Origin of the sequence: Mesorhizobium sp. M0029, from assembly GCF_040323735.1 — a bacterium.
Classification (GTDB): domain Bacteria; phylum Pseudomonadota; class Alphaproteobacteria; order Rhizobiales; family Rhizobiaceae; genus Mesorhizobium.
This window is the reverse complement of sequence record NZ_JAMYVF010000004.1, coordinates 1-114,286: the sequence shown is the minus strand read 5'-3', so window position 1 is coordinate 114,286 and position 114,286 is coordinate 1. Positions and strand designations below refer to the sequence as shown.

Here is a 114,286-nt window from a genome sequence, read left to right as displayed (position 1 = left end):
CGTGTCAGGGCGTGCCGGAATATGCCCATGACGATTCCAAGACCGCGCAGGCCATCGTTGCCGAGCTCGATCCTGAGATCGCCAGCCACGTAACGGTGGACGCTTCGTTCCACACGCCGGACCAGTTGATGGCGCTGGTGAAGGGCTTCGACTTCGTCGTCGCGACGCGCATGCATATGATGATCATGTCGCTTTGCGTCGGCACGCCGGTGCTGCCGATCGCCTACGAGTTCAAAACCAAGGAAGTGGCCAAGCGAATCGGTGTCGACGATGTGCTGCTCGACATCGACACCGTGACGCCCGAAGAGGCGCGCGAAAAGCTCGGCCGGTTTGCGGGAAATCTTGACCGCTATCGCAAGACAAGCCTTCAGGCCGTGCTCGAAGAACATGCTTCGGCAATGTCGGCCACAAACCTGCTGGCGCCGCTGATCGCCGGCCGCTCAGCGGATATTGCGCGCGGCGTTGGACAGGGTGGTGAACAAAGCGCGTCGCGACTGCGGGACGGCAAGCATGAAAACGAGACCGATGCCGTAGTTGAGGGCAAGCGCCAAAAAGACCGCGAGCAGGTCTGACTGGCCCGTTAGAGACGCCGGCAACCACAGGTACAGGAACCAGGCAAGCAGGGACGAGGCGATGAAAAGCCCCTGCATGAGCAGGAAGTCGGCGGCGGTCACCGGACCGACGCGATGGACCAGTAGCGCCAGCACGGGAACGCGCAGCACGTAACCGCTGATGGCATAGGCCGCGGCAACGCCGACGGCGCCCCAGTGCAGGCCAACGACGAAGGCAGCGACGGTCGTCAGCGACGAATAGATGCCCCAATGGAACATGGTCTTCGTCTTGCCCTGACAGATGAATATCCATCCCGTCGTGCTTGAAACGGACTGGACCAGGCTGGCGATGCCCAGCCAGGCAAAGATCGGTGCGACCGGTGCCCAGCCCGCGCCGAAGAGAAGTCCGACGATCTGATTGGAGGTCAGCGTCAGCGCCGCGATGCCCGGCATGGTAACGGCCGCCAGCATCCAGTTGGTGCGCACATAGATATCGCGAAAGCGGGCCTTGTCATCGTGGATGCGGCTGAGCAGCGGCACCATGACCCGTGTCAGCGGCTGGTTGATGTTCTGCAGCGGGAACAACAGGAGCTTGTAGGCGCGGTCGTAATAGCCGAGTTCGATCGCACCGGAATATTTTCCGATGAGAATGTTGTCGAGATTGCGCGAGAAGAAGTTGGCGAGGTTGAAGCCGGTCAGGTTGGCGCCGAACGACAATATATCGGCATCGACCTTCAGGTCCGGCCGCAAAGGCGTCCAACGCGCCACCAGCCAGGCGGCAGCCAGGGCGATAGCTGCCGAAACCGCCGGGCCGATGACCAGCGACCAGTAGCCCAACCCCGCATAGGCCGCGATCGCGGCGGCCAGAAGTCCGGCGGCGGCGCTTATCACGTCGTTCAGTGCGAGCTGGCCGAACTGCAGGTGCCGGTTCATCAACGCCAGCGGCACTGCGGCGAGACTGCCGAGAAGCAGCGGCAGGGCGGAGCCAAGGGTGATGCCGGACATACGTTGATCGCCATAGAACGCGGCGATGGCAGGCGCCAGGCCGGCCACTACCACGGCACTACCCAGCCCGACGAGCGCGCTGATCCAGAACACCTGGTTGAGCTGCTGGTTGCTGATGTCCTTGCGCTGAACCACAGCCTGCTGCAGGCCCAGATTCTGAAGCAGCCCGACGAAGGCGACGATCGGCCCGACGGAAGCCACCAGACCGAAATCCTCGGGGACGAGCAGACGGGCCAGCACGATGACGGAGAGAAACTGGATCGCCATCTTGAAGCCCTGGGCGCCGATGGTTACCAGCCCGCCGCGCAGGGCGACACGACCGAATTGGGGGGGCGGATTGGCGTTCATGCAAGCGACCTCGTTTCGCCAAGCCGCATGGCGATTTCCACGAAATGTTGGTTCAGCAGATCGGAGTTGAACTCCGCCTCGATCTTCTTGCGCGCCGCGAGAGCGATCCCTTCACACGGCTTCGGATTCTCGGCGATCCAGGCAAGCTTGCCGGTCAGCGCCGCAACGTCCCGCTCAGCCACGAGAAAACCCGTCTTGTGATCATCGATCAGTTCAGGGATCCCGGAATGATATGTGCTGACCACCGTCAGGCCGGCGGCCATCGCTTCCATCAGCGAAACCGGAATGCCTTCCAGATCGCCATCGCGGGCGCCGACGCTGGGCAGCAGGAACACATGCGCATCGCGCAGACGCTGTTTGACTTCGCTGTGCGGCCGGGGCCCAAGAAAATTCACCCTGTCGGCAATGCCGAGCTCTGCGGCGATCCCCTTCAGCTGCTCGAGAAGTTCTCCGCCGCCGATCACCGAGTAGATCCAGTCTCGCCGCGGCAGGCCAGCAAGCGCGCGAAGCGCATATTCGATGCCCTTCTTTTCAGTCAGGCGGCAGACCGAGATGAAAGAGAGCGTAGCCTGCTCCCATGGACGCCACCGATAGTCGATGTCACTCGGCCGCACCCCCATATGGTGAACCACAACCTGCTCCGGCGATGCACCGACCTCAATCAAGGCATCGCGGAAAAACGCATTCACCGGCAGTTGAAGAACGCCCTTTTCGAACACAATCTTGTAGCGCGCGAGCGTATTGTCATGCAGCGGTTCGCCGACATCACGGCCGTGAAATATCGTCACCAGGGGAGCGGAAATCCTCCCGCGCTTGATCGCGCGGGCCACGCGCATGCCGTTGTTGCCGAAATGGGCAACGATGACGTCGGCGCCCTGCAGTTTTCGCGCATGAGCAATGTCGATGGCGGTCGAGAGCTTGTCCCAGAACCTGCCGGACCACTTCCTGAGCAGCGGGCGATAGCGACCCAGGCCACCCCACCAGCATACGACCTTTCCTGGCAACGCCTGCCAGCGCGGATCATCGATGTTGCTGTCCCTGCCGAAGGACGTCTCGTTGCAGACGACGCCGACTTCCATGCCGCGCTCAAGGCATCCGGCTATCTGGTCGAGAACAAAGGTTTCGGACAATGAGGGAAACTTGTCGACTACAAAGCAGATCTTCATCGGCAGGATGCGCTCGTCCGGGGAGCCGGTGTCCCTTTGACAAAAGCCGGGCCGAAGACAGGGTGGCGGAAGCACAAGACATGCAGCATGGAACTCTACCGCTGTTGGCCCACCCGCAGGAACGTTAGTACAGGTCTTGCTGCACTGCAACATTTTTGGTGCAGTGTAGCAAGATTTCCCTCAGCTTGGCGTGCCTGCCGATCAAACGCAGAGGAGCAGTGTCAGCCGGCAGATGAAGGATCCGCCAAGCCCTCGGAAACGCCGACATGACCGGTGGGTGCATGCGCAGGGCTCGATGTGGCCAGTTGGGTAACGATCTGCGCAAAACGTTCATTCAGAACATCTGCGTTGAAGTCCTCCTCGACTTTGCGGCGTGCGGCAAGCGCGATACGCTCGCATTCGGTCGGGTGCTCCGCGGCCCAGGCAAGCTTGCCGGCAAGCGCTGAAATATCTCGCTCGGGCGCAAGCAACCCCGTCTCCCCATCCTTGATGAGCTCCGGGATTCCCGAATGATACGTGCTGACCGCAATCAATCCGGCGGCCATGGCCTCCATGAGCGCGACCGGAATGCCTTCCATATCCCCGTCGCTGGCAATGATACTTGGCAGCAAAAAGAGATGCGCCATGCGAAGTCGTCTTTTCACCTCTGCGTGAGGGAGGCTGCCGAGGAATGTTACGCGACCAGCCAAGCCCAGCTCTACGGCCAGCTTCTCCAGATTCATCCGCAGAGGACCGTCGCCAACAATGTCGTAACGCCAGTCTAGCTGCGGCTGGGAGGCCTTGAGGGAGGCCAGGGCTCGCAAGGCGAACTCGACGCCTTTCTTTTCGACCAGGCGGCAAACCGTCGTCACGACCAGTTGGGTGCCTTCCCACGATTCCCAGCGATAGCCGATTTCGCGGGTGTCAATTCCCATATGGTGGACCGTCGTGCTCGCCTGGGACAGGCCGGCTTCCAGCAGCATCGTGCGGAAGTAATCGTTGACGGGCAGGTTCAGGGTCCCATGCTTGGTCAGCCCGGCATATTGTGTCGCGAGCACTGCCTGCCGCGCCGGGATCGCCACGTCCGCGCCGTGAAAGATGGTTATGATCGGTGGTTTGAGCACCTTCCATTTCTTCAGTGCGGCTGCTCTCTCGCCGTTCTGTCCGAAGTGGGCGACAATCACGTCGCAGCGGTTCAGGCGGCGTGCAAAGGCGATGTCGAGAACGGTCGAGGCCTTGTATCGCAGACGCGGCGGCAGACGCTGTACAAATTTGCTGATTACAGCGGCCCATCGCCACCAATGTCGGGTTCTGGCGAGCAGCGTCGCCATCGGCTCGCTTTGCCGGTCAATTCGGTGGTCACCTTGCATCTTTTCGCAGACCACTTCGACCTGAAAGCCCCGCGCCAGCAGCCCAGCCATCTGGTCCACGACGAAGGTTTCCGAAAGCAGAGGGAATTCGCCGACGACAAAGCCCACGCGCATGACCCGCCCATAAGGTTGGGGCTTGCTCGGACCAAGCGGTCCATATCGCAGAAGCCCTAATGTAGACAGGCAGAATACACGTTGATTGCTGCAGTGCCACAAAATATTGCACTGCAGCAATTAAAAGTGATCCGGACGGGCGCACGACGTCTGGACCTGGCTAACGGGAACTTTGCGCGACCACGGTCGTGCAGCGTCTCAGCTGAACTGCAACACGACGCGTTTAGGCTGCGCGCTCCAAACCGACACGTCTTGCGCGGTCGAGAACGCCCATGAACGTTGCGAACTGGCTGTCGGGGTTCATTTGCCGCCGCTCCGAAAACTGACGTGCTGTCGCTGACAGCCGCTTGTACTCGGCCTCGTCGCTCCACAGCCGCCTGACCGTTGCGACCCAGTCGGCGAGCGGGGCGTCGTAGTCCAGTACCACGCCGCCGGCGCCGATCGCTTCCGGCAGACCGCCGCGCCGCGAGCCGACCACGGGAATGCCACTACAATGCGCTTCCGAGGCCACCCGGCCCCAGGCTTCTTCCCATTTGCTGGGCGCAAGCAGGATTTTCGTGCGGCCGTAGACCGTCTTCATGTCGCTGGTGCGGCTTTCCAGCTTGACGTTCTGGAGGGGAGAGATTGTTGCTTCGATCCGGGCTCGATGATCGTCGTCGAGCTTCCAGCTTTCGACGAACAGGAACGGGATCTCGGGACAGGCGGCGGCAATGCGCACCGCAAGATCGAAGCCTTTTTCCTCATATGGATTGATGAGCGTGACAAATTCACCGGTCGTCGGTGTGCTGTAGAACGCGGGATTGATGGTCGGCGGAATAACCGTCGAATCGATATCGAATTTTGCCTTATAGGCGCGCGCGGTGAACTCGGAGTTGGCGATATAGACCGCCGAATGGAGCTCACGCAGATCGCCGGCCAATTCGTCGAATTCGACATTCCTCAGATAGACGGTCAGCGGCACGCCAAGCCTCTGCAACTCTCTGCCGATCGGCACCGAATTGTGGCATTGCACGACCGCGACATCCGGCCTCAACTTTTTGACGGCGAAGTCGGCCGCTTCCCAGGGGAACCACGCCCGTACAACCGGATAGCCCGGGAAATTGTCGATGACCGCGCGCTGACGAAGGAGCTTCATCTTGGCGCGCGCCCTGAAGCCGAACATGCCGTCGCCGAACAGCGCTGCCAGAACGGATGCCTCGTGACCGTTTTCGCGCAATTGCTCGACCAGGTGGTGGGTGCTCGACTGGACGCCCCCGCTGAATTGCGGCGTGTAGCCGGTGCCGCCTGCAAACAGAACTTTCATGAACCTGGCTCCGCGTTGTGCCGCCCTGCCTTCACGCCGCCATCCTGCCGATCGAGAAATACTCGATGCCGTGACGGGCGATGACCTTGGGATCATAGAGGTTGCGGCCATCGAAGATGACCGGCGTGGTCAGGGCATCCTTCACCGCGTCGAAGGACGGGGCGCGGAAACTCTTCCATTCGGTGGCGATCAGCAAAGCGTCGGCGCCGCGCAACGCCGCCTCCTTGGTGCCGCACAACAAAAGGTCGTCGCGCAGGCCGTAGATGGCCTGGCATTCCTGCATCGCCTCGGGGTCGTAGGCCTGCACATTGGCGCCGGCCTGCCAAAGCGCCTCCATCAGGACGCGCGCCGGCGCCTCGCGCATGTCGTCGGTGTTGGGCTTGAAGGCGAGGCCCCAGAGCGCGAAGGTCTTGCCCTTGAGACTGCCCTTGAAATAACGGTGCACCTTGTCGAACAGCACCGACTTCTGGGCATTGTTGCGCTCCTCCACGGCGCGCAGCAGCTTGGCGTCGAACTTGACACCTTCGGCGGTCTTGATCAGCGCGCGGACATCCTTGGGAAAGCACGAACCGCCATAGCCGAGGCCGGGATAGATGAAGTGGTAGCCGATGCGCGGATCCGAGCCGATGCCCTTGCGTACCTCCTCGATGTCGGCGCCGAGCTGCTCGGCCAGATTGGCCATTTCGTTCATGAAGGAGATCTTGGTCGCCAGCATGCAGTTGGCGGCGTACTTCGTGAATTCGGCGCTGCGCACGTCCATCACGATCATCTTCTCGTGGTTGCGGTTGAACGGCGCGTAGAGCTCCCGCATCACCGCCTCGGTGCCCTCGCTGTTGGTGCCGACAATGATGCGGTCAGGCTTCATGCAGTCGGCGACGGCGGAACCCTCCTTGAGGAACTCAGGATTGGAAGCGACGTCGAAAGCCAGGTCCTGGCGCCCGCGCGCCTTCAGCGTCGCGGCGATTTTGGCCTTCACCTTTTCGCAGGTGCCGACCGGCACGGTCGACTTGCCGACGACGATCTTGGGACCGTCCATTTCGCGGCCGATGGTCTCGGCCACCGCCAGCACATATTTGAGGTCGGCCGAACCATCTTCGCCGGGTGGCGTGCCGACCGCAATCATCTGGATCTCGCCATGCTTGACGCCGGCGGCGGCATCGGTGGTGAACTTGATGCGGCCGGCGGCGTGGTTCTCCTTGACCAGGGCCTCCAGTCCCGGTTCGAAAATCGGCACCAGGCCCTGGTTGAGCCGCTCGACCTTCTTTTCATCGACATCGACGCACACCACCTGGTGCCCGACCTCCGCCAGCACCGCGGCCTGCACGAGACCGACATAGCCAATTCCAAAGACCGTCAAATTCATTCGGGTTAATTCCTGTTCACGCCCTTTGGCCTTATATAGCCGGGCCGGTTCAGATCTACTTTATGCTGCTTACACTGCATGCCAGCGATTCCGGAAACTGGCACGGCTGGCCGAGCGCGGTGAAGGCGACGCGCTGCACCTGCATCGTCACCTGGCGGCCGGGGTCCGAAAAGGCGCCCATCCAGTTTTTCAGCGTGTCGCTGCCCCAGAGGCTGAAGAATATCTTCTGCGAGTGGGTCGGCAATTGCTCGGGATTGGTCACTTCCTGGACCAGCTTGCCGTTGACGTACCAGCGCAGCCGGTCCTTTTCCCAGATAAAGGCATAGTCGTTGAAGCCCTTGTCGGCGCCGCCTTCGACCTCGGCCAGCTTCTCGTTCTTGGGCTTGCCGGCGATGTAGCTGTTGACCTGCACCTTGGATGTATCCTTGGTCAGCACCTCGAAGTCGATCTCATACCAGGGCTGTTTGTCGGCAGGGCCGATATAGGTGAAGAAAGCGGCGTTGAGACCGGATCCGGTGTCGGTCTTCATCCGTGCTTCATAGGTCCCATAGCCGAAGCGCTGCTTGGTCTGGATCTCGGCGCAGGCGAACTCGCGGTCCTTCAGTTTGCGCTTTTCGAAGCCGAGCGTCAGCATGTTGTCGGAAAATTTTACCAGGCTTTTCGACCAGGTGCAGTTCTGGTGATTGCCGTTCGACCAACCGTCGGAGACATACCAGCGCGAACCATCGAAACTCTTGAAATCGTCGACGAAGGACGGTGCGCTTTGCATCTCCGGGGAGGCGTCCTGGGCGCGGGAGGGGTGCGCGGCGCCGAGCAGAGCTGCGGCTGCCGCCAACAGAAGCGCACCAACGGATAGAAGACGCGTTGGGAATACAAGACGCATTGGCCGATTTGGCCGCGCGGAAATCATGGCATCGATTGCCGCCATGGGCGTCGTCTTCGGATCTGCGTTCATATCAATTCACCTTTGTGCTGTTCCGCCCCAACCCAAAGTCACCGATTGGCCCACATTGCTAACGGGCCGATCCCGATCCTCCGTCCCCGAACTTTCTCTTCTGTGTCTCGTGTGACCGTGTTCAGCCGAAGCGACCTGCGGGTTTGACATATTCGCCGTGCGAATCAGAACCCTGGCCATCCTCGCCGACGATCGCGTCGAGCGAATGACGCAGTTCCTTCATCCGGCTCGTCTGGCGCACCAGCTCGGCGATGCGCTGTTCGCAGTTCAGGATGGACTTCGTCAACTCGCCGACTTCCGACAGCTTGCTTGCCGACGCCGAGCCGTTCTCCATCGACTCGACCAGGAAGGCCGCGTTGGTAGACTTCGACCGGTAGCGGGCCTCCAGCCCGGTCTTCTCGGCCGCAATCTCGGCCGTGATCTGATCCAACAGCTTTGCCAGACGGTCGAAACGCGCCAGATCGGTCTGCTTGTCGCGCGCTGGGTCCCTGGACCTGAAGCCGAAAATTGAAGCCATCCGGTTGGCCTTCCAAAATTGCTGCACCGCAACATACAGTGCCATCGTCGGGGCGTGTAGGCAACCTCCGAGTTTCAGAAAGGCAATTTTTTCAGCCTTGCGGCCGCCGTCCCGAACTTGGCGGAGCCTACTTTTGCGCCGCCGTGTTGGTAGCGGCCATGAGGAAGCGCAAGGGCGGCACCGGCTGCTGCCGCGGGGACAGACCGGCGAGGCGAAACAACGCATCGAGCTTGTCGGCGGCCACGCCGACAACGATGGGAATGAAGTTCGACTGGCTGGCCAGCGCATAGGCGGCGGCAGACGCCATGCCGCGCTCGGCCTTCACATCGAGGAAATTGCGCAGCCGGTATTTGTCACGCACATGCCGCTCGTGCTTGCGCAGCAGGGCCTTGGAGCCTTCCGGCAGGCTGTCGATCTCGAGCAGTGCCAGATCCGCATCGGCGAGGCGCTTCAAATCCTGTGTCTTGTGGCGCCCGCTCAACGAATCGGCGCGCACGATCGCGCCATAGCCGCAGGAACGGATGACCTTGAAGCGTGCGCCAAGGGCAAAGGCGCGAGCGTAGAGTTCGTAATCTTCGCCGAGACGCAGGTTCTCGTCGTAACGCAGCCCATGCCTGTCGAGGAAAGCTCTTGATATCACCGGCTTGAGAAAGCCGAGTTCGCCGCGCTGGACACGCCGTCTGGAGATGTTGCCCTCGATGAATCGCTCGAAGTCGAGGAATTCCGGGTCCGCCGAAAAGGACGGGGCGACGATCTTCGAGACATCGGTCGCCGTATCGTCACGGATCAGCATGATGTTGTCGGCGGCGAAATCCCAGTCGGCGCTGGCAAACAGCTGGCGAAACCGTCCCTGAAGGAAGAAATCGTCGGCGTCGAGAATGCTGATGAAAGGTGATTTCGACCCGGCAATGGCGGTATTGCGGGCGAAGGACGGGCCGCGATTGGCGTCGAGCCGGATTACCGAAAGCCGGCCGCTGCCATCGTCGGCAGCGCTGGCCACTTTTGCGGTGTCATCGGTGGAGGCGTCGTCGACGACGACGACTTCCGCCACCTCCGGCTCGCGCAGCGCCGAGGCGATGGCTGCGGGAATGGTCCGGGCCGCGTTGCGCGCCGCGATGATCACGCAGACCCGGGATTCTGTCATGGACATAGGATGGCCTTTCGATTGCGTAAAGTGTCGCGAGGCCCCTCGCCCTCCCGGCGCGCGGCGCCGGACCCCGATCCATCCTCCCATGATCCATCCCCAGCGGATCGGGACGGAACGTTTTCTGCCTGCTGCATGACGACCCTCATCGTCACCGGCTTTCCCGCTCGAAAATCCGCCGGCTGAGGTCGGCTGACGCGGCCCAGCCGGCCTCGGTCAGGTAGCGGACAGGTTCGCGGCCGCACAATTCCCACAAAACGGTGCGCCGTTGCGGCCATCTGAGCGACGACAGCCACGGCGCGATGACCATGTGGAACAGGTCTTCATTGCCGATGCGTGACAGGATCCTGGTGGCCCGATCCGACAGCAGCGTGCCGGCGCCACCAAGCAGCACATCGGCGGCGCGCAGGCCCAGCAGCAGGGTGTCGGCCAGCCCCTGCTCGGCCGCGTAGTCGAGCACAGTCTGCTGCTCGGCCTCGCTCAGCCGACTGGCAGCGGCCCGGATATCGCAGACATAGCCCGCGCATGGCTCGCGGTTGAACAGCGCCTTTGCGACACTGATGCAGGACAGAAGCAAAGTGTCGGAGGCCGAGATGAACGGCACGCTGGAGCCGGCGATCGCAAGCGCGCGCTTGCGGCGCAGGAACCCTTCCGTATCGCGCGGGCTGGGCGATCCCGGCTGCTGGAGCCGGTAATGGAGATCGACGGTGGACAATTTCTGACCCTCGCTGCGAACCATGTGCTGCTCGCCCAGAAAGCGCACCCACCAGACGGAGCGGGACTTGCCGGCGACCTCGTAGCCGATCGAGCGCAGCGCATCGCGAGCTCTAAAGAAGCCGGCCGGCGACACCAATATGTCGACATCTCCGGACGGCTTCATGAAATGGTCGCCATAGAGCAGTTGCTGCTGGAGGGGCCCCTTCAGGAACACGAAATCGATGCCGCTGCCGCGCAGCGCCTTGTCGATGGCCATCGAATCCATGATGCCGGACGAGTTCATCGCAATCGTGCGCCGGCGATAAGTGTCGAGCCACTCGAGCAATCCCGGCGGCGTCTCGCCCGCGGGTGGGCGCGACAGCGCCTTCAGCATGAAGGTGGCGACCTTGTTCAGCCTGGCGATGTCGCAAACATCGGCAACGGAGATGGCCGGTGCAGGCGCGGCGCTGGGGCTCGCCCTGGAGGCGAAGAACAGCCGCAGGCAAGCCTGCACATAGGCCACTTCGTCGGCGCAGCCAGCGGCGCGCAACCTTTCGAAGGTCCCTTCCTGCAATGCCATATGCTGCAGCTCTCCGCAAAAAATTCGCCAGGCGCGTTATATTGCAACTGCGAAGCAAAGCATCGCCAAATTCATGCGCCGCGTCCAGTTTTTCCTTTGGAGACAATTTTCCTGCAACCTGGACGTCTGGCGACACAGTCGTACAACGTGATGCAAGGCGTCGCCTGATCGGAGCCTCTGCGGACACGTCAGCAACAATCTTGTGGGAACGCGCCGGCGCCCCAAATGACGAGCATCGACTAGAAAATTTAATGTAATAAAATCAGTTGCTTAGTTAAGCACCACGGACACTGCGCTGAAATCGCCTAGGCTGTGAAAATGCAAGCGGTTTTGATCACCATTGAAGGCAACCGCAACCGGGAATTGATTAACGGCGGGTAAATCAGGCTTGACTCATAAATGCTGCCATGCAGCTATTGCGGTGCAGCAATAGCTCGCTGCCGGCAATCGACAGGCCGCTTCCAGTCCACAAGTGGAGAGTAAATTGGAACAGAATGTTGAAAAGCATGAGTACGAAACCCCTAGCCTGACGGTCCACGGCTCGATCGAGACCATCACGCAAGGCGGTAGCGGTACTACGGCACTCGACGCCTCGTTTCCGGCACATACGCCGGTCGGCGAACTCACCTTCTCCTGAGTATTCTCTCGTTGGGGTGACAAAGTCCGGACTCTGCAAACAGAGCGCACTAAGGAGAGTCGGGGGTCAAACCCCGGCTCTCGCGTCTTTGTCCGGAATTGCCGAAGCGTTGGTTGTGAGCGAGGTTTAGGAATGGACTGGAACCCCACGGACCATGATCGGATGAGCGCGAGCAAGGATGCCGTGGCCTGCGAATTCGGCAACGGCCTGGCGCTGCTCGATATGAGGTCCAACATCTATTACAGCCTGAACAGCGTCGGCGCCTATATCTGGGAGCTGATCCAGGAGCCGCGGCCGATTTCCGAAATCCGCAGCGCCGTGCTGGATCGCTACAATGTCGATCCGGAACGCTGCAAGGCCGATGTCGATGGATTGTTGAAGGGCTTGGCGGACGCCGGGCTTGCGAGGCTCCATGATGAGGAACTTGTCTAGAGCTTTCTCGCTGAGCGGGCCGGAGATGCTCTTTCTCGCCCACTGCCTTGCGGTGGTCGTGGCGGTGCGGCTGGGGCTGACGCTGCTTTCCTACAACATAGTGCGCCGCATGGTGACCCGGCTCGACGCGCGCGAACCAGCCGACATCGGCGATCTCAGGCGTGTCGCCTGGGGCGTGGCTGCGGCTGCCCGCCTGGTGCCTGGCGCAAGCTGTCTGACCCAAGCGCTTTCCGGCCAGTATTTGCTTGCTCGCCAGGGCAACGCCTCAAAAATCCGCATCGGCATCGAGCGCGGCACCGGCACCGGCACCGAGTTGAAGGCGCATGCCTGGCTGGTCAGCGGCGACCATATCGTGCTCGGCGGCTCGCTTGGCAGGTTTAACCATCTCGTCGACCACGGCCAGTGAGCGATGAGCGGCGTCGCCGGAATTCTGCTGAGGCAGGAAGGCAGGCAGGCCGCCGCGGCCGACATCCAGCGCATGCTTGCCCGCATGCAGCATCGCGCGCCTGACGGCAGTTCGTGGTGGATCGACGAGGGCGTCGTTCTTGGCCACGCCTGGCTCAACACCACCGATGAAGCCGGCCCCGGCCCGCTGACCATGGCCGGCGGCAAGCTCGCAATCACCGCGGACTGCCGGCTGGACAATCGCGACGAACTCTTGGCCAGGCTCGGCATCCGGGACAATTCGGTTGCCGACGCCGTGCTTGTGATGCGCGCCTATCTGCGCTGGGGCGAAGCCTGTCCCGAACATCTGCAGGGCGACTTCGCCTTTGCCATCTGGGACGCCGAGCGCCGGCAGCTGTTTTGCGTGCGCGATCATTTCGGCGTCAAACCCTTCTATTACCATTCAAGCGACCGGCGTTTCGTCTTTGCTTCCGAGATCGGGCCGATCCTCGATGTCGGCGGCGTCGACATGCGCATCAGCGAACACCAGATTTCCGGCTTCCTCGCCGGGCTGCCCGATAATCCGCAATCGACTGCCTATGCCGATATCTTCCGCCTGCCCGCGCGCCATAGCCTGACGGTGACCGGCAACCAGGTGGTGCTGCGCCGCTACTGGCAGATCGAACCGTCGCCAAGACCGATGCGGGCGGACACGGCCGAGGAATTCCGCCATCTGTTCTCGCAATCGGTCCGCAACCGCATGCGCGGCACGCCTGCGGTCGGCGCAATGCTGAGCGGAGGGCTCGATTCCTCGTCGATCGCCTGCGTGGCGGGCCTTCAGAATGCCGCGCAGCGAAAGCCGAGGCTGCCGACCTTCTCGCTGGTGTTCGAAAAGGGTTCGCCAATGGACGAGCGGCCTTTCATCGAGGCAGTGCTTGGCCAGGAGAAGGTCGACGGCACTTTGATTTCCGTCGGCAACTACGCGCCCTTCGCGGAATTCGAACGCATTCTGGAGGAGCAGGAAGAAACGTTCCTGGCCCCCGGCCTGTCGCTGACCCGCGACATCTACAGGACGGCCGGCGCCAAGGGCATGAAGGTGCTGCTGGACGGCCATGGTGGCGACGAGGTGGTTTCGCAAGGCCACGGCCATCTGCACGAACTCGCCGACGCCGGCAAATGGATGGAGCTGTGGCGCGAGCTGCGCAGCGCCTCCAACACCTATGGCGACGGCATGCTCGGCCTCTACTACCAGTTCCTTACCCTTTACGGACCGGCCTGGCGCATCGCGAGAATCAAGCGGTTCGCGAACCGCGTGCTTGGCAAATTGCGGCGCCATCCAACTGGGCGGCCGGCGACGAGCTGGCGCGGCCTGATCAATCCGGACCTGGCGATGCGCACCGACCTCGTCGAGCGGTTCCGCAGGGCCGGCTATATGCCGCCCGCCGTCAGCGCCAGCGAGACCTTGACCCATCGCTGGCTGCTGTCGTACGGCATGGTGCCGCACGCCTTCGAGGTTCTCGACAAGGCCGCCGCCAATTTCGGCGTCGAGCCGCGCTACCCCTTGTGGGACAAGCCGCTGGTCGAGTTCTGCCTGGCGCTGCCCGGCGCAGAAAAGCTGAACCGTGGTTTTGGCCGCTCGGTGTTGCGCCGCGCCATGGAAGGTATCCTGCCGCCGGCGGTGCAGTGGCGGCGCGACAAGATCGATTTCACCTCCAATTTGGTCAAAGGCATGCTCGGCAATCACCGCGATCTCCTGGACAAGGTGCTAGTGAAAGATGCGGCGCGGATCGCCCCTTACGTCAACCTGCCTGAGGTGACCGCCGCCTATGGCCGCATCGCTCGGCAACCGGACGAAGCCACCCTGCCCGATGTCCAGTATGTCTGGCGTTCGATCGCGTTGTCGCTGTGGCTAAGGCAGGTGGAACAGCGCGGGAGCCATGCATGACACCGGCCAACATGCCACTCACCGCCGATTCGATCCGCGATGCCGGCCATCCCAAGGCTCGCGCGCAACACTTCTACAGGGCTTATGGCCTGACGATCAGCTCGCAAGTCGAATTGCCCGAGCTGGAGCCGAGCGCGCCGGCGGCGGTCGATGTGGTGATTACAGTCGGCCCGATCGACTTGCCAAAACCCTCGCCCGAGACCGGAACTGCTTTCCGCTTCGAGGCGCGGCAGCAATATCTGGCATGGCAGACGGTCGGCGCGTTCCTGATTACCGATGCCTGCCGCATCGAGGTGGAGCCGGCGCCTAATGTCGACGACGCGCTGCTGGCGTTTCCGCTGCTCGGTCCGGTCATGGCACTGCTCCTGCACCAGCGCGGCCTGCTCATCCTGCACGCCAGCGCCATTGCGGTCGGCGGCAAGAGCGCGGTCTTCATGGGCGACAAGGGCGCCGGCAAATCGACGATTGCAAGCGCGATGATCCGGGCCGGCCATCGCTTGCTGACCGACGATGTCGTGGCGCTCGATCTCACGGACCGCCCGATGATCGTTCCGGGCTTTCCGCAGCTGAAACTCGCCGCCGATGCGGCCGCCGCGTTTCCCATCCGCCAGGCAGAAATACGCCCGCAGGTGCATGCGGCGATCGACAAGATGCAGCATCGCCTGCACGCCGGATTTGCGGCAGACGCGGTGCCGGCGACCCGGATCTATATCCTCGAGCGCAGCGACAAAGCAGCGATCACGCCGCTGCCAGGCATCGGCGCCCTGCCGGCAATCATCAAATTTTCCTATGTGACGCGTTTCGGCCGTCCAGCCCTGGTCGGCGATTTTGCCACGACACATCTTCGCCAATGCGCCGCCCTCGCCAGCCAGATCGGCGTCTGTCGCCTCGAAGTGCCGACCGGGCTCGACCGTATCGGCGAAGCCGTCGCCCTGATCGAAAACGATCTGGCGGCCGACAAAGGGCCGCGGTGAGCTGACATGTCCGCATCGCAGATCCTGCGCTTTTCGTTTTACCGCGATGTCGCCGGCTTCGGCACCGCCATGGCCCGGATCGGCGGGCGCAGGACCTTCACGGCATTGCTGTGCCTGATCCTGGGAAGCCTGACCGAAGGCATCTCGATCCTGCTTCTGGTGCCGCTGCTGCATCTGGTCGGGCGACCCGAGCAGAATTTCGCGGTCAGGTTGCCTGACCGCGACTGGGTGCGCTGGCTGGCGCCGGACGGAACGCTGCAATTGACCACGGTGCTTTGCCTGCTGGTCGGGCTTGTCGCGCTGCAGGCGGCGTTCAACCGTTATAAATCCGTCTACATGGCGCGGCTGCTGCTCGACTTCATCAATCGCCTGCGCATGAACCTGTTCGAGAGCATCGGCAAGGCGCGGTGGGGGATATTCGCGCGCATGCGCATCTCGGATCTCGACCATGCGCTGACCGGCGATATCGACCGCGTGCAGTCGGCGGCGTTCTCGCTGCTGATGCTGGTGCAGATCGCCGTGCTTCTGGCGGGTTATCTCGTTGTCTCGCTGTTCATTTCGACAGTGATGACGGCGTTTGCCATTGTCGTCGGCATCGTCACCTTCCTGGCACTGCAGCCGTTTCGGGCACGAGCCAGCGCCTTCGGCCGGGTTTTGACCAGCAATCGCCAGGAGCAGTACCGAACGGTCTCGGAGTTCCTCGGCGGCATCAAGGTGGCCAAGAGCCTGAATGTCGAGGCGACCTATTACGCGCAGCTTCGCGCGACGCTGGAGAAGATGAAGGCCGACAACATCAACTATGTGCGCAACAGCACCATCGGCACCGCTCTGTTCCAGGTCGCCAGCGTCATTGGTCTGAGCCTGTTCATCTATGTCGCTTTGGTGCGCTTCAACCTCTCGCTGGCCGAGATCGTTGTCCTGCTTCTGGTGTTCATGCGCATTGCGCCGCGCTTCATGGACATGCAGATGCAGGCGCAGCAGGTGCTGATCAACCTGCCGGCCTATGCCTCGATGCGCGACATGCAGGCGCGTTTCGATGCCGAACGCGAGCCGGCAAACCTCGAATCGGATGCCAAGCTGTCGCTCGATGTCGGGCTCAACATCCGCAATGTCTCCTTTGCCTATGAGGCCGGCGGCAAGCCGGTGGTGAGCGATGTCACCTTTGGCCTTCCCGCCGGCAAGGTAACGGCGCTGATCGGTCCGTCAGGCTCGGGCAAGAGCACGCTTGCCGACATGCTGCTTGGCCTGCTCGAACCGAGCGAGGGCAAGATCCTGGCCGATGGCGTCGAGATCGGCGCCGCCAACCGCCGGCGCTGGCGCGACCAGGTGGCCTATGTGCCGCAAGACGTGTTCCTGCTGCACGATACGATCGCCGCCAATCTGCGCCTTGCCGCGCCGCAAGCCAGTGACGCGGAGCTGTGGACTGCACTGCGCGCTGCGCATGGCGCCGACTTCGTCGAGCGGCTGGAGTTGCGGCTCGACACGGTGGTCGGCGACCGCGGCGTCCGGCTCTCGGGCGGCGAACGCCAGCGCATCGCGCTGGCGCGCGCGCTGCTGCGCAAACCTTCGCTGCTCATTCTCGACGAGGCGACCAGCGCGCTCGACTGGCAGAACCAGTCCCTGATCGCCAAATCGATCGACGGCTTGCGCGGATCGATGACGATCCTGACCATTGCGCACAGGCCATCGATGATCGCCTTCGCCGACTGGGTGGTTGCAGTCGAAAACGGACGAATCGTCGAAGTCGGGCAATATCAGAGGTTGAAAGCGAAGGCCGGCAGCCGCCTGTCGAAAATGCTTTCAGGCGAGCAATCGGAACCCGAGCCGGCCGAAGCAGGCTGAGTCCGGCTGCAAGATGATCCGAGGCCGACCTTGCGGCTTCAGACTGTTCAATGCACGCTGCGCCTCGCCGAGAGCTTCTCGCCTTCAACCGCCTTGTCGGCGCCGAGGCTTCTTTCGGCGTCGCGAGCCCTGTCGGCCGATGTCGGCGCGCTCCTGGCGATCATAACATACACCAGCAGGAAATAACCGACTTGGATGAGGACAGCGCAGCCGATGACGCGAAGCACCGTTGTGGTGGCCGTCGCGCCGTCGACATAGGACCACGCGACCACGATCGCGAGGGCGAAAACCATTCCAATGACGAATTTTGGTAATGACATGTTCGGCGGCCCGTCAACCGGCCCGAGCATGCAAAAGCGATGACTTACCCACCCGAGTATCTCCCCATTCGCCATGCGAGCTTATTTAGCTGCTCTTTTCGGCCGGTTGCTTCCGGCCTTCCCAACCCATCCAGACTCTATCAGGAATAATTTGCGACTCTATTAAGGCGCGAAACTGACGGCAAGGGCAACCAGCAATAATTTTCGGCTTGGCGGCGGCTTGGACTCCGCCATGCTGCGATGCACACGCAGGGGTGGTGGCCTAACTCGTCATGCGCTTTATACTACAGTAGAATCTGCAATGTTGATTAGTATTTTACTTGATTAATTTAGCAAAGCCAGTGATTCGAAAATCAGTTAAAGCCGTTCCCTCTGCGGCAAAGGACGATTTGCCCAAAACCCGCCGAAAAAAGGCATTACATTTCCTACGGTTGCTAATTATTCGTCACAAACTCGCCATAAAGGGCAAAATTTGGGCAAGGAGGGTTTATTATTTAGTCAATTCCTGACGTGACTATTTCAGCCATATGGGAAATTGTGTGTTGCGCTGCAGCATTTTTTTGGTATCGTGGCATAAACCATCCGTTCAACGTATGGAGCTTTTGCATGAGGGACGTTGCCAAGTCGGCCAATGCGGCATTTTCGCATGTCGGCGTAGATTTTCCGCCACCCATCGGCGGGCTGCTGAAGCGCAGTTTCGATATTTTCGGTTCACTTGTCGGCCTGGTGGCGCTTAGCCCGCTGTTCCTGATGGTGGCCCTTTTGGTCAAGCTTTCCGACGGCGGCTCGATCTTCTACGGCCACAAGCGCATCGGACGCGGTGGGCGGATTTTCCCCTGCCTCAAGTTCCGCACCATGGTCGAAGACGGCGAACGTGTGCTGGCCGCCTATCTCGCGGCCAATCCGGAAGCCAACGCCGAATGGATCGCGACCCGCAAGCTGAAGAACGATCCGCGCGTCACCCGCGTCGGCGCCGTTCTGCGCAAGCTCAGCCTCGACGAGCTGCCGCAGATCATCAACATCCTGCAGGGCGACATGAGCCTTGTCGGGCCTCGCCCGGTGGTGCGCGACGAGCTTGAGATCTACGGCAGCGCCGCGGTCTATTATTTGAAGTCGCGGCCGGGCCTGACCGGGCTCTGGCAGGTCAGCGGACGCAACGATGTCTCCTATGACAGTCGCGTCGCGTTCGACCGTCACTATGTCGAGAACTGGTCGCTGTTCGAAGACGTTCGCATCATCCTCAAGACCGTGCCCGCGGTGTGGATGTCGCGCGGTTCCTACTGACCGACCGCAACTGGTCAGCAATCGGGCCGGCACGGCCCGAAGCCAATCCGGTCCAAAGCTATTCGGCGATGGGCCGGTCTCGCATTGCAGCCATAGTGTTCTGCCAGGTTCCGAAGGAGGCACTCGGCAGCAGGCCTATCGGGCGGGTGGGGCCAAAACGGATCGGAAACGTCAGTTGAAAACAGACATATCAGCGTATTTTCGCCTTGCCGGCCCGATGCGGCCGGCACGGCTCGTCGCCACGTGCCTCGCTCTGTCACTCGCGGTTCCGGCCATGGCCGACGAGTACCGGCTCGGCTCGCAGGACAAGCTCAACATCCGCGTCGCCGAGTGGCAGACGGTGGAAGGCACGTTCCGTGACTGGTCGGCGGTAAACGGCGAATATTCGGTCGGTCCAGCCGGCAATTTGTCGGTGCCGTTCGTCGGCGAACTGCCGGCCGCCGGCAAGACCACGTCAGAGGTTGCGGCCGCGATCAGCGTCGCCCTGCAGCGCAAGCTTGCCTTGTCGGACAAGCCGGAAGCCTCGGTGGAAATGGTGCAGTTCCGGCCGTTCTACATCTCGGGCGAGATCCAGACGCCTGGCCAGTTTCCCTATGTGCCGGAGCTGACCGTGCTCAAGGCGATCAGCATCGCCGGCGGCATCCGGCGCAACGCCGATTTGGGCACCCAGCTCGGCAAGGACCTGATCACCGCCAAGGGCAATTTCGACATTTATGACGACCAGCGCGTGCGGTTGATCGTCAAGCGTGCCCGCATCGATGCCGATCTCGCCGGCAAGGAGAGTTTCGAGGCGCCTAAGGAAGTTGAGGGCGACCCGCGCCTGGCGACAATCGTCGCCGACGAAATGCAGATCCTGATCTCCGACCAGAAAGCGTTGAAGCTGAAGCTGCAGGCGCTTGACGATCTGAAGGGGGTCCTGCAGTCCGAAATCGAGGCGCTGCAGAAAAAGATCGTCAACCAGCAAAAGCAGGTCGACCTGGCGCAGCAGCAGGCGGACAGTATCGGTCCGCTGGCGCAAAAGGGCCTGGTCGCCAACGCACGCCTGCTTTCCTCGCAACAGTCGGTCACCGATCTGCAGGGCAAGATCCTGGACTATGAGACGGCGATCCTCACCGCCAAGCAGTCGGTCAGCAAGGCGACGCAGGATGCCATCGATGCCCAGAACACGTTGAACTCGAGACTTGCCGCCGACCGGCAGCAGGTCGAAGCAGACCTCAACGAAGCCGCACTCAGGGTCAACATGCAACAGGGCCTGATGGCCCAAGCATCGGACCCGGCCACGACCGCCGCCATCACAAACAACAATGAAGAGCCGGCGCTCATCTATTCGCTGGTGCGCGTGACCGAAGGCAAGACCAGCGAGATCGACGCCAAGGAAGATACGCCGGTGCTGCCGGGCGACGTCATCAAGGTGAAGCTGGCGCCGACGGCCAGCCAGTAACCTGTTTGTTTGGAGCAATTCCGGACGGAAAACCGTTTCCCACTTTTCCCGGAATTGCTCTAGCGCTCGGGCTCGCTCGGCGAGGCCCGCGCGATGGAGGCGGGAGGAACCAGTTCGGCTCGTTCGCGCCAGGGTGCGGGCGGGAACTTCCGTTTTTCGACCGCTTGAAGGCATTCCATGCAGCCCGCCGCACCGCGCCACGTCTACCTCAATCTCGATGCCATCCGCGGCGTCGCGGCGATCAGCGTCATGCTCTACCACTTCTCGCCGTTCCTGACCGCCGGCAAGGTGCTGCCGTCGAGCTATCTGGCGGTCGACCTGTTCTTCCTGCTCAGCGGCTTCGTCATCGCGCATGCCTATGACCGCAAGATCGAAAACGGCATGGGCTTCGGCACGTTCCTGGCGATCCGCCTGATACGCCTCTACCCGCTCTACCTCGCCGGCACGCTGCTCGGTTTCTTCTATCTCATCGTCAAGAACCGGCTGATTCCGGCGGAATACATGCCGATCTCCGAGATCGGCACCATGCTGACGACCGGCATGTTCTTCATCCCGCTGGTCAGCGATGCCTATCACACGATCTTTCCGCTCAACCCCGCGTCGTGGTCGCTGTTCTTCGAGCTGATCGTCAACATCGCCTATGTCGCCGTCTTCTTCCTGCTGACGAAACGCGTGCTGACCGTGCTCATCGCCGTCAGCCTGGTGCTGCTGGTCATCGCTTCGATCGTGGCCGGCACCCTCGACTTCGGCATGACCGGCTCGACCATCATCAGCGGCCTGCCGCGCGTCTGTTTCTCGTTCTTCCTGGGCGTGCTGCTTTGCCGGTCCATGACACGCTATCAAAGCGGGCTCGGCTTCCTGCGGCGCGGCTGGTGGGTCGAGGGTGCGATCGCGCTGACGCTCATCGTCTTTGCCATCGCGCCGGCCGGCGGCGCGCGCGTCGCCTACGATCTCGCCTGCGTCGTCTTTGTTTTCCCGGCGCTGGTGGTGGTCGGCACTATTGCGCCGACGGCGCCGCGCCTGTCAGGCCTCTATGGCTGGCTGGGGCGGATTTCCTACCCGATCTACATCATCCACACGCCGCTGCTGATGATCATCGCCGGGGCGGGCAAGGCCGCAGCGATCGACCCGTTCGCGCATCATCCCTGGTTCGGCATCGTCATGGCGGTTTCGGTCATCGTCATCGCCGACATCGCCACGCGCGTCTATGACGAGCCGTTGCGCCGCTTCCTGCAGCGGCTGATGCTGCGCAAGCGCGCCGTCGCCTGAGATAAGCAAGTCAGACGCGCGCCGGCATGCGGCCGTTGGCGGTGTTCTCGTCCGGCACCGGAACATAGGCCCGCCTTGCCCTGGCGAGCGGCACCGGGCGCAGCTTGAACAGGCCGTAATAGACGATGAACGAGGCCATGAAATAGGGGCCGAGGATCTCGACCTCGAAGAAGGAGCGGATCAGCATCATGCCGACCGCGCCGGCGAGCACCACCGAATCGGCGCTCCAGTCACCGAACACCACCTTCGAAACATGGCCCCAGAAGGAGCGCAGGATGATCAGCGCCAGCATCGTCACGCCGATGAAGCCGAGCTCGACCAGCGTCTCGATATAGGTGTTGTGGAAATGGAAGCCGGTGCGGGTGGAGATGTAGAACTCGGCCCAGAGCCGTTCCGGATCGGCAAAACCCTGGATCCAGTAGGCGGCATAGCCATAACCGAGCACCGGACGCTGCTGCGCGGCGGCCCAGCCCTGTTCCCAGAGATAGGTGCGGCCGGTCAGCGTCGAATCCTTGCCGAAGATGCCGAGCACGACATCGAGCAAGCCAAGGTTCAGCGCAGCCATCACACCGCCGACCAGCGCCGTAGCGCCGACGACGAACAGCACGCGGCGGTAGCGGCGTGACAGAACCTTGCTCATGGCAAGCAAGGCAACGACACCGATCACCGCCGGAAGCGAAGCGACTGACGTCGCCGAGTGGGCGATCGCCAGCATATAGACGGACAGCAGGATGATCGGCGCGGTCCAGACGAAGCTCATCCAGTTGCGCCGGTAGAAGGCCAGAAAAGCGAAGCAGAAGAAGATGCCGAGCGAGGCGAAGAAGCCGATCTGGTTCTTGGAGCCGAAGGCGCCGACGAAATTGGTGGTGCCGTCGATAGTGTCGAGCGCATAGGCGCCAACCTTCAGCGAATACAGCAGCACGATGAAGATGCCGATCAGCGAGCCCAGCACCAGCGTGCGCGTGCTGATGGTGCGCGCCGCGATGTAGGCGCACAGCATGTGGGAGAAATATTGCAGCCCCGCCCGCGCGCTGGTGCCGGCCGCTTGCGACCAGAACAGCGACAGACAGACATAGGCCGCAAACAGCAGCGGCAGCCAGGCGCTGGAGAGATCGCGGGCGAAACGCCGGTAGTCGACGAACAGCAGCGGCAGCCATACCAGATAGTAGGCGAGGATCAGGATCTGGCCGAAATTGGTGGAGTAGGCGAAGGCAAAGACCGACACCGCAACGGCGAAGGCGGCATAGGCCTTGTTGTTGTCCGGATCGATCAGAATGGATTTCGGGATCTTCATATCCGTACCGGATTTCTCATGCTGCCGCCTTTCAGCTGGGCTGAAGCGCCCATGGTCGGCTTTTCTGCGTCATGCGCGATCGCCGGAACCTGCCCTTGCCGGATCCCGATCAGCGGGCATCCATTGTGCAGTGCACAATATAACCTCTATCGCCTGTCACTCAATGGTAAATTTGCCGCGAGGGGTAAAGTTGCCGCAGGCAGGGCCAAAACGAACATGCAACCGACAAATGGCGTTAATGCGGCTCGCTCGTTCGAAAATTCAAACTGTGGCCGCTACCACAGCGCTCCGCCGGTGATCTGGATGTTTTCCATGGTGATGCCCTTGGCCAGATCCGAGCACAGGAACACGGCCAGAGCCGCGATTTCCTGCGGCTGCAGCATGCGCTGCTGGGGATTGCCCTTGGCGATCTCGGCCATCGCTTCCTCGGCGGTTCTGCCGTTGCCCTCACGCTCGACCACCTGCGCCACGTTGCGGCGCATCAGTTCGGTCTCGACCCAGGTCGGGCTGATCATGACGCAGGTGACACCGTGCGCGGCGCCTTCCAGCGCCACGCAGCGGGTAAGGCCGAGCAGCCCGGCCTTCGAGGCGCAGTAGGCCGGGTTGTCCTTCCAGCCGACGGAAGCCGCTGTCGAGCCGATGTTGACGATACGGCCCCAGCCGCGCTCGATCATGCCGGGCAGCACAGCTCGGGTGACGCGGAACGCTCCGCTGAGATTGGTGTCGACGATCTTGTTCCACAGCGCGTCGGAATGGCCGCAGACCGGCTGTTCGGCGGTGGTGCCCGCGGCATTGACCAGTATGTCGGCCGGGCCGATGGCGGCCTGCGCGTCAGCCGCAAACCGGTTGGTCACCTCGCTGTCGCGGACATCAAGATGGGCGGCATAAACCCTGGTGCCGTGGGCAGACAGGGCCAACCGCACGCGCTCGATTTCATCTGCGCCGGGATAGTAGGCGGCGTCGGTTCTTTCGGCGCCGGCGGGGGCGATGTAGGAGCCGACCGCTACATTGACGCCGGCTTGCGCCAACGCCGTCGCAATCGCGAAGCCCATGCCGGAAAACCCGCCGGTGACGATCGCGCTGCGGCCGGAAAGGTCTGTCATGGGCAGTGAATCTCCGATACGATGTTTGATGCGATAGTCTTAGACCCAGCCCGGTGACGAGCGCTACCTTGCCTGCAGCGCTGGTCACCACGTCGCTAGAGCGATTTGCCCAGCCACTCGCGATAGAAGCCTTCGAGATCGGGTTCGAAATCATGCACGATCGGATAGCCGGGTGCCGCCGCCTCGACCTCGTGCATGGTGCCGCATTCCGGACAGATGAATTCGCGGATCTCCATCCATTGCGGATCGGGGATATCGCTGTTGGGATAGATCTCGCGCAGCGCTTCCTCGGTGTTTCGCACGTTGATCGCAGCCTTGAGCTTCCAGTTCTTGCGGTAGTCGCCGAAGGAGTGGCCGCATTCGCAACGGGTGATGCGCTCGTCGCCGCTCTGGCAGATGAACAGGTGATCCGAGACCGGCAGCAGGATCGGGTCCTTCCAGGTGACACGGTCCTGATAGACGGCGAGCATCTTGAAGAAGCGGTCGTCGTCCTTGTAGGCGCTCATGATGCGCTTTGTCTGAGGCCAGGGGAGCTTGCCGGCTGAGAGATCGCCGAGGACTTCCTTGCTGTACGAGGTCATGGCTTTGCTCCCGGCATGAAGATCGATCTGGCGTCGACGGTCCAGAAATCGCTGAAATCCCTGGTGAAGCGCGACGACAGCTTGATCGCGCTGGCATACATTTTCTTCACCTCGGGCGCGAAGTCGGCCTTCGCGACACGGCCGCGTTCGGCAGCGATCCAGTCCGAAACCGGGATCGCCTTGGCCAGACGCTCTCTGCGCATGGCGGCACGACGTTCGACGGTGGCGTCGATATCGGCAACCGGATAACCCTCGGCGTCGTCCTTCAGCACGATGCCGAAAATCTGGATCGCCGCCTGGCGGGTGAGAAAACCGTTCTCGACATCCCAGGCGGTCTTGACCGGATCGCGCTCCAGCACGTCGCCGTAACCGCCGCCACCATTGTAGGAATGGCTGAAGATGTCCCCCGACTTGTGCGGCGAGGTGATGTAGGGGCCTTCGACCACGGCATGGTCGCCGCCGATGTTCTTCTCGTAGTCGGAGACATGCGGATCGATACCTGGGGCATGCGCGAGCGGTTCGCCTTTTGCCGCCAGTTCGTGGATGTTGGAGTTGCGCACCGCGCGATGCTTCTGGCAGGTCGGCGCGGGATAACCGCCGCACATGCCGCCATTGTCGAATACCCGCGAGGAGTGTTCCGAGGTGTGCAGTCGCAGGTGCGAGGTCTTGTTGATCAGCCAGGTCGAGACGAAGGAACAGCCGCCGCGATATTTGCCGGCGCCGCCCGAATTGGGCATGATCGAGCGGCCGATATAGACCATCGGCATCGACTGTTCCCAGACCTCAATGTTGCCCATGTCGGATTCCGGATTCCAGCCGACATAGGCGGTGTCGAGGCCATCGGCGATGGCCAGCGCGCCGGAGCCGGCGGCGGCGCATTCGAAATGCGCCATGCCGAACGGCGTACCGTACTGGCTTTCGCCGCCCATCTCGATCATCGGGCTGTTGACCTGGCCGACGAAGGCTTCCTCGACGAAGCCGCGCGCGACGAAGCCGCGCGACAAAAGGCGCTGGAACACGCCATAGGCCGGCAGCAGCAGCGCCCAGGATGTGGCGGTCGCCACCATCTCATTGTCGGGGTTGGTCCAGGTGCCGTGCGGCAGCTTCAGCTCGGTCGCCATCCAGGCGCCGTCATTGACCAGGCCCTCGAAATTCATGTGCTGGGTCAAGGTGACGAACATGCCTCCATCCATGCCGGCCGGCGTGCAGTTCATCGAATGGTAGCCCCAGGGCTGCGTGCCCTCGAAGTCCATGGTGATCTTGCCGTCGGTGGTGATCTCCATCTCGATCGGGATGTTGTAGAGCCAGTCGGGATCGCCAAGCAGCTGGAAGCCGGGCTTGCCCGCCGTGACATGGCCGTAGAAGGTGTGGCCGCGATAGATGCCGGGCACCGTGAGTTGGCGGGTGCGGGCGAGCTGGGCGCGACGGCCCTCCTCGATGAACTCCTTCGACACCTTCATCCAGTAGTCGAGGCCGATGTCGGAGATCAGCTGCTTGACGCTTTCGCGCATGTCGATGCAGGAGGCGACCTTGGCCTTCTCGTCCAGCACCCAGTAGATCGGCATGCGCAGATTGCGCTCGCAGCGGATGACGTAGTCGCGGCGGATCTCGTCATTCTCGCCGATCTTTTCGGCGCAGACGAACAGGCCTTCGGTGAAGCGCTCTTGCGCCAGGCAGACGTCGCCGCCGGGCGTGATGCCGCCGGCCTCGAGCTCATGGCAGACGGCACCTGCCCAGCCGACAAGCGTGCCTTCATGGAAGATCGGCACCACGTCCATGACGTCGGGCACCTGCACGGTGCCGATGAAGGCATCGTTGTTGGCAAAGATGTCGCCTTCGCGGATCTTCGGGTTTTCCTCGTAATTGTTCTCGATCATCCATTTGATGAAGCGGCTCATCGTGTGGACGTGGACCATGATGCCGTTGGACAGCGCGATCGCATCGCCCTCGGGCGTATAGATCGCCACCACCATTTCGCCGACTTCGCGCACGCCGGGCGAGGCCGAGATGCGGCGGGCCATTTCGCGGGCCGAGACGCAATAGGCGCGCAGCTTGGTGTGCAGCGTCTCGAACTTCAGCGGGTCCTGGTTGCGTAGCGTGAGCTCGGTGATGCCGTCATAGCAGCCGGTCTCTTCCATCAGCCGTTCTGAATCGAGCAATCGTTCGCGAAGGCGCAGGGCCGAGGCAGGTTTGTCCAACATGGCGATCGCCCTCTCAAGCGTGGGTGTAGTGCAGCAGCGTCCACTCATCGACATGGACACGGTCCTGCGGATGAACGACGAGCGTCGTGGCGGGATGTTCGATGATGGCCGGACCGATCACCTCATGGCCGGGCTGCAGGAGATCCATCTCGTAGAGATTGGCCTTGTGCCAGCGGCCATCGATATAGGCCTCGCGCACACCCTTGTGGGCGGCCGCCGGGTCCGATCTGCCGAGCGGGCGCTTGAGCAGCACCGGCTTGACCTTGTCGGCGGTGGCGATCAATCCGAGCTCGGTGATGGTGAAGCCGGCTTCGCCATAGCGCGAAACGCGATGGTTGACCTTGGCGTAGACCGCCTCGAACTCGTCGATGAACCTACGCATGTCGTCAGCCGAATTGACCTCGGCAAGCGGTGCCATGACCTCGACATCCTCGAGCTGGCCGGTGTAGCGCATCATCAGGAACGGCACGGTCTTGATCTTGTCTCTGATATGGCCGTCGCTGATCATCTCGTCGACCGCCGCCTTGGTGAGATCATTCCAGACGTCGGTGACCTTCTTGCCGAAAGCGAGCAGCTCGTCATCGCTTGCGCGGGCGCCGATGTCGTGCTGCGTCGAGACCGAATGCCGACGCATGAAATCGGCGGTGGTGCAGCCGAAGGCCGACAAGGCGGCGGCAAACTGGAAGGTGATGATGTCCTTGAAGCCGATGCCCCTGGAGCAGCCGGCCAGATGCAGCGGACCCGAGCCGCCATAGGACAGCAGCGTGAATTCCGAGGGATGGATGCCCTGGCCGGAGATGACCCGGCGCAGCGCGTTGTTGGCATCGGCTTCCAGCATGTCGATCATGCCTTCGGCAGCCTCCTCGACACCGACGCCAAGGATGCTGGAGCATTTTTCCTCAAACGCTTTGCGCGCCTTCTCGACCTGCAAGACGACCTTGCCGCCGAGGAAATAATACGGGTTGAGGCGGCCTAGTATGGCGTCGCAATCGGCGATGGTGGGTTCAGTGCCGCCCTTGGCGAAGCAGATGGGGCCGGGGTCGGAACCGGCGCTTTCCGGCCCGAGCGAGACTTTCTTGGTCAGCGGGTCGACCTTGAGGATCATGCCGGCGCCGGCGCCGATCGTGTCGAGATGCAGGGTCGGCACGTTGAGCTTGAAACGGTCCATCAGCGGCTCGTTCTCGATCCGCGTCTTGCCGCGCGAGATGACGCCCATGTCGAAGGAGGTGCCGCCCATGTCCGAGCAGATCAGGGAGTCGTTGCCGATGAGCTTGCCGACATAGGCCGCGCCGAGAATACCGCCGATCGGGCCGGAAATCATGGTTTCGTGCAGGCGCGGATGGTTGATTGAGGTCAGGCCGCCAAAGGACAGCAGCGTCTGCACGCCGTATTTGAAGCCGTATTTTTTCGAAACGTCCTCGATACCCCTAAGCTGCTTGCGGCCGCGCGACGTCGCGTAGGCTTCGATCAGCACCGAGTTCAGACGCGACTGTTCGCGGATGACCGGGCGGACCTCGTGGCTGGTGTAGATGAGGATGTCGGCGCCGGCTTTCAGCACCTCCTCGCGGCATATCTCGGCGATGCGCTTTTCGTGCACCGGATTGACGTGCGAGAAGATGGTCATGATGCAGATCGCCTCGACCTTGTCGGCAATCAGCTTCCTGGCCGCAATCGCGACTTCATGCTCGTAGAGCGGCAGCACGATGTCGCCGAACTGGTCGATGCGCTCGGTGACGCCATGGGTGCGACGGCGCGGCACCAGCGGATCGGGATGATGGTGGGTCACCGCATGCAGCCGGTCGGCATAGGAATAGTCGGCCCAGGCCTGCAGGCCGCGACCCATCAGGATCATGTCTTCCAGACCCTTGGTGGTGATCAGGCCAAGCCGGCGCCCGGTGCGCGACAACAGTGTGTTGAGCATGCCGGTGCCGGAATAGAGCACGACGTTGACGCCGGAGAACAGCTGCTCCAGCGAGATGCCCCAGGCGTCGGCCGCGTCTTCGGCCGATGCGAGGAAGCCTTCGGCCTCGTTCTTCGGCGTGGTTGCCGACTTGCCGATCTTGAAGTGGCCGTCCTGGTCGACAAGGATCGTGTCGGTCATGGTGCCGCCGGCGTCGATGCCGATGACGATTGGATTGCCGACGATGGGGCTGGTGAGGTTGGGTTGGGTCACGGTCGCCTCAGGATTGCTGTAGGATGGCTCAAGCTAGATTCCTTGGGCGGCCTTGCGCCATATGCCAAAAGACACAATGTCCGCCGGACCGGGATCGCCGAGAAAAGGGCATGCGCATGGGCAATATCTGGGGGCCGCTCGCCAGGGCGATTGCCGCCACCGGTACGGACAGGCATGTCGACTGCCTGATTGACCTGATCGGCGCCGACATCGAGCACGATCTCGTCACCGTGACCCGATATTCGGCGACGCAGACGCCGGAATTCATCAAGCACCGGCGCTTCTCCGACGAGATGGTCCGGCGCTATCTCGACAATTACTACGTCTTCGACCCGTTCTATGCCTCGTGGCGGCGTGAACGCCGGCTGGGCATCCTGCCGCTGAAGCGGCTTGCCAACGACGAGGCCAAGCGCGGCCAGTACATAGCGGGCTTCCTGGCGCAGTCGGAAATCTGCGACGAGGTCGGCATCATGCTGGCCGATGGCGGCGACTGGTGCCTCGGCATCTTCCTCGACCGCTCGACCTCCACCTTCAAGGAGAGCGAGATTGCCCTGCTGGACGAGCGGCTGCCGGTGTTCGAGGCGCTGCATGCACTCGACATTGAGGCGCGGGGGACGGAATTCTCCCGCACATCGGCGCCGACCGGCCCCGGCGCCTCGCCCCGGCAGGAGCCGACCATCCCGGCGAGCCTGTGGCCGGAGCTGTCCCTGCGCGAGCGGGAATTGGTGCAGTTGATCCTGGCGGGACATCCGACCGCCAACATCGCGGAACGGCTCGGCATCGCCGTCGGCACGGTGAAGAACCACCGCCGCCGCATCTACGAGAAGCTCGACATAACCACCGAACGGGAGCTGTTTTTGCAGTTCTTCCAGCATCGGGCAGACGGTTAGTCCGCCATCGATATGGCCGTCAGTCGTGCAATTGCTTGGAAATCGGCGGGCCGACAGTAAAGCCGGAGAATGTTACCTCAAACCCTTCGCGCTGCGGCGAGCAGCACATCATGCCGACATCGACGGATTTGGAGATCGGGAAATAAGCCAGCCGCACCGGCTTCCACTTGCCATCGGTGGTATCAAGATATTGGATGCGGATCGCCTCGGCATGGCGGGTCAGCCGGATGCGCACGCCGTCGGGGCCGGTGGGAATGCTGAGCAGCGACCAGTCCGAGGTGTCGTTGGTGACCACAACCGAAAAGTAAGCCAGCCCGTCGGTGTATTCGATGCCGGCCTTGATCCAGTGCGTTTCACTCAGCCGCAGCATCAGCCCGGCCTGGTCGTAGAGCACCTTGTAGTCGCCCTTGACGGTGACTTCGGCGCTGAAGTCACCCTCAACCGGGCGATAGAGGAAATGGCCATTGTCACGCCAGAAGCCGTAAAAGGTTTCGCGCCAGAAGTCGGTTTCCCCGCCGGTGCGCACATGCACGATGCCATTACCGAAAGCATGGTGCGGCGGCGGGTTGAGCCAGGTCAGTTCCTCTTTCGCCGCTGTCATCGGTTCACCCGTCGATTAGCCGGCAAAGGTGTAGGCTGTCTTCACCGTAGTGTAGAACTCCGCGGCATAGCGGCCCTGCTCGCGCGGGCCGTAGCTCGATCCCTTGCGGCCACCGAACGGGACGTGGAAATCGACGCCGGCGGTCGGCAGATTGACCATCACCATGCCGGCCTCGGAATTGCGCCGGAAATGCGTGGCATGCTTGAGGCTAGAGGTGCAGATGCCGGAGGTCAGGCCGAAGGGGGTGTCATTGGCAACCGCAAGCGCCTCGTCATAGTCCTTGACGCGAATGACGTTGGCGACCGGCCCGAAGATTTCTTCCCGCGAAATGCGCATGGCGTTGGTGCTCTCGGTGAACAGCGCCGGCCTGAGATAGAAGCCGGGTGTTTCGCGGTCCAGCCGCTCGCCGCCGAAGGCGAGGTTGGCGCCTTCCTGGCTGCCGATGGCGATATAGTCCTCGTCCTGCTTCAGCTGGCTCGCATCGACGACGGGCCCGATCTGGGTCTTGGCATCGAGCGCATCGCCGATGACGAGTTTTTCCAGGCGCTCCTTGAGCGCGGCAACGAAGCGGTCATGAATGCCTTCGGTCACCACCAGGCGCGACGAGGCCGTGCAGCGCTGGCCAGTCGAGAAATAGGCGCCGTTGATGGCGCACTCGACCGCCGTGGCGAGGCCGGCGTCGTCGAGCACGACCATCGGATTCTTGCCGCCCATTTCGAGCTGGAACTTGCGCATGTGCTCGACGCTTGCCGCGGCCACGCGTTTGCCGGTGCCGACCGAGCCGGTGAAGGTGATGGCGTTGAGGTTGGGGCTGTCGAGCATGGCCTGGCCGACCACCGAGCCCTTGCCCATGACCAAATTGAGCACGCCTTTCGGCAGGCCGGCGCGGTGCAAGATGTCGACGATGGTCCAGGCGCTTTCGGGAACGAGTTCGGCCGGCTTGAAGACGATGGTGTTGCCGTGGGCGAGCGCCGGCGCGATCTTCCAGGTGGGAATGGCGATCGGGAAATTCCACGGCGTAATGATGCCGACGACGCCAACGGCCTCGCGGGTGATCTCGACGCCGACGCCCGGGCGCACGCTGGGCACCAATTCACCCGACAGGCGCAGCGTCTCGCCGGCGAAGAAGTCGAAGATCTGGGCGGCGCGGATGGTCTCGCCAATGCCCTCGGCCAGCGTCTTGCCCTCTTCGCGCGACAGCGCGCGGCCGATCTCGTCCTTGCGCGCCATGATCTCGTCCGAGGCCTTTTTCAGCACGGCGTGGCGCACCAGCGGCGCCGAACGCGACCAGGCCGGGAAGGCGGCTTTGGCCGCCGCTATGGCCTGCTTTGCCTGTTCGGCGCCGGCCGAGGCATATTCGCCAACGACATCGCCAGTGTTCGAGGGATTGATGTTGCGCGAGCCGGCCTCGCCTACCCACTCGCCATCGATCAGATTTTTACGAAACAGGCTCATGTCGCGGTTTCCTTGTATTGGTTCGCTGGGGTGCCGTATGCCTGAATCATTTATCAGACAAATGACGACACTGTGAGGGCTGAAATCTAGCTGCGGACTGGATAGCCGATGGCGCGCGGCTATGAAAGCCGCGACCTCAAGACGGACAATATAAAGCGGCCCTGTCAGGTCGGAAAAGTCCAGAACAGGCAAGCCAGCGTCGCCGCGGCGAAGATGACGAAGAACAGGCTCCTGAGCAGGATGTTGCGGCGCAGCTCGTTCATGGTGAAATGGCTGCCAACGATGGCCGCGGCGAACAGGAAACGCCAGTTCAGGAGCGCCCACAGCACGCTGCTCTGGCCGAAAGCCCAGCGGGCGACGAGACAGCCGACAATTGTGGCGAACAGGGCAATCACCGCCCAGAACAGCGCATCCGCAGCATGGGTCAAGACGATGCCGGCGGCGCGGATCGGCAGGATCATCATCAGCATGGCGCCGAAAAAATAGACGGCGGCGAGTGGCAGGAACGACCCGGCATCGGCGATGCCGTCCAGCCGCCTCACCCCGATCGCGCCATAGGGATAGCCGTGCCTGGCGACCGCCAGGCTGAGCGCCATGAGCAATGCGGTGAGCACCGCGACCAATGCGAATGTAATGAGGGCCTTGCTCATGCCGTTCCTTGCTTTGAGGCCCTGTCAGAGCCGAATCACGAGGAACGATTTTAGCGCACGGTCCGCGATTGCGCGTCAGCTTTGCTGAGCGTTCCGCTCTTCACCGGTCGCTGTTTTCGAAGGCCCCCATGCCTTGCGCGATCAGATTGGTTGCCATGACAAGCGAAACGATGGCTGCGGAGTTGAAGATCACCACCCACCATTTGCCGCCGGTCAGGAAGCCGTAGCCGTCGGCGACCGCCAGTCCCCAATCGGCTGAGGGAGGCTGGATGCCGAGGCCGAGGAAGCTCAGCGTGGCGATCGAAAAGAAGGCGTAGCCAAGCCTTGTGACCAGCTCGATGAGGATGGTTTCCCTGACATTAGGCAGGATCTCGAGGAACATGATGGAAAGAGCGCTCTCGCCGCCGAGACGAGCGGCGCTGACATAGTCGCGTTCGCGCTGCTCGCGCACGGCGGCACGCACCGTCCGTGCCACCAGCGGGGCATAGGCGATGCCGATCACAAGGATGACGGTGAGGTTCGATGGCCCAAGCGCGACCAGCGCCATGGTGACGAGGACGATGAAGGGAAAGGCCATCAGCGTGTCGAGCAGCCTGGCGCCGATGGCGTCGATCAGCCCGTCGAAATAGCCGAGCACGAGGCCAAGCACGCTGCCGGCGGCAACGCCGAGCAGTGTTGCTGCCGGCGCGACCAGCAGGATGTCACGCGAGCCGACGACGATGCGCGACAGCACGTCGCGGCCAAGTTGGTCGGTGCCGAACCAGTGCGCGGCATCAGGCGGCGCCAGCATGACGAGGAAATCCTCGGCATAGGGATCGTAGGGCACAAACAGGCTGCCTAACACGGCGCAGCCGACCCAGAACAGCAGGATCAGCGATCCAACGATCACCAAAGGCGGCAGCTGCGAAACAGTCTCGCGGATGCGACTTGCTGCCCGCCAGCCCAGCGTACGGCGCTCCGGCAATTCCATCAGTTCCATCATGGCGAAACACGGCGGCGCTGCCGCGGATCGAGCAAGGCATTCACGAGATCGCCTGCCGCGGCCGACAGCACGAAGATGGTCGCCATGACCAGCACGCCGGCTTCGAGCATCGGGAAGTCACGCGACTTGGCGGCGTTGAGCACCAGATTGCCGAGACCCTGTATGCCGAACAGCGCTTCGATCACCACCAGCCCGCCAAGCATGTAACCGGTCTGCGTCGCCAGCACGGCGATGGTCGGCGTCAGCGCATTACGCAGCACGTGCCGGATGAGGATTTCGCGACGCTCAAGGCCTTTCAGGACGGCGGTGCGCGTATAGTCGGCGGCCAGCGCCTCGATCACACCGGCCCGCGTCATGCGGGCGATGTAGCCGGCAAGGTTCAGCACCAGCGGCAGCGCCGGCAGGATCAGATAATAGCCACTGACCCACAGCCCGGCGCCATCGGGAGCAGCGCCGGTGATCGGGAACCAGTTCAGCCACAGGCCGAAGACGATGAGCAACAGCAGGCCGGAGACGAAGTCCGGGACGATGCCGAAGGACACGCCGGCGAGTACGATCAGGCGGTCGACAAAGCGGCCCTGGTTGAGACCGGCGACGATGCCGGCGCCGATGCCCAGCGGCAACAGAAAGACGAGGATAATTCCGGCAAGGGCCGCCGAGCGCTTGAGGCTTTCCAGAACGAAGGGCGCCACCGGCAAACGCAACGACAGGGAGGTGCCGAAGTCGCCTGACAGCACGCTGCTGAACCAGTGCCAGTATTGCACGAGCACCGGCTGGTCGGCGCCGAGCTGCCTGTTCAGCGCCGCGACGGCCTCGGCATCGGCGAACGGCCCGAGCATGAGGCGGGCGACATCGCCGGGCAGAACCTGCCCGGCGAAGAACACCAGCATGCTGACCAGCCACAGCGTGAGCAGAAGCGAGGCTGCCCGCACCGACACAGTGCGGCCGGTCAGCATCGGATTCCGGTGCCCGGAGTGGCTGGACGTCTCGCAATCATGCCTGGGCGAACGTCACGCGATCGAGCAGCAGATGCGAGATTGCCGTGAAGCGGACGCCCTCGACCTTCGACGAGACGATGCGGCTGTATTGCGAGAAGTAGCTGATGATCAGCGGCGTCTCGTCCAGCAGCAAGGTCTGGATCTTGCCCGCGGCAAGGCGTTGCGCCTGAAGGTCGCGGGCCTTGCCGTATTCGAGCAGCAGCCCGTCATAGGCCGGGTTGTTGAAATGCGCGGCGTTCCAGGCGCCCGAACTCTTCAGCGTCGCGTTGAGGAAGATGTCGGGCGTGCCGCGATGGCCAAAATCGGTAATGCCGAGATTGGAATCGAGCCATGGCGACGAGCCGAACTTCGCCGAGCCATAATAGGCGTCCTGCGGCAGCACGTTGAGCTTGATGTCGATGCCGGCCTTCTTGGCAAAATTCTGGATCAGCACGGCATAATCGGGAATGTCATAGGCGCGCTCGGTGGTCAGCGTCACCGGGAAGCCGTTCGGCACGCCGGCCTCGCCAAGCAGGCGCTTGGCCTCGGCGATGTCCTGCTTGCGCTGCGGTACCGACGGATCGGCCGAGGGGAAGATCGGCGCGAACGGGGTGTCGTTGCCGATGATGGCGCGGCCCTTGAGCAAGCCCTTGACCACCGCCTCGCGGTCGATGGTGAGCGCCAAGGCGCGGCGGATGCGCTTGTCGGTGAACGGCGCCTGGTCGGTCCTCAGATGCACCTCGTCATGCGAACTTGCCTGCACGCTGAGCAGCTTGAAGTTGGGATTGCCCTCGATCGCCAATTCCAGCCGGGTCGTGCTCGGGATGACGTCGAGCTGGCCGGCCTGCAGCGCCAGCACCTGCGCCTGCTCGTCGTCGAAGAACTTGATTTCGACGCGGTCGGGCAGCGCCTTGTCGCCCCAATAGTCAGGGTTGCGCACGAAGCTGGCGCCCTGCTTGGGGCGGAAGGATTCGAGCTTGAACGGGCCGGTGCCGTTGAAATTCTTCTCGAAATCGCCGGCATAGTCGGCCGGCAGGATGACGGCATTGTAGACGTCGGACGAGACATAGAAGGGGAAGTTGCTGTTGGGCCCGTCGAGATCGAAGGCGACTGTCTGGTCGTCGACGACCTTGGCGCCGCCCTTGGACAGGATGCCCTTATAGGCCGACAAAGCGGACGAACCGCTGGCCGGATCGACCAGCCGCTCGAAGCTCGCCACCACATCCTTGGCGGTGACGGTGCGGCCGTCGTGGAATTTCACGCCCGGCCGCAATTTGAAGGTCCAGCGGCTGGCGGTCTCGTCGGCCTCCCACGACAGAGCGAGCTTGGGCTGCAGACCGTCCTTGGGATCGTCGAGGATGAGATATTCGCCGACCTGGCTGATGACGCCGATGCTGGCCGGATCGGTGATGGAGACGGGATCGATCGCCTTGGTCGGCTGTCCGAGCCCAACGCGGACCGTGCCGCCGGCGCCGGCAGCGCGCGCCGTGCCGAAACCAGCAAGTCCCTGCGAGGCGGCAAAGCCGGTGAGGCCGATCAAGGCTGCGTATTTCAGCAGATCGCGGCGCTTGAGGAAGCCGGCCTGGTGCTCATCGACGGCGACGTTCCAGATGTCGCCGGACAGATTGCGAAGCGTATCGATGTTGCGTTTGGTCATTTTGAAACCCCTGTCTGAAATGACTGTTGAATGGCTTAAGCGACTGGTTCGCCGTCGAGATGGATGCGGTCGACGGCTTGCGGGTAAAAGGCGATGAGGCCCCTGATCTTGGGCATTTCGGCAATGGGATCGCGGTAGCTCCAGGCGACATCGGGGCTTACCGAGCCGTCGGCGCGCCGGCCCGACCAGTAGGAGGCGATGCCCTTGTAGGGACAGCGCGTCGTGCTGTCCGAAGCGGTCAGCCGGTCGAGCCTGACATCGTCCGGGTGCAGGTAGAAACGCGTCGGTAGATGCGTTTCGAACAGCAGCACCGGGCGATGGCTGTCGGCGATCAGTTCGCCGTCGAACCAGATCTGGACGTGACTTGAACTCTGCAGCACATCGATGCGTGCGTATGGATCGCGGGCGTGGACGAAGACTTCTTCCTCCTCCTCGAACCATTGGTCGACCGCTTTCCAGGTGAAGGCGATGCGGCCGGCCAGTGGCGACAGGCTTTCATCCGGCGGCGCGACAAACGACCAGGCCGCATTGGGAGAAGCTTTCGATCCCGTCTCCAGGTCCCAATAGGTGGTTTCGCCGCCGACTGGATGCGGCTGGCGATGCTCGGACGGCTTCAAGAGCGAGCGGTCCACCGAGGAGGCCGGGAAGAAATAGATCGGCAGAAAATGGTTGGAGCGCAGCACCAGGACGTTGCGGCTGTCGGCGATGGTGCGGCCGGCGAATTTGACCCTGATGCGCTTGGGACTGTGCAGGACATTGATGAGCTGCGGAGCCGTGGCTTCGCGGGGCTGAAGTTTTGGCGCTGCGGTCATATCAGTTGCCCCAAGTCAGGATACGGCGCGCACATTGTCGCGCTGTTCGGCGAAGCGGTTGGCCGGCCGAGCCAGGCCGAAACGGTCACGCAGCGTCCCCGGCGCATATTCGGTGGGGAATACGCCGCGGCGCTGCAGTTCCGGCACGACCTGCTCGGCAAAATTCACCCAATCCTCCGGGAGCAGCGGGAACATCAGGTTGAAGCCGTCGGCGGCACCTGCCTCGAACCAGTCCTGCAGCTGATCGGCGATCTGGTTGGGCGTGCCGACGACGGTCGGCACCGAACCGCTGTTGGCGAGCTTGCGAGCGATCTCGCGCAGAGTGAGGTTCTGCTTCGACCATTCCTTGACGCGATTGAGCGAGGTGCGGCCGCCATTGAAGGTGCTCTCGTCCGGCAGCGGCGGCAGCGGGCCGTCCGGCGGATATACGGAGAGATCGACGCCGCTCCAGCTCGAGAGAAGGTCGATGCCGACCCGATCGGGAAGCAAGCTCTGCAGATACTCCTGCCGCTCGCGTCCCTCCGCTTCGGAAGCTGCGACGATCGGCAGGATGCCCGGCAGAATCTTGAAGCTCTCGGGCTTGCGGCCATAACGGGCGAGGCGCTCGTCGATGTCCTGCCTATATTTGGTGCCGTCTTCCTTGGTGCTGTAGATGGCAAAGTGCGCATCGGCGTGCGCGGTAGCGAAATTCTTGCCGTCTTCGGACGAGCCGGCCTGGACGATCAGCGGATGGCCCTGCGGCGGGCGCGAGACATTGAGCGGTCCGCGCACCTTGAAGTGCGGGCCCTTGTGGTTGATCGCATGGACCTTGTCGGGATCGGCGAAATAGCCCGATGCCTTGTCGATAAGCAGAGCTTCGTCTTCCCAGCTGTCCCACAGTGCCTTGACGATATCGAGGAATTCGGTGGCGCGCTCATAGCGAAAGGCGTGCTCGATATTGCCGTCGCGGCCGAAATTGCGGGCCTCCTCGTCCATGGCCGACGTCACCACATTCCAAGACGCCCTGCCCTTGCTGATATGGTCGAGCGAGGCAAACATGCGGGCGACATTGTAGGGCTCGCTGTAGGAGCTTGAGGCGGTGGTGATGAGGCCGATATGCCTGGTCACGCCGGCAAGCGCCGACAACAGCGTCAGCGGTTCCAAGCGGGCATTGGCGTAATGGGCTACGCCGCTCTGTACGGAATCCCAGATCGCGACATGGTCGGCGACGAAGATCGTATCGATCCTGGCGCGCTCGGCAGACTGGACGAGATCGCGGTAGAAGTCGAAGTCGAGCACTTCGCGGCCCGGCGCGCGCGGATGGCGCCACGACATGCGATGATCGCCCTGCGGATTGAAGAAAAACGCGCTGAGGATCATGTGGTCGCGTGCCATGCCGGTCTCCTTGCAGAACTGCTTCAGGCGACCGTCGCGATGCCTCGACCGGCTGCGACAATCTCTCCTGAGCGGTGAAAGGTAGATTGCGCTCCAGCTTAATTCGAGTAATTTTATAGAGATTGTGCGGCGCGAAAGCGGAAGCGATTGCCCTCGAAGACCGCGCCGAAAGAAAGTGGTTTCAGCAAGACATGTCGTCATCGGTTCTGAACGTCGAGCAGCTCACCGTCGCCTATGATGAACGCCGGGGATCGCATCCGGCCGTCAACGGCGTGTCGCTCACCATCGGCGAAGGCGAAGCGCTCGGCCTTGTCGGCGAGTCCGGCTCGGGCAAAAGCTCGGTGGCACTCGCTATTCTGCGCTATCTGCCGAATAACGCCCGGATCGCCGCGTCGGCGCTCGAGTTCCAGGGCCGCGAGATCCGCAATCTCTCCGGCGAACAGCTGCGCCGGCTAAGGGGCGATCGCATCGCGGCCGTCTACCAGCATCCGGGTGCGGCGCTCAATCCGGCCATGACGATTGGCCGGCAGATCACCGAGACGATCATGCGGCATCGCCCGGTTCGGCAGGACGAAGCACGCACCCGCGCCGCCGAGCTGCTCGGCCGCGTCAGGGTGAGCAATCCGGAGCGGGTGCTCGATCTCTATCCGCACGAATTGTCGGGCGGCATGCAGCAGCGCGCCAACATCGCGATTGCCATTGCGCTCGACCCGTCGCTGCTGGTGCTGGATGAGCCGACGACGGCGCTTGACGCCAGCGTCCAGTCCGAGATCGTCGCCATCCTGCAGGACTTGCGCCGCGATCACCAAACCAGCGTTCTGCTGATCAGCCATGACATCAACATGGTCCGCCGGGCCTGCGATCGGGTGGCCGTGATGCAGTCGGGGACGGTGGTCGAAAGCGGCATCGCCAACGATGTCTTCGAGAACCCTGTTCACGCCTACACCAAGGCGCTGATCGCCTCGATCCCGGCGCTCAACTTCACCAAGCGCGACGGCAGGCTGGCCGAGATGCACACAACCGGCCCGTCGAAGCCTGTCCGCAGCGATCAACCGGAAGCCGCACGTCCGATCGCCGTCGCCTGCAAAGGCATCAGCCACGCCTTCGGCTCCCAGGCCGTCCTGCACGATATCGACCTGGAGATAGCCCAGGGCGAGACGTTCGGGCTGATCGGCGAATCCGGCTCCGGCAAGTCGACATTGGCAAGGATCGTGACTGGCCTCCAGACGCCGGACGCTGGGTCGGTCGAGCTGTTCGGCAGCACTGTCGCGCCGCGCGTCGAGAAAAGAAGCCTGAGCGAACGGCGCGACGTGCAGATGGTGTTCCAGTCACCCGACCGCACGCTCAATCCGCGCCAGCGGATCGGCAGGATCCTCGGCCGTCCGCTGCGGCGGCTCGCCGGCTTTAGCCGCAGCGAGGTGAAGCAGCGTGTCGGCGATCTCCTGGCCTCGGTTCGTCTTGCCGCTACGACCGTCGACCAGAAGCCGAGATCGCTGTCTGGTGGCCAGCGCCAACGGGCGGCGATTGCGCGCGCCTTTGCCGGCGTGCCGAAGCTCGTGGTGTTGGACGAGCCGACCTCTGCGCTCGACGTTTCCGTGCAGGCGACCGTGCTCAATTTGCTCAACGACCTGCAGCGCGACAAGGACACCACCTATCTGTTCATCAGCCACGACCTCAGGGTGGTGCGCTATATGGCCGACAGGATCGGCGTGCTCTATCGCGGCCGGCTGGTCGAGACGGGATCATCCGAGCAGATTTTCCGTGGCCCCAACCACCCCTACACGAAGCTGCTTCTGGCCGCGTCCTCGGATGAGACGGCGCCGAGGGCTCCGGCTCAGCTCCACGTCGCGGCACACGATGCCGAGACCTCCGGATGCTCCTTTGCCGCCCGCTGTCCTGTCGCGCTGCCCGATTGCCGAAAGGCGCAACCACCCGTCAGGCAGGCCGGCGACGGTCATCTGATCGCCTGCTGGAGAGACGCAAGCAGTCTCTGATTGCGAAGCGGGCAACTGACAAGCCTTCTTTCGAGGAGATGTCCCCCGGCCGATGCGGCCGGAGGACAGGCTTGGGAGGCGCCTGACGTCGGCTGGAAATTTCCGGCGATGGTTTTGACCAGCGTCGATTTGCCGGCGCCATTGTCGCCCGTCAGGCCGAGAACCTGGCCCTCATTGATGTCGAGCGAGACATTGTCCAGCGCGCGAACGGCACCGAAATCCTTCACGATATGTTCGAGACGCGCTAGAACCGTCATCGCATCTTCCCATGCCAATTTGTAAGTTTCTGATACAAATCATCGTTGAAACTTGGGTTCAATGGGCTTGGAGATGCTGAAGATTTATTGCAATGCACCCAACCTTGGGTCTTTCAAACCCGCCTAGAAATTCTATTAGTATGTCGAGCAAACAAATTGTGGAGAACGACGTGCTGGTGTCGACCGATCTTCGGCCGAACGAAACGCGGGCACTTGCGGCGCTGTTTCGTGCCGGCGCGTCGAGCCGGGCAGCGCTCGCACGCGATCTCGGCCTGACCCGGTCGACCACCGGCGCCCTGGTGCTGGGGCTGACGGAAGCCGGTCTGGCGCGCGAGCGGTCGGATGGAGCGGATGACGAGCAGGATAGCGAGGGTCGGGTCGGCCGTCCCGGTATCCTGGTCGAGATCGACGGCAATGGCGGCTTCTTCCTTGGCGCTTATATCGGCGTCAACTGGATCGCAGTCGTGACTGTCGACCTTGCCGGCGCGCGGCGTGCGAGCGCCTCTAGGGCATTTGCCGGCCCCGGTAGCACGCCCGAAGCCGCGGTCGACATCATCGGGGAACTCGTCGCCGAGATCCGCTCACAATTGCCTGCGGGCACGCGCCCCTACGGGCTCAATGTCGCCGTGCCCGGCTTCCCCGCCGCCGACGGGATTTCATACCATGCCACCATCCTTGGCTGGCACGGGGTCAATCTGGCGGAGCTTTTGCGCACTGCCTTTGGCGCGGACTTTCCAATCCTCTTGGAAAACGATGCCAATGCCGTGGCGGTGGCCGAGACATACCGGGCGCAGCCGGGCAAGGACCATGAGGATGCTCTGGTCATCCTGATCGAGAACGGCGTTGGCGGCGGCATCATCAATGCCGGCAGGCTGCATCGCGGCCGGCTCGGCGGCGCCGGCGAAATCGGGCATCTGCGCATCGGCGACGAAGGTTTTGTCTTCGACGCGAAGCGCCCGGGCCGACTGGAATCCTATGTCGGCAAGGATGCTTTACTGGCTCGCTATTTGCACATAAGCGGACTGCGCGCCGGCGTGGATGAGTTTGTCGCAGCGCTGGCCGGCGGCGATCCGGCAGCCGTTGCCACCGCGCGCGACTGGGCGCTCTGGTTCGGCCGCGGCCTGGCGACACTTGCCTGCACCTTGCAGCCGGAGCGCATCATCCTCTCCGGCTCCGTCAATGCTGTCTATCCCTTTGTCGCCGAGCAGGTGGAAGCTTTCTTGCTGGAGTTCCTGGCTGAAGGTTACCCCGTTCCTGCGGTCGAACTGTCGCGCGTCGGGGCCGACGGTCCGGCATTGGGCGCTGCCTGTCTGCTGCATCAGGCAGCTTTGTCGGGCGATCCGCAATTTCAACTTCGCGGCCTCGCCGCGCGCTAATCAGGAGAGATTCCATGCCTCGCAAAGACGAAAAGCGGCTGCGTGTCGGCGTGCTCGGCTGCGGTCCGATTGCCCAGGCGGCGCATTTCGAATCCTGCACCAAGGCACGCAATACCGATCTCTATGCCATCTGCGATGTCGCCGACGATCTGCGCGACAGGATGGCGGCGACCTACGCGCCTGAAAAATCCTATGCCGACTACGGCCTGATGCTGGCCGATCCCGATCTCGATGCCGTCATCATCGCGACATCGGACATTTTTCACGTCAAGGCCGCGGAACTGGCGCTCGATGCCGGCAAGCATGTGCTTTGCGAAAAGCCGCTGGGCGTTTCGGTCGAGGAGGTCGAAGGCTTGCGGGCCACGCTCGACAAGAGCGGCAAGGTGCTCCAGGTCGGCCATATGAAGCGCTTCGATCCCGGCATCCAGGCGGCAAAGGCTTTCGTCGACGACGAAATGGGCGAGCGGCTGGCGTTCAAAGGCTGGTACTGCGACAGCACCCACCGCTACCCGATGACCGATGCGGTGCAACCGCTGATCATCACCAGCGCCAAGGCGCGCAAGCCTGCCGTCAATCCCAAGGCGGATCTGCGCCAATACTACATGCTGGCGCATGGCAGCCATCTCCTCGATACGGCGCGCCATCTGCACAGGCCGATCGAGGCGGTCGAGGCCCGGCTCACCGAGCGCTATGGCGCCTATTGCTGGTTCATCACCACCATCTTCGCCGACGGCACGATCGGCCATCTCGACCTGACGGTCGCCGTGCGCATGGACTGGCACGAAGGGTTCCAGATCTATGGCCAGAACGGCAGCGTTCTCGCGAAGACGTATAACCCCTGGTACTACAAGAGCAGCGAGGTCGACATTTTCCGCGAGGCCGATGGCAGTTGGCATCGCACGCTTGGCGCGGATGGCCACTTCTATCGCCGGCAGCTCGAAGGCTTTGCCGATGTCGTGCTGAATGGCGCGCCCATGATCGGCGCCAGCATCGAGGACGGCATCGCCTCGGTCAGGGGCATGGCGGCCATCGCCCGCTCGGCCGCTGCCGGCGGCCGCGCCGTCCGTCTGGCCGATGTCGACGGGGTCGTGTGATGCAGCTTGGGATTTTCGCCAAGACCTTCGCCACCACCGGCGCCTTGCCGGTGCTGCGCGCGGTCGCGGACGGCGGCTACACGGCGGCGCAGTTCAACATGGCGTGCCTTGGACTGCCGTCGATGCCGGACAGCATTGAGCTCGGCGCGGCCCGGTCCGTCGCTAAGGCGAGCGGCGAGGCCGGCGTTTCGATCGCGGCCGTGTCTGGAACCTACAATATGATCCACCCGGATCGCTCGGTTCGTGTGTCAGGTCTTGCTCGGCTGGAGGTGCTGGCTGCGTCATGCGCTGACATGGGCACGCGCCTGATCACGCTGTGCACCGGCACAAGGGATGCACAGGATCCGTGGCGCTGGCATCCCGACAATGCAAGCGAGGCGGCATGGAGCGATCTGCGGACGGAGATGGAAGCGGCGATCGCGATTGCCGAGCGCTTCGACATCGAGCTCGGCATCGAACCGGAACTGGCCAATGTCGTCTCCAGCGCGCGGGCCGCTCGCCGGCTGCTCGACGAGATGAACAGCGCGCGGCTGCGCATTGTGCTCGACCCGGCCAATCTATTCGAAGTGGCGGACAGCGCGGAGCGTCACCGCCTGATCGACGAGGCCGTCGATCTGCTGGCTGCGGAGATCGGCATGGCCCATGCCAAGGACCGCAATGCCGATGGCAGTTTTGCCGCCGCCGGACAGGGCGTCGTCGATTTCCCGCATTTCATCGGCTGCCTAAGAGCCGCCGGGTTCGACGGCCCCCTGATCACGCATGGCCTGACAGAGGCCGAGGCGCCCGGCGTCGGCGCGTTCCTGCGCAATGTCCTGGAAGCGAGCGACGACACGTGAAAAAGACCTTCAGCCGAGATGGCGTCGACCTTGCCTACCGGGAGGTCGGCACGGGCCTTCCCGTCATCTTCCAGCATGGGCTGGGCGGCGATGAGGCGCAGGTGGCCGACGTGTTTCCCGATCTGCCGGTGACGCGGCGCGTGACGCTCGAATGCCGTGGCCAGGGCGGATCCGGCTACGGGCCTGTCGAGCAGCTTTCGATCGCGACGTTTGCCGAGGACGTCGATGCACTGGCCGACGATCTCGGCCTCGGCCCGGCCGTCGTCGGCGGCATCTCGATGGGCGCGGCGCTGGCGCTTCGCCTGGCGGTGCACAGGCCGGCGCGGGTGCGGGCGCTGGTGCTCGCCCGGCCTGCGTGGGTATCCCAGGCTGCACCGGCCAATATGAGGCCCTATGCCGTGGTCGGCGATCTCTTGATGCGGCATTCGCCCCAAGACGCCAGGCGTCTGTTCGATGACAGCGCTGTTGCCGGCGAACTGGCCAGATTGGCGCCGGACAATCTCGGCAGCCTGCAAGGCTTCTTCACTCGCCCGGACCCGGTTCTGTTCGGCAGGCTGCTTTCGGCGATCGCCGGCGATGGTCCCGGCGTGAGCGAGGCGGACATCCGCGCTATCGCGGTGCCGACTCTTGTCATCGGCCATGACCATGACCTCGTCCATCGACTGGAGGACGCACAGACGCTGGCCGGACTCATTCCGTCGGCCCGGCTTTGCACCATCACAGCCAAATCGCAGGATCGCGCCGCCTACCGGCTGGAATTCCGCGCCTGTCTTTCGGAATTCCTGGAACCGCTCGCATGACCGACAAAACGACGGATGAGACCATCGCCGTGGTCGAGATCGGCGGCACGTCGGTCAAGGTTGGCTTTGCCGATCGCGGCCACCCGGTGGATTTCGCCCGCACCTACCCGACCGCGCAACTGCGCAAGGGCGCGCCTGTGGCGGGGTTGGCCGATGCGGTCACCGCAGCCTGCCGCGATGCCGGGCTCAAACCTGCACGGGTCGTTGCGACGGTGCCTGGGTTCATCGACCGCGACTTCGACACGGTGCTGCACACGGCCAACATTCCCGAACTGAACGGTATCCGGCTGGGTACGGAACTGGCATCGCGGCTCCGCGTTCCCGTGCGGCTCGAACGCGACGTCGTGCTGCAATTGCTGGGCGAAAGCGTTGCCGGCGCGGTGAAGCGGCAAAAGGAGGTGCTGGCGGTCTATCTCGGCACCGGCATCGGTGCGGCCTATCTCGGCAAGGACGGCATTTTCAGGGGCGGCGGCTGGCGCTGGAAATCGGCCATATGCCGATCTACCGGCCTGACGAAAGCGGACCGCCAAACCGGGTCGAGACCTACGCCTCAGGGGCAACGCTTGTCGAACTCGCGACAGACTACGATATCCCGGTGGCCGATCTGTTTTCGGCGGCCGGGCAGCCGCCATCGCTGCGCGAATGGCTCGATGAGATCGTCTGGCAGCAGGCGGTGACCATCGCAACGGCAGCCGCTTTGTTTTCCCCGCAGGCGATCCTGATCGGTGGCGGCATTGTCGACATGAAGTCCTATCCCCGCCAGGCGCTCAAGCAGCGCATCGCGGACAGCCTGCCGCATTCGCTTGTTGTAGAGCCTCTGGACATACGCTGGGCGGCCCTGGGCTGGCAGGCGGCGATCCATGGCGCGGTGCTGCTCGGCGCGGTGTGATCGCCGTGGTTGCTGTCGGCGAAGGATTACTTGATCGTCTTCCCGTCCGCCCCAAACCGGTATGTTTTACCCGGCTCCGGCGTTGCATACAGCGTCGCACCTGGCTCGGCGTCGTAGACACCGAAAATGCGGACCGTGATCAGCCCGGCCTTTTCGCAGTCGAGATAGAGGTTGGTGTCGGCGCCGAGATGTTCGGCGTGCACCACCGTTCCCTTCCAGGCGCCGGACCTTGGATCCACGGTCAGATGCTCCGGCCGCACGCCGATGGTCTTGGCAGTCTCGCCCAATCTGGGGCCGTCGATGAAATTCATCTTCGGCGAGCCGATAAAGCCGGCGACGAACTCGTTTGCCGGCGAATTGTAAAGCTCCATCGGGCCGCCGATCTGCTCGATCTGGCCGGCGTTGAGCACGACGATCTTGTCGGCCAGCGTCATCGCCTCGACCTGATCATGGGTGACGTAGATCATCGTTGCCTTCAGCCGGCGATGCAACTGCGCGATCTCCAGTCGCGTGTTGACGCGAAGCGCTGCATCGAGGTTCGACAAGGGCTCGTCGAAGAGAAACAGTTTTGGCTCACGCACCACGGCGCGGCCGATGGCGACGCGCTGGCGCTGGCCGCCCGACAGTTCCGCCGGCCGGCGCTCGAGATACGGTTCCAGCGACAGCATCGACGAGGCGACGCCGATGCGTCGCTCGATCTCTGGGGCGGGCGTGCCGGCCTGCTTGAGGCCGAGGCCCATATTGTTCTTCACCGTCAGATGCGGGTACAAGGCATAGGTCTGGAACACCATGGCGATGCCGCGTTTTGCCGGGGGCGTGGCCGAGACATCGGCGCCGTCGATCACCACCCTGCCGGAGGTCGAATCCTCCAGCCCGGCGATGACCCTGAGCAAGGTTGACTTGCCGCAGCCAGATGGGCCGACGAAGACGACGAATTCGCCGTCGGTCACTTCGAGGTTGATGCCTTTCAGCACCTCGACCGGCCCGAAGGCCTTCTTCACATTCTCGATTACCAGCGAGCCCACGGCTTCGTCCTTGTTCTAGAGTTTGCCCTACTAGAGCTTAACTGGGGCGCCGCTGCGCACGCTCTCATCGGCGGCAAGGCAGACGGCGAGCGATTTCACCGCGTCGTCCATGTGGCGGGTCAGGTCGATGTCTTCCCGGATCGCCTTCAGCACGAAGGCCTGTTCGAGGTCACAGAGGTCCTGGTGGCCGGGTTCGCCTTCCATGGACAGCATCTCGTCCGGCCTGGCGAACTTGCCGTCCGCGCCGGTCGCCGCACTGTGCAGGCGGATGGTCGAGGTCTTGGTGTGGGTGTCGATGTCGTCCGACTTCACACCTTCCTTCATGACGATCGACACGCAGCCATGGGGCGAAATCACGTCCTTCACGAAGAACGCTGTCTCCGAGATCATCGGGCCCCAAGCCGCCTCGTACCAGCCGACCGAGCCGTCGTCGAACACCACCTGGAGATGGCCGTAATTGTACATTGTCGGCGCGATCTCCTCGGTCAGCCGCAGCCCCATGCCGCGCACCTCGACCGGCCTGGCGTCGGTGATCTGCAGCATCACGTCGAGATAGTGCACGCCGCAATCGACGATCGGCGACGTCGTCTGCATCAACTGCTTGTGCGTCTGCCAGGTCGGGCCTGACGATTGCTGGTTGAGGTTCATGCGAAACACGTAAGGGCCGCCGAGCTTGCGCGCCTCGGCGATCAGCCTGACCCAGGACGGGTGGTGGCGCAGGATGTAGCCGATCACCAATTTTCGGCCGTTGGCCTTGGCCGCGGCGACGACGCGCTTGGCGTCCGCCACCGTCGTTGCGAGCGGCTTCTCGACGAAGACGTGGCAGCCGGCCTCGAATGCCTTCACCGCATAGTCGGCATGGCTGTCGGAATAGGTGGCGATGCAGGCGACATCCGGCTTTTCATCGCGCAACGCGTCGTCGAAGGAGCGCCTGATGCCATAGCCCGACAGCCCGTCCGGTAACGGCACGTCGGAGCGGTTGATCAGGGCCGCGATCTCGAAGCCCGGATTAGTGTGGTAGGCCAGCGCATGGCTACGCCCCATATTACCGAGGCCTGCGACGACGACGCGAAGGGGCGATTTAGAGGTCACCTAACTACTCCAGATGTTCCAGTTGTTCCTTCTGAGAGGGTGTCACCCCACCCGGCGCTTCGCGCCGACCTCCCCATCGAGGGGAGGTAGGACGTTGGCGCGAACACCCTCACTGCCAAAGAAGCTTCTCCGAAAGTCGCCCTTTGGCGGTCGTGAATGAAGCCACGACCTTTTACCTCCCCTTGATGGGGAGGTCGGCGCGCAGCGCCGGGTGGGGTGAAGGCTCCAGCAGAGATTTGTAGGGCTCCGCTCACTTGACGGCTCCGGATGTGATGCCGCGGATCAGCTGCCGCGAGAAGATGACGTAGAGGGTCAGCACAGGCATGATCGCCAGCGAGAGTGCCGCCAGGATGGCGTTCCAGTTGGTGACGAACTGGCCGAGGAAAAGCTGCGCGCCGAGCGTCACCGTCTTGGTCTCTTCCGACGGCGCCAGGATCAGTGGGAACCACAGATCGTTCCAGATCGGGATCATGGTGAAAACGGCGACCGTCGCCATCGAGGGCCGCACCAGTGGCAGCACCAGCCGGAAGAAGATGGTGTATTCCGACAGGCCGTCGATCCGGCCGGCATTCTTCAGATCGTCGGACACCTGCTTCATGAATTCCGACAGGATGAAGACGGCCAGCGGCAGCCCCTGCGCGGTGTAGACCAGGATCAGCGCCGTCAGCGTGTTGACCAGCCCGCTCGCCACCATCAATTGCAGGATGGCGACGGTGCCGAGCCGGATCGGGATCATGATGCCGAGCGCGAGGTAAAGCCCCATCAGCGTGTTGCCGCGGAAGCGGTATTCCGAGAGCGCGAACGCCGCCATCGCGCCGAACAGAAGCACGAAGAACAGCGAGGCGACGGTGACGACGAGGCTGTTCTGAAAATAGTGGATGAAGTCGCCCTGCCCGATCACGGTGGTATAGCCGATCAGGTCGAAGGTCTTTGGCGTCGGCGGCGTCAGCGGTTCGCTGAAGATGCCGGCGCGGGACTTGAACGAATTCATGATGACCAGGATCACCGGAAACAGCGCGATCGCCGTGTAGGTCAGCAGGATCGCGTGGGCGCCGATGGTGCGGGGCAGCGAACGAGTGGCGGTGCTCATTGGAAGGTCTCCTGACGAGCCAAGGCAGGCGAGGTTGGCGCCAAGGCACCCCCCTCTGTCCTGCCGGACATCTCCCCAGCAAGGGGGGAGATCAGATGCCGCGACTGCTTTCGCCAATCGCCGACGTTGCAAGCCGAGCGGCAAGGCCAGAGCTGCCAATCTCCCCCCTTGCGGGGGAGATGGCCGGCAGGCCAGAGGGGGGTGTTCAAGCTCGACATCTCGCCCCTCTCAGAACTGGTAGCGACGCAGGCGCGTCTGGACGAGGAAGAGGTAGACGCAGACGCCGCCGAGGATGATCAGGAACATCATCGTGGCGATCGCCGCACCCATATTGGGATCGCCGGTCTGCAGCTGGAAGCCGAAGAAGGCGCGGTAGAGGAAAGTGCCCAGAATATCGGTCGAATAATTCGGCCCGGCAAGCGCCCCTTGTGCGGTGTAGATCAGGTCGAAAGCGTTGAAATTGCCGACGAAGGTCAGGATCGAGATGATGCCGATCGAGGGTAGGATCAGCGGCAGCTTGATCTTCCAGAACTGAGACATGCCGGTGATGCCGTCGCATTCGGCAGCCTCGATCACCTCTTCGGGGATCGACAGGAGTGCTGCATAGATCAGCATCATCGGAATGCCGACGAACTGCCACACCGAGATCAGGCTGAGCGCGGTCAGGGCATATTGTTGTTTGCCGAGCCACGGCGTGAACAGGCTTTTCAGGCCGACCAGATCCATCAGATGCGGCGCCACGCCCCACAACGGCGACAGGATCAGTTTCCAGGCGAAACCGACGATGACGAAGGACAGGATGGTCGGCACGAAGATCGCGGTGCGGTAGAAGGCGGCGAATCTCAGCCTCGGGCTGGACAGCAATGCCGCCAGCATGACACCGATCGGGTTCTGCACCACCATGTGGATGATGAAGAACCAGGTATTGTTCCGCAGCGCGTTCCAGAAGCCGACCGACCAGTTGGGGTCGCCGAACAACGTACGGAAATTAGTGAAACCGACGAACACCTGATGCTGATCGACATTGCGGAACAGCGACAGCTGCAGCGTGCCGGCGAGCGGCAGGATCATGATCGCCGTATAGACCAGCAGCGCCGGCGCCAGGAAGACGCCGATATGCCAGCGGAACGGTCGCTTCGGTCGTGTTTGTGCGGCCATGAGTGCGGTCCCCGCCGATCAGGTTTAGCAATGCCTTCGACGGCAGCGCTGCCCCTCACCCTTACCCTCTCCCCGTGAAGGACGGGGAGAGGGGGCGCCTGCGTTTCGGCTGATCCTTCTCCCCGTCACTATACGGGGAGAAGGTGCCGGCAGGCGGATGAGGGGCGGCGCCGTCGTTCGCAGTCGATGATGCTATCGAAAAACGCAGGGCCGTCCACTTGGGGGCCTGTCTGTCCTGAGCTTACTTGCCCGGCTTGTACCAGCTGTCGAGGCCGTCCTGCAGCTTCTTGGCGGCAGCTTCCGGCGTGTCGGTGCCGTTGATGACGTTGGCCGATTCAACCCAGGTTTCGTTCTCGAGGTTCGGCGTGCCGCGCGACAGGATCTGGTAGGTCGAGCGGATCGTCGACTTGCACTTGTCGCGCCAGGAGACGAATTCCTGCGCCAGCGGGTCTTCCATCTTCACCGGGGTGGAATTTAGGCTGAAGAAGCCCGGCAAAGCGTTGGCGTAGATGGTGGCGAAGTCCGGCGAGGCGACCCAGGACAGGAAGGTCTTGGCCGCGTCGGCATTCTTCGACGCCGCATTCAGGCCCATGCCGATATCGGTATGGTCGGAGATGTAGCAGGTGTCGCCGGCCTTCTCGACCGGCGGCGGGAAGGCGCCCATCTTGAACTGCGCCTGGGTGTTGAACAGGCCGATCTCCCACGATCCCGCCGGGTAGATGGCGGCGCGGCCAAGCGTGAACAGGTTCTGGCTGTCCGGATAGGTCTGGGCCTCGAAGCCGTCGCCGAGATAAGGCTTCCACTTGGCCAGTTCCTCATAGGGAGCAACCCAGTCCTTGTCGGTCAGCTTCTGGTCGCCCTTGATCAGCGCTGCGCGGCCCTCTTCGCCCTTCCAGTAGTTCGGACCGATGTTCTGATAGCCCATGGTCGCGGCTTCCCATAGGTCCTTGGTGCCCATGGCCATCGGGATGTAGGTGCCGTCGGCCTTGATCTTGTCGAGCGCGGCGAAGAACTCGTCACGCGTCGTCGGCACCTTGAGGCCGAGCTTGTCGAAGGCGTCCTTGTTGTAGATGAAGCCGTGAATGACCGAGGCCATCGGGACGCAGAAGCTCGCCTTGCCGTCGTCGGTCTGCCATGCCGCCTTGGCGACCGGTGAGAAGTTCTCCATGCCGGGCAGCGAAGACAGATCGGCAAGGTTGCCCTTCTTGAACAGTTCGAGCGATTTGTCGAACGGGCGGCAGGTGATCAGGTCGCCAGCCGAGCCGGCGGCGAGCTTGGCGCCGAGTGCGGCGTCATACTCGGTCGGCGCCGACGGTGCGAACACCACTTTGATGCCCGGGTTCTTGGCCTCAAAAGCCGGGATCAGCTTGTCCTTCCAGATGGCAAGGTCGTCGCCGCGCCAGCTTTCGATATTGAGCGTTACGTCATCGGCGTGAGCCAACCCGGCGGTGCCGAGAATGCTGGTGCCGAGAAGCAGTGCCGTCAGTAATTTCGTTGTCATGCTAGTCTCCCTGTTGACCTTTTTCAGGTTCGGTTTTGAGAACAGGGGCCTTCGCGCCCTTGTTCCCCTCGATCGCGGAAAGGGCCGGCCGCAGCTTCTGGCCGGTCCCTTCCAGTATCTTCTCGGCCGCAACGGCGTTGGCAGCGCCGGCGGCGAGCAGAATGGCTGTCTTGACGACGCCGCCGCTCGCTTCGAGCAGCCGCACGGCGTCTTGCCGGTCGCGGCCGCTGATAGCGGCGACGATGCGAGCCGCGCGGTCGCGCAGCTTGATGTTGTCGGCGGTGAGATTGACCATGTAGCCGTCATGGACATGGCCGAGATGAATGGCGGTAAGCGTCGACAGCATGTTGAGCGCGATCTTCTGGGCAGTGCCGGCGCCCATGCGCGTCGAGCCGGCAATCACCTCCGGTGGCGTCTCGAGCAGGATGGCGACGTCGGCCAGCCTGAGCAGGGGCGTGTCCTTGTTGTTGGCAATGGCGATGGTTGCCGCGCCCCGGCTGCGCGCATCCTTCAGCGCCTGCACCGCATAGGGCGTCGAGCCGCTGGCCGAAATCGTGATCAGGCAGTCGCCCTTGCCGATGCCGGCGCCGGCAATTGCCGTCGAGGCTTCGTCGGTGTCGTCTTCCGGTCCGCCGGCCAGGGTCTTGAAAGCGTCGTCGCCACCGGCGATGAGGATGGCGATGCGTTCGCGCTTGATGCCGAAGGTGCCGGGCAACTCCAGCGCGTCGGCCAGCGCCATCAGGCCGGAGCTGCCGGCCGCAGCATAGGCGAGCTTGCCGCCGCCGTTCAGCCGCCCGGCGATGATTTCGGCTGCGGCGGCGATGGCGGGAATGGCGTCGCGCACAGCCTTGGCGGCCTCGATCTGCGCATTGACCAAAGAAGAAAGGATGGCGTCCGGGGCCTGGATGTCCAGTCCCTCGGCATTGCTGTGAAGCGCTTCGGTGCGCGGTTCGGTCATCCCTGTCCCTCCGATGGAAGAACAATACCAAAAAAATACCACTTGTCCACACGCATTAACGAAATTGCGAACTGGAAATCGTTGAGCCGGCAAAATTCCCGGGTTTTTCAACCTGATACGCCTTAATCTTTTTGAAACGGAAATTAATCCCTTGGCTATTGGTATTTTATTGGTATTATCCGCCCGGAGGAGACATCGCGTGAAATTCGTGCTCGGTATCGACGGCGGCGGCACCAGCTGCAGGGCAGCCCTTGCGACAGGCGATGGCGTTGTCATTGGCCGTGCCAAAAGCGGCGCCGCCAACATCCGCACCGATCTCACCGGCGCTCGCACCCACATCGTCGAGGCTGCTCGTCAGGCCTTCATCGCCGCCGGGCAAGATCCGGACCTGATCCCGCAGACACCAGCCATTCTCGGCCTTGCCGGCGCCAATGTCGGCACCTACCGCCAGCAGCTTGAAGCAATCCTGCCGTTCAGCATCAGCCGCGTCGAGACGGACGCCGAGATCGCGCTCGAAGGGGCAGTCGGCTCTGGTGACGGCGCCATGGCCATCCTCGGCACCGGCACCGCCTATATGGCGCGCAAGGGCGGCACGTCGCGCGCCATCGGCGGCTGGGGCTTTCAGGTCGGTGATCAAGGCAGCGGCGCCCGGATCGGCCGCGACCTGCTGGAGCAGACGCTGCTCGCCCATGACGGCGTCCGGCCGCGCTCAGTCCTGACCGACAGCATGATGGGCATTTTCCGCAACAATCCCGAAGACGTGGTCGAGTTCACCACCAATGCCAAGCCCGGCGATTTCGGCGGCTTCGCGCCCAAGGTTTTCGAGCATGCCGAGAAGGGCGACAGCGTCGCCAACTGGATCGTGGACAAGTCGGTTGCCGATGTCGAGGAGTCGCTCCACGCGCTCGACCTCTCTGATGACGCCCCGCTCTGCCTGCTCGGCGGGCTGGCGCCGCTCTATGGGCCGCGCCTTTCCCAGCGCTACCAGGCGCTGCTGAAAGCGCCGCTCGACGATGCGCTGGGCGGCGCCGTGCAGATGGCGGCCCGCATCTTCGCCAAAGCGGAGGCGACGCGATGAGCGACGCCGCCGACCAGATCTTCGCCACGCTGAAGCAGTCGTCGCAGAGCGGCGCCCCGCTCTATCTGCAGCTCAGGAAAAGCATCGAGGACGCCGTCAATCGCGGCCTGATCGGGCCGGGCGATGCGCTGCCTTCCGAGCGCGACATCGCCACCAAGGCCGACATTTCGCGCGTCACCGTGCGCAAGGCGGTGCAGGATCTGGTCAAGGGCGGCATCCTCGTGCAGCGCCACGGCTCCGGCACCTTCGTCGCGCCGCGCATGGAGCGCGTCGAGCAGTCGCTCTCCAGGCTCACTTCATTTACCGAGGACATGGCAAGGCGCGGCATGGCGGTGCGTTCAGCCTGGCTCGATCGCGACCTCTACCCGCCCTCGCCCGACGAGATGATGGTGCTCGGCCTGTCGTCGAACGAGCTGGTGGCGCGCGTGGCGCGCCTGCGCATCGCAAACGACACGCCGCTGGCCATCGAGCGCGCCTCGTTGTCGGCCAGCGTGCTGCCGGATCCGGCCGGGATAGGCTCGTCACTCTATGCGGCGCTGCAACTGACCGGTAACCGGCCGGTGCGGGCGGTGCAGCGCATATCGGCCGCCAATCTCGGCGACGCCGATGCGCGTCTGCTCGAAGTGCCATCCGGCATTGCCGGCCTGCACATCGAACGCATTTCCTATCTCGCGAGCGGCAAGGTGATCGAGTTCACCCGCTCCATCTACCGCGGCGATGCCTATGATTTCGTCGCCGAATTGCGCCTGACAGGGCCGAGCGAAGAGGGCCGACCATGATCCCCAAGACCACCCATATGCGGCGCGAGATCGACGAAATTCCGCAAGCCGTCGCTCGCCTGCTCGATGGCTCGGCGGCGGTGCTGACCGAGGCCGGACGCGGCATTCGCGAGCGCGATCCGAGCTTCGTCGTTACCGTCGCGCGCGGTTCGTCCGACCATGCCGCCACCTTCATGAAATATGCCGTCGAACTGACCGCCGGCCTGGCCGTCGCTTCGGTCGGCCCATCGGTCGCCTCGATCTACGGCGCCAAGCTCAAGCTCGCCGGTTCGGCTTGCCTCGCCATCTCGCAATCCGGCAAAAGCCCTGATATCGTCGCCATGGCCGAGACGGCACGAGCCGGCGGTGCGCTCACCGTCGCCATCACCAACACCGCCGATTCGCCGCTGGCGCGGGCTTCGGATTTTGCCATCGACATTCTGGCCGGCCCCGAGCGCAGCGTCGCGGCGACCAAGACATTCGTCAATTCGGCGGTCGCCGGCCTGGCGCTGATGGCGCATTGCACCGGCGACGACAGACTGCTGGCCGCCCTTGCCCGCCTGCCCGAGCATTTCAGCAAGGCGATCGCCTGCGACTGGATGGCGCTGGCCGGCGCGTTGGAGACGCCGCAATCGCTGTTCATCCTCGGCCGTGGCCCGTCGGCGGCGATGGCCGACGAGGCGGCGCTGAAATTCAAAGAGACCTGCGGCATGCATGCCGAGGCCTACAGTGCAGCCGAAGTCATGCACGGCCCGCTGGCGCTGGTCGGGCCAGGCTTCCCGGTGCTGGCACTCGCCGCCCGCGATGCCTCCGAGCCGTCCGTGGCAGAGGCTGCCGACAACCTTGCCGGCAAGGGTGCAGCAGTTTTTGTAACCTCGGACAAAGCCAAGAGCGCGGCGCGGCTGCCGCATGTCGCCACCGGTCATCCCTTGACCGACCCGCTGACGCTGATCGTCTCCTTCTATGGCTTCGTCGAAGCCTTCGCCCGCCATCGCGGCCTCGATCCGGACGTACCGCGCAATCTGCGCAAGGTGACGGAAACCGTATGAGCGACCGTTTTGCCCTGACTGGCGCCCGAATTTTCGATGGCGACGACTGGCATGACAACGCCGCCCTTGTCGTGCACGGCGATGTGGTCGAAGGCATTCATCCCGTCGGCGCCATTCCGTCGGGCGTTGCCCGCATCGACGCCGGGGGCGGCATGCTGGTGCCGGGTTTTGTCGACCTGCAGGTCAATGGCGGCGGCGGCGTCATGCTCAACGACCATCCCGATGTCGCCTCGCTGGCAACAATCTGCCGGGCGCATGCGCCGTTCGGCACGACCGCACTGCTGCCGACGCTAATCACAGATACGCCTGACATCACCGCCGCGGCCATTGCCGCCGGCACCGAGGCGGCACGGCAAAAACTGCCGGGGTTTCTCGGCCTGCATCTCGAGGGACCGCATCTCTCGGTCGCCCGCAAGGGGGCGCATGACCCGGCTCTGATCCGGCCGATGACGGATGCGGATGAAGCGGCGCTGGTCGCGGCACGCAAAAACCTGCCGGTGCTGCTGACGACGATCGCGCCCGAATCCGTCGAGCCCGCCCGTGTTGCGGCCTTGGCCAAGGCCGGTGTGATTGTCAGCCTCGGCCATTCCGATACCGGCTATGCCACGGCCAGAGCCTTTGCCGACGCGGGCGCCAGCGTGGTCACACATCTGTTCAACGCCATGAGCCAGATCGGCAACCGTGAGCCGGGGCTGGCGGGTGCGGCCATCGACATAGGCAGTCTGTCGGCCGGGATCATTGCCGACGGCATCCATGTCGATCCCGCCACCATGCTGATCGCGCTGCGCGCCAAGCAGGGGCCGGGCAGGATCGTGCTGGTCACCGACGCCATGGCGACGATCGGCACCGACATGACGTCGTTCACCCTCAACGGCCGCATCATCTATCGCAAGGATGGCAGTCTGCGGCTGGCCGACGGCACGCTGGCCGGCGCCGATCTCGATATGATCTCGGCCGTCCGCTACATGCACAGGATCGTCGGGCTGGACGTGTCGGAAGCGTTGCGCATGGCCTCGCTCTATCCGGCGCAGGCGGTCGGCCAGGCACACCGGCTCGGTCGCTTCGCCAATGGCACGGCTGCCGATATCGTCGCTCTGTCGGACGCCCTCGACGTCAACGGCGTCTGGATCGGCGGCGACAAGGTTTTTGCAGGCGCGGACAGTCCGCGCTAAAGTCCACCCATGCATGATGTCGACTGCGTTGTCGCCGGAGCCGGTGTTGTCGGCCTCGCCATTGCCCGCGCGCTGGCGCTGTCGGGCCGCGAGGTGCTGGTGGTCGAGAAGGCCGCAGCCATCGGCACCGGCACCAGTTCGCGCAATTCGGAAGTCATCCATGCCGGGCTTCATTATACGCCGGGCAGCCTGAAGGCCCGTCTCTGCGTCAACGGCCGCGAGCGTCTCTATGCCTATTGCCGCGAGCACGACGTCGCCCATCATCGCACCGGCAAGCTGATCGTTGCCGTCGAACCCGACCAGTTGGACAAACTGCAGGCGATCCAGATCAACGCGGCGCAATGCGGAGTCGGTGACCTCAAGCTTTTGACGCGCGCAGAGGCCGAAAGCCTGGAACCGGCGCTGAGCTGCGCCGGCGCGCTGCTGTCGCCGTCGACCGGCATCGTCGACAGCCAGGCGCTGATGCTGTCATTGCGTGGAGACGCGGAAGCGGCCGGCGCATCTTTCGCCTTGCTCACCGTTGTCTCAGGCGCGAGCATCGAAGCCGACGGCATCCGGATCGACACGCGCGACGCCGATGGCGAGGGTTTCACCTTGAAGACCGGCGCCTTCATCAACGCCGCCGGCCTCGACGCGCAGGCGCTCGCCGGCCGCATCGAAGGCCTCCCGCAAGACCGTGTTCCGCCGCTGTGGCTGGCGCGCGGCAATTATTTCGCGCTTTCCGGTCGCTCGCCCTTTTCGCGGCTGATCTATCCGGTGCCAGTCCATGGCGGCCTCGGCGTGCATCTGACCCTCGACATGTCGGGGAGCGCGCGCTTTGGCCCGGATGTCGAATGGATCGATCGCGTCGACTATACCGTCGATCCCGCACGAGGCGCTGCCTTCTACGACGAAATCAGGCGCTACTGGTCCGGCCTGGCGGACGGCGCCCTGCAACCGGCATATGCCGGCGTCAGGCCGAAACTGTCCGGTCCAGGCCAGCCGGCCGCCGACTTCGTCATCCGGGGACCGGCTGACCACGGGGGCGGTCAGATCGTCAATCTGTTCGGCATCGAGAGCCCTGGCCTTACCGCCAGCCTCGCCATCGCAGAACATGTCGTTGGGCTTTTATATCCGCAATGACGGGCGTTCCTGAAACGTCGGGCAGGCGCATACCATGAAACCTTTTGATATGGAGGTCGTTGTCGGGGCATATGTCCGAGGCAAAACCCAAATCGGAACCGGCCGACGGCATCGAAGCGCGCGATGCCCCGAAGTCGCGTCGGGAAAAGCCGTCACGGCAAACGCGCGGAGATGGACCGCGCGAGGACACGCCGCGCGAGAAAAAAGCATCGGCCGCCGAAGCCGCGTCCGAGCCCGTTGGCGAGGCTGCGCCGCCGCCGGATGCCGTCGAACCCGATCCCAAGCTGACGCCCGAGCAGGCCGAGCAGGCGCGCAAAAAATATCTGCTGCGGCGTTTCTGGATCAGCGGGCGCGGCTATTGGGGGAGGCATGGCGACAAGCTCGCCTGGCCTTTGACGATCGGAGTGCTGCTGCTGATCTGCATCAACATCGGTTTCCAGTATGGCATCAACGTCTGGAACCGCTCGATGTTCGATGCCCTCGAGCAGCGCAACGCCCGCACAGTCTATCTCCTCAGCGCCGTATTCGTGCCGCTGGTGATCTGCAGCGGCAGCCTTGTCGTCGCGCAGGTCTATCTGCGCATGACGATCCAGCGCCGCTGGCGTTCCTGGCTGACCACCGGGGTCGTCGCGCGCTGGCTGGCAAACGGCCGCTACTACCAGCTGAACCTCGTGGGCGGCGATCACCAGAACCCCGAGGCACGCATGACCGAGGATCTGCGTATCGCCACCGAGTCGCCGGTCGATTTCACTGCCGGCGTCCTCAACGCATTCCTGTCGGCCTCTACCTTTATCGTCGTGCTGTGGACCATCGGCGGCGCGCTCACCCTGCCGATCGGCGGCGAGAGCATCACCATTCCCGGCTTTCTGGTCATCACCGCGATCATCTATGCCGTCATCACCTCGACCTCGATGGTGGTCATCGGCCGCGACTTCGTCCAGCTCTCCGAGCGGAAGAACCAGGCGGAGGCCGAACTGCGCTACACGCTGACGCGCGTGCGCGAAAACGGCGAGAGCATCGCCTTGCTGGGAGGCGAGGACGAGGAGCGCAGCGGCATCGACAGGAATTTCGGCCATGTGCTGAGGCAATGGGCGCTGCTGACCGGACAGCACATGCGCACGGCCGCGGTGTCGCAGGGATCGAGCCTGTTTGCGCCGGTCGTGCCGATCCTTTTGTGCGCGCCAAAATTCCTCGAAGGCTCGATGACGCTTGGCGAGGTGATGCAGGCGGCGTCTGCCTTTGGCATCGTGCAAGGCGCGTTCGGCTGGCTGGTCGACAACTATCCGCGCCTCGCCGACTGGAACGCCTCCGCGCGGCGCATTGCCTCGCTGATGATGTCGCTCGACGGGCTCGAGCGCGCCGAGCAGAGCGATGCGCTCGGACGCATCAACCGGGGCGAAGCGGAAGACGGCGCCATCCTCAGCCTCGACAATCTTTCCGTGACACTCGACGACGGCACCTCCGTAGTCAAGGAAACCGAGGTCGTGATCGAGCCGGGCGAGCGGGTGCTGGTTTCAGGCGAATCCGGTTCAGGCAAGTCGACGCTGGTGCGGGTCGTCGCGGGCCTGTGGCCATGGGGCGGCGGCAGCGTCAATTTCCACACCGACAGGCGCCTGTTCATGCTGCCGCAACGCCCCTACATCCCTTCCGGAACGCTTCGCCGCGCGGTCGCCTATCCCGCGGCGGCGGACAAGTGGACCATCAAGCAAATCAAGGCTGCCCTCGACAAGGTGGGGCTTGGCTATCTCACCGGCAGGATCAAGGAAGAGGCGCCATGGGACCAGACGCTGTCGGGCGGCGAAAAGCAACGCCTCGCCTTCGCGCGCCTGCTGCTGCATCGCCCCGATATCGTGGTGCTGGATGAAGCGACTTCGGCGCTCGACGAGAAGAGCCAGGACACGATGATGTTGACGGTGATCCGCGAACTGCCTGACGTCACCATCATCAGCGTGGCGCATCGTGCGGAGCTCGAAGCCTTCCACAGCCGCAAGATCACCCTGGAGCGGCGGGAGGGCGGCGCCAAGCTCGTCAGCGACGTCGACCTCATCCCGCGCAAGCGCAAACGCAGCCTGCTGAACCGCGCTTTGTGGGGTTCCAGCACTCGGGTGAAAAAGCCGCGCAGGTAAAAGGCGCCACTGCCGAACCGCGAACAGAGATGTCCAGGCGAAGCGCTTGGGCAAAGACATTAGCCGGCTATGGATTAGCCGTAGAGACCCTTGTAGGTCTCGCGCAGCAGGTTCTTCTGCACCTTGCCCATCGTGTTGCGCGGCAGCTCGTCGACGAAGATCACCTGCTTCGGGTGCTTGTATTTGGCCAGCTGGCCGGCAATGGCGCCAACGATCTCGGCCCCGGTGATCTGCGATGCCGGCGCCCGCACCACGACAGCGGTGACGCCTTCGCCGAAATCGGGATGGGCAATTCCGATGACGGCACTTTCCAAGACGCCGGCAACGGCGTCGATCTCGCTCTCGATCTCCTTGGGATAGATGTTGTAGCCGCCGGAGATAATGAGATCCTTGCCGCGGCCGACGATGTGGACGTAGCCGTCCGCGTCGATGATGCCGAGGTCGCCGGTGATGAAGAAGCCGTCCTTGCGAAACTCCGCCTTGGTTTTTTCCGGCATGCGCCAATAGCCGGAAAAGACATTCGGACCTTTGACCTCGATCATGCCGACTTCACCCTGGCCAAGCGCATCGCCGCTGTCAGGGTCGGCGATGCGCAGCGAAACGCCGGGCAGCGGGAAGCCGACCGTGCCGGCGCGACGCTCCCCCTCATAGGGGTTCGACGTGTTCATGTTGGTCTCGGTCATACCGTAGCGCTCGAGAATGTCGTGGCCGGTGCGCTCGCGCCAGGCCTTGTGCGTTTCGGCGAGCAGCGGCGCCGAGCCGGAAACGAACAGGCGGATGTTCTTCGCCGCCTGGGCATCCAGCCCGTCCTGCTGCAGGAGCCTGGTATAGAAGGTCGGCACCCCCATCAGCACTGTCGCGCGGGGCAAGAGCGAGACGATGCGGCCGGCGTCGAATTTCTGCTCGAACAGCATCGAGGCGCCGGCCATCAGGGTGACGTTGGTGGCGACGAACAGGCCATGCGTGTGGAAGATCGGCAGGGCATGGATCAGCACGTCATCCCCGGTGAAACGCCATTGCTCGACCAGCACGCGCGCATTGGAGGCCAGGTTTTCGTGGCTGAGCATGGCGCCCTTGGAGCGTCCGGTGGTGCCCGATGTGTAAAGGATTGCGGCCAGATCGTCCGGCCCGCGCGCCACGGCGTCGAAATCCGTGGGCTGTTGTGCCGCCAGTGCGGTCAGCGAGCCCTCACCATTGCTGCCAAGCGTGACGGTGGCAGCACCCGACGCCTGCGCCAACGGCGCGATAGCGCCGGCGCGGGCCGGGTCGCAGACGACCAGCCGCGGCTCGGCATCCCCGAAGAAATAGCCGAGTTCGGCCAGCGTGTAGGCGGTGTTGAGCGGCAGGAAGACCGCGCCGGCGCGCAGGCAGGCGAGGTAAAGGAAAATGCATTCGGGGCTTTTTTCGACCTGCACGGCAACGCGGTCGCCAGGCTCGACGCCGAAATGCCTCAGCGCATGTGCCAGCTGTGCCGATTGCGCCAGCATGTCGCGATAGGCGATCGCGCGTCCGTCATCGGTCGCCATCAGGATGCGCTCGGAGGCTGAAATCCGGCTGCGGAACGCGTCGAACAGGTGATTGGTCATGCGCCTTCCCTAGAGCATGATGCCGAAAAGTGTGAAGCGGTTTTCGGAGGACATGCTCTACCCTTTGATTTAGCCGGATGATTTCAGGTCGATTCGGCCTGAAATCATCCGGCTCCAGCGCATGGCCTTGGAACAAAGGAAACGATTTCGCCTCCGTCCGGCAAAAACGTGAAATCGGGTTTGCCGCCGATCAGATGAAGGCAAGCGGACTTGGATAGCGGGCGATTTTGGATAGCGGGCGGATTTTGGATAGCGGACCGGAAGCGCTTCTATCTGCGGCTGCGCAGCGCCTTGGTGGCGCTCACGCGTGGATCGCCGCTGTCGTTGAAGCGCTCCATGCACATGGCTGCCGTCAGACGGTAGTGGTTGAGGAGGGCTTCAACGGCGCCGTCGGCATCGCCATCCACCGTGCGCTCCGCAATCAGCCGATGTTCACTGATTTCGTCGCGCTCGCTGCCGTCCTGGGAGATCAGCCGGTAACGGGAGGCCTGATCCGAAAGCTGGTCGCAAAAGCCGGTCAGCCAATGCGAGCGGCAGCCTGCGATCAGTGCCCGATGGAAGGCGCGGTGCAGCTTTTCCCATTCCGGATTGTTCGAGGACGGATCCTCCGGCAAGCGGCGCGGGGCACGCGCCAGGCGATGCAAGGCCAGCACGAGCTGCTCTTCCCATTCGCCGGTGCGGTTGGCAATGGATTCACGCAGCGCCCGCTCTTCCAGCCAGCAGCGGGTGCGCGTCAATTCCTCGAGTTCCGGGGCACTGACCGGCATGATGAAGAAACCGCGCTGGTCGTGGCGGCCGAGCAGGCCTTCCGAAGCAAGTCGGTTGAGGGCCTCGCGAACCGGTGAGGCGCCGGCGCCGTAACGGGAAACCACCCATTCGACACGAAGCTTGCTTTCACTTTCAAACACGCCGCGCAGGAGATCGTCGCGAAGCTGTTGATAGACCGTACTAGCGAGTGTGCTCTTGGGTCCCGCGCCTTCGCTCACATCGGCAGATCCGTAGGTCAATATGACTCCTGTAGCTCTCCCATGCTCCGCTAGCCCGTTCGCGAAGCAAACGATTTCCCCTGTAAACTTACTGTAACTCCTAAGGCATCCGCCCCTCAAGCGAAAGATCACGATATTCGACTTAAAGAGGAAGGTTGACCGCATCTTATCCGCCGGAAGTAACTAAAATCGTGAAAAACTTGTTCTTCTGAAGAAAGTTTGTCTGCCAGCATGGCAGGTGCCCTCGAGAAACAGCTTCGAGATCCGAATACGGATAATTTTTTCTTAACGCGCGTCATGCCGCCGGATTGACCTCTCCCCGCATGCAGATCCCTTCGGCAGTTATCCACTAGATTTATGGGCCAAAACTAGTGCCGGATGCCGCGATCCTGTCGCTTGCCGCGATGCCCTTGCGGCTGCCACCCGTTGACGGCTTTTTGGGAGATCGAAGGATCAGGCAGGGAGATCAGGCCGAGGAGAACCGACCAGCCGGGAACTTGCCCTGGAACTGATGTCAGCCGGCAGCCCGGTCGGCCGCGGTTCGGATGGCTTCTATATTGGCACGGTAGGCTTCGACGCTGCCGCCCTTGAAGATGGCGGCGCCTGCCACCAGCACATCGGCGCCGGCTGATGTGACCAGGGGGGCGGTTTCCGGCGACACGCCGCCGTCGATCTCGATACGAATCGGCCGGTTGCCGATCAGCGCTTTCACCCGCTTGACCTTGTCGACCATGGCCGGGATGAAGGCCTGGCCGCCAAAGCCCGGATTGACGGTCATGATCAGGATCAGGTCGAGCCGGTCGAGCACATATTCGATCGCACTTTCCGGCGTCGCCGGATTGAGCGATACGCCGGCCTTCTTGCCGAGACCCTTGATGGTCTGAAGCGAGCGGTCGAGATGCGGTCCGGCCTCGGCATGCACGGTCATGCCGTCGCAGCCGGCATCGGCAAAGGCGGCCAGATAAGGATCGGCCGGCGCAATCATCAAATGGCAGTCGAAAAAGGCCTTGGTGCGGTTGCGGATGGCCTTGATCACCGGCGGGCCGAAGGTGATGTTGGGCACGAAATGCCCGTCCATCACGTCGAGATGGATCCAGTCGGCGCCGGCCGCCGTCACCGCCTCGACCTCGTCGCCGAGCTTCGAGAAATTCGACGCCAGCACCGATGGCGCGATCAGGGTCTTCCTGCTCATGATGCGGCCCCTTTGGGCGCCCTGTTTGCGGGCGCGGCCTTGACGACTGCTAGAGCAATTCCAAGAAAAGTGGGAACGGCTTTCCGTCCGGAATTGCGTGAAAACAAAGAGATAGAGCGGTTCGGCGTTTCCACCAAACGATGAACTGCTCTAGACCATGATCCCGGAAAGGGAAAGTCGGTATTTGCTGCGCCCGGCAGCGGGTTCGGCGAATACCTGGCCGCCCGATCGCCGCAGCGCGCCCAAGGAAAAACCCCGCCGGATCGCTCCGGCGGGGTTCTGAATTTTGACTCGTATCCAGATCTATGGCTTGAAGTTGGCCGCCGGATCCCTTTGCGGCTGTACCTGCGTCTGCGGCGTGCGCTTCGGTATGAACTGCTGAAGGACACCTGGATTGAGCAACAGGGTCGGATCGAGCGACGGCTGCTGTTGGATCGCCCTGCAGTTCGGGAACCGACCAACCGTGCCTTCGGGGCAGCGCCGCTTGATGATCGGCACGCACTGGCCGCCGACCATCTGCGAGCCCGGGGCGCAGTCTCCCACCTGCGGCCTCGGCTTGCGGCACGCGCCGTCAATCGCCTGGGTGCCGCGCGGGCAAACACACTCGCCGCGCTTGTTGTGCACCTGGCCGCGTATGTCGCACTGTTCCAGCACAGGCTTCTTCTGCCGGCAGGCATTACCTTGCACCTCGGTACCCCGCGGGCAGACACAATTGCCATTGGCGTCGTGGACCTGGCCGCGGATCGAGCACTGCTCGGGCTTCGGCCGGATCGGCCGGCAGACCTTGCCCCTGACTTCTGTGCCGTCCGGGCAGACGCAATCGCCGTTGGCGTTTTGGATCTGACCACGGATCGAGCATTGTTCAGGCTTTGGCCGGATCGGCCGGCAGGCTCCATTGCGCACCTCTGTCCCACGCGGGCAGACACAATCGCCATCGGCGTCATGAACCTGGCCGCGTATGCCGCACTCCTGAGGCTTCTGCTTGTCGCGCACGCAGGCGTTTGCCTGTCGGTCGAGATGCGTACCTTCCGGGCAGTAGCAGCCATTGCCGTCCGACGTCGGGACCGAACCGGGGATGGTGCAGCCAGGCTTGTCGGTCTTGACGCAAGCGCCGTTCTCAAGCTCGGTTCCGCGCGGGCAGACACAGCGTCCATCCTCGGTGCGGATCTGGCCCTTGAGCAGCACGCAGGGCCTCGGATCCTTCGGCTGGATGATGACGCCGCCGTCGGGCGAGCACTGGCCGTTGCGGAACGTCGTGCCTTCCGGACACACGCACCGGCCGGCATCGTTCATGACGAAGCCTGGCGAGCATTCCTTCTTCACCTCGCGCTTGATGGTGAACGGATGGCAGGCATAGGCCTTGCCGCGATCGCCCTGGACGTTGGTCAGGTCGCCGGGCAGTACGTCGCCGCCGCCTTGCACCCTGGTGTCGGGAGACAAGACGCCGACGCAGTTCTGGCCGCTGACGTTGCCCCGCAGATTCACCAAGGGAGCGTCGGGAAGGACCACGGTGACCTTGTGCACATGGCTTTCCCCGGCGCCGAGCGTCAGGTTGGCAATGCAGGTCAACGGCAAGGTCGTCGGTTCGGGCGAGCAGCCGAAGGGCGGTTCGATCGAGGTGATCGCGACGCCTTGCAGCCGCCCCAGCCCGTCCACCCCGATCGCATCGCCGATGCGGACCGGACCGGAGAAGGCGGTCTGGCCATCATTGGTGATGGTGATCTCGAACGAGCAGGGTTGCCCCGGCTGGCACTCGGCATCGCCGGTCTTCTTGACGCTAATGGTGGACGTGCCGCCGCCCTTGGCGCAGGCCTGGCCGATCGGGTAGACGACGTCGTCTCCAGGGGCCGGGCCGTATGAGCCGCGTGCGCAGTTCTCGAACGCGCCATTGGCCAAGACCGTCACGTCGAAGTGCCTGGAGGTTCCGGGCGTCATCGCGGCGCCGGGTATCTGGCATGACAGCGCATTGGCCGGAACCGCTCCGCAGGCCCATTCCGCACCGTCGGGTGTGACGGTCTGGATCTGGACCGGCGCGCCACCCGATATCAGCGTGGCAGCATCGTTGACCCGCACCGGACCGGTGGGGGCAGAGGTGCCAAGGCTGATGACGGTGATGCGGCAGGAAACCACCGCCGCACCGGCGAGCGAGCCATTGCAGACCTTGGTGATGCGTAGGGTCGGCTTGCCGCCATTGGGATGACGGAAGCGTTCCTTGGCGCAGGCCTTGTTGTTGGTGAGGTCGACCTCACCGGGGACGGGCTTCAGCGCCGCGCAGTTCTCGACCGAATCCGACTGGTAGCCGGCCGGCATGACCGCCCTGACGACGATCGGCGTCGAGGCGCCCGGCATCAGCACGATGCCTGCATTGTCGCAGCGGAACTGGCCGGGACCGTTCGGTCCGCATGTCCAGGGCGGAGACGGGCCGAAGGTCGAAGAGGCCGGCGCGCCGCCCGGGTAATTGTCGATAACCGTCAGCGGCCCATTATAGGGGACGCTGCCATTGTTGATGATGTCGATCACGAAGTAGCAGATGCCGTCGGGTGTGCAGACCGGGATGCGGGCACGCTTCTTCAGGATCAGGTCGACCTTCTTGTCGACCGGGGGCCGGCAATCGCGGTCGCGGTCGCCACGCCGGCAGATCGGGATCGAGGCACAGCCGCGATCGTTCTGCTGGCTGCCGAACAGCGGCTTGCCGCTGGCGCCGTAATTATAGGTGGCGCAGTTGCGCAGCGCGCTGCCTTGCCAACCACCCGCCGGCTTGAAGCCGAGCTTGAGGTTGATGGAGGCCCCTGGATTGAGCGTGGTCACCGGATAGGTGCACGTCATCGGGGTCACGCCGGGCATGCATACCCAGGGCGGATTGGGCCCTGAATCCAGAGTCGAGCCGGCCGGCAGCGTCACCTCGTCGAGCACGATCTTGCCGTGATACGGCCCGTCGCCGACATTGGTGACCTTGATGGTGAAGTCGCAGCCGCCCCCCATCGTGCAACGCGTCACGTCGGCGCGTTTCTCGACCTTGAGGTCCGGTTCCTTGTCCTTGGGGGGACATCTCAAGTCACGCGGGATGACGATGTCGATGGTCTGCGTGCAGCATAGTCCCCAACCCTCCTTCGGGCCGGCATAGGTCTCGATGCCGGTGACGATGAGGTGGATGACGTCGCCGGGCGATGCACCGACGATCTTCCAGTTCAGCACACCGCCGCCCGCCGGCACCAATTGCGTGTCGGGGATGATGGTGATGCCTGGGGTCGTCGTCGATACCTGCACCCATTTTCCGCCCATCTCCGGGCCGACAGGCATGTGGTAGATGAACGCGCCGCCGCCTTGCACGCAATCGACCGTGCCGCGCTCCACCTTGAAACATTCCCGGTCGGGAGGCGGAGGCCGCTTGTCACAGTTGGTGAGGTCGATCTTGATCGAGGTCTTGGCCCCGGTCTTGTAGTCGCCGTCGTCGGGCTTGCCCGGATCCTGCGACGGGATGATGGCCCCCGTGCCGACGCCCGGCGTCACCTTGATCATGCCCTGGTTGTCGACGATGGTCGGCGAAGGAAACGCCGCATGGTCGATCTTGGCGGTGATCTTGAAATTGATGACGCGTTCATTGCCAGCCCCAGCGCCGTCGAGATCGGTGGTGGAAATCCGGAAATCGGAAACCGTTGCCGTATCGTTCGGATTAGCCGAGGTGCTGATTGTCGCACCCGGCAGCGGTCCGCCAGACGCATCCGTGCCGTCGCCGGACACGTTGACGTTGACGATCGCAAGACCGTGCGGAAGCTGATCCTTGAAGTCGAGTTGGAGTTTCTTCAGCCTGGCCGAAAAGCTTGGGTCGGCAAAGCCTTGCGAGTCGCCGCGCAGGCCAAAGCTCAGGGAGTAGACGACGTAGTCGCAGCTCCTCTGTGTGCCTGTTTTGGTGAAGAACGGCACGATCCGTTCCGGCCTCGGATTGACGATTTTTGAATTGTCGAGGTCGAGCCGCAGTTCCGGAGTGATCGGGACTGCATCTTCGGCGTGGCTTGCCACAGGGGTGAACATGGCGACCGCGATACCGGCCGCCATCAGCCAGCGCGCGCCGCGCCTGGCATATGACGGGGGTTTCATGATGGTCTCCATGACGGTTGGCTGCTTGCCGGTGGATTGACTGCTGTTCGCGGTCGGGGAAAGTGCGAGATTTTTCATCTTCCCCTCCTCAACGTTCGCAGCTGACGGCTGGGGTTCTGAGCGGCAAAGTCATCTTGCAGCAAGGGTAGTAGCCACCCTTGTCCTTGTCGGACTGCCTGTAGAAGCAAAGTCCAACATCGACTCTGTCGCCCGGAGAATGGCCGGTGATGTCGACCGTGTAAGGCTTGCCGGGAGCATGCGACTGGGGTGATGTCACCCCGACGCCTGGTGTCCTGGACTTTGTCTCACTGGAAGGCTGGACCTTGATCGAATCGCCGCCAAAGCCGGCATGGTCATGGAGATAGAGGTCGGCCTGGAGGCCGCGAGGCGTGCAGTAGAACTGAACATCCTCGACATCGATGCACGGAGGCAGATCGCCGGGCGGTGGGAAGTCCGGCGGATAGAACGGCGGCAGATAACCGCCGGGGATCTCTTCATAATAGCCGGCCCGGCCTTCGCAGGGGTGCCAGACCTCGACGTCGCCGACATGGCCTTCCACTTCTGGGTCTTCGAAATAGCCGTCGAAGTCGACGAACCACGAGCCGAAAGGCGGCACGTTGGCCGGCTTGACCAACGGCGTCGGCGTGATCTGCACGCCGTGCACGCCAAGCGGCCCGCCGGCGGCGAGCTGGTCGGCAAGTGTCGGGCTGTCGCGCAGCTTGTCGCCGGTGTTGACCAGCGTGTCGGTGCACACGCCGGTGTCGAGATTGCCGTCGGCGTCATAGCCATATTGCAGGTCGAGCCCACCGGCCGACTGCCGGTTGCCTTGCGGGAAGCCGACCGCATATTCCTGCGGCTCTTCCACCCAGACCGATTCCGTCGCCGGATCGTCCGGGTTTTCGCGCCAGTAGCGGATGACCTCGCCCTTGCCGGAATCGGCGAACTGGCTGTAATCGTAGCGATTCTCGACCGGGCCGCGCTGCGCCAGATACATGAAACCCTGGTTGTCGAAGGCGATGTCGGTGACGGCGTAGTCCTTGTCGGCCTTGACCGTCAGCTCCCAGCGCGGATCACCGGCAAAGCTGCCATCGCGGGCAATGCCAACCGACCAGATCTCGGCCTTTTCGCCGACCGAATAATAGAGCCGGCCGCCATGATAGGCGACGGACCAGACGCGGCGTTCGTCCTGCGTGTAGCCCCATGTGTCGGGGTCTTCCGAGTCGAAGGCAGCACCCTGTATGTCCATCACCGCACCGTCATCGGCGACGGGAGCCAGCCCATGCGCCGGCCGCCCGGCAACGCCGTGATCGAATGTGTCGATCAGCGTGCCGTTGGCGTCGAGGCGGTGGATGAGGCCGGTGTCGAGATCGCTGGCGAAGAACTCGCGGTGATTGCTGTCGAAGCTGATGTCGCCGATGCCGGAACCGCTGTTGGTGTCAATGTCGGCGAATTTGGAGACCGCGCCGGTGATGCCGTCGATCTTCCAGATCGTGCCCGGACCGCCACCGCTTTCGGTGCCGAACTGGCCGTCCATGAAGACGGCGCCTGCGGTGCCGCGGCGCTGTCGCTCGGGCCGACCGTCGGCATCTTCGTCCGGGGTGACGATACGGATGCCGTGCAGCGAGGTCGCGCCGGCATAGAGATTGGGGACGCCCGAGGGAACGCCGTCGCGCATACCGTCATCATAGGTGATGGCGAATACCTGGCCGATCTGTTCGGCCGTCACCTCGAAAGGCGGCGGCGTGTAGACGAGCTGGCCGGAAGCCGGTCCGCCGAGCGCCGAAACGTCGAAGACGCGCAAGGTGGCGCGCGTCGTGTCGATGAAGGTTTCGTCGACCGGGTCGACGCCGGGCGGCAGCCCCCCCCTTTCGGAATCGGCAGAGTCGAAATTGGGAATGACGGTGCCGGAAAATCCGGTGACCGCCATCGAGCCGGGATAGATGATCTGGGTTTCCTGCGCTTGGGCGGCTGTGCCCAACCAGAGCGCGGCGCTCAGCGCCAGGGCAAGCAAACCGCCGCCCAGATGGAGCGAACGGCGCAAACCGCCGCTTGGAGACGACATGGACGCGCCGCGATCGCAGGACATAAAACTCCCCCCGAAGTTTTCGGGAGGAACATCCGGTCCGGCCGCGCGAAACAGGGCAAGGCGCGGCGTTCCGGCACGTTCGTCCCTGATCGAATTGTCTGCTTTCCTCATCTTCACGATACGCCTGCTCCTGCGCAGGGTCAACGGAATCAGCCGAAAGCCCAGCGCATCGACTCCATCCCGAAGGCGGTGGTCGCGCTGAGCTTGCGTTGGTCCCGGAGACCGTGGAGCCTCTGGGGTCCTGGTCATGGGGGCATCCTTTCCGGCCCGCACCATGCGGCGCCTGGTCGTCAGTCGCAGGCTGAAGCGGAAAGGTTCATGCAAAACGGCGGCCGGGTCTGTCCGCCATTTCACAGAGGCGCGGCTAATTCCTTGTGTCAACTCAGGTGGAAAACAGTCTTGGCGCGCGAAAGACCGGCCGGCTTACTTACCGTCAGTGCCGGCTTCTGCTAGCGTCTTCCCAACCCTGGGGGGATCATGACACGCAGGCACTTCGTTCTCTTGCTGGCGGCGCTTTTTCCATGTGCGTTGCCGGTCCATCAATCCGTAGCCAAGACCTTGGTCTACTGCACCGAGGTTAGCCCCGATACGTTCGATCCCGCACTCGCCTCCGGATCCCGCGACGCCTCGGCCACCGCTCTCTACAACCGCATGGTCGAGTTCGATCCCGGCACCACCAAGGTGCGCCCCGGCCTTGCCGAAAGCTGGGAGATTTCCGACGATGGCCTCACCTACACATTCCACCTGCGGCAGGGCGTGAAATTCCACAGCGTCGAGGGCTTTACGCCTAGTCGCGACTTCAATGCCGATGACGTGCTGTTCACCTTCGACCGGCAGGCCAACGCGCAGAACCCGTTCAACAATTACGCCAAACGCCAGTACATTTACTTCGACGGCATCGGCATGCCGGATCTTGTCGCCGGTTGGCGCAAGCTTGACGACCGGACTGTGGTGATGAAGCTGAAGGCGCCGCATTCGCCGATGCTTGCCGACCTGGCGATGGATTTCGCTTCGCTCGTTTCCAAGGAATATGCCGACAAGCTCGTCGCCGAGAAGCGGCTGCTCGACCTGGCGCTGAAGCCGGTCGGGACGGGTCCATTCCAGCTTGTCGACTACCAGCAGGATGCAGTCATCCGCTACAAGGCCAATCCGGACTACTGGCGCGGCAAGCCGAAGATCGACGATCTCGTCTTCGCCATTGCCACCGATGCCAGCATTCGCATGGAAAAGCTGCGCGCCGGCGAATGCGATCTCATGCCCTATCCAAATCCGGCCGACCTGGACGCGATCAAGGCGACACCCGGTATCAAGGTCATGCGGCAGGAGGGCCTCAACACAGGATACCTCGCCTTCAACACCTTGCAGAAGCCCTTCGACGATCCAAGGGTGAGGAAGGCGATCGCCATGGCCATCGACACCCAGGCGCTGGTCGACGTCGTGTTCCGCGGCACCGGTGAAGTCGCACGCAATCCGCTGCCGCCGACCTCCTGGGCCTATGACAAGACGAGCCCCGATCATGTCTTCGACCCCGCTGCCGCCAGGCGGGGGCTCGCCGATGCCGGCGTAAAAGACCTGCACATGAAGATCTGGGCGATGCCGGTGCAGCGTCCCTACAACCCGAATGCGCAGCGTATGGCCGAAATGATCCAGTCCGACCTGGCAAAGATCGGTGTCAACGTGGAAGTCGTGACGTATGAGTGGACAGAATACCTTGCGCGCTCGAAGTCACGCGACCGCGACGGCGCCATGCTGTTCGGCTTCACCGGCGACAATGGCGACCCCGACAACTTCCTGTCGGTGCCGCTTGGCTGTGCCGGCGTCGGCACCACCAATCGTGCCAACTGGTGTTTTCCGGCCTTCGACGATCTGCTCAAGCAGGCAGCCGGGATCGTCGATCCCGCTGCCCGCGCAAAACTCTATTCGCAGGCGCAAACGATCTTCAGGGAGCAGATGCCGTGGGTCGCTATCGCCCACTCCGTGGTCTCGATGCCGATGCGCGAACAGGTGACGGGCTATGTCATGGACCCCTTTGATCACCATGATTTCTCGGGCGTCGATATCAAGGAATAGCGTTCGGTGTCTGCCGCCGATCTCGATGTCTATGTAGAGAGCCTGCGCAATTTCCGACTGGTGCGGAGCTATAGCATCGCGCAGTTGCTGCCTTACCTGGAACAGGCTGGATTGAAAGTGCGCCTGCTCGACCGGCCAGCCGGCCGAGATCGGGCGCCGGTGGCCTTTCTGCATGTCGACCTGACAGTCGTGCCGCCAACGTACCGCGGGCTCGGCCACCTCTACGACCGCACCATCAATGGCCGCGCGCTGTCCATCCACCGGCACCTTTATTCGACACTGAAGCTGGAGGCAGGGGACAGCCACGAGGGGCCGGTTGTCGTCAAGACGGTCCTCAACTCCAGGGGCCGACCAGAGCAGCGCTGGTGGCAGCATCGCAACGGCCTGACCAGGAGCGCGCATGCCATCCGCAAGCTCTTCGAACCCGGCTACAAGGACCGCCTGTGCCCGCCCTATAAGGTCTACCAGACGATCGGCGAGGTTCCGCGGGATGTATGGCGCAACAATCGCCTGATGGTGGAAAAGTTCGCTTTCGATACGCTCGACCTGCCCATCGTCAAGCACCGCTACATGTTCCTGCTCGGTGCCGAGGTCAACATGCGGCAGGTCTACGACGATGTGTTGTGCGCCGGCTCAAAAATCCTGAGCAATGAGGTGGGCGGCGCCGTGCCACCGGAAGTGCTGGCGGTGCGGCAGCGGCTCAACCTGGACTTCGGCGCCATCGACTATTTCATTGTCGATGGCAAAGGCGTTGTCGTGGATGCCAACAAGACCGTCGGCTCAAACCCTGAATGGCTGAAGAAAAACCGCTTTCGTCGGGAATTCAACGATCGCATGGCTGAGGAACTGATCGCCTTTGTCCGCGGTTGAGCCGGATCACCAGATCCAGTCGCCCTTGCCCAGCACCGACACCGCTTCGACGATACGGTTGAAGCTGGCGCGGGCCCGGCCGACCGTGTGCCTGGCCCGGAGATAGCCGTGCACCAGTCCCGGCTCCTCGAACCAGGCGGCATGGCCGCCTGCGGTAAGGATGCGGTCGCGGTAGGCCTCGCCGTCGGACGACAGCGGGTCGCATTGCGCGGTGATCAGAACGGTTGGCGGCAGTTTGGTGAAATCGGTGTCGGCGAGCGGCGACAAGGTGATGTCACCAGTACCGTCAGCGCCGCCGGTGCGGATGTGCTTGTAGAATTCGAGATCGCGCATGGTCAACATCGGTGCTTCGGCGTGCGTGACATACGAGCCCTTCGAACGGTCGCCGCCGAGGCCCGGATAGATCAGCACCTGGCCGATCGGCTTTTTGGCATGGCCACGCGTTGCGTGAGCAACAGCCGCGCAGAGATTGCCGCCGGCGCTGTCGCCGCACAGCAGAATAGGGCGGTCGTAGGTTTTGGCTGCCCATTCGAAGGCACGTAAAGCATCGTCGAAAGCGGCCGGGTGCAAATGCTCCGGCGCCAGCCGGTAATCGATGGAACCCACCTCGTAACCGGTGCGGGCGCACAGCTCGGCGCAGACATCGTCATGGCTGTCCAGGCCGCCGAGGATGAAACCCCCGCCATGGATGTAGAGCACCATCGCCGCCGTGTTCGGGGTAGCGCTGCGATAGATGCGGATCGGGATGTCGTGTGATCGGTTGGCAATGAAAGTCGTTTCCGCCGTCACACCATTGGGATAGCCGGCAAAGAACTCGCGGCACATCCGGTCATAAATCGCACGTTGCTGGGCGATGGTGTAGTCGATCGTATCGGGCGGGTAATAGGAATTGGTCCGCTCGATGAAGGCCCAGGTCTCGGCATCGATGAGGGGTTTGTAGTCGGTCATGCAGCTCCTTTACCTCCCCCTTGATGGGGGAGGTCGCCGCGAAGCGGCGGGGGGGGGGGGGGGGGCGGGCGGCCACCCCCCCCCCGGGCGGCGGGCCCCCCCCGCCCCGGGGGGGGGGGGGGGGGGGTGGCGCATCACCCCACCCCGGACCTTCGGTCCGACCCTCCCCATCGAGGGGAGGGTAAAGAGGCTACTTCCCCTTCCACACCGGGTCGCGCTTCTCCGCAAACGCCCGGAACCCTTCCATACCGTCCTCGGAGCCATAAAGCGCATCGACCGTCGCCAGTTGCCGGCGCGTGACGCGGTTCATGGCATCCTGGAAGGTCAGCGCCTCGGCCACCCGCGCCGTCTCCTTGATCGCGGCAAACACCAGCGGCGGGCCGCTGGCCAGTAGCCTTGCGACCTCCCAGACGCGGTCTTCAAGCTTTTCCTTGGGCAACACTTCGTTGACCAGGCCCCAGCGATGCGCTTCCGCTACATCCATCCAGCGGCCGGTGAGCAAGAGGTCCATGGCGACGTGATAGGGAATGCGCTTCGGCAACTTGATCGTCGCGGCATCCGCCAGCGTGCCGGCGCGGATTTCGGGCAGCGCGAAGGAGGAATGATCCGAGGCGAAGATGAGGTCGCAGGACAGCGCCAATTCGAAGCCGCCGCCCACCGCCATGCCGTTGACGCAGGCGATCACCGGCTTGTTCATGTCGCGCAGCTCCTGCAGGCCGGCAAAGCCGCCGACGCCATAGTCGCCGTCGACCGCATCGCCACCGGCTGCTGCCTTCAAATCCCAGCCGGCGCAGAAGAACTTGTCGCCGGCGGTCTTGACGATGGCGACGCGCAGTTCCGGATCGTCGCGGAACGCCTTGAAGGTCTCGCCCATCAGCCGCGACGTTTTCAGGTCGATGGCGTTGGCCTTGGGCCGGTCGAGCGTGACCTCGAGGATGGTGCCTTCGCGGCGAGTTGAAATGACGTCAGACATTCTTCTTCTCTCCCAGCACCAGCAGCGCGTCGGCAATCCAGGCGCCCTTGCCTTCGGCGCAGACGATCAGCGGGTTGATGTCGAGTTCCTCGATCTCGCCGGCATTCTTCTGCACGAAGCCGGCAATGCCTGCGATGGCGTCGATGGCCGCGGCGACATCGGCCTTCGGCCGGCCGCGATAGCCCTCAAGCAGAGGGAACAGTTTCAGGCCGCGTAGCGCCGCCTCGATATCGTCGCGCGTTGCCGGCAGCATCAAGGTCACGCTGTCGCGCAACAGCTCGACCAGCACGCCGCCAGTTCCCAGCGTCATGACGGCGCCGAACATCGGGTCGCGGGTAAAGCCGACAATCAGCTCGGCGACGCCGTCGCGCACCATGCGCTCGACATAGAGCCCGGTGCCGAGCGGCAAGAGATCGTGCGCCGCGGTGCTGACGGATTCGGCGTCCTTGAGGTTAAGCCTGACAGCGCCGACTTCCGACTTGTGGGTGACGCCAAGCGCCTTCAACGCCACCGGGAAGCCGAGCGCCATCGACGAAATCACCGCTTCGACGGCATTGGCGGCGCGTTCGGCCTTCGGCACCGGCAAGCCGGCCTCGATCAGCCGCGCCTTGGCCTCGGCCTCATCAGGCGTGACATGGTCGCCGCCGGCAGCACCGGCAGCCGATGTGTCGATCGGCTGCGCCTGCGGCTCGGCCCAGGCCCAGCCGATGAAGGCCGCCGCGCCTGCGGCATCCATGGCCTCGGAAATGCCGAACAACGGCACCATGCCGCGCGCCATCAGTTCGGCGGTGTATTCCTCCGGCAGGTTCTCCGGCAGCGACGAGACAATCGCGCCATGCGCATTGTTGGTCTTCAGCGCCGATTCGAAGGCGCGCAGCGTCGCCCACCAGTCGGTGACCGAGCAACGGTCGGGGCGCGGGAAATCGAGCACCAGCATGTTGAGGTCGAAACCGCCCGACACCATGGCGGTGAAGGTGGCGGTCATCGCCGGTTCGTTGTTCCAGATGAAGGTGTGGTAGTCCAACGGATTGGCGACCGCGACCAGCGGCCCGAGCGTCGATTTGACATGGGCGCGGTGCTTGCTGGTGAGCTCCGGGAAGTTGACCCAGCGGCCTTCGGCGCTGTCGGCCATCACCGAGGCCTCGCCGCCGGAGCAGCTCATCGACGACAGACGATAGCCGGGCAGCGGCCCGGTGACATGCAGCAGCTTCAGCGCCTCGATGAAGGCGGGGATGGAATCGACGCGCGCAATGCCGAGCCGCCGCAGGAATGCGCCCGAGGCAGCGTCCGAGCCAGCCAGCGATGCCGTGTGCGAGACCGTCGCCTGCCGCGCCTGCTCGGAGCGGCCGACCTTCATGGCGATGATCGGCTTCTTCAGTTCGCGCGCCCGCGCCGCCAGCTTCTCGAAGCCTGCTACCGAATCGAAGGCTTCGATGTGCAGGCCGAGCGAGGTGACGCGCTCGTCCTCGATCAGGCCGAGCGCCATTTCGGAGAGGCCGGTCTGCGCCTGGTTGCCGGCGGTCATCAGGAAGGCGATCGGCAGGCCGCGCTTCTGCATCGTCATGTTGATGGCGATGTTGGAGGACTGGGTGATGATGGCGACGCCCTTGGCGCCTTCGGGCAGCCGGATGCCGCCATGCTGGTCGGGCCACAACAGCGCGCCGTCGGCGTAGTTGATCAGGCCATAACAGTTCGGGCCGATGATCGGCATCTGGCCGGCCGCGGCCACCAGTTCGGCCTGCAGCCGCTCGCCATCGTCGTCATAGGCCTCGGTCTCGAGAAAGCCCGCGGCAAAACAGACGGCGCCGCCGGCGCCGCGCTCAGCCAGCGCCTTGATCACCTCGATGGTGAGATGCCGGTTGACGCCGACAAAGGCAGCGTCCGGCGCGCCGGGAAGGTCGGCGACCGAGCGATAGGCCTTGCGGCCGGCGACCTCGTCCTTGTTCGGATGCACCGGCCAGATTTCGCCGGCAAAGCCCATCTTGATCGATTGGGCGACGACGGCAGCGGCCTGGGCCCCGCCGAACACCGCGATGGATTTTGGGCGCAAGAGGCGTTCAAGCTTGTGCATATTCCCCGTCTCTTCTTTTTAAGCCCCGAACGGGCGCAGCAGCGCCCGCGAAATGATGTGGCGCTGGATTTCCGACGTCCCTTCCCAGATGCGCTCGACACGGGCGTCGCGCCAGATGCGCTCCAGCGGCAGGTCATCCATCAGCCCCATGCCGCCATGGATCTGGATTGCTTCGTCGGCAACAAAGGCGAGCATTTCGGTAGCCTTCAGCTTCGCCATGGCCATGTCCTGATCGGTGACGGTGCCCTGATCGTACTTCCAGCCGGCTTCGAACACCATCAGGTCCGCCGCCTTCAATTCCGTCGCCATGTCGGCGAGCTTGAACGACACGCCCTGGAACTTGCCAATCTGCTGGCCGAACTGCTGGCGCTGCGCGGAATACTCGATGGCATGACCGAGCGCCCGCTCGGCGCGGCCGAGACAGGTGGCGCCGACCTGCAGGCGCGTGGCGCCGAGCCAGGAATTGGCGACGTCGAAGCCCTTGTGGACCTCACCCAGCACCTGGCTTGCCGGCAGGCGGCAATCATCGAATTCGAGGATGGCGTTGGTGTAGCCGCGATGCGAGACGTTGCGGTAGCCGTCGCGCACCGTGAACCCCTTGGTGCCCTTGTCGACGAAGAAGGCGGTGATCTTCTTGCGCTTGCCGCGCGGCGTTTCTTCCTCGCCCGAAGCCATGAAACAAATCGCGAAATCGGCAAGATCGGCATGGGAGATGAAATGCTTGGTGCCGTTAAGGACCCAGTCGTGGCCGTCCTGCACCGCGGTCGCCTTCATGCCTCGCAGGTCGGAGCCGGCGCCGGGCTCGGTCATCGCCAGGCAGTCCCACTTCTCGCCACGAATACACGGGAACAGGTATTTTTCGCGCTGCTCCGGCGTGCCGGCGAGCAGGATGTTGGAGGGGCGCGCGACGCAGGTCCAGTGCAGCGCATAGTTGGCGCGGCCGAGTTCCTTCTCGTAGAGCAGCCAAGTCACCGTATCGAGGCCAGCGCCACCGACATCGGCCGGCATGTTGGCCGCATACAGTCCGGCTTCGATTGCCTTGACCTTGATCTCCTCGATCAACTCGCGGCGCAGCACGCCGGTGCGCTCGACCTCGCGTTCATGCGGGTAAAGCTCATTCTCGACGAACGCGCGCGTCGTCTCGATGATGAGCTTCTGTTCCTCCGAAAGACCGAAATCCATGGTCCTCAGCCCTTCTTCTTTTTCTTCGACTTTTCCGCCTTCTTCACCGGCTTGGATGCCTTGGCCTTTTCGGCGGCCCTGGAAGCGGCCGGCTTCTTCGCCGCCAGCTTGGCCAATTGCCTGGTATAGTCCTTGTGCAAGGCGCCGGCGCCCCAGCCCTTGCCTTTGTTCTGTTTCGACAGAGCATCCATAATCGCGACCAGATTGTCGTCGCGGATCTTTTCCAGCTCACGGATCGACAGGCCATGCGCCTGGTCGTCCGACTGGGTGGCGATCAGATCGACCAGCTCGTCGTTGAACTCCGGCACGTCCATCAGCTTGGTCCACGGCCATTTCAGGCACGGCCCGAACTGCGCCATAAAGTGGCGCATGCCTGCCTCGCCGCCGGCGACGCGGTAGACCTGGAACATGCCCATCTGCGCCCAGCGCAGGCCGAAGCCATAGCGCATGATGTCGTCGAGTTCCTCGACCGTGCAGATGCCGTCCTTGATCAGCCACAGCGCCTCGCGCCAGGCCGCCTCCAGCAGGCGGTCGCCGACAAAGGCCTCGATTTCCTTGCGGATCACCACCGGCTTCATGCCGATCGAGGCATAGATTTCCTTGGCAACCTCGATCGCTTCGGGGAACGTCTGCTCGCCGCCGACGATCTCGACCAGCGGCAGCAGGTAGACCGGGTTGAAGGGATGTCCGACAACCAGACGCTCCGGATGCTTCTTCATCGCGACCTGCATGTCGGTCGGCTTGATGCCGGAGGTAGACGAGCCGACTATGGCGTTCGCCGGCGCATAAAGGTCGATCTCGGCCAGCACGCGGTGTTTGAGGTCGAGCCGCTCCGGCACGCTCTCCTGGATGAAATCGGCATCGGCCACCGCCTCGGCGATGGTCTTGGCAAAGGTCAGTCTGCCTTCCCTGGGCAGGCCGCCGGGAACCATCTGCCTGTAGGCGCGGCGCGCGCCCTTCATCACTTCCGAGACCTTGCGCGCCGCTTCCGGGTCCGGATCGAAGATCGACACGTCGATGCCGTTGAGCAGCAGCCGCGCCACCCAGCCGGCGCCAATGACACCGCCGCCAATGGCGGCTGCCTTGTTGATGATGCTCATGGTCAGGCTCCGGTTCTTGTCTTGGCGGTTTCGGGGTCGATGAGAGGCACGCGCTCGCCGGAGCGGATCACGGAGGGGTCGTAGGCCTTGCGGGCGAAGACTTCGAGCACGAAGGGCCGGAAGAATTCGGTCGGCAGCGTGTCGAAGTCCGGGTCGAAGCTCGACTGGTCCCAGCGTTCGCAAAACTGGTCGCAATCGTCGAAATAGGCATGGCCGGCGAAGCGGTCGCGAGCATGGCGGTTGCCGCCGAGATGATGCGCGTAATAGAGCCGCTGGAAGTCGCCATGCTTTTCCACCACCCAGGTGCATTGCTCGCGCACGAAAGGTTTCAGGATCGAAGCGGCGTATTCGTCGTGATTGTAGGGAGCGTAGATGTCGCCGATGTCGTGCAGCAGCGCGCAGGCGATCCAGTCGGTGTCGGCGCCGTCACGCCAGGCCCGCGTCGCCGCTTGCAGCGAATGGCCGAGCCTGGTGATCTTGTAGCCCGACAGGCCTTCGTCGAGTTGCACCAGTGCGTCGAGCAGCCGCTCGCCGGTCCTGGCGGCATAGTCGATCTCATGGGCGGTCAGGAACTCATAGTCTTGCCTGTCGCCATCCTTCATCGCAGTGAATTTGACGGTAGCCATGATCCGCTCCCGTCTTAAGCAGCCGCTGCGATCGGCGCCCGCTTGGTGAGGTTGAGCTTCCTGCGCACTTCCTCCGGCCCCAAAATCCTGGCGCCGAGATTGGTGACGATGCTGGCGGCGCGCTCGACCAGCTGCGCATTGGTGGCCAGCACGCCCTTGTCGAGCCAGAGATTGTCTTCGAGACCGACGCGGACATTGCCGCCGGCGAGCACTGCAGCGGCTGCATAGGCCATCTGGTTGCGGCCGATGGCGAAGGCCGACCAGTTCCAGGTCGACGGCACGTTGTTAACCATGGCCATGAAGGTGTTGAGGTCGTCCGGCGCCCCCCACGGCACACCCATGCAGAGCTGCACCAGCGCGTCGGGATTCAAGACCTTTTCTTCGACCAGCTGCTTGGCGAACCAGAGGTGGCCGGTATCGAAGGCTTCGATCTCCGGCTTGACGCCGAGCGCCGTCATCATGCCGCCCATTGCGCGCAGCATGCCGGGCGTGTTGGTCATGACATAATCGGCCTCGGCGAAGTTCATGGTGCCGCAATCCAGCGTGCAGATTTCCGGCAGGCACTGGCGCACATGTTCCATGCGGTTGGTGGCGCCGCCCATGTCGGTGCCTTTTTCATTGAGCGGCAGCGGCGCTTCCGGTGAGCCGAACACCATGTCGCCGCCCATCCCGGCGGTCAGGTTCAGGATCACATCGACTTCTGCCGCGCGGATGCGGTCCGTCACTTCGCGGTAGAGATGGACATCGCGGCGCGGCTTGCCGGTCTCGGGGTCGCGGACATGGCAGTGGACGATGGCGGCACCGGCCTTGGCCGCATCGATCGCCGAATCGGCGATCTGCTTGGGCGAGCGTGGCACATGCGGGGAGCGGTCCTGCGAGCCGCCGGACCCGGTCACGGCACAGGTAATGAAAACCTCACGGTTCATCGCGAGCGGCATGGACATCTCCTCCCCATAGAAACAGACCCTAACAATGACCGACTTGCCGGAAACTGTTTTGCAATTTACGAAGCTCTCGTGATCAAAAGCGAAAAACCGACCATCTTTCGCGCTGAGCGATCGCCGCTCAAGGTGACGCTGCTGGTGTTTTCAGGCTCGTCCATCATGTGCGTGGCGTCGACCGTCGACCCGCTGCGCGCCGCCAACCGCATCTCAGGCGAGACGCTGTTCGATTTCAAACTGGTCTCGGTCACCGGCGAGGCGCCGGTCACCACATGCGGCCTGCCGGTGGCGGTCAGGGGCCGCTTCGATGCGGCCGAGCCGACCGACGTGCTTGTCGTCGTCGCCGGCTTCGGCACCCAGAATTACGCGACATCGGCTCTGCTTTCCGGATTACGGCGAGCGGCCCGCGCGGCTCGCGCCTGCGGCGGCGTCGAGGCCGGCACATGGCTGGTGGCGCGCGCCGGCCTCCTCGAAGGCCGCAGCGCCACCACCCATTGGGAAGACATGGAGGATTTTTCCTCCGCCTTTCCCGGCGTCGACGTGCGTCCGGACCGCTACGTCATCGACGGACCGGTGTTCACCTCGGGCGGGGCGTCGCCGACCTTCGACCTGATGCTGCATCTGATCCGCACCCGGCTCGGCATGGCCGTCGCGCTCGATGTCGCCAGCGTCTTCATCTACGACCAGGCGCGCGCCGCGACCGACGCGCAGCCGCTGGTCTCGCTCGGCCGGCTCGACGGCTACGACCCGCGTCTGGCGCAGGCTATCCGGCTGATGGAATCGCATGTCGACCAGCCGCTGACCATCGACGCGGTGGCAAAACGCGCCGGGGTGACGGCGCGGACATTGGAGAGCATTTTTCGCAAGTCGATCGGCGAGACGCCGGGCGCATATTATCTCAGGCTGCGGCTGGGCGCGGCGCGGCGGCTGGTGGTCGACACGCGGATCGCCATGGCGGATATTGCCGGGCGGACGGGGTTCTCGTCCGCCGCGGCATTTTCCAGAGCGTTTTCAAGAGCGTTCGGCGAAGCCCCGGTCAGGCTGCGCCGAGGTTGATGCATGTCGCCCAAAAGTGTGTCGCGGTTTTGGGATTACGACATGCACAGACAAAGGGAGATCAGGCTGCGTTCTGTCGATCGCTGCCGGCGTCCATCTGCGAGCGCATCTGCCTCGCCAGACGGACTTCAAATCGGCTGCTGACAGCACGATCCCATTCGTTTTTCACGCTGTCGGTCGGCCGCGGCAGCGCCATCAGCCGGTCGATGATCGATCCGGTCTCGCCGGATGAGAGCAGGGCGTCGATTTCGCGTTCATGCTGCATATCGGTTCGCCTCCTTCCTTTTCACCCGCCACAACCGCATCCTTATACGAGATACGTGACGGCAGTTTGAAGGCAAGAGCGAGGTCATTGAGGGGCGCCAAAGGGCAAACCCTTGTCGTCGGATAGGGTCTTGCGCAAACCCCATTCCGGGGCGACCGGAATGTTATCCAGCCACCCTTGAGCACAACGAATCGGCTTTCCGCCCTCAGACGTAGCGGTTGACGATGTTTTCCAGCAACTCCTGGCGGCCGGAGCGTGGCTGCGGCTCGATCTTCTTCTTCACCACGCGCTCGGCGATGTCTTCCAGCGAGCGCTTGCCCGACAGCATCGCCTTGCCCTCGGCCGTGTTCCAACCGGCATAGCGCTCGGCCAGCGGACCCGACAGCGCCTTGTCCTCGACCATCTTGGCGGCTGCCTTGAGGCCTCGTGCGCAGGAATCCATGCCGCCGATATGGCCGATCAGCAGGTCCTGCGGGTCGAGCGACTGGCGGCGCAGCTTGGCGTCGAAATTGGTGCCGCCGGTCTTGAAGCCGCCGGCCTGCAACACCTGGTAATAGGCCAGCGCCATCTCGGGCACATTGTTGGGGAACTGGTCGGTGTCCCAGCCCGACTGGTAGTCGTTGCGGTTCATGTCGATCGAGCCGAAGACGCCGAGCGCATTGGCCAGCGCCAGCTCGTGCTCGAAGGAATGGCCGGCAAGAATCGCGTGGCCCTGCTCGATGTTCAGCTTCACTTCCTTCTCCAGCCCGAAGCGCTTGAGGAAGCCGTAGACCGTGGCAACGTCGTAGTCGTACTGATGCTTGGTCGGCTCCTGCGGCTTCGGCTCGATCAGGATCGTGCCTTTGAAGCCAATCTTGTGCTTGTAGTCGACGACGAGACTGAGGAAGCGCCCAGCCTGCTCCTGCTCGCGGGCAAGATCGGTGTTGAGCAGCGTTTCATAGCCCTCGCGCCCGCCCCACAGTACATAATTCTCGCCCTTCAGCCGCTTCGTGACGTCGATGCAGCTTTTCACCGTCGCCGCCGCATAGGCGAAGACATCCGGATCGGGATTGGTGGCGGCGCCCGACATGAAGCGGCGGTTGGAGAACAGGTTGGCCGTGCCCCAGAGCAGTTTGACGCCGGTCTTCTTCATCTTGGCGGCAAAATAGTCGGCGATCTCGTCGAGCCGCGCGGCACTTTCGGAGAAATCCTTGCCTTCCGGCCGCACGTCGGCGTCGTGGAAGCAGAAATAGGGCGCGCCGAGCAGCGAGAACATCTCGAAGGCGACGTCGGCTTTCAGCCTGGCCAGTTCCATCGTGTCGACGCCGCCAGCCTTGGGAAACCAGGGCCGGTCGAAGGTCTGGCCGCCAAAGGGATCGCCGCCCGGCCAGGCGAAAGAATGCCAGTAGGCGACGGCGAAGCGCAGATGGTCTTCCAGCCGTTTGCCGGCCACCACCTCGTCGGGATTGTAGAAGCGGTAGGCCAGCGGATTGGTCGAATCCGGCCCCTCATACTTGATCGCTTTGATGTCGCCGAAAAATCCGCTGCTCATGATTTCTGTCCTCTCTCGAATAGTTCACCCTGATTACCTCAGGCGTAATTGGTTTCGCTCTCGCTTGGGGTGAAAAGCCTCGTGTCAAAGCCACTCAACGAAGGAGACAGACCATGACCGACCTCAACACGATCGCCCAGAACTACATCACCGCCTGGAACGAGGCCGATGCGGATCGCCGTGCCGAACTGCTCAAGGCCACCTTCACCGAAGACGTCAGCTACCGCGATCCGCTCATGCAGGGCGACGGCCACGCCGGCGTTGCTGGGCTGATCGACGGCGTACAGCAGCGCTTCGCCGGCTTCCGGTTCTCGCTGAGGGGCCAGCCGGACGGGTTTGGCGACCGCATCCGCTTCTCGTGGAATCTTGGGCCGGAAGGCGTGCCGTCGGTTATCGAAGGCACCGATATCGGTGTTATCGAAAATGGGCGCCTGAAGAGCGTCACCGGGTTTCTCGACAAGGTGCCGGCGCAGTGATCGATTAAGGGTGGCGCGAGACACCCCCCTCTGCCCTGCCGGGCATCTCCCCCGCAAGGGGGGAGATTGATAGTCACGCGGACCTTCGCCAACCAATAACGCCGAAAGAAAAGAGTCGGCGCGCAAGCTGCCAATCTCCCCCCTTGAGGGGGAGATGCCCGGCAGGGCAGAGGGGGGTGCCTCGCGCTCCCTCATGTGATTGCCGGGTGCCCCGCGCTCACTCACGCCATGGCGCCCTTGATCGCCGGATACAGCGCCCGGTAGCGCTGATAGGCATCGGCATACGCCCCGCCAAGCGGGACATCCGGTTCGATCGTCGCATCCGTCCTCGGCGCCGTACACACCGCCAGCGGATCGGCTCCGATTGCAGCGATCAGCCCAAGCCTTGCCGCCCCAAACGCCGCGCCGAAATCGCCGTCGGCCGGAATGTCCACCGGCACCTGCAGCGCCGTGGCGATCGCCTTCAGCCAGTAGCGCGAGCGCGAGCCGCCGCCGATCGCCGTCACCCGCGTCAAGATCGTGCCCGCCGTCTTCAAGGCTTCGAGACTGTCGCGGAAGGCGAAGGCGACGCCTTCTAGCACGGCCTGCGTCAGCACTGCGCGGCCGGATTCATGCGCCAGTCCGGTGAAGGACCCACGAATGACGGAATCATTGTGTGGCGTACGCTCGCCCGAGAGGTAGGGCAGGAACGACACACCGCTCGGCGCTTTCAGCGTCTCGCCAAGTTCGGCGGTCAATTCGCCGGCCTTCTTGCCTGAAATCTCCGACAGCCAGTTCAGCGAATCGGTCGCAGACAGGATGACCCCCATCTGGTGCCAGGTGTTGGGCAGGGCATGGCAGAAGGTGTGCACCGCGCTGGCCGGATTGGGCAGATAGGACGCGTTGGCGGCAAACAGCACGCCAGATGTGCCCAGCGACACAAAAGCGTGGCCGGCGCCGACCGTGCCCATGCCGCAGGCCGAAGCAGCATTATCGCCGGCGCCGCCGGCAACCGGGGTGCCCGATGCTATGCCCCAGCTGGCGGCCAGTTCGGCGCGCAAGGCGCCGGCCTTCTCCGTGCCTTCGACCAGCGACGGCATCTGCCTTTCGTCGAGCGATGTCGCCGCAAGCAATTCGGGGGACCAGCGCCGTTTGCCGACATCGAGCCAGGAGGTGCCGGCCGAGTCGGACATTTCTGAGATATGCTCGCCGGTCAGCCACAGCCGCAGGAAATCCTTCGGCAAAAGCACCTTCGCCACTTTGGCGAAGACGGAGGGCTCATTGTTCTTCACCCAGGCGAGTTTCGGCGCCGTGAAGCCGGGGAAGACGATATTCCCGGTGAGTTGGCGAAAGCGCGGGTCGGCATCGAGCGCCGCGGCCTCAGCGTGGCTGCGCGTATCGTTCCACAGAATGCAGGGGCGCAGCACCTGGTCGCCGGCATCGAGCAAGGTGGCGCCATGCATATGGCCGGAAAGGCCGATGCCCTTGACCGCGGCAAGCTCTTTCGGGTGCGAGGCTTTCAGCTCGGCAATGGCCGTCTCGCAGGCGCGGATCCAGTCGGCGGGGTTTTGTTCGGACCAGCCGGGATGCGGCCGCGATACGTCAAGCGAAGCATGGCCGGAGCCGATGATCTTCTGCCCGGCATCGATCAACAGCGCCTTGACGCCCGACGTGCCGAGATCGAGGCCGAGATACATGCATTCCTCCCATTGCCATTAATTTTTTCGGGTCTCGAAAAAATCTGGCTTGCCAGTTTTTAAAACAAGATCCGCCGCGGGTCAATTCTCTGACAAATTGGCGGCGCGTTGCGAAAACAGCGCCGACAGCGGACTGTCCGGCCGGACCAGTGCGCGCTCGGCCGTCAACGCCCAGGCAAGCGCCGTGTCGCCGGCGCGCAACGCCGCCTCGATCAGCGTGAGATCAATCACATCGCGCTGGGCGTGGCTGCCGCCAAAGCGATGGGCAATGGCGCGGATCGGTCGGATCAGGCGCACCGCTTCGCTGTAATTGCCCTCGCCGAATGCCTTGATGCCTTCCGTCAGTGGCTGGCCGACATCCCGGGTGAAGGCGGCGTTGTCGTCGCTGCCGCGCATCGCCTCGTGCTGGGCTTCGAGCAAGATCTTGACCGGCGCTTCGAGACCGGCGCCGACGAATGCCATCATCGCATGCGCATCGTTGAAGGCGTAATTGCCGGCTCCAGCCTTCGGCGCCCAGTTGGCAGCGAGCGCTGCCCAGCGGTCGCCGACATCGACACCGCCGAGATAAAGCCGCCACAGGATCGCAGAGGCGTCGACCATGTTCAGCGCCAGCGTCGAACGCTCGCCATAGATCGGCCCGTCATAGAGCTTGAGCACCTCGTCGGTCTCGCCGAGATCGTAGTGGAACAGCGCCAGATGCCACCAATTATGCACCTGCAGGAAGCTTTCCTTCGTCCACGCCTCGGGGTTGGCGCGCATCCAGGCGATGCCGTCCCGTTGCCGGCTCTGCATCTCCATGACATGGGCGACCGCATGCTGCGCCCAGCCGTCTCGCGGCTCGATCTCGATCGCCTGTCGGCCGAAACTTTCGGCTCTGACATAGTCGCCCATCTCCTCGAGACCGAAGGCCTGCATACCGATAATGGCGTGATAACCTGGCATGCCGCTCTGCCAGGACGGTAGCGCGCGGCCGATACGGTCGCGCAGCATGCGGGCATTGCCGGTGAAGAAGTCGATCTGGTGGCCGACCTGCAACGCCACCGCGTCGAGCGGGTTGTCGATGGCGATATCTTCGAGCAGGCGCGCGGCGTCATGCCAGCGTCCCTCGGCAAGGTGGCCAAGGGCCGCCACATGCGCCTGTTCGCGCGGCGTCGCGGCAAGCGGCAGTGCCGCAGCATGGCATTCCTGGGCGACCGCCGTTGCCTCGCGTTCGGTGGCGAGGCCGAACAGATACCCCTTGAAGACATGCGCCATGACGAAACCGGGATCCGCCGATATGGCGCGGTCAACGGAGCCGACCGGGTCGCCGACGAAGCATTGCAATTCATGCACGGCCTGGCTGTAGGGTGAAAACCCGGCCTCGGTCGCGCCCGAAAACATTAGGCCGAATGGATCTCTTACTGCCATATCGGCCCTGATGCTCCGCAGTTCCTAATTGCCCGAGCGCATCGCCACCGTGGCGATCCCGGCGCCGACCAGCAGCGTGCCGCCGGTGCGGTTGAAGATGCGGATCGCCTTGGGGTTGCGTACGACGTTGCGGGCGCGCGCCGCGATCAGCGCGTAGCCGAAGGCATTGGCGAAGGCGAGCGCCAGGAAGGTCGCTTCGAAGATCAGCATCTGTGTCCAGAAATCGGCTTCCCGGTTGAGGAACTGCGGCAGGAAGGCGACGAAGAAGGTGATGCTCTTCGGGTTGAGTGCGGTGACCAGCCAGGCGTGCGCCATCATCTTGGCGGCCGAGACGGCATCTGTGCGCGGTTCAGCTTTGAGCGCGCCGCCGGCGCGAAACAGTTTTACCCCGAGATAGACCAGACAGCAGGCGCCGATCAGCTTCAGAATGGTGAACACGGTCGCCGACGCGGCCAGCAGCGCGCCGATGCCCAGCATCGACAGGGTCATGGCGGTGAAGTCGCCCAGCGCCACGCCGACGGCCATCGGCAAGGCGGTGCGCCAGCCCTGGCCCAGCGCATAGGACACGACCAGAAGAATGGTCGGGCCGGGAATGATGAGCAGAACGGTGGAGGCGGCGGCGAAGGCGGCCCAGTTTTCGAACGACATCTTTGTCTCCTTGAGCGCAAAGAAAAGGATAAATCCTCGTGTGCGGAGGAATGTAAAGAGCCCTCTCCCAAAAATGCACGGCGGACCATTTCGCCAGATCGCTGCGGCTATTGGCGGCACAGGCTTAAGACCGGTCGTTGGGCCTTCACCCTTTTTCAACCATGTTTGGCGAAACTGCCTGCCATCCGGCCGGACCGTGTTTCCCGCCGACAGCGTAGGGTTGGGTGCATGCGTGAGTTGCCGCAGAATGTGACGCCGCCAGCAAATGGCGACGCAAACGAGACCGAACATCTCTATTCCCGCCGCTTCGTCCTGTCAGGGGCCGGCGCCATGACGCTGCTCGGCATGGCCGGCTGCAGCACTTCGACGCTCGAGCTGCCGCAATTCCAGCTGGATGACACGGTCACCGGCTCGGTGCGGCCGATCCGTCCGGCGATCAGCGTCGACAAGAACGTCACCGGCCCTGATGTCATGTACGCCTCGCTCAACGATGGCGGCTTCGAAGTGCCGGCGGTGCCCTATCAGAAGGTCAAGCCGGAGTTCCGCCGCCAGATCGTCGTCAACGAGACCGGCGAGGCGCCCGGCACCATTGTCGTGCATCTGCAGGAGCGAAAGCTCTATCTGGTGCAGGAGGGCGGCGACGCCATCCGCTACGGCGTCGGCATCGGCAAGGACGGCTTCCGCTGGTCCGGCCGCGCCAACATCCAGTACGGCAAGGAATGGCCGACCTGGACGCCGCCGCCGGAGATGATCCAGCGCAAGCCGGAACTGGTGAAATGGCAAAACGGCCAGCCCGGTGGCCTCACCAACCCGCTCGGCGCACGCGCCCTCTACATCTACCAGGACGGCAAGGACACCGGCTACCGCATACACGGTTCGCCGGAATGGGCGAGCATTGGCCAGGCGATGTCGTCGGGCTGCGTGCGCCTGATCAACCAGGATATCATCGACCTCTACAGCCGCGTTTCCAAGAAGAACCCGGTCGTGGTCGTCTGATCCTGTGCGGCGGTTTGGCGCCGCTGGAAACTCCCGTTGCGCGATGCGGCCAGCTAGGCCAAGGTGCCTTGAAAACCACAGCGCCGGGAGAGATCGAGCATGGCTGGAACGTTTGTCATCGCACAGGGCGGCGGCCCGACCGCCGTCATCAACCAGACGGTTGTCGGGGCCACGCTGGAAGTCCGCAAGCGCCATCCCGGCGCCAAGGTGCTGGGCTCGCTCCACGGCGTGCGCGGCATTCGTGACGGCAACTATGTCGACCTCTCCGCCATCCCAGAGGACCGGCTGCGGCTGATCGCCGGCACGCCGAGTGCCGCGCTCGGCTCGACACGCGACAAGCCCGACGCTGCCTATTGCGAAGTCATCCTCAACGGGTTGAAGAAGGCCGGCGCCGACGCTTTCATCTACATCGGTGGCAACGACACGTCGGGCACGCAGCAGATTCTGACCGACGCCGCCGGCGGCAGCATTGCTTTCGTCCATGCGCCAAAAACCATCGACAACGACCTCGAGGAAAACGACCACACGCCGGGCTTCATCTCGGCGGCCGAATTCGTCGCCGGCGCCTTCCTGTCCGTCGATCTCGATTTCCGCGCATTGCCCGGCATCTATGTCGGCATCGTAATGGGTCGGCATGCCGGCTTCCTCACCGCGGCGGCTGCAGCCTGGCAGCTCGATCCCGACAGCGGCCCGCATCTGGTCTACGTGCCGGAACGGCCGTTCTCCGCCGCCGGTTTCATCGACGACGTGCGCGCCACGCTCGACCGCCACAAGCGTTGCATCGTCGCCGTCTCCGAAGGAGTCAGCACCGCCGACGGCAAGGCGCTGGTCGAAAGCCTGGTGCCGCCGGACAAGCTCGAGCGCGACGCGCATGGCAACGTCAAACTGTCGGGCAGCGACCTGCCGTCAGCTCTGGAACGTGCGCTCGCCGAAGGCCTGCCGGGCAAGCGCGCCCGCGTCGATGCGCTTGGCTACATGCCGCGCGGCTATGTCGGCGCGATCAGCGCCGTCGACGCGCGGGAGGCTTTCGACGCCGGCGCCTTCGCGGTTGCCGTTGCCGGCGAAGGCGGTGGCTCGGTGGCGCTGCAATATGACGGCACGAAAACCGTGCTGAAGAAGGTGCCGCTGAAGAACGTCGCCGGCAAGACGCGCCATATGCCCGACGATTTCATGAAGCCCGATGTCAACCAGCTGTCGGAAGCGGGCATGGCTTACCTGAAGCGGCTGGTGCCGGAAAAATACAAGGTGGGAAAGCCCTTCGTCTGATGGGCGGCCGTTTTGGCGGCACCCGTTTTGGTGGCGAGCGCGTTGTCGGCGACTGGTTCGGCAAGACGATCATCGACGACCGCACGACGATGCTGACCGAGCCGTTCGTGCATGATTTCGTGCGCGCCAACATCTGGCATTTCAGGGGACGCGACGCCGACCTGCTGGTCGACACCGGCATGGGCATCTGCCCGCTGGCGCCTGAGATCGACACGCCCGAGGGCAAGCCGCTCATCGTTGTCGCCACCCACATCCATCTCGACCATGTCGGCTCGCTGCACGAGTTTCCGCTGCGCGCCGGGCCGCGGCACAGTGCCGAGCATTTCGAGACCATGAACGATCAGGTGACCTACGCCTACATGTTCAACAATCTCGACGGCGCCGTTTCGAAATTGCCGGCGCCGGGCTGGACGGCGGCCGACTACAAGATCCCGCCGGCGCCGCTGACGCGCACGCTGGACGAGGGCGACATCGTCGACCTCGGCGACCGGCAGTTCCGCGTCCTGCATCTGCCCGGACATTCGCCGGATTCGATCGCTTTGTTCGAAGAGACGGACGGGTTGTTCTTTGCCGGCGACGCCATCTACGATTCCATGCTGATCGACGACCTGCCGGATTCCTGCCGGCCTGATTATCGCCGTACCATGCAGCGGCTCCTCGATCTGCCTGTCCGTCTCGGCCATGGCGGCCATGGGCCGAGCTTCGACGGCAACCGGATGCGCGAGATCGCCACAACCTATCTCAGGCGCACCGAAGGCCGCTGACGACATTGTGATCGGAACCAGCGTGGCGCCGTGGTCGAGCGTCCGGACAAGGCAGCCGCCAATGCCGGCCTGCAGCCGGGCGACGTCATCGTCGCCGTCGACCAGTCGCCGGTGCGGAATGCGCGGCAAGCCAACCAGGCGATCGCCGGGGCCGGCAGATCGGGCCGGAAGTCGGTGCTGCTTTTGATCGATCGCGGCGACGCGCAAATCTTCGTCGCCGTATCCTTCGCCGCCGGTTGAGACATCATGGCAGGCTCGCCGGACCACCGACAGGCCTGCCGCACGGCCGCCGAAATTCCTGTTGCCCGCCGCGACATCTTCGAGAACATTACGGCAGGCCGGCAATGGCCTGCTAAAAACGGACAGTCAAATGGTCACTCGCGGTTTTTCCTCCGGTCGAAAGCCTCCGACGGAGACCGATGCGCGCATTCCGCCCGGTCAGTATCTCGAACAGGGCTTTCCGGTGCTGTCGGCGGGGCCGACGCCGCGCGTGCGCACCGAGGACTGGTCGTTCACGCTCAAGCACGGGCCACGCCCGATCAAGAAGTGGAACTGGGCCGAGTTCAACGCGCTGCCCTTGACCAAGATGACGCGCGACATCCATTGCGTTACCGCCTGGACCAAGTTCGATACCGCCTGGCAAGGCGTGCTGGTCGACGACATCCTTGCCGATGCCGGTATCGAAGCGCCGACCGGCTTCCTGCTGGCGCATGGCTATGACGGCTACACCACCAACGTGCCGGCCAAGGATCTCACCGCGGGGAAGGCGATGGTGGCGCTCCTTTATGAAGGCAAGCCGATCACTGCCGACCATGGCGGCCCGGCGCGGCTCCTGGTGCCGCATCTCTATTTCTGGAAATCGGCCAAATGGCTGAACGGGCTGCAGTTCACCGAGCGCGACGAGCCGGGCTTCTGGGAATTGCGCGGCTATCACATCTATGGCGACCCGTGGCGCGAGCAGCGCTATAGCGGCGATCCATGAGCGAAGCGCCGCAATCTCCCTGGCAGACGGCGAAAATCACCCGGATCGAAAAGCGGACGCCACGCGTCACCAGTTTCTTCTTCGCGCTGTCACGGCCATTCGCCTATCGCGCCGGACAGCATGTCGATGTCAGGCTGACTGCGCCTGACGGCTACCAAGCGCGCCGCTCCTATTCCATCGCCTCGGCGCCGGAGAGCGGCGCCACGATCGAGCTGGCGATCGAGAAGCTCGACGACGGTGAAGTCTCGCCCTTCTTCCACGACATCGCCGCGGTCGGTGACGAGATCGAACTGCGCGGGCCGCTCGGCGGCCATTTCGTCTGGTCCGATGGGGATGGCGGGCCGCTGCTTCTGGTCGGCGGCGGCTCCGGCGTGGTGCCGCTGATGGCGATGGTGCGTCACCGGACCTTGCGCAAATCGGCGGTGCCGGTGGCGCTGATGTTTTCGGTGCGGGTCTGGGACGAGGTGATCTTCCGCGACGAGCTGATCGGTCTCGGTGACCGCCGCGACGGGTTCGAGCTGGTGCTTACGCTGACGCGCGAGGCGGCACGGCGCCCGTCCGACTATTCGAGGCGCATCGACACGGCAATGGTCATGCAGGCGCTCACGCGGCTGCCGCGGCCGCCGGCGCTCGCCTTCGTCTGCGGGTCGAACACCTTCGTCTCGGCGGCTGCCCGGGCGCTGATCGACGCCGGCATACCAGCGGAAATCATCCGCACCGAGCGCTATGGCGTCTGAGAGGGCCACAGTGGTTCACCGTTTCATGGAGACAGCGAACCGCTCTCAGGCGGGTGAAAACCTTGCCGACAGCAATTGGAACGGCAGCGCGCCATAGGCGGCGACTTCGGCCTCATTGTCCCAGTTGCGGAACTGCCGCGATGGCCGTGCCTCGATCACCAGAGGCCGGCCGGTGTCGTCCACCGTTACCTTGCCGCGAAAGCGCAGCACACGTCCGCCGCCGGCGCGGCTGATCACCATGGAACGCAAGCGGGCGACGTGACCGCTGCCGGCATTGATTTCCATCTCGATGCGGCGGCGGACTGGCGGAACGACGATCCTGACGGTGACGTCCAGCATCATCTCTCCAGTCCTGTCCGGACGCGGCAGGGCCTGAGAAAGCGCGAACGGTTCCGGCGTCGCTCTTGCCTTGCGCAATGTCGGCCTGCCGCGCCAGACGGCAGCAGGCGTCGGATGCTGCAGTCGGCCCTTCTTGCGTTTCAGGCGCAACTGCTTGGCAAAGCCGCGCGACAGCCAGACGAGACCGCCGAAATCGGTGCGCGGCTTGGCCTGCAGCACCGAGGACCAGCGCGACAGGCCGGCGTGATCGGCGTTCGCAACCGTCCGTGCCAGTTCAGCCGGCGGCACTGCAATGCCGATTTCCAGGCTGAGGTAGGACAGCGCCACCGCCGCGGCTACGGCCAGGTGGCGCCTGGCGACGATATCGGCGAACACGTCCCAGTCGACCTCGTCGCCCTCGATGGCGACGGCGCAGTCGACCAGCCAGTCGCTGTGGGTGTGGGCATCGAGGCCGCCATGTGCGATGGCGAGCGCCATGCGGTCGGCCGGAGAGGGAACAAGCACGCGGACGCCATTGAAATCGGCTGACAGCGCCCGCTGCCAGATCGCCAGATCATCTTCCGCGCTTTGCTGCGACCCGTCATAAGCGAGCTGGTGCAGGTCGATGTCGCCGAAACTGCCCTTGAAAAAATTCATCGAACGCAAGGACGCCAGCCTGGTGCGCAGATATTGCGGACTGACGCCGGTGGCGATCTGCCAGTCGCGTTCGCTAAGCACATCGAAGGCGGCAATCATGGCCTGCGGGCGCACCAGTATGTCGATGTCATGCGCCACCCGGCCGCGCTGCGCCGACGCGTTAACGGCGATCCGGCTGGCGCCTTTGATTAGCATCACCGCGCAGCCGGCGTCGATCATGGCCTGTAGCGCCGGCTCGGCCTCGCGCGCAGCCAGCCGCGATTTGGTCCACAGCATCTTTTGCAGGCCGACAAGACGTGGATAGGCCGGATGCCCAGCGAGCTTGCGGCCGAACCTGTCGGAGATCGCGGCCAGCAGCCGATGCTCTCGGAAGGCAACATGGTCGATATCGTTCTCGTCGAGCCAGCGCGCCGCGTAACGCCCTGCCGCTTCTTCATCGGGCAGCAATGCGGCCTTCAGCAGCTGGTCGAGTCCGCCAGTTGGCCATGACCAACCATAGTCCGGAAACCGACGGCCGATACGGCGCATGGCATTGGCCATCAGTCGGCGCTCGCCTTTTTCGCTGCTCGCCTTTGCATGGCCAGCCTTACGACTTCGACATAACCGCGGTCGCGCACGGGGTCGCGTCCATAGGACATGCTGTCGGGCCGGATGCGGCGCAAGGTCAGGACATCGTCGAGCATGGCAAGCGCAAAGCCCGCCTCGCGGGCACGGGCGATCCAGTCGACCATGTCGCCGCGACCGCCTTGCGGGTCGATGATCGGACCGACGGCCTCGGCTACCTCCCGGCGGATCATCATCGTCGTGCGCGACCAGCCCGCCACCGCCACGTCCTGTTGCACATCGGGCTTGTCATCGCGAAACGTCCGCCAGTGGGCAAAGACTCCTGCCGTCGCGGGAAACCGCTCGAAATGCTCCAGCTGCCTTTCGATCTTGGTCGGCAGCCACAGATCGTCCGCATCGAGCGTGGCGACGAAGGGCGTCGCCAGCGCGGCGATGCCCCTGGTGGTGGCGCTGCCTGGTCCGGCATTGTCCTGGCGCAACACCCGCACCGGCATGCCCAGCGCATTGACCACCGCGACCGTATCGTCGGTCGAGCCGTCATCGACGACGATTATGGCGTCGGGCTGGACCGTCTGGGCCGCGACCGATCGCAGCGTCTCGGCGATGGTGGCGGTCGCGTTGAAGGCCGGAATGACGACGCCGTAGCTGGCCATCACAGGAAACGCCAATTCGCAAGTTCCTTGAAATCGAAGATGCCGTCGACAGGGTGCAAGGAGCGGTCGGCCTCGCGCCGTTTCATCGACTTGTAGACGGCGCGCATGAATTCGCGAAAAGGAACATCGGCCTGCCTGGTCATGTTGCCGGGATGGCGCCGGTAATAGAGCGCAACAGTGTCGGGCATCGTGAATTTCGGCCCGGTTTCGAAAGTGCGCAGCAGATAGTCGGTGTCCTCGGCCTGGTGGAAATCCTCGTCGAAGCTGCCGATGCGTTCGACCAATCGCCGGACGAAGATAGCGGGAGACAGGTGAATGCCGCGAACCGTCACCGAGTGGCTGTCGGCTGTCGGCTCCAGCGTATCGTTATCTATGTCGTCGACCAGCGTCATGCGCGAATAGGTGAGCTCGAGGGTGCGGTCTGCGTCGAAACAGGCCAGATCCGCCTTGAAGCGGCCCGGCGGGGAAATGTCGTCGGAATCGAGAAACGATACCAGCCCGGTCTGCGGCAGCAATTGCCGCAAGCCCGCGTTGCGTGCCCGCGTCACCCCGGCATTCTGCTGCTGGAAAAGGCGAATGCACGGCGCCTCCGCGATCAGCGAGCGCACGACCGCCGCCGAACTGTCGGTCGAACCGTCATCGATAACGATGATGTCGAGATCGGCGGCGTCGCGCTGCCTCAGCAGCGAGCGCAGCGCCGAGCCGACATGGCGTTCGCGGTTGTAGACCGGCATGATCACGCTCAGCTTCACGCACGCATTCCAGGCTGTTATCTGTTCATTCTTTCACCACTCTGCCGGGCGCTTGATCTCGAAAAGCCCCTCGACCGGGCGCCGCGACGGATCGGCCTTGCGCCGCCGCAAGGATTTCTGAATCACACGCAGATATTCGCGCACCGCCACATCCCTTTGCTTGGTCAAATTGCCGGGGTGGCGCCGGTAGTATACCGCGACGGTGTCGGGAAAAATGTGCTTCGGGCTGGTTTCGAAAATGCGCAGCAGATAGTCGGCGTCTTCGCCCTGCCGGAACTCCTCGTCGAAAGCACCTGTACGGTCGATGAGTGCCCTGCGGAATATCCCGGCGCTAAGGCTGACGCCGCGCACGGTAGGACCTGCGCCGCCCGGCGCCGGCTGCAGGGCTTCGTCATCCATGAGATCGACGCGCGTCATCAGCGAGTAGGTCAGCTCGAGCGCAGGGTCGGCCGCGAACAGGGGTAGGCCAGCCTTGAATCGTCCAGCCGGCGAGACGTCGTCCGAATCCAGGAACGACACCAGTTCGGTTTGCGGCAGCAACTGCTTCAGCCCTGTGTTGCGCGCGTTGGCCACGCCCTGGTTGGCCTGCTGGAACAGGCGGATGCACGACGCTTCCCGCATGATGGCGCGGACGGCTTCAACGGAGCTGTCCGTCGAGCCGTCGTCGACAACGATGATATCGAGATCGGCATCGTCGCGTTGCCTGAGCAGGGACCGCAACGTCGAAACGACATAGATCTCCCGATTGTAGACCGGCACGATGACGCTCAACTTCATGCGGCGCCCCGAAGGACGAAATCCGCAATCGTGCCGGCGATCTCGCGCGGCTCGGTCCCCAGCGACAGCCGGTAGCATGGCAGATCGCGGGTAAGCTCGCTGAAAAAGCGAAAGCCCGCTTCCCGTTCGCCCGGCATCTGCACGATGCCGGACGGCGCCAGGGCAATCATGGCATCCTTGCGCGATATGGGCATGACCGAGCTTCTCGCACCTCCCCTGATATGGGCACTATCAAAGCAATAATGTCCAGACTTGCAGGAGTTGGTCGAGGCGCGATCTCGTCGATGTGAAAGGCATGCTTGCCTTGCCAGTTCAGCGGTTGGTACGACTCTAGCCGCTCCTCCAGCTTCAGCCGCCTGAAGCCCTCCGGATCCTGCTTGAGCGTGGCAAACAGCGGATAGGCCGTCACCCCCTCGGTCCGGTCGATCAGCACATAGTCGTCGCCGACGCTATCGAGCCCATTGAGCAGGCCGGCGACGACCGTTCCCGATTTGCCGGCTCCGCCAGAGCCCGCCAGCAGCACGCCCTTGCCATCGATGCCCAGCGTGCCGGCATGGGTAAGCCGCATGCCGCGCGCCGCATATTCCCAATGCAGGAAGGCGCGCAGCGGCGCCCCTTGTTCCCATGGCGGAAAGGCCTTGGCCGACATCATCAGCTGCGCCCCGACATGGCGTTGCGGATCATGGAACTGCCAGAAGTCGAGGTCATGATAGTAGCTGCCGCGCAATCCGGCCTCTTCCAGCCGGTTGGCAAAGGCATGATGGTTGTAATCGCCTCGGCCCCAGGTGCCCGGGGCGGGGACGCCATCGATGCCCGGGTGGGCGACGAAAATGCGGCAGCCGTCAGATGCAGACGGATTGCCCGGAGCCGGTATGAAGGCATGGCCGATGGTATCTGCCAGCGTGCCATGGTCGAGATGGACACTCAGGTCCAGCCCCGGCAACCGGACGCTGGCGGCAACGGGATAGAAGGCGGCGGCGCTTTCCGCGGCCGCCAGCACATGGCGGGCATAATCCGGCAGGGTTTGCAGCGTGATCAAAGGCATGTGTTGGTTGTTCAGCGTCCAGAATTGCGCCGGGTCGCCTGATGCATGTCGCTCGGGGCGGCCCCGGTTTTGAGACGACGATATGCATAAAATCAAAGATCTAAGCGCGTCGCCTGAGTCCGTTCAAACGCGACGCGCTTTAGGGAAACGATTATGCCTGTTTCACCGCCGGCCAGCCGAGAGGTTCCTCGACCTCATGGATCGGGTCGACAATGATGAGATCGGCAAGGTCGTCATGGACCTCGACCTTGAGCGGCTCATTGCTGGCAGCAAGCGCGGCCGACAGCTCGCCTGAAAGCGGTTGCGCCGGTGTTTCGGCTGGCGCAAGCAACCCGAAATCGAGCAGTCGGGCAACGAAGCTTTCGAGGTCGGCCAGGCTTATTTTTGCGGCGCCCGCGGCAGCTCCGACCAGCGCTTCAGTGGCGACGCCGGACGACAAAGCCTGCCAGACCCGGCTGCCGGAATTGGAAAAGCCGAAATACTTGCCGTTCGAAAGATCGAGAACGACGGCTTCGCCATCGAATGATTCGAAAACGATGTCCTTGCTTGCGACCGCGTAGACCCGCTGTTGCATCGCTCTGTCCCCCGTCCCATGCGCCCATGAAGGGATGCGCCGGTTTCGCGGTCTGCCAAGCCCTTCCTAAGTGCGTCTAAATCACTCGGCCCATGCTTGGCAAGACAAAGACCCGCGAACACAACGCCTGCGTCGGCGACCGTTGCGGTGATATCGGCGCCGCTCAAGCCTCGATTTCGAGCGCCGACAACGGTTTCGAGCAGCAGGCAAGGATGAAACCGTCATCGATCTCGTGGTCGAGGATGCCGCCATTGTGGCTCATCTCGACTTCGCCGGAGACCTTCTTCACCTTGCAGGTGCCGCACAGGCCGAACTCGCAGGCGGCGGGAATCCGCACGCCCGAGCTGCGCGCGGTCTGCAGCACGGTCTGGCCGGCGACGCAGCCGGCATCGACCTCCGAAAGCGAGAAGCGGATCGGCGTCACGGCTTCGACAGGTGCAGCGATGCCGTCCTCGACCGGGGAGGCAAACGGCGCCGGAATTTCCTCCATCACAGGCGCGGCAAAGCTCTCCTGATGGTATTTCGTCATGTCGAAGCCGGCGGCATCCAGCATGCCGCGCACGGCGCGCATGAACGGATCGGGGCCGCAGCAGAAGATTTCGCGCTCGCGGAAATCCGGAGCCAGCAAGGGCAGCCGGATCGCGTCGATGCGCCCCATATGACCGTACCAGCCCTCGCGGCTGGAACGTTCCTCGATCATGAAGCCGAGCGACAGGCCGGGCATATGGCCGCCGAGCAGTTCGAGTTCCTTGCGGAAGATGATCTCTTCGGCACGCCGCGCGCAGTTGACGAAACCGACATCGGTCCATGGCGCGCAGTCGTTCAGCCAGCGCAGCATCGACATCATCGGCGTCACGCCGGAGCCGGCGGAAATGAACAGGTATTTGGCCGCCGGGTGGCTGTGCAACGAGAAGTCGCCGGCCGGTCCGTAGGCCTTGACATGCGAACCGGGCACCAGATGGTCGAACATCCAGCGCGTGCCGATGCTGCCGGCCTGCGCCTTGACCGTCACCGCGATCGAAAACGGCCGCGATGGCGACGACGACAGCGTATAGGTGCGCATCAGCGGCCCGTCCGGTGTCGGCAGTTCCAGCGTCAGGAACTGGCCCGGCTTGTAGCGGAACCAGGTCTGGTTGTCGGAGCGGAAGGTGAAGGTCTTGACGTCAGGCGCCTCGTCGCTGACGCCGATCACTTCCAGCACCTGCAGCCTATCGTTCCAGGGCGCCATCTGGTCGAGATGGCGATAGAGCCCAAGATCCGTCATCGCATTCATCCTCCGGTCCTTCTTCGCCTGCTCCAGCTCACGCGACGCTGCGCAGCGCCGGCCTGCCACCTTCGGCAAGGCGCGGGCCGATGAAGGCCGCGTACCATTCGACGAACTGGATCACGCCGCCCTCGTGCAGCTCCGAATAGGGGCCGGGCTCATAGGCCGGAGACAGGATGCCGAAGGCGTTTTCCTCGACGATGCGGCGGTCCTGGTCGTTGGTCTCGGTCCAGACATGGGTGAGCTCCTCAAGGTTGTAGTCGACCCCCTCGACCGCATCCTTGTGCACCAGCCACTTGGTCGTCACCGCGGTTTGCGTGGCGCTGATCGGCAGCACCCGGAAGGTGACCGCATGGTCGATCAGTATGTGGTTCCAAGTCGTCGGATAGTGGTAGTGCATCAAGGTGCCGATGCGGTCGGCGGCAACAGTGTCGGACAGGTTCTTCGTCACCGCGCGCTTTCCCGACATCGTGTAGCTGACGGCATCGCGCAGCAGCGGCGCGCGGGTGGCGCGGTATTGCCCGGCCGGATCGATGCGGAACTTGCTCGGCAGGCCCGCCGCCTCGCATTTCGCCCAGTGCGCCAGCATCTCCGGATCGCTGTCGGCGCCCTGCACGCCGGTCACCGTCGGCGCTTCGGGGAATGTCTTGCACAGCTCTGGATGATTGCCGGCGCAGTGATAGCATTCGCGGTTGTTTTCCCAGACCAGCTTCCAGTTGCCCTTCTCGATGATGGTGCTCTCGAAGGCGACCTTGGCTTCATTCAGCCGGTGCGGCTTGAGGTAGGGCTCTATCATGGCGCGCATCGGCGCAAAGTCGGCAGGTTCTTTCGCCAGGCAGATGAAGATGTAGCCGCCGACGCTCTCGCAGGCGACGGGCTTCAGGCCGAACTGGCTCTTGTCGAAACCGTCGGCCATCTGGCGGGCAAACAGCAGCCGGCCGTCAAGCTCGTAGGTCCACTGGTGATAGGGGCAGACAAGCTTTGCCGCCATGCCCTTGTCAGTGTTGCAGACACGGCTGCCGCGATGGCGGCAGGAATTGTGAAAGGCGTTGATGTTGCCCTTCTGGTCGCGGACCAGCACCACCGGATAATCGCCGATCTGCACGGTGATATAGCTGCCGGGCTTCGGCAGTTCGCAATCATGGCCGATGAACAGCCAGTCGCGATACCAGATAAGCTCCATGTCGAGCTTGAAATAGTCCGGGTCGGTGTAGAAGGGCTGTTCCAGCGAAAAGCCTTGCTTGCGGCCGTTCAGGAGCCTCAGCATGTCGTTGCGCGTATCCATAGTTCTGTCCTCGTGGTTTAAGGACTGAACTTGGTGGTGATGGAGGAAGGATCGGACGCAGGCCGGCGCGGCGCCGGACATGCACTATCCACCTCTTGACCGCCCACCGCGATCAGTCGAGTCTAGGCATCTCGGGCTGGTTTCCGGGCTCTGGAGTTGTCCTTGCGGACCATCGCGACACCTTCCCAGGCTCTTGCCCAGTGGTCTCCCGTTGCGACTTGAACTCCACCACCGTTGCGGGGGCAGCGCCGGATTCTGACCGGCTTCCCAATTCTCCGCTGCGTCGTCACGAAGCGGCACCTGAGATGCGATCATCTAATCACGGCAGCGATCGCGACGTCGGCATGAAAGCGACATCATATCCATGCGGCGCGACACGCGCGGCATACGCCCCCCGCCGCCGGTCAAAGAGCTGAGACGTTTCTTGCGACGCCATCATCGCCGTTTCGAATCGCTGCGGATCCAGTTCCGATCGGGGGCAAAAATGGCTCAACGGTATCGAAAAGTTACTATTAGCAATCTCTAATCGAACCGAACGGTTCGTTTCTGTTGACAATGCGTGCAGGACGGTGTGAACGACGGCCCGGAAACCGACACCGGAGCGAACCACTCGGTTCGACATAAGCAGCTGAAAACAATGCGATAAATGACCATAGAGGAACTTCCTGGCACAATTTCAAGGTGCAGGACCGTGGTCCACACGGAACAACTTCGTGATTGGAAACCAGCCTATGGCTTTCCCACATCGGGGCTGTCCGAACGACGCGAATTCCTCCCAAGACACGCCGCTAGACGGACAGACAAACTGGAGTACTAAAAATGAAAAAGATCATCCTCACTGCCGCAGCCGTTTTGGCGATCACCGGCAGCGCCTTCGCCGGTAGCGACAATTACGGTTCCAATGGTGCGAACCAGCCAGCCGTCTCGGTCGACAGCTCGTATACGGCTTCCATTCAGAAGCCGGCGCACGCTGACAAGCAGCCTGTCGTTCAGGGCGCCGACCGCGACCTCTACGGCAATCGCTGATCCCGACCAAAGAAGGGCGGCTAACCCGTCGCTCTCGGGATCCCAAAAAATTCAGGAGTATTTGAAATGAAAAAGATCATCCTTGCTGCCGCCGCCATTTTGGCCATCTCCGGCAGCGCTTTCGCCGGCAGCGACAACTACGGTTCGAACGGCGCCAACCAGCCTGCGATTACGTCGACCGATAGTGGCCATACGGCTTCGGTTGAGAAGTCGGCTCCAGCCGAGCAGGCGCCTGCCCACGGTGCCGACCGTAACCTTTTCGGCCGCTAAAAGCCGGTTTCCAGCACGTGGCGGGCTTATCCGCTGCAGCTGGCGGCATCAGAAAAATTCAGGAGACTAAAATGAAGAAGATCGTTCTTGCCGCCGCAGCCGTTCTGGCTGTTTCGAGCGCTGCCTTTGCCGGCAGCGACAATTATGGCTCCAATGGCGCCAACCAGCCGGCCGCTGCCGTCGACACCACCCGCACTTCGTCGACCGGCACCAACTCGGCGGTCTACAAGCTGCTGAACTCGTCGAACGACCAACAGAAGTTCGTTCCTCAGAGCAGCGACAGGGATCGGTTCGGCAACAACTAACAGCCGAAGCTTGAAAAAAGAGCGGCGGGCCTGGCCCGCCGCTCTTTTTTCATGCCTGTACGACGCAGCTATCTCAAGCCGCCTTCACTTCCACCGGCTTGAGCGAGAAGGAGTGCCCATCGGCGTCGAAGATGTGCAGGTCCCCGGCATCCGCGGTCAGTCGCAGCTTTGCCCCGCGCTTGACCTCGACATTGCCGGGCAGCTTGGTCACCAACGGCAGGTCGGCGCGGCCGATATCGACATAGACAAGCTGCACCTCGCCGAGTTGCTCGACATAGTCCACCACGCCCTCGAAAAGATATTCCGCGCCGGTGGCGGCCGACAGATCCTCCGGCCGCACGCCGAAGCTGACTGCCGCACCCTTTGCTGACGCCGGCGTTGCAATCGGCACCGTTGCCTTGCGGCCGCCGACATGGCTGACGATTGTCGGGTTGCCCGTCCTGTCGATCGTTGCCGGCAGGATGTTCATGGCCGGCGAGCCGATGAACTGGGCAACGAACAGATTGCCGGGCTTCTTGTAGAGGTCCATCGGCGTGCCGACCTGCTCGATATGGCCATCCTTCAGCACGACGATGCGGTCGGCGAGCGTCATCGCTTCGACCTGATCGTGGGTGACGTAGATCATGGTCGTGGCAGGCATCGATTCCTTGAGCTTGGCGATCTCGATGCGGGTCGCGACGCGCAGCGCCGCGTCGAGATTCGACAGCGGCTCGTCGAACAGGAACACTTTCGGATTGCGCACGATGGCGCGACCGATGGCGACACGCTGGCGCTGGCCGCCCGACATCGCCTTGGGCAGGCGGTCGAGATATTTGGTCAGCTGCAGGATTTCGGCGGCCTGCCGCACCCGCTTGTCGATCTCGGCCTTGCTTTCCTTGCCGATCTTCATCGAGAAGGCCATGTTGTCGTAGACGGTCATGTGCGGATAGAGCGCATAGGACTGGAACACCATGGCAATGCCGCGCTTGGAAGGCGGCACGTCGTTCACCACCTCGCCGGCGATCTTCAGCTCGCCGGAGGTGATCTCCTCAAGCCCGGCGATGGACCGCAGCAAGGTCGACTTGCCGCAACCCGACGGGCCGACGAAGACGATGAACTCGCCCGACTTTATGTCGAGGTCGATGCCGTGGAGAATGTGCAGATTGCCGTATGATTTCTTCACCTGTCTCAGCGTGACATCGGCCATAATTTCCTCCCAGTGATTTCCCTAGAGAACCTGGATTTCCTCAAAAAATCCAGTTTCGTCAAAAACTCAGTCGATGCGCCCGAACCAGGCGCCGTAGCCGCCGAGGCGGATGGAACCTGTGCCGGATTGTCCCGAAAAACCGTGCCCGGCCAATGGCAGCAGCGCCTGACCACCGAGATCGACCTCGGCCGGCTTGCTGGCCAGATTGAAGACGCAGACGATCTGCTCATTGCCCTCACGGCGGGTGAAGGCGACGGTGTCGCCCTCGCTTTCGATGAACTCGATGTCGCCTTTGGCCAGGGCCGGATGCTGGCGGCGGAAACCGAGAAAGCGCCGGTAGTGCTCGAGCAGCGAGGCCGCGTCGCCCTGCTGAACATTGACCGCTTGCGACAAGTGCTTGCCCGGCACCGGCAGCCAGGGCTTGGCCGTCGAAAAGCCGGCATTGCTGGCGGTTGCATCCCACACCATCGGCGTGCGGCAGCCGTCGCGGCCCTTGAATTCGGGCCAGAAGCGAATGCCGTAGGGGTCCTGCAGATCCTCGAACTGCAACTCGGCTTCGCCCAGCCCAAGCTCCTCTCCCTGATAGAGGCAGACCGAACCGCGCAGCGACATCAGCAGCGCCGAGATAACCTTCAGATAGGCGGCCGGGTCGGCCTCGTCGGCGGCCCAGCGCGAGGCCGGACGCATCACGTCGTGGTTGGAAAAGGCCCAGCACGACCAGCCGTCGCTGGCGACCTTGCCGAAGGCTTCCAGCACCTGGCGCACCTTGGCGGCGCTGATCTTTTCCGGCGCCAGGAAATCGAAGGAATAGCACATGTGGACGCGTTTGCCGCCGGCGGTGTAGGCGGCGACCACTTCCAGCCCACGCTGCGAATCGCCGACTTCGCCGACCGTGGCGGCCGCCGGATATTCGTCGAGCAGCGCCCGGAACCGTTCGAGGAAGGCAAGGTTTTCCGGCCGGCTCTTGTCGTAGATATGGTCCTGGTAGTTGTAGGGATTGACCGCAGGTGCTGTCTGGTCGTTGCGCTCTTCGGGCGGTAGCGGCGGATTGTTCTCCAGCCCCTGGCTGTGGAAGTAGAAATTGATGGTGTCGAGGCGGAAGCCGTCGACGCCGCGCTCCAGCCAGAAGCGGGTGACGTCGAGCAGCGCGTCCTGGACTTGCAGATTGTGGAAGTTGAGGTCCGGCTGCTCGGACAGGAAATTATGCAGATAATATTGCTGGCGGCTGGTGTCCCACTGCCAGGCCGAGCCGCCGAAGATCGACAGCCAGTTGTTGGGCGGCGTGCCGTCCGGCCTGGCGTCGGCCCAGACATACCAGTCGGCCTTGGGATTGCTACGGCTGCCGCGGCTCTCCTTGAACCATGGATGGATGTCGGCGGTGTGCGACAGCACTTCGTCGATCATCACCTTGAGGCCGAGGTGATGGGCTTCCGCAACCAGCGCGTCGAAATCGGCGAGCGTCCCGAACATCGGGTCGACGTCGCAATAGTCCGAGACGTCGTAGCCGAAATCCTTCATCGGCGACTTGAAGAAGGGCGAAATCCAGATGGCGTCGACGCCGAGCGAGGCGATGTAGGGCAGCCTGCGGATGATGCCCTTGAGGTCGCCGATGCCGTCGCCATTGGAGTCCTGATAGGAGCGCGGATATATCTGGTAGATCACCGCGCCCCGCCACCAGTCGCGATCGACGGCGAGATCGGGCTTCGAGGTCGCCTTCAAAGCGGCTTGCATAAGTCTCAACCTCCTTTGACCGAGCCGGCCAGCAGCCCGCGGACGAAATAGCGCTGCAGCGAGAAGAACACGATCAGCGGCACGATAATGGTGACGAAGGCCGATGTCGTCAGGATTTCCCAGTCGCCGCCGCGCGAGCCGAGCAGCGCGTTGAGCTTCGCGGTCAGCACGATCTGGTCCCCTTCGGTACCGAGGAAAACCATTGCCACCAACAAATCGTTCCACACCCACAGGAACTGGAAGATTGCAAAGGACGCCAGCACCGGGAAGGACAGCGGCAGCACGATCTTGACGAAGATTTCGAAATCGCTGGCGCCATCTATGCGCGCCGATTCCATGATCTCGCGCGGCAGGCCGGCAATATAGCTGCGCAGGAGATAGATGGCGAAGGGCAGGCCGAAGCCGGTATGCGCCAGCCAGATGCCGAGATAGGTTTTCGACGGCACACCGAAGAAGATGCCGACGCCGTTGTAGATCTTCAAAAGCGGGATCAAGGACATCTGCAGCGGCACGACCAGCAGGCCGATGATTGTGGCGATCAGCAAGGCGCGGCCGGGAAAACGCATCCACGCCAATGCATAGGCGGCGAAGGCGGCGATCAGGATCGGGATGACCGTCGCCGGGATGGTGACGGTCAGCGAGTTTATGAACGAGCGGCCGATGCCCTCCGAAAACAGCACGGTCTTGTAATTGTCGGTGGTGAATTTCGGTGGCGCCGACGAGGCGTAATAGACGCGCTGGCCACGGTCGCCTTCGAAAGCCTTGGGCGAACTCATGACGAACGTTCCGTCGGCATTGAGCTGCAAGGTCACGCCGTCGCCGAGATCGGCAGTGGTGCCGGCCGGATATTGCGTCGGTGCCGCCGACTTGACGCCGAAGGCGCTGATGTTGCGCGCAGCACCGTCGCCGAAGATATTGCCGGCAAGCACGAACTTGCCGTCCTTCTCGACCTGCGCCGAGGCCGGCGGCAGGCGGCCGGCTTCAGTCTGGCTGGAGCTGGAGAACGAGTTCCACCAGCCCGAGGCGATGATCTGGTCCTTGTCGCGCAGCGACGAGACCAGGATGCCGAGCGTCGGCACGGTCCAGACGGCGACGAAGACAAGCACGGCGATGTGGACGCCGAAGCGGCTGGCAAAGGACTTTCCGGTCGCGACGGCCATCTCAATGTCCTCCCGTCTCTTTGTTCGCCTGGCGGATGTTCCAGACCATGATCGGGATGACCGCGATCATGATGATGATGGCGATGGTGGCGCCGCGGCCGAAATCGCCGCCGCCGCGGAACATCCAGTCGAACATCAGATTGGCCAGCACCTGGCTGTTCCATTGGCCGTTGGTCATGGTCAGCACGATGTCGAACACTTTCAGCACCAGGATGGTGATCGTCGTCCAGACCACGGCGATGGTGCCCCAGATCTGCGGCACCATGATCTTCCAGAAGATCTGGAACGGATTGGCGCCGTCGATGACCGCGGCTTCAAGCGTCTCTTCGGGGATGCCGCGCAACGCCGAAGACAGGATGACCATGGCAAAGCCGGTCTGGATCCAGATCAGGATGATCATCAGGAAGAAATTGTTCCAGAACGGCAGCGATATCCAGACCTGCGGCTGGCCGCCGAAATACTGGATGATCGCGTTGAGCAGGCCGATCTGCGTCTGGCCCTCGCCGCGATATTCGTAGATGAATTTCCAGATCACGCTGGCGCCGACGAAGGAGATCGCCAGCGGCAGGAAGATCAGGCTCTTGGCGATTGTGCCCCACCAGATCTTGTCCGTGAGCACGGCGATTATCAACCCTAGAAAGGTGCAGGCGGCGGGCACCACCGCCAGCCAGATGATGTTATTCAGGATCGAGTTGCGGAACTCGCGGTCGCCGAACGCCCATTCATAGTTGGCGAAGCCGACAAAATGCTGGCCGCCGCGGTCGAGGAAGGACAGCCAGAGCGTCGCCACCACCGGATAGATCAGGTAGACGGTGAGGATGATCATCGCCGGGCCGACGAACAGCCACGGACGGACCAGTCCTTGCCGGCGCAGATTGTCGATGGCCGCAGCCCCGGCCACCCCGCGCGACGGGAATATTAGGTCGACCAGCTTGTTGGCGCCCCAGAAATAGGCGACGCAGCCGCCGACGCCGATGATGATGACAAAAATGGCCGATAAGATCTGAGCAGCCATGGGTCCCTCTTCCCTGCGCATGATCGGCCGGGCCTTGAACAGCCCTGGCGATGTGGCTCTGCGCCGATTTAAGTTATTCTGAAACGAACGAACGCAAATCGGTCCGGCGTAAGGCGCCGGTCGGATCCGGGCCATAGCGGCCCGGACCCAGTCTGTGGAGGAAGTCCTGAATTTGCCGCCAAAGCGGCTGATTACTTGGCAGTGGTTACTTGCCAGCTGACTGCTTGCCAGCTGACTACTTGATAGCGTCCCAGCTCTTCTGGATGTCGGTGGCGACATCCTGCGCCGACTTGCCGCCGACCAGATCGATCATGCCGGTCCAGAAGGCGCCGGCGCCGATCTTGCCCGGCATCAGGTCCGAACCGTCGAAGCGGAAGGTCGAGGCATTGGCGAGGATATCGCCCTGCTTCTTCAGCGCGTCGCTGGCATAGGCATCCTTGTTGACCGACTTGAGCGGCGTGACGAAGCCGCCCTGGGCCATCCAGATTTCATGTGCCAGCGGCATTTTCAGGAATTCGATGAACGCGCGTGCACCCTTCGAATCCTTGGTGATCATGGCCAGCGTGCCGGCGCCGAGCACAGGCGTGCCCAGCTCGGGCTTGGATGCATAGGGCGGGAAGTAAAAGAAGTCGGCGTCCTGTCCAACCTTTGTGCCTTCCGGGAAGAAGGTCGGGATGAACGATGCCTGATGGTGCAGGTAGCATTTCGGCGGCACCGAGAAGAGGCCCTTCGGGCTGTCGCGGAAGTCGGTCGCGGCAACCGCCTTGGCCCCACCGTCGACCATCTTGTCGTCGGTCGCGATCTTGCCGAAAATGTCGATGGCGTTGACCACCGCCGGATCGTTGAACGGGATCTCGTTCTTTACCCACTTGTCATACACGTCGGGCGCCTGGGTGCGCAGCATGATGTCTTCGACCCAGTCGGTCGCCGGCCAGCCGGTAGCGCCGCCTGAGCCGAGGCCGATGCACCACGGCGTGCCGCCGTCGGCGATGATCTTCTTCTCGAGGTCGGCGAGCTCTTCCTGGGTCTTGGGAACCTTGTAGCCGGCTTCCTCGAAATTGTCGGGCGAATACCAGACCAGCGATTTCACGTCGGCCTTGTAGGGGAAGGCGAAGAAGCCCGGCTTGCCGTCCTTGTCCTTGAAGGTGCCGAGATCGACCCATGACTGGCCGGCGCCGTAATTGTCCTTGATCCATTTGGCGGTGTCGTCGCCCAGCGGCGTCAAAAGGCCCTTGGACGCCAGATCTTGGATCAGGCCCGGCTGCGGCAGTACGGCGATATTGGGCGGGCTGCCGGCCTGGGTATCGATGACGATCTGCTGTTCGTAATTTTCCGACGAGGAGTATTTGATCTCGGCGCCGGTGGCTTCCTGAAAATATTCGAGAACAGTGCGGATGAGGCCTTCGTCCTCGCCGCGCCAGGGCCCGAAGATGGTCAGCGTCTCGCCCTTGAGATCGACCTTCTTCAGCTCTTCGTAATTGGCCCAGTTGAAGCGCTTGTCTTCCCCGGGCTTGAACTTCAGTTCGGCTTGCGCCGGCAGGGACAAGGCGAGTGTGGCAAACGCTGCGCCAAGCAGAAGCATCTTCTTCATCGGTATTCCTCCCAGTGTGGACACATACACCCGGACGGAACCTCCATTCCGCCCGCCGACGCTGCAGGACTGTGACTCGTTCAGAAAGGAACCGCAACCTTTCGAAGAGTCTTCCAAAGCGCTTTGGTCTTTTTGATCTCGCCATTGAATCGGCTGGAAGTCAAGAGGGCGGTGGGCTAATCGATTTAATTTGGGGTCGCAAGACTTGGTAAAGTGCACTGCAGCACAGTTTTACGGCGGTGCAGCAGCGTATTAAGCTTCAAACTGGCCGGACCAGTGCGTATGGTCGACCAGCTCGGCCGCGCCCATTGTGGCGCCGCGTGGCTTAAAAATTAAAAGCGCTTTGAGGCTTGGAGGCCTCCCAGTGAACCTGAAGCAGCTCTCTCATATGCTGGCCCTGTCGCAGACAACGGTAAGCCGTGCGCTCAACGGCTATCCCGAGGTCAACGAGGAAACCCGCCGGCGTGTGGTGGATGCCGCCAAGCGCCACGGCTACCGGCCCAACCCGAGCGCGCGCCGGCTGGCGACCGGCAAGACGGGCATGATCGGCTATGTGCTGCCGACGGGCGCCTCCGTCGACATCGACCCGCATTTCGTCGAGTTCCTGTCGGGTCTCGGCGACTATGCCCGCTCGCACGAGCTCGACCTGGTGCTGTCGCCGGCCGATGCCGACGACCAGGAAACCACCTATCGCCGCATCGTCGCCAACCGCCAGGTCGACGCCGTCTACATCTCCTCGCCGCGCCCGGCCGACCGGCGGGTGGCGCTGGTCAACACGCTCGGCATTCCCTTCATCGTCCATGGCCGCAGCGAAGGCTTCGATTTCGACTACCCCTTCACCGACATCGACAATGAGGGCGGCTTCCACGACGCCGCCCGGCTGCTGGTTCAGCTCGGCCACCGCCGGCTGGCGCTGATCAATGGCGACGACCGCGAGACCTTCGCCATCCACCGCGAGCGCGGCATGCGCAGGGCGCTGGCCGCGAGCGGCCTGACGCTCGGCGAGCGCCATGTCTGCTCGGTGACGATGACCGAGGAGAACGGCTATCGCGCCGCCAGGCGCCTGCTCGAACAAAGCGAACCGCCGACGGCGATCGCCTGCTCCAGCCTGATCATGTCGCTCGGCGTCGTGCGCGCCGTGCGCGACCTTGGCCTGACCATTCCCGGCGACCTGTCGCTGATTGCCCATGACGACGTTTTCCCATGGCTGAAGCCGGAGAATTTTTCCGTGCCGCTGTCGACGACGCGCTCGTCGATCCGCCTGGCCGGCGCCCGCATCGCCGAACGCTTGGCAGCGCGCATTTCCGGCTTGGAAGAAGGGGCGCGAGGCGAGGTCTGGCCAGTCGACCTTGTGGTCAGGGGTTCGGTCGCAGGCGCCCCGGTCTAGGGATTAATCCATCGCTCCGCTGGGCAAGTTCACCCTTGTGGATGTTGCCCGCAGATAGATTGACTTTGTTGGGACAACGGTCTGCCTGGACCTGTCCTTGATTTGGCTTCTAGTGGGTGGCAACCAGTAAGCCAGAGCCATCAACCAGTCCTCAGGGTGCGCCACTTGCCCACATTCCCGTTCTCCGAAACGGATCCAATCCGGCATCCTGGCCCGCCGCCGAAAGCGTCGGAGGTGGTCATTGTCGGTGGCGGCATCATCGGCGTAACGACAGCGCTTTTCCTGGCACAGCGGAACATCCCGGTGACGCTGCTGGAAAAGGGACGCATTGCGGCCGAACAGTCGTCCCGAAACTGGGGCTGGATCCGAAAGCAGGGACGAGACGCGGATGAACTGCCCATCGTCATCGAGGCTATTCGCCTGTGGCGGCAACTGGCTGAGGAATGCGGCGAGGACATCGGCCTGACCCAGACAGGTGTGACCTACCTGGCGAAGACCGACAAGGACATGGCCGGCTTCGAAGCCTTCATGAAGATCGCCGCGATCCATGCGCTCGACACCCGTCTCCTGGATGCAGACGAAACCGCGACACTCATCAAAGGCATGTCGCGCAAATTCAAGGGCGCGATGACGACGCCCTCCGACATGCGCGCGGAGCCTTGGCTGGCGGTGCCCGCACTTGCCCGGCTCGCCGTGCGAAAAGGCGTCAAAATCGTCGAGAATTGCGCAGCGCGAACCCTCGAAATCTCAGGCGGCAAGGTCAAGGGCGTGTGGACCGAGACGGGGTATATCGAGGCCTCCAGCGTGCTGGTCGCCGGCGGCGCCTGGTCATCTCTGTTCTTGCGCAGACACGGCATCTCCATCCCCCAGCTCAGCGTCAGAGTAACCGCAGCCGCAACGGAGCCCATGCCTGAGGTCTATGCAGGTGCGGCCGCCGACGAACACATCGCGTTCCGGCGCAGGCAGGATGGCGGATATACCCTCGCCGCGGGCGGCAGCCATCTGCATTACCTGGGACCTGACGCCTTCCGGCATGCCACCAAATACCTTCCAGCCCTCAGGGACAATCCGTTCGGGACGCGCTACTTTCCGTTCGCCCCGTCAGGCTACCCTGACGCCTGGTCGACGCCGCGCGATTGGGCGCCGGATTCCGTCAGTCCTTTCGAAAAAATGCGGGTGCTGAACCCGCCCCCTGAACGAGCCGGTCTGCGTTCCATAGAACGCAATTTCGGACGTCTTTTTCCACAGCTCGAAACAGTTCGCCTGAAGGCAGGCTGGGGCGGCATGATCGACGCCATGCCGGACGTCGTCCCCCTCGTGGATCATGTGCAGGCCGTCGGCGGTCTTTTCGTCGCGACGGGAATGAGCGGTCACGGCTTCGGTATCGGGCCTGGCATAGGCCGTGTCGTTGCCGACCTGATCCAGGGAAACCAGACGGGGCACGACCTCAGCCGCTTCCGGCTGTCACGCTTCCATGATGGCAGCCCTGTCCGGCTGGGCCCGGCGCTCTGAATTGGTGGCGCGAATTTCGCCCGGTTTACTTGTTCGCCGCCGCCTTCGTATCCAGCAGCCCATAACCGAAATCATTGTCCCGTCCCTTCGGACCGAGATCCCTGGCGGTGGCGGCCAGCGCCTTTTCGATGTCGTCGGCGGAGCGCTCGGGTGAAGCGTGGATCAAATTGGCGATAGCGCCGGACACGATCGCGGCGGCAAACGAGGTGCCGGTGACGACGTCAGAGCCGGCGCCGCTCGGCGCCACCATCTCGACGCCGGGCGCCGAGATGAAGACATAAGCGCCGCGATTGGCCTGCTGCATCAGCCCGTCCTTGGCGTCGGTGGCGGTGACCGCGATCACGCCGTCATAGGCGGCGGGGTAGCCATAGGGCGCTTTCGGCCCGTTGTTGCCGGCAGCAGCGACCAGGATGATGCCGAGCCCGCGCGCATTGCGGCAGGCGGTGGCGAGCAGATCGTTCTTGGGGCCGACGAAACTCATATTGATGATGCTGACATTCTGGTCCGCCGCCCAGTCGAGCGCCGACAGGATGACATCCATGGTCGACTTGCCGTCCTCGAAGGCGCGGGCGTGATAGATCCTGGCGCCGGGCGCCATGCCTTCGAGCGCGCCGACGCCGGCGATCAGCCCGTCGACCGAGGTACCGTGGTCACGCTTTTCGACCGGCACGTTGGGCATGGCGTCGAACTGATCGGCAATGACGCCGGAAAGCGCCGGATTGGTGTCGTCTATGCCGGTGTCGATGACGGCGATGCGCACGTTTTCGCCACTGGCTCGCTTGTTGTCGAGCTGAATGCGCTCGAAGGCATAGTTGATGATGCCGGCCGCCTGCTGCAACGAATAGATATGGTTTGGCTCGCGCCGCAGGGTGCGGCCGTCGGCGGCCAGCTGCGCCAGCACGGCGCCGACCGGGCGGCCGTCGGGAATGCCGAAGCGCACCAGCGTGGTGCCGAGCAGCCGCGACTGGCGCTGCGAGCGCACTTCAAGGCCGAAGGAGGCGGCGATCTGCTGGACGGCGCCGGCATCGCCGTCGACGGTCACCAGAACCTCGTCGGGCACGAACTCGCCGGCGATGGCCCGGCGCGGCGCAGTCGCGACAAGATCGGTCGGCGAAACGATCGCCCCGCCGACGGGTGGCCCGGCCTGCGTGTCGGCAGGCGGCGCTGACGGCCGTGGCGTCGGCACGGGCGCTACGGGAGCCGGTGGGTTGGGAAACAGGTCGACGATCAGGGCCGGAAGGGTAACTGCGCCTGGTTCGCCGCCGACCTTGGCCTCATTGCCGTCTTTCGGGCAGTCGGCAGCCGCCGCTCCGGCCGCGTCGGTGCAGTCGGCCCGGCCGGCATTGGGATCATTGGTCTGCGCCGACGCCGGCACGGCGACGATTGTCGTCGCCGCCACCAGGATCGCCGCAAATCGAATGACCGCCCTAGCTGCCATCAACCGGTTTCCTTCCCTCGATCACAGTCTCCGCGAACGGCTGGGCGGCAATAAGGCCGACGAGCCTGGTGTAGTCTGCTCCGGTCTTGACCGGGATGGCAATGCGGAAGACGCCCGAGGCGGCCGGCCCGCCGGCGATCTTCAGCGCGTTCTGGTCGAGGAAGACAGCGATGTCGGACATCTTCGCATCCGGCTTGAACTTGACCAGCGCGAACGGCAGTTTCGCCAGATCATCCTCGGCGCCGGCAATCTCGAAATCATGGCTCTTGCCGCCGGTCTGCACGTAGGACTGCACCACGACCAACGCCAGCAGCACCGCCGCTGCCGCCCAGGCGACACCGACCGGCACCGCCATGAAACGGCCGAGTGCCTGCGCCAGCCAGGAACGGCCCGCGGGAGCGCGGACCGGTCCGGCTTCGGCGTCGAGCGCCCTGGCAAAGCGGCTGAGCGCATCGGCCGGTGGCCGGATCGCCTCGTTGGCGGCGGTGGCGCCGGAGAATTCCGCCTCAGCGTCGCCAAGCGCCGCCGTCGCCGCCGGATCGCTCGCCAGCCATTCCTCGACGGCTTCGAGGTCCGAGCCTTCCAGCGAGCCGTTCAGGTAGAACGGCAGCAGCGTTTCCATTTCGTCACGGCGCGACATTTTTTCAGCGGCGCTCATGTCTTCAGGATTGCTCATGGCCACCCCCTGTCGTAACCGGCGGCCTTGAGGGCTTCGCCGAGTTTCTTGCGGGCGTAGAACATTCGGGTCTTGACGGTGGCGACCGGGATGCCGAGCACCTCGCCAATCTCCGTCACCGACTGTCCATGGTAATAGGCAAGGTCGATCACCGAGCGGTGTTCCTCCGGCAAGGCATCGACGAAGCGCCGCAAAGCGGCGCCCTTGTCTTCCTTCATGGTGGCGACTTCCGGCGTGTCGGCGCCGTCGGGAACCTGCGCCGCATCGTCGTCATCGATCCAGTCTTCTTTTTTCTTGCGAAGCATCGACAGCGCCTTGAACCGGGCGATGCCGAGCAGCCATGTCGAGACTTCCGAGCGCCCTTCGAAACCGGGCGCCTGGCGCCACAGCTCGAGAAAGACCTCGTTTGCGATATCGTCGGCCATCATTTCCGATCCCGTCTGGCGCACCACGAAGCGGTAGACCCGCGCGTGGTGACGCATGAACAGCAGCCGAACAGCGGCACGGTCGCCCTTCGCGACCCGGTCGACAAGCGCGCGATCAGTCTCGGTCGCTGCCGTCATGGCCGGTCGAGCCGCCTGGCTCCTGTCTGCTCTGTCGCCGATAGGTTCAAAAAGGTTCATCCTTCCGCCAAGGAATTTTGGCGAAGCTAACCGAAGAGAGGGAGTGTTGCCAGAGCGTCTCCCTTCTCCCCGTCACTATACGGGGAGAAGGTGCCGGTGTCCGAACCGGATAGATAGGTAACAGAATGGACCGATAGCATGGGTGACAGTTTTCTTGTCCGCCGGAGGACCGGCGATGGTTTGGCGAGAGACTGGCATCA

99 protein-coding genes, 3 pseudogenes and 1 riboswitch (1 of these 103 cut by a window edge) are annotated in these 114,286 nt (G+C 63.4%); of the genes and pseudogenes, 38 read left to right on the top strand and 64 right to left on the bottom strand.

All coding sequences use genetic code 11. The features are described 5' to 3' along the window. Positions 1-215 (top strand): annotated as a pseudogene (locus NKJ76_RS08745) (polysaccharide pyruvyl transferase family protein); its annotated part reaches 952 nt to the left of the window's first position; the annotation flags it as partial. Between the two features lie 225 nt (positions 216-440). On the opposite strand, the gene NKJ76_RS08740 reads toward NKJ76_RS08745, so the two are convergent. The 9 genes from NKJ76_RS08740 to NKJ76_RS08700 form a co-directional block, all read right to left on the bottom strand. Then, positions 441-1,904: a lipopolysaccharide biosynthesis protein gene (locus tag NKJ76_RS08740; RefSeq protein WP_023684224.1), complete on the bottom strand. Its 1,464-nt coding sequence runs from the start codon at positions 1,902-1,904 to the stop codon at positions 441-443. Continuing rightward, a complete protein-coding gene (locus tag NKJ76_RS08735) occupies positions 1,901-3,070 on the bottom strand; it encodes a glycosyltransferase (protein WP_352537224.1) in 1,170 nt (389 codons plus the stop codon). Before NKJ76_RS08735 ends, NKJ76_RS08740 begins: the two co-directional genes overlap by 4 nt. Before the next feature lie 221 nt (positions 3,071-3,291). Beyond that, the gene (locus NKJ76_RS08730; RefSeq protein WP_352537223.1) at positions 3,292-4,533 is read right to left on the bottom strand and encodes a glycosyltransferase; all 1,242 of its coding nucleotides are present in this window, start codon (positions 4,531-4,533) and stop codon (positions 3,292-3,294) included. A gap of 223 nt (positions 4,534-4,756) precedes the next feature. After that, positions 4,757-5,836 carry a glycosyltransferase gene (locus NKJ76_RS08725; protein WP_023711257.1) on the bottom strand — a complete coding sequence of 360 codons (1,080 nt, stop codon included), beginning with the start codon at positions 5,834-5,836 and terminating at the stop codon, positions 4,757-4,759. Positions 5,837-5,867: 31 nt separating this feature from the next. Next, positions 5,868-7,199 (bottom strand): UDP-glucose dehydrogenase family protein, encoded by a 1,332-nt coding sequence (locus NKJ76_RS08720; RefSeq protein ID WP_023668805.1) that lies wholly within the window; start codon positions 7,197-7,199, stop codon positions 5,868-5,870. 55 nt (positions 7,200-7,254) lie between these two features. Next, a complete protein-coding gene (gene exoK / locus NKJ76_RS08715; RefSeq protein WP_352537222.1) occupies positions 7,255-8,154 on the bottom strand; it encodes an endo-1,3-1,4-beta-glycanase ExoK in 900 nt (299 codons plus the stop codon). A gap of 121 nt (positions 8,155-8,275) precedes the next feature. After that, the gene (locus tag NKJ76_RS08710) at positions 8,276-8,671 is read right to left on the bottom strand and encodes a cytochrome P450 family protein (RefSeq protein ID WP_023694203.1); all 396 of its coding nucleotides are present in this window, start codon (positions 8,669-8,671) and stop codon (positions 8,276-8,278) included. A 127-nt stretch (positions 8,672-8,798) separates the two neighbouring features. Beyond that, complete coding sequence (locus tag NKJ76_RS08705; protein ID WP_352537221.1) at positions 8,799-9,821, bottom strand: glycosyltransferase family 2 protein; 1,023 nt, start codon at positions 9,819-9,821, stop codon at positions 8,799-8,801. Between the two features lie 145 nt (positions 9,822-9,966). Further along, a complete protein-coding gene (locus NKJ76_RS08700; RefSeq protein ID WP_352537220.1) occupies positions 9,967-11,091 on the bottom strand; it encodes a nucleotidyltransferase family protein in 1,125 nt (374 codons plus the stop codon). A gap of 484 nt (positions 11,092-11,575) precedes the next feature. Between NKJ76_RS08700 and NKJ76_RS08695 the strand changes: the two genes are divergently transcribed. From NKJ76_RS08695 to NKJ76_RS08670, 6 genes are all read left to right on the top strand, one after another. Continuing rightward, positions 11,576-11,728: a lasso RiPP family leader peptide-containing protein gene (locus tag NKJ76_RS08695; RefSeq protein WP_023684233.1), complete on the top strand. Its 153-nt coding sequence runs from the start codon at positions 11,576-11,578 to the stop codon at positions 11,726-11,728. A gap of 162 nt (positions 11,729-11,890) precedes the next feature. Then, complete coding sequence (locus tag NKJ76_RS08690; RefSeq protein ID WP_245259933.1) at positions 11,891-12,160, top strand: PqqD family protein; 270 nt, start codon at positions 11,891-11,893, stop codon at positions 12,158-12,160. Next, positions 12,153-12,566 (top strand): lasso peptide biosynthesis B2 protein, encoded by a 414-nt coding sequence (locus NKJ76_RS08685; protein WP_352537219.1) that lies wholly within the window; start codon positions 12,153-12,155, stop codon positions 12,564-12,566. The genes NKJ76_RS08690 and NKJ76_RS08685 overlap by 8 nt, the downstream gene beginning before the upstream one ends. A 3-nt stretch (positions 12,567-12,569) precedes the next feature. Further along, positions 12,570-14,489 carry a lasso peptide isopeptide bond-forming cyclase gene (locus tag NKJ76_RS08680; RefSeq protein ID WP_352537218.1) on the top strand — a complete coding sequence of 640 codons (1,920 nt, stop codon included), beginning with the start codon at positions 12,570-12,572 and terminating at the stop codon, positions 14,487-14,489. Further along, positions 14,486-15,463 (top strand): phosphoenolpyruvate carboxykinase (ATP), encoded by a 978-nt coding sequence (locus tag NKJ76_RS08675; RefSeq protein ID WP_352537217.1) that lies wholly within the window; start codon positions 14,486-14,488, stop codon positions 15,461-15,463. Before NKJ76_RS08680 ends, NKJ76_RS08675 begins: the two co-directional genes overlap by 4 nt. A 6-nt stretch (positions 15,464-15,469) precedes the next feature. After that, positions 15,470-17,305 (top strand): ABC transporter ATP-binding protein, encoded by a 1,836-nt coding sequence (locus NKJ76_RS08670; protein WP_352537216.1) that lies wholly within the window; start codon positions 15,470-15,472, stop codon positions 17,303-17,305. 47 nt (positions 17,306-17,352) lie between these two features. Here NKJ76_RS08670 and NKJ76_RS08665 read toward each other — a convergent pair whose 3' ends face one another. Continuing rightward, the gene (locus tag NKJ76_RS08665) at positions 17,353-17,625 is read right to left on the bottom strand and encodes an exopolysaccharide production repressor protein (protein ID WP_352537337.1); all 273 of its coding nucleotides are present in this window, start codon (positions 17,623-17,625) and stop codon (positions 17,353-17,355) included. Positions 17,626-18,231: 606 nt separating this feature from the next. Between NKJ76_RS08665 and NKJ76_RS08660 the strand changes: the two genes are divergently transcribed. From NKJ76_RS08660 to NKJ76_RS08650, 3 genes are all read left to right on the top strand, one after another. Beyond that, on the top strand, positions 18,232-18,909 hold the full coding sequence (locus NKJ76_RS08660; protein WP_023668816.1) for a sugar transferase: 678 nt from the start codon (positions 18,232-18,234) through the stop codon (positions 18,907-18,909). Between the two features lie 217 nt (positions 18,910-19,126). Next, complete coding sequence (locus tag NKJ76_RS08655) at positions 19,127-20,350, top strand: polysaccharide biosynthesis/export family protein (protein WP_352537336.1); 1,224 nt, start codon at positions 19,127-19,129, stop codon at positions 20,348-20,350. Positions 20,351-20,527: 177 nt separating this feature from the next. Beyond that, positions 20,528-21,619 (top strand): acyltransferase family protein, encoded by a 1,092-nt coding sequence (locus NKJ76_RS08650; protein WP_352537215.1) that lies wholly within the window; start codon positions 20,528-20,530, stop codon positions 21,617-21,619. Between the two features lie 10 nt (positions 21,620-21,629). On the opposite strand, the gene NKJ76_RS08645 is transcribed toward NKJ76_RS08650, so the two are convergent. The 5 genes from NKJ76_RS08645 to NKJ76_RS08625 form a co-directional block, all read right to left on the bottom strand. Continuing rightward, entirely contained in the window at positions 21,630-22,913 is a 1,284-nt protein-coding gene (locus NKJ76_RS08645; RefSeq protein ID WP_023689977.1) for an O-antigen ligase family protein, read from the bottom strand. A 275-nt stretch (positions 22,914-23,188) separates the two neighbouring features. Beyond that, positions 23,189-24,016: an SDR family NAD(P)-dependent oxidoreductase gene (locus NKJ76_RS08640; RefSeq protein WP_023745195.1), complete on the bottom strand. Its 828-nt coding sequence runs from the start codon at positions 24,014-24,016 to the stop codon at positions 23,189-23,191. Between the two features lie 95 nt (positions 24,017-24,111). After that, positions 24,112-24,597, bottom strand: coding sequence for an acetone carboxylase subunit gamma (locus NKJ76_RS08635; protein WP_352537214.1), 486 nt, complete (start codon positions 24,595-24,597; stop codon positions 24,112-24,114). Continuing rightward, positions 24,594-26,798: a hydantoinase B/oxoprolinase family protein gene (locus NKJ76_RS08630; RefSeq protein ID WP_352537213.1), complete on the bottom strand. Its 2,205-nt coding sequence runs from the start codon at positions 26,796-26,798 to the stop codon at positions 24,594-24,596. The genes NKJ76_RS08635 and NKJ76_RS08630 overlap by 4 nt, the downstream gene beginning before the upstream one ends. 13 nt (positions 26,799-26,811) lie before the next feature. Continuing rightward, on the bottom strand, positions 26,812-28,971 hold the full coding sequence (locus tag NKJ76_RS08625; RefSeq protein ID WP_352537212.1) for a hydantoinase/oxoprolinase family protein: 2,160 nt from the start codon (positions 28,969-28,971) through the stop codon (positions 26,812-26,814). Between the two features lie 110 nt (positions 28,972-29,081). Here NKJ76_RS08625 and NKJ76_RS08620 point away from each other — a divergent pair, with 110 nt between their 5' ends. Continuing rightward, positions 29,082-29,861 (top strand): helix-turn-helix transcriptional regulator, encoded by a 780-nt coding sequence (locus NKJ76_RS08620; protein ID WP_352537211.1) that lies wholly within the window; start codon positions 29,082-29,084, stop codon positions 29,859-29,861. Between the two features lie 19 nt (positions 29,862-29,880). Here the strand turns inward: NKJ76_RS08620 and NKJ76_RS08615 are convergent, their stop codons facing one another. The 8 genes from NKJ76_RS08615 to NKJ76_RS08580 form a co-directional block, all read right to left on the bottom strand. Next, positions 29,881-30,462, bottom strand: a complete 582-nt coding sequence (locus tag NKJ76_RS08615) for a DUF1349 domain-containing protein (RefSeq protein ID WP_023746610.1) — start codon at positions 30,460-30,462, stop codon at positions 29,881-29,883. 15 nt (positions 30,463-30,477) lie between these two features. Continuing rightward, positions 30,478-31,917: an aldehyde dehydrogenase family protein gene (locus NKJ76_RS08610; protein WP_352537210.1), complete on the bottom strand. Its 1,440-nt coding sequence runs from the start codon at positions 31,915-31,917 to the stop codon at positions 30,478-30,480. 164 nt (positions 31,918-32,081) lie between these two features. Continuing rightward, positions 32,082-32,567 carry a hypothetical protein gene (locus NKJ76_RS08605; RefSeq protein ID WP_023694218.1) on the bottom strand — a complete coding sequence of 162 codons (486 nt, stop codon included), beginning with the start codon at positions 32,565-32,567 and terminating at the stop codon, positions 32,082-32,084. Between the two features lie 100 nt (positions 32,568-32,667). Next, on the bottom strand, positions 32,668-33,549 hold the full coding sequence (locus NKJ76_RS08600) for an ABC transporter permease (RefSeq protein WP_352537209.1): 882 nt from the start codon (positions 33,547-33,549) through the stop codon (positions 32,668-32,670). Continuing rightward, complete coding sequence (locus NKJ76_RS08595; protein WP_031196280.1) at positions 33,546-34,505, bottom strand: ABC transporter permease; 960 nt, start codon at positions 34,503-34,505, stop codon at positions 33,546-33,548. Before NKJ76_RS08595 ends, NKJ76_RS08600 begins: the two co-directional genes overlap by 4 nt. Positions 34,506-34,542: 37 nt before the next feature. Beyond that, the gene (locus NKJ76_RS08590; protein ID WP_352537208.1) at positions 34,543-36,183 is read right to left on the bottom strand and encodes an ABC transporter substrate-binding protein; all 1,641 of its coding nucleotides are present in this window, start codon (positions 36,181-36,183) and stop codon (positions 34,543-34,545) included. A gap of 35 nt (positions 36,184-36,218) precedes the next feature. Further along, entirely contained in the window at positions 36,219-36,995 is a 777-nt protein-coding gene (locus NKJ76_RS08585) for a DUF427 domain-containing protein (protein ID WP_352537207.1), read from the bottom strand. Between the two features lie 15 nt (positions 36,996-37,010). After that, the gene (locus NKJ76_RS08580) at positions 37,011-38,369 is read right to left on the bottom strand and encodes an LLM class flavin-dependent oxidoreductase (RefSeq protein WP_023703591.1); all 1,359 of its coding nucleotides are present in this window, start codon (positions 38,367-38,369) and stop codon (positions 37,011-37,013) included. Between the two features lie 191 nt (positions 38,370-38,560). On the opposite strand from NKJ76_RS08580, the gene NKJ76_RS08575 reads away from it, so the two are divergent. Further along, positions 38,561-40,363 (top strand): dipeptide ABC transporter ATP-binding protein, encoded by a 1,803-nt coding sequence (locus NKJ76_RS08575; protein WP_023703592.1) that lies wholly within the window; start codon positions 38,561-38,563, stop codon positions 40,361-40,363. A 77-nt stretch (positions 40,364-40,440) separates the two neighbouring features. On the opposite strand, the pseudogene NKJ76_RS08570 reads toward NKJ76_RS08575, so the two are convergent. Then, positions 40,441-40,620 (bottom strand): annotated as a pseudogene (locus tag NKJ76_RS08570) (ATP-binding cassette domain-containing protein); the annotation flags it as partial. 140 nt (positions 40,621-40,760) lie between these two features. Between NKJ76_RS08570 and NKJ76_RS08565 the strand changes: the two are divergent. The 5 genes and pseudogenes from NKJ76_RS08565 (at position 40,761) to NKJ76_RS08545 (ending at position 45,615) form a co-directional block, all read left to right on the top strand. Then, complete coding sequence (locus NKJ76_RS08565) at positions 40,761-41,996, top strand: ROK family transcriptional regulator (protein WP_352537206.1); 1,236 nt, start codon at positions 40,761-40,763, stop codon at positions 41,994-41,996. Between the two features lie 14 nt (positions 41,997-42,010). Beyond that, complete coding sequence (locus NKJ76_RS08560) at positions 42,011-43,090, top strand: Gfo/Idh/MocA family protein (protein WP_023668836.1); 1,080 nt, start codon at positions 42,011-42,013, stop codon at positions 43,088-43,090. Then, entirely contained in the window at positions 43,090-43,926 is an 837-nt protein-coding gene (locus NKJ76_RS08555; RefSeq protein ID WP_023668837.1) for a sugar phosphate isomerase/epimerase family protein, read from the top strand. The genes NKJ76_RS08560 and NKJ76_RS08555 overlap by 1 nt, the downstream gene beginning before the upstream one ends. Further along, complete coding sequence (locus tag NKJ76_RS08550; RefSeq protein ID WP_023715544.1) at positions 43,923-44,726, top strand: alpha/beta fold hydrolase; 804 nt, start codon at positions 43,923-43,925, stop codon at positions 44,724-44,726. Before NKJ76_RS08555 ends, NKJ76_RS08550 begins: the two co-directional genes overlap by 4 nt. Further along, positions 44,723-45,615 (top strand): annotated as a pseudogene (locus NKJ76_RS08545) (ROK family protein). The gene NKJ76_RS08550 and the pseudogene NKJ76_RS08545 overlap by 4 nt, the downstream one beginning before the upstream one ends. Before the next feature lie 26 nt (positions 45,616-45,641). On the opposite strand, the gene NKJ76_RS08540 reads toward NKJ76_RS08545, so the two are convergent. The 6 genes from NKJ76_RS08540 to NKJ76_RS08515 all read right to left on the bottom strand — a co-directional run bounded on the left by NKJ76_RS08540 (position 45,642) and on the right by NKJ76_RS08515 (position 52,439). Then, entirely contained in the window at positions 45,642-46,640 is a 999-nt protein-coding gene (locus NKJ76_RS08540; protein ID WP_023715542.1) for an ABC transporter ATP-binding protein, read from the bottom strand. Positions 46,641-46,670: 30 nt separating this feature from the next. Beyond that, positions 46,671-47,732: a Gfo/Idh/MocA family protein gene (locus NKJ76_RS08535; protein WP_352537205.1), complete on the bottom strand. Its 1,062-nt coding sequence runs from the start codon at positions 47,730-47,732 to the stop codon at positions 46,671-46,673. Between the two features lie 250 nt (positions 47,733-47,982). Continuing rightward, positions 47,983-48,822 carry a carbohydrate ABC transporter permease gene (locus NKJ76_RS08530; RefSeq protein WP_023668842.1) on the bottom strand — a complete coding sequence of 280 codons (840 nt, stop codon included), beginning with the start codon at positions 48,820-48,822 and terminating at the stop codon, positions 47,983-47,985. A 228-nt stretch (positions 48,823-49,050) separates the two neighbouring features. Beyond that, entirely contained in the window at positions 49,051-49,980 is a 930-nt protein-coding gene (locus NKJ76_RS08525; RefSeq protein WP_023702499.1) for a carbohydrate ABC transporter permease, read from the bottom strand. Positions 49,981-50,221: 241 nt separating this feature from the next. Beyond that, positions 50,222-51,481, bottom strand: coding sequence for an ABC transporter substrate-binding protein (locus NKJ76_RS08520; RefSeq protein WP_023711281.1), 1,260 nt, complete (start codon positions 51,479-51,481; stop codon positions 50,222-50,224). Between the two features lies 1 nt (position 51,482). Further along, positions 51,483-52,439, bottom strand: a complete 957-nt coding sequence (locus tag NKJ76_RS08515) for an N-acetylmuramic acid 6-phosphate etherase (RefSeq protein ID WP_352537204.1) — start codon at positions 52,437-52,439, stop codon at positions 51,483-51,485. Between the two features lie 199 nt (positions 52,440-52,638). Here NKJ76_RS08515 and NKJ76_RS08510 point away from each other — a divergent pair, with 199 nt between their 5' ends. From NKJ76_RS08510 to NKJ76_RS08485, 6 genes are all read left to right on the top strand, one after another. Next, a complete protein-coding gene (locus tag NKJ76_RS08510) occupies positions 52,639-53,517 on the top strand; it encodes a glucosamine kinase nucleotide-binding domain-containing protein (protein WP_352537203.1) in 879 nt (292 codons plus the stop codon). Next, complete coding sequence (locus NKJ76_RS08505) at positions 53,514-54,296, top strand: GntR family transcriptional regulator (RefSeq protein ID WP_023696933.1); 783 nt, start codon at positions 53,514-53,516, stop codon at positions 54,294-54,296. Before NKJ76_RS08510 ends, NKJ76_RS08505 begins: the two co-directional genes overlap by 4 nt. After that, the gene (locus tag NKJ76_RS08500) at positions 54,293-55,324 is read left to right on the top strand and encodes an SIS domain-containing protein (RefSeq protein ID WP_023703601.1); all 1,032 of its coding nucleotides are present in this window, start codon (positions 54,293-54,295) and stop codon (positions 55,322-55,324) included. The genes NKJ76_RS08505 and NKJ76_RS08500 overlap by 4 nt, the downstream gene beginning before the upstream one ends. After that, positions 55,321-56,496 (top strand): N-acetylglucosamine-6-phosphate deacetylase, encoded by a 1,176-nt coding sequence (gene nagA, locus NKJ76_RS08495; protein ID WP_352537202.1) that lies wholly within the window; start codon positions 55,321-55,323, stop codon positions 56,494-56,496. Before NKJ76_RS08500 ends, nagA begins: the two co-directional genes overlap by 4 nt. A gap of 9 nt (positions 56,497-56,505) precedes the next feature. Then, the gene (locus tag NKJ76_RS08490) at positions 56,506-57,618 is read left to right on the top strand and encodes an NAD(P)/FAD-dependent oxidoreductase (RefSeq protein WP_352537201.1); all 1,113 of its coding nucleotides are present in this window, start codon (positions 56,506-56,508) and stop codon (positions 57,616-57,618) included. A gap of 71 nt (positions 57,619-57,689) precedes the next feature. Beyond that, on the top strand, positions 57,690-59,744 hold the full coding sequence (locus tag NKJ76_RS08485; protein WP_352537200.1) for an ABC transporter ATP-binding protein/permease: 2,055 nt from the start codon (positions 57,690-57,692) through the stop codon (positions 59,742-59,744). Positions 59,745-59,818: 74 nt separating this feature from the next. Here the strand turns inward: NKJ76_RS08485 and NKJ76_RS08480 are convergent, their stop codons facing one another. The 5 genes from NKJ76_RS08480 to NKJ76_RS08460 all read right to left on the bottom strand — a co-directional run bounded on the left by NKJ76_RS08480 (position 59,819) and on the right by NKJ76_RS08460 (position 69,968). Further along, entirely contained in the window at positions 59,819-61,330 is a 1,512-nt protein-coding gene (locus NKJ76_RS08480) for a malonate--CoA ligase (RefSeq protein WP_352537199.1), read from the bottom strand. 269 nt (positions 61,331-61,599) lie between these two features. Further along, positions 61,600-62,337, bottom strand: a complete 738-nt coding sequence (locus tag NKJ76_RS08475; RefSeq protein WP_023694237.1) for a GntR family transcriptional regulator — start codon at positions 62,335-62,337, stop codon at positions 61,600-61,602. Between the two features lie 493 nt (positions 62,338-62,830). Then, on the bottom strand, positions 62,831-63,508 hold the full coding sequence (rpe, locus tag NKJ76_RS08470; protein WP_023729671.1) for a ribulose-phosphate 3-epimerase: 678 nt from the start codon (positions 63,506-63,508) through the stop codon (positions 62,831-62,833). Positions 63,509-63,811: 303 nt separating this feature from the next. After that, positions 63,812-67,684: a DUF7929 domain-containing protein gene (locus tag NKJ76_RS08465; RefSeq protein ID WP_352537198.1), complete on the bottom strand. Its 3,873-nt coding sequence runs from the start codon at positions 67,682-67,684 to the stop codon at positions 63,812-63,814. 10 nt (positions 67,685-67,694) lie between these two features. Then, entirely contained in the window at positions 67,695-69,968 is a 2,274-nt protein-coding gene (locus tag NKJ76_RS08460) for a hypothetical protein (protein ID WP_352500290.1), read from the bottom strand. Positions 69,969-70,169: 201 nt separating this feature from the next. Between NKJ76_RS08460 and NKJ76_RS08455 the strand changes: the two genes are divergently transcribed. Together NKJ76_RS08455 and NKJ76_RS08450 are read left to right on the top strand one after the other, a co-directional pair. Then, complete coding sequence (locus tag NKJ76_RS08455) at positions 70,170-71,762, top strand: ABC transporter substrate-binding protein (RefSeq protein ID WP_352537197.1); 1,593 nt, start codon at positions 70,170-70,172, stop codon at positions 71,760-71,762. A gap of 6 nt (positions 71,763-71,768) precedes the next feature. Further along, entirely contained in the window at positions 71,769-72,632 is an 864-nt protein-coding gene (locus tag NKJ76_RS08450; protein WP_023707784.1) for a hypothetical protein, read from the top strand. A gap of 6 nt (positions 72,633-72,638) precedes the next feature. On the opposite strand, the gene NKJ76_RS08445 is transcribed toward NKJ76_RS08450, so the two are convergent. The 7 genes from NKJ76_RS08445 to bcoG form a co-directional block, all read right to left on the bottom strand. Then, positions 72,639-73,580 (bottom strand): alpha/beta hydrolase, encoded by a 942-nt coding sequence (locus NKJ76_RS08445; protein WP_023703609.1) that lies wholly within the window; start codon positions 73,578-73,580, stop codon positions 72,639-72,641. 190 nt (positions 73,581-73,770) lie between these two features. After that, complete coding sequence (locus NKJ76_RS08440) at positions 73,771-74,553, bottom strand: carnitinyl-CoA dehydratase (RefSeq protein ID WP_023696923.1); 783 nt, start codon at positions 74,551-74,553, stop codon at positions 73,771-73,773. Continuing rightward, positions 74,546-76,624 carry an acetate--CoA ligase family protein gene (locus tag NKJ76_RS08435; protein WP_023703610.1) on the bottom strand — a complete coding sequence of 693 codons (2,079 nt, stop codon included), beginning with the start codon at positions 76,622-76,624 and terminating at the stop codon, positions 74,546-74,548. Before NKJ76_RS08435 ends, NKJ76_RS08440 begins: the two co-directional genes overlap by 8 nt. 18 nt (positions 76,625-76,642) lie before the next feature. Continuing rightward, positions 76,643-77,806, bottom strand: coding sequence for an acyl-CoA dehydrogenase family protein (locus tag NKJ76_RS08430; RefSeq protein WP_352537196.1), 1,164 nt, complete (start codon positions 77,804-77,806; stop codon positions 76,643-76,645). Between the two features lie 5 nt (positions 77,807-77,811). Then, complete coding sequence (locus NKJ76_RS08425; RefSeq protein ID WP_352537195.1) at positions 77,812-78,906, bottom strand: 3-hydroxyacyl-CoA dehydrogenase NAD-binding domain-containing protein; 1,095 nt, start codon at positions 78,904-78,906, stop codon at positions 77,812-77,814. Between the two features lie 2 nt (positions 78,907-78,908). After that, positions 78,909-79,532 carry an HD domain-containing protein gene (locus NKJ76_RS08420; protein WP_352537194.1) on the bottom strand — a complete coding sequence of 208 codons (624 nt, stop codon included), beginning with the start codon at positions 79,530-79,532 and terminating at the stop codon, positions 78,909-78,911. 14 nt (positions 79,533-79,546) lie between these two features. Beyond that, positions 79,547-80,470: a 3-dehydrocarnitine:acetyl-CoA trimethylamine transferase BcoG gene (bcoG, locus tag NKJ76_RS08415; protein ID WP_023668863.1), complete on the bottom strand. Its 924-nt coding sequence runs from the start codon at positions 80,468-80,470 to the stop codon at positions 79,547-79,549. 78 nt (positions 80,471-80,548) lie between these two features. Between bcoG and NKJ76_RS08410 the strand changes: the two genes are divergently transcribed. Beyond that, positions 80,549-81,529: a GlxA family transcriptional regulator gene (locus tag NKJ76_RS08410; protein ID WP_023668864.1), complete on the top strand. Its 981-nt coding sequence runs from the start codon at positions 80,549-80,551 to the stop codon at positions 81,527-81,529. A 61-nt stretch (positions 81,530-81,590) separates the two neighbouring features. Here NKJ76_RS08410 and NKJ76_RS08405 read toward each other — a convergent pair whose 3' ends face one another. Both NKJ76_RS08405 and xylA read right to left on the bottom strand, forming a co-directional pair. Beyond that, positions 81,591-81,794: a hypothetical protein gene (locus NKJ76_RS08405; protein ID WP_023668865.1), complete on the bottom strand. Its 204-nt coding sequence runs from the start codon at positions 81,792-81,794 to the stop codon at positions 81,591-81,593. A 205-nt stretch (positions 81,795-81,999) separates the two neighbouring features. Next, a complete protein-coding gene (gene xylA, locus NKJ76_RS08400; RefSeq protein WP_352537193.1) occupies positions 82,000-83,325 on the bottom strand; it encodes a xylose isomerase in 1,326 nt (441 codons plus the stop codon). Positions 83,326-83,438: 113 nt separating this feature from the next. Between xylA and NKJ76_RS08395 the strand changes: the two genes are divergently transcribed. Further along, entirely contained in the window at positions 83,439-83,801 is a 363-nt protein-coding gene (locus tag NKJ76_RS08395; RefSeq protein ID WP_023806199.1) for a nuclear transport factor 2 family protein, read from the top strand. A gap of 221 nt (positions 83,802-84,022) precedes the next feature. On the opposite strand, the gene xylB is transcribed toward NKJ76_RS08395, so the two are convergent. The 3 genes from xylB to NKJ76_RS08380 form a co-directional block, all read right to left on the bottom strand. Next, positions 84,023-85,477 carry a xylulokinase gene (xylB, locus tag NKJ76_RS08390; RefSeq protein ID WP_352537192.1) on the bottom strand — a complete coding sequence of 485 codons (1,455 nt, stop codon included), beginning with the start codon at positions 85,475-85,477 and terminating at the stop codon, positions 84,023-84,025. A gap of 81 nt (positions 85,478-85,558) precedes the next feature. Further along, positions 85,559-86,884 carry a tetratricopeptide repeat protein gene (locus NKJ76_RS08385; protein ID WP_027049239.1) on the bottom strand — a complete coding sequence of 442 codons (1,326 nt, stop codon included), beginning with the start codon at positions 86,882-86,884 and terminating at the stop codon, positions 85,559-85,561. 24 nt (positions 86,885-86,908) lie between these two features. After that, positions 86,909-87,532: a LysE family translocator gene (locus NKJ76_RS08380; protein WP_352537191.1), complete on the bottom strand. Its 624-nt coding sequence runs from the start codon at positions 87,530-87,532 to the stop codon at positions 86,909-86,911. Positions 87,533-87,760: 228 nt separating this feature from the next. Here NKJ76_RS08380 and NKJ76_RS08375 point away from each other — a divergent pair, with 228 nt between their 5' ends. The 6 genes from NKJ76_RS08375 to NKJ76_RS08350 all read left to right on the top strand — a co-directional run bounded on the left by NKJ76_RS08375 (position 87,761) and on the right by NKJ76_RS08350 (position 92,277). After that, the gene (locus tag NKJ76_RS08375; RefSeq protein WP_023668871.1) at positions 87,761-88,528 is read left to right on the top strand and encodes a L,D-transpeptidase; all 768 of its coding nucleotides are present in this window, start codon (positions 87,761-87,763) and stop codon (positions 88,526-88,528) included. A gap of 99 nt (positions 88,529-88,627) precedes the next feature. Then, positions 88,628-89,794: a diphosphate--fructose-6-phosphate 1-phosphotransferase gene (locus NKJ76_RS08370; protein WP_023756519.1), complete on the top strand. Its 1,167-nt coding sequence runs from the start codon at positions 88,628-88,630 to the stop codon at positions 89,792-89,794. Then, complete coding sequence (locus NKJ76_RS08365) at positions 89,794-90,558, top strand: MBL fold metallo-hydrolase (RefSeq protein ID WP_050588119.1); 765 nt, start codon at positions 89,794-89,796, stop codon at positions 90,556-90,558. Before NKJ76_RS08370 ends, NKJ76_RS08365 begins: the two co-directional genes overlap by 1 nt. A gap of 30 nt (positions 90,559-90,588) precedes the next feature. Continuing rightward, a complete protein-coding gene (locus NKJ76_RS08360; protein WP_502902282.1) occupies positions 90,589-90,798 on the top strand; it encodes a PDZ domain-containing protein in 210 nt (69 codons plus the stop codon). A 130-nt stretch (positions 90,799-90,928) separates the two neighbouring features. Continuing rightward, positions 90,929-91,540, top strand: a complete 612-nt coding sequence (locus tag NKJ76_RS08355; protein ID WP_023684287.1) for a sulfite oxidase-like oxidoreductase — start codon at positions 90,929-90,931, stop codon at positions 91,538-91,540. Then, positions 91,537-92,277, top strand: a complete 741-nt coding sequence (locus NKJ76_RS08350; RefSeq protein WP_023752436.1) for an FAD-binding oxidoreductase — start codon at positions 91,537-91,539, stop codon at positions 92,275-92,277. The genes NKJ76_RS08355 and NKJ76_RS08350 overlap by 4 nt, the downstream gene beginning before the upstream one ends. 45 nt (positions 92,278-92,322) lie before the next feature. Here NKJ76_RS08350 and NKJ76_RS08345 read toward each other — a convergent pair whose 3' ends face one another. The 9 genes from NKJ76_RS08345 to NKJ76_RS08305 form a co-directional block, all read right to left on the bottom strand. Then, positions 92,323-93,792 carry a nucleotidyltransferase family protein gene (locus tag NKJ76_RS08345; RefSeq protein ID WP_352537190.1) on the bottom strand — a complete coding sequence of 490 codons (1,470 nt, stop codon included), beginning with the start codon at positions 93,790-93,792 and terminating at the stop codon, positions 92,323-92,325. Beyond that, the gene (locus NKJ76_RS08340; RefSeq protein WP_245261955.1) at positions 93,792-94,484 is read right to left on the bottom strand and encodes a glycosyltransferase family 2 protein; all 693 of its coding nucleotides are present in this window, start codon (positions 94,482-94,484) and stop codon (positions 93,792-93,794) included. The genes NKJ76_RS08345 and NKJ76_RS08340 overlap by 1 nt, the downstream gene beginning before the upstream one ends. After that, positions 94,469-95,221: a glycosyltransferase family 2 protein gene (locus NKJ76_RS08335; RefSeq protein ID WP_352537189.1), complete on the bottom strand. Its 753-nt coding sequence runs from the start codon at positions 95,219-95,221 to the stop codon at positions 94,469-94,471. The genes NKJ76_RS08340 and NKJ76_RS08335 overlap by 16 nt, the downstream gene beginning before the upstream one ends. 33 nt (positions 95,222-95,254) lie before the next feature. Beyond that, positions 95,255-95,998, bottom strand: coding sequence for a glycosyltransferase family 2 protein (locus NKJ76_RS08330; protein ID WP_352537188.1), 744 nt, complete (start codon positions 95,996-95,998; stop codon positions 95,255-95,257). Beyond that, entirely contained in the window at positions 95,995-96,192 is a 198-nt protein-coding gene (locus tag NKJ76_RS08325) for a hypothetical protein (RefSeq protein WP_352537187.1), read from the bottom strand. The genes NKJ76_RS08330 and NKJ76_RS08325 overlap by 4 nt, the downstream gene beginning before the upstream one ends. Next, positions 96,165-97,043, bottom strand: coding sequence for a serine kinase (locus NKJ76_RS08320; RefSeq protein WP_352537186.1), 879 nt, complete (start codon positions 97,041-97,043; stop codon positions 96,165-96,167). Before NKJ76_RS08320 ends, NKJ76_RS08325 begins: the two co-directional genes overlap by 28 nt. 151 nt (positions 97,044-97,194) lie before the next feature. Then, on the bottom strand, positions 97,195-97,617 hold the full coding sequence (locus NKJ76_RS08315; protein WP_352537185.1) for a PqqD family protein: 423 nt from the start codon (positions 97,615-97,617) through the stop codon (positions 97,195-97,197). Between the two features lie 163 nt (positions 97,618-97,780). Continuing rightward, positions 97,781-98,881, bottom strand: a complete 1,101-nt coding sequence (locus NKJ76_RS08310; RefSeq protein WP_023755571.1) for an FAD-binding oxidoreductase — start codon at positions 98,879-98,881, stop codon at positions 97,781-97,783. Positions 98,882-98,918: 37 nt separating this feature from the next. Then, positions 98,919-100,166, bottom strand: coding sequence for an aromatic ring-hydroxylating oxygenase subunit alpha (locus NKJ76_RS08305; RefSeq protein ID WP_352537184.1), 1,248 nt, complete (start codon positions 100,164-100,166; stop codon positions 98,919-98,921). 117 nt (positions 100,167-100,283) lie between these two features. Next, positions 100,284-100,485, bottom strand: a riboswitch (cobalamin riboswitch). Positions 100,486-100,985: 500 nt separating this feature from the next. Between NKJ76_RS08305 and NKJ76_RS08300 the strand changes: the two genes are divergently transcribed. The 3 genes from NKJ76_RS08300 (at position 100,986) to NKJ76_RS08290 (ending at position 101,767) form a co-directional block, all read left to right on the top strand. Beyond that, complete coding sequence (locus NKJ76_RS08300; protein ID WP_023668885.1) at positions 100,986-101,192, top strand: DUF680 domain-containing protein; 207 nt, start codon at positions 100,986-100,988, stop codon at positions 101,190-101,192. A gap of 66 nt (positions 101,193-101,258) precedes the next feature. Further along, on the top strand, positions 101,259-101,462 hold the full coding sequence (locus tag NKJ76_RS08295) for a DUF680 domain-containing protein (protein WP_352537183.1): 204 nt from the start codon (positions 101,259-101,261) through the stop codon (positions 101,460-101,462). A 71-nt stretch (positions 101,463-101,533) separates the two neighbouring features. Beyond that, complete coding sequence (locus NKJ76_RS08290; RefSeq protein ID WP_023819466.1) at positions 101,534-101,767, top strand: DUF680 domain-containing protein; 234 nt, start codon at positions 101,534-101,536, stop codon at positions 101,765-101,767. Between the two features lie 73 nt (positions 101,768-101,840). On the opposite strand, the gene NKJ76_RS08285 is transcribed toward NKJ76_RS08290, so the two are convergent. The 5 genes from NKJ76_RS08285 to NKJ76_RS08265 all read right to left on the bottom strand — a co-directional run bounded on the left by NKJ76_RS08285 (position 101,841) and on the right by NKJ76_RS08265 (position 108,450). Continuing rightward, a complete protein-coding gene (locus NKJ76_RS08285) occupies positions 101,841-102,953 on the bottom strand; it encodes an ABC transporter ATP-binding protein (RefSeq protein ID WP_023668888.1) in 1,113 nt (370 codons plus the stop codon). Between the two features lie 66 nt (positions 102,954-103,019). Next, positions 103,020-104,684 (bottom strand): beta-galactosidase BglA, encoded by a 1,665-nt coding sequence (bglA, locus tag NKJ76_RS08280; RefSeq protein WP_352537182.1) that lies wholly within the window; start codon positions 104,682-104,684, stop codon positions 103,020-103,022. A 5-nt stretch (positions 104,685-104,689) separates the two neighbouring features. Beyond that, positions 104,690-105,844: a carbohydrate ABC transporter permease gene (locus NKJ76_RS08275; protein ID WP_023668890.1), complete on the bottom strand. Its 1,155-nt coding sequence runs from the start codon at positions 105,842-105,844 to the stop codon at positions 104,690-104,692. Position 105,845: 1 nt separating this feature from the next. Beyond that, positions 105,846-106,859: a carbohydrate ABC transporter permease gene (locus NKJ76_RS08270; protein ID WP_023668891.1), complete on the bottom strand. Its 1,014-nt coding sequence runs from the start codon at positions 106,857-106,859 to the stop codon at positions 105,846-105,848. Positions 106,860-107,094: 235 nt separating this feature from the next. Continuing rightward, on the bottom strand, positions 107,095-108,450 hold the full coding sequence (locus tag NKJ76_RS08265; RefSeq protein ID WP_023668892.1) for an ABC transporter substrate-binding protein: 1,356 nt from the start codon (positions 108,448-108,450) through the stop codon (positions 107,095-107,097). A 364-nt stretch (positions 108,451-108,814) separates the two neighbouring features. Here NKJ76_RS08265 and NKJ76_RS08260 point away from each other — a divergent pair, with 364 nt between their 5' ends. Further along, positions 108,815-109,837 (top strand): substrate-binding domain-containing protein, encoded by a 1,023-nt coding sequence (locus tag NKJ76_RS08260; RefSeq protein ID WP_352537181.1) that lies wholly within the window; start codon positions 108,815-108,817, stop codon positions 109,835-109,837. 165 nt (positions 109,838-110,002) lie between these two features. Next, positions 110,003-111,349, top strand: a complete 1,347-nt coding sequence (locus NKJ76_RS08255) for an NAD(P)/FAD-dependent oxidoreductase (protein WP_352537180.1) — start codon at positions 110,003-110,005, stop codon at positions 111,347-111,349. Between the two features lie 25 nt (positions 111,350-111,374). On the opposite strand, the gene NKJ76_RS08250 is transcribed toward NKJ76_RS08255, so the two are convergent. From NKJ76_RS08250 to NKJ76_RS08240, 3 genes are read right to left on the bottom strand one after another with little or no spacing between them, the layout of a single operon-like run. Continuing rightward, positions 111,375-112,787, bottom strand: a complete 1,413-nt coding sequence (locus tag NKJ76_RS08250) for a S8 family serine peptidase (protein ID WP_352537179.1) — start codon at positions 112,785-112,787, stop codon at positions 111,375-111,377. Beyond that, on the bottom strand, positions 112,777-113,445 hold the full coding sequence (locus tag NKJ76_RS08245) for an anti-sigma factor (protein ID WP_352537335.1): 669 nt from the start codon (positions 113,443-113,445) through the stop codon (positions 112,777-112,779). Before NKJ76_RS08245 ends, NKJ76_RS08250 begins: the two co-directional genes overlap by 11 nt. A gap of 14 nt (positions 113,446-113,459) precedes the next feature. Further along, entirely contained in the window at positions 113,460-114,026 is a 567-nt protein-coding gene (locus tag NKJ76_RS08240) for a sigma-70 family RNA polymerase sigma factor (protein ID WP_023683483.1), read from the bottom strand. Positions 114,027-114,286: the final 260 nt, after the last annotated feature.

What these genes read in the sequence shown, in the direction of transcription:
- bcoG (WP_023668863.1), bottom strand. Translation starts at nt 80,470, where the DNA reads ATGCCGCTCGCGATGAACCGTGAGGTTTTCATTACCTGTGCCGTGACC.
- NKJ76_RS08445 (WP_023703609.1), bottom strand. Translation starts at nt 73,580, where the DNA reads ATGACCGACTACAAACCCCTCATCGATGCCGAGACCTGGGCCTTCATC.
- NKJ76_RS08640 (WP_023745195.1), bottom strand. Translation starts at nt 24,016, where the DNA reads ATGACAGACCTTTCCGGCCGCAGCGCGATCGTCACCGGCGGGTTTTCC.
- NKJ76_RS08735 (WP_352537224.1), bottom strand. Translation starts at nt 3,070, where the DNA reads ATGAAGATCTGCTTTGTAGTCGACAAGTTTCCCTCATTGTCCGAAACC.
- NKJ76_RS08310 (WP_023755571.1), bottom strand. Translation starts at nt 98,881, where the DNA reads ATGACGGATCTTGGGCTCTATCGCCATCTCGACCAGATGGCGCCCTGG.
- NKJ76_RS08385 (WP_027049239.1), bottom strand. Translation starts at nt 86,884, where the DNA reads ATGGCAGTAAGAGATCCATTCGGCCTAATGTTTTCGGGCGCGACCGAG.
- NKJ76_RS08300 (WP_023668885.1), top strand. Translation starts at nt 100,986, where the DNA reads ATGAAAAAGATCATCCTCACTGCCGCAGCCGTTTTGGCGATCACCGGC.
- nagA (WP_352537202.1), top strand. Translation starts at nt 55,321, where the DNA reads ATGAGCGACCGTTTTGCCCTGACTGGCGCCCGAATTTTCGATGGCGAC.
- NKJ76_RS08395 (WP_023806199.1), top strand. Translation starts at nt 83,439, where the DNA reads ATGACCGACCTCAACACGATCGCCCAGAACTACATCACCGCCTGGAAC.
- NKJ76_RS08660 (WP_023668816.1), top strand. Translation starts at nt 18,232, where the DNA reads ATGAGGGACGTTGCCAAGTCGGCCAATGCGGCATTTTCGCATGTCGGC.
- NKJ76_RS08555 (WP_023668837.1), top strand. Translation starts at nt 43,090, where the DNA reads ATGCAGCTTGGGATTTTCGCCAAGACCTTCGCCACCACCGGCGCCTTG.
- NKJ76_RS08265 (WP_023668892.1), bottom strand. Translation starts at nt 108,450, where the DNA reads ATGAAGAAGATGCTTCTGCTTGGCGCAGCGTTTGCCACACTCGCCTTG.
- NKJ76_RS08665 (WP_352537337.1), bottom strand. Translation starts at nt 17,625, where the DNA reads ATGTCATTACCAAAATTCGTCATTGGAATGGTTTTCGCCCTCGCGATC.
- NKJ76_RS08305 (WP_352537184.1), bottom strand. Translation starts at nt 100,166, where the DNA reads ATGGATACGCGCAACGACATGCTGAGGCTCCTGAACGGCCGCAAGCAA.
- NKJ76_RS08375 (WP_023668871.1), top strand. Translation starts at nt 87,761, where the DNA reads ATGCGTGAGTTGCCGCAGAATGTGACGCCGCCAGCAAATGGCGACGCA.
- NKJ76_RS08655 (WP_352537336.1), top strand. Translation starts at nt 19,127, where the DNA reads ATGCGGCCGGCACGGCTCGTCGCCACGTGCCTCGCTCTGTCACTCGCG.
- NKJ76_RS08615 (WP_023746610.1), bottom strand. Translation starts at nt 30,462, where the DNA reads ATGACAGCGGCGAAAGAGGAACTGACCTGGCTCAACCCGCCGCCGCAC.
- NKJ76_RS08690 (WP_245259933.1), top strand. Translation starts at nt 11,891, where the DNA reads ATGAGCGCGAGCAAGGATGCCGTGGCCTGCGAATTCGGCAACGGCCTG.
- NKJ76_RS08730 (WP_352537223.1), bottom strand. Translation starts at nt 4,533, where the DNA reads ATGCGCGTGGGCTTTGTCGTCGGCGAATTCCCTCTGCTTTCGGAAACC.
- NKJ76_RS08245 (WP_352537335.1), bottom strand. Translation starts at nt 113,445, where the DNA reads ATGAGCGCCGCTGAAAAAATGTCGCGCCGTGACGAAATGGAAACGCTG.
- xylA (WP_352537193.1), bottom strand. Translation starts at nt 83,325, where the DNA reads ATGAGCAGCGGATTTTTCGGCGACATCAAAGCGATCAAGTATGAGGGG.
- NKJ76_RS08675 (WP_352537217.1), top strand. Translation starts at nt 14,486, where the DNA reads ATGACACCGGCCAACATGCCACTCACCGCCGATTCGATCCGCGATGCC.
- NKJ76_RS08440 (WP_023696923.1), bottom strand. Translation starts at nt 74,553, where the DNA reads ATGTCTGACGTCATTTCAACTCGCCGCGAAGGCACCATCCTCGAGGTC.
- NKJ76_RS08575 (WP_023703592.1), top strand. Translation starts at nt 38,561, where the DNA reads ATGTCGTCATCGGTTCTGAACGTCGAGCAGCTCACCGTCGCCTATGAT.
- NKJ76_RS08505 (WP_023696933.1), top strand. Translation starts at nt 53,514, where the DNA reads ATGAGCGACGCCGCCGACCAGATCTTCGCCACGCTGAAGCAGTCGTCG.
- NKJ76_RS08645 (WP_023689977.1), bottom strand. Translation starts at nt 22,913, where the DNA reads ATGAAGATCCCGAAATCCATTCTGATCGATCCGGACAACAACAAGGCC.
- NKJ76_RS08740 (WP_023684224.1), bottom strand. Translation starts at nt 1,904, where the DNA reads ATGAACGCCAATCCGCCCCCCCAATTCGGTCGTGTCGCCCTGCGCGGC.
- NKJ76_RS08605 (WP_023694218.1), bottom strand. Translation starts at nt 32,567, where the DNA reads ATGAGCAAGGCCCTCATTACATTCGCATTGGTCGCGGTGCTCACCGCA.
- NKJ76_RS08455 (WP_352537197.1), top strand. Translation starts at nt 70,170, where the DNA reads ATGACACGCAGGCACTTCGTTCTCTTGCTGGCGGCGCTTTTTCCATGT.
- NKJ76_RS08295 (WP_352537183.1), top strand. Translation starts at nt 101,259, where the DNA reads ATGAAAAAGATCATCCTTGCTGCCGCCGCCATTTTGGCCATCTCCGGC.
- NKJ76_RS08700 (WP_352537220.1), bottom strand. Translation starts at nt 11,091, where the DNA reads ATGGCATTGCAGGAAGGGACCTTCGAAAGGTTGCGCGCCGCTGGCTGC.
- NKJ76_RS08490 (WP_352537201.1), top strand. Translation starts at nt 56,506, where the DNA reads ATGCATGATGTCGACTGCGTTGTCGCCGGAGCCGGTGTTGTCGGCCTC.
- bglA (WP_352537182.1), bottom strand. Translation starts at nt 104,684, where the DNA reads ATGCAAGCCGCTTTGAAGGCGACCTCGAAGCCCGATCTCGCCGTCGAT.
- NKJ76_RS08565 (WP_352537206.1), top strand. Translation starts at nt 40,761, where the DNA reads ATGTCGAGCAAACAAATTGTGGAGAACGACGTGCTGGTGTCGACCGAT.
- NKJ76_RS08425 (WP_352537195.1), bottom strand. Translation starts at nt 78,906, where the DNA reads ATGAGCATCATCAACAAGGCAGCCGCCATTGGCGGCGGTGTCATTGGC.
- NKJ76_RS08525 (WP_023702499.1), bottom strand. Translation starts at nt 49,980, where the DNA reads ATGGCCGCACAAACACGACCGAAGCGACCGTTCCGCTGGCATATCGGC.
- NKJ76_RS08590 (WP_352537208.1), bottom strand. Translation starts at nt 36,183, where the DNA reads ATGACCAAACGCAACATCGATACGCTTCGCAATCTGTCCGGCGACATC.
- NKJ76_RS08240 (WP_023683483.1), bottom strand. Translation starts at nt 114,026, where the DNA reads ATGACGGCAGCGACCGAGACTGATCGCGCGCTTGTCGACCGGGTCGCG.
- NKJ76_RS08600 (WP_352537209.1), bottom strand. Translation starts at nt 33,549, where the DNA reads ATGATGGAACTGATGGAATTGCCGGAGCGCCGTACGCTGGGCTGGCGG.
- NKJ76_RS08595 (WP_031196280.1), bottom strand. Translation starts at nt 34,505, where the DNA reads ATGCTGACCGGCCGCACTGTGTCGGTGCGGGCAGCCTCGCTTCTGCTC.
- NKJ76_RS08355 (WP_023684287.1), top strand. Translation starts at nt 90,929, where the DNA reads ATGGTCACTCGCGGTTTTTCCTCCGGTCGAAAGCCTCCGACGGAGACC.
- NKJ76_RS08520 (WP_023711281.1), bottom strand. Translation starts at nt 51,481, where the DNA reads ATGACAACGAAATTACTGACGGCACTGCTTCTCGGCACCAGCATTCTC.
- NKJ76_RS08250 (WP_352537179.1), bottom strand. Translation starts at nt 112,787, where the DNA reads ATGGCAGCTAGGGCGGTCATTCGATTTGCGGCGATCCTGGTGGCGGCG.
- NKJ76_RS08285 (WP_023668888.1), bottom strand. Translation starts at nt 102,953, where the DNA reads ATGGCCGATGTCACGCTGAGACAGGTGAAGAAATCATACGGCAATCTG.
- NKJ76_RS08380 (WP_352537191.1), bottom strand. Translation starts at nt 87,532, where the DNA reads ATGTCGTTCGAAAACTGGGCCGCCTTCGCCGCCGCCTCCACCGTTCTG.
- NKJ76_RS08705 (WP_352537221.1), bottom strand. Translation starts at nt 9,821, where the DNA reads ATGTCCATGACAGAATCCCGGGTCTGCGTGATCATCGCGGCGCGCAAC.
- NKJ76_RS08725 (WP_023711257.1), bottom strand. Translation starts at nt 5,836, where the DNA reads ATGAAAGTTCTGTTTGCAGGCGGCACCGGCTACACGCCGCAATTCAGC.
- NKJ76_RS08650 (WP_352537215.1), top strand. Translation starts at nt 20,528, where the DNA reads ATGCAGCCCGCCGCACCGCGCCACGTCTACCTCAATCTCGATGCCATC.
- NKJ76_RS08560 (WP_023668836.1), top strand. Translation starts at nt 42,011, where the DNA reads ATGCCTCGCAAAGACGAAAAGCGGCTGCGTGTCGGCGTGCTCGGCTGC.
- NKJ76_RS08290 (WP_023819466.1), top strand. Translation starts at nt 101,534, where the DNA reads ATGAAGAAGATCGTTCTTGCCGCCGCAGCCGTTCTGGCTGTTTCGAGC.
- NKJ76_RS08350 (WP_023752436.1), top strand. Translation starts at nt 91,537, where the DNA reads ATGAGCGAAGCGCCGCAATCTCCCTGGCAGACGGCGAAAATCACCCGG.
- NKJ76_RS08370 (WP_023756519.1), top strand. Translation starts at nt 88,628, where the DNA reads ATGGCTGGAACGTTTGTCATCGCACAGGGCGGCGGCCCGACCGCCGTC.
- NKJ76_RS08320 (WP_352537186.1), bottom strand. Translation starts at nt 97,043, where the DNA reads ATGCCTTTGATCACGCTGCAAACCCTGCCGGATTATGCCCGCCATGTG.
- NKJ76_RS08515 (WP_352537204.1), bottom strand. Translation starts at nt 52,439, where the DNA reads ATGACCGAACCGCGCACCGAAGCGCTTCACAGCAATGCCGAGGGACTG.
- NKJ76_RS08635 (WP_352537214.1), bottom strand. Translation starts at nt 24,597, where the DNA reads ATGACCTCGTACAGCAAGGAAGTCCTCGGCGATCTCTCAGCCGGCAAG.
- NKJ76_RS08530 (WP_023668842.1), bottom strand. Translation starts at nt 48,822, where the DNA reads ATGAGCACCGCCACTCGTTCGCTGCCCCGCACCATCGGCGCCCACGCG.
- NKJ76_RS08610 (WP_352537210.1), bottom strand. Translation starts at nt 31,917, where the DNA reads ATGAGCCTGTTTCGTAAAAATCTGATCGATGGCGAGTGGGTAGGCGAG.
- exoK (WP_352537222.1), bottom strand. Translation starts at nt 8,154, where the DNA reads ATGAACGCAGATCCGAAGACGACGCCCATGGCGGCAATCGATGCCATG.
- NKJ76_RS08345 (WP_352537190.1), bottom strand. Translation starts at nt 93,792, where the DNA reads ATGGCCAATGCCATGCGCCGTATCGGCCGTCGGTTTCCGGACTATGGT.
- NKJ76_RS08270 (WP_023668891.1), bottom strand. Translation starts at nt 106,859, where the DNA reads ATGGCTGCTCAGATCTTATCGGCCATTTTTGTCATCATCATCGGCGTC.
- NKJ76_RS08325 (WP_352537187.1), bottom strand. Translation starts at nt 96,192, where the DNA reads ATGCCCATATCGCGCAAGGATGCCATGATTGCCCTGGCGCCGTCCGGC.
- NKJ76_RS08465 (WP_352537198.1), bottom strand. Translation starts at nt 67,684, where the DNA reads ATGAAAAATCTCGCACTTTCCCCGACCGCGAACAGCAGTCAATCCACC.
- NKJ76_RS08500 (WP_023703601.1), top strand. Translation starts at nt 54,293, where the DNA reads ATGATCCCCAAGACCACCCATATGCGGCGCGAGATCGACGAAATTCCG.
- NKJ76_RS08405 (WP_023668865.1), bottom strand. Translation starts at nt 81,794, where the DNA reads ATGCAGCATGAACGCGAAATCGACGCCCTGCTCTCATCCGGCGAGACC.
- NKJ76_RS08670 (WP_352537216.1), top strand. Translation starts at nt 15,470, where the DNA reads ATGTCCGCATCGCAGATCCTGCGCTTTTCGTTTTACCGCGATGTCGCC.
- NKJ76_RS08580 (WP_023703591.1), bottom strand. Translation starts at nt 38,369, where the DNA reads ATGGCACGCGACCACATGATCCTCAGCGCGTTTTTCTTCAATCCGCAG.
- rpe (WP_023729671.1), bottom strand. Translation starts at nt 63,508, where the DNA reads ATGAGCAGGAAGACCCTGATCGCGCCATCGGTGCTGGCGTCGAATTTC.
- NKJ76_RS08585 (WP_352537207.1), bottom strand. Translation starts at nt 36,995, where the DNA reads ATGACCGCAGCGCCAAAACTTCAGCCCCGCGAAGCCACGGCTCCGCAG.
- NKJ76_RS08315 (WP_352537185.1), bottom strand. Translation starts at nt 97,617, where the DNA reads ATGCAACAGCGGGTCTACGCGGTCGCAAGCAAGGACATCGTTTTCGAA.
- NKJ76_RS08620 (WP_352537211.1), top strand. Translation starts at nt 29,082, where the DNA reads ATGCGCATGGGCAATATCTGGGGGCCGCTCGCCAGGGCGATTGCCGCC.
- NKJ76_RS08275 (WP_023668890.1), bottom strand. Translation starts at nt 105,844, where the DNA reads ATGGCCGTCGCGACCGGAAAGTCCTTTGCCAGCCGCTTCGGCGTCCAC.
- xylB (WP_352537192.1), bottom strand. Translation starts at nt 85,477, where the DNA reads ATGTATCTCGGCCTCGATCTCGGCACGTCGGGCGTCAAGGCGCTGTTG.
- NKJ76_RS08430 (WP_352537196.1), bottom strand. Translation starts at nt 77,806, where the DNA reads ATGGATTTCGGTCTTTCGGAGGAACAGAAGCTCATCATCGAGACGACG.
- NKJ76_RS08365 (WP_050588119.1), top strand. Translation starts at nt 89,794, where the DNA reads ATGGGCGGCCGTTTTGGCGGCACCCGTTTTGGTGGCGAGCGCGTTGTC.
- NKJ76_RS08480 (WP_352537199.1), bottom strand. Translation starts at nt 61,330, where the DNA reads ATGACCAATCACCTGTTCGACGCGTTCCGCAGCCGGATTTCAGCCTCC.
- NKJ76_RS08420 (WP_352537194.1), bottom strand. Translation starts at nt 79,532, where the DNA reads ATGGCTACCGTCAAATTCACTGCGATGAAGGATGGCGACAGGCAAGAC.
- NKJ76_RS08460 (WP_352500290.1), bottom strand. Translation starts at nt 69,968, where the DNA reads ATGGTGCGGGCCGGAAAGGATGCCCCCATGACCAGGACCCCAGAGGCT.
- NKJ76_RS08485 (WP_352537200.1), top strand. Translation starts at nt 57,690, where the DNA reads ATGTCCGAGGCAAAACCCAAATCGGAACCGGCCGACGGCATCGAAGCG.
- NKJ76_RS08435 (WP_023703610.1), bottom strand. Translation starts at nt 76,624, where the DNA reads ATGCACAAGCTTGAACGCCTCTTGCGCCCAAAATCCATCGCGGTGTTC.
- NKJ76_RS08680 (WP_352537218.1), top strand. Translation starts at nt 12,570, where the DNA reads ATGAGCGGCGTCGCCGGAATTCTGCTGAGGCAGGAAGGCAGGCAGGCC.
- NKJ76_RS08630 (WP_352537213.1), bottom strand. Translation starts at nt 26,798, where the DNA reads ATGTTGGACAAACCTGCCTCGGCCCTGCGCCTTCGCGAACGATTGCTC.
- NKJ76_RS08710 (WP_023694203.1), bottom strand. Translation starts at nt 8,671, where the DNA reads ATGGCTTCAATTTTCGGCTTCAGGTCCAGGGACCCAGCGCGCGACAAG.
- NKJ76_RS08720 (WP_023668805.1), bottom strand. Translation starts at nt 7,199, where the DNA reads ATGAATTTGACGGTCTTTGGAATTGGCTATGTCGGTCTCGTGCAGGCC.
- NKJ76_RS08330 (WP_352537188.1), bottom strand. Translation starts at nt 95,998, where the DNA reads ATGAAGTTGAGCGTCATCGTGCCGGTCTACAATCGGGAGATCTATGTC.